The sequence below is a fragment of the Acinetobacter sp. YH12049 genome (assembly GCF_013419875.1).
Lineage (GTDB): Bacteria > Pseudomonadota > Gammaproteobacteria > Pseudomonadales > Moraxellaceae > Acinetobacter > Acinetobacter amyesii.
Map to the genome: position 1 here is coordinate 57,672 of NZ_VOZH01000002.1, position 104,768 is coordinate 162,439.

The window sequence follows — 104,768 nt, forward strand, 5'->3', positions numbered from 1 at the left end:
GGACTTAGTTCTTGAAGCTGCGGTAACCACCATTCAAGACTTGGAAGACTCAATTGCAGCAGTTGATGCTGAAGAGAAAGTTGAAGGCTACCGTAACTGGTTAGGCTTAATGAAAGGTACACTTTCTGAGTCTATCGAGAAAAATGGTAAAACTGTTACCCGTACATTAAATAAAGACCGTACGCACAAAAACTTGATTGGTGGTGAAACTACGCTTCACGGTCGTTCATTGATGTTGCTTCGTAACGTAGGTCATTTGATGACAAACCCTGCGATCCTTGTGGATGGTGCTGAAATCTACGAAGGCATCATGGATGCATTGATCACACCGTTATTGACGTTTGCAGACATTAAAGGCGAAAACGAAAACAAGAACTCTCGTAAAGGTTCTATGTACATCGTTAAACCAAAAATGCATGGTCCAGAAGAAGTTGCATTTGCAGTTGAATTATTTGAGCGTGCTGAACAAGCGCTTGGTCTACCTGCGAAGACTTTGAAAATCGGTATCATGGACGAAGAACGTCGTACTTCTGTGAACTTGAAAAACTGTATCGCGCAAGCGAAAGATCGTACGATCTTTATTAATACAGGTTTCATGGACCGTACGGGTGATGAAATCCATACTTTCATGGAAGCAGGTCCATTCGTTCGTAAAGGCGAAGTGAAGTCTCAAATCTGGTTCCCTGCATATGAAAACCGTAACGTGATGATCGGTCTACAAGCAGGCTTACGTGGTAAAGCGCAAATCGGTAAAGGCATGTGGCCAAAACCAGATATGTTGCTTGATATGTACAAAACTAAGATTGAGCATCCAGAAGCTGGCGCAAGCTGTGCATGGGTTCCGTCTCCATCTGGCGCTGTAATTCACGCGATCCATTACCATCAGTGCAATGTTTCTGAGCGTCAAAAAGAGTTGTTGAATACTCAACCGCTATCTTTAGATGACTTGTTAACACCGCCTTTAGCGACAGATACAAACTGGTCTGAAGAAGAGAAAACCAAAGAACTGGAAAATAACCTTCAAGGTATCTTAGGTTATGTGGTTCGCTGGGTTGATTTGGGTGTAGGTTGTTCAAAAGTTCTAGACATCAACAACGTTGGTTTGATGGAAGACCGTGCAACTTTACGTATTTCTTCTCAACACGTTGCGAACTGGTTACGTCACGGTATCGTAACTGCTGAGCAGGTTGAAGAAGTATTTAAGCGCATGGCGAAAGTTGTGGATGAGCAAAATGCCAACGATCCACTTTACACACCAATGGCACCAAGCTTTGATGGTTATGCATACAAAGCTGCTTATGATTTAGTATTCAAAGGTGGCGAGCAGCCTTCTGGTTATACAGAGCCGCTTCTTCATGCTTACCGTTTAAAATTAAAAGGTTATACAGGTGACTAATCTGTAAATCAAAAAAAGCCTCTTCGGAGGCTTTTTTTATTGCTTGAGAAAGTTAGAATGTCGACATAAAAAATGAAAAGGAAACTCCATGTATTTATGGAATGTAAATCGGTTAGTGGATGATATACGACTGAATAAAGTCTCTGAAACCCATTATAAAAACTACTATATTGCCAGCTCAATATTGATTTTCTTTAGCTACTTAGCACTGACCTTAACCCCAGAATCCAAACCTACAGAAGCTTGGGCTTCGTTTGTTTTACAAGTTGGTCTACTGATCAGCTGGGTGAATGCCATATTTAAAGCCAATGGCGGCGAGCAAGGCCGAGATTTTTTAAAGCGCTTTATTGCATTGTATCTGCCGGTGACGATTCAGAGTTTAGTCCTGTTTATCTTGATCGCTGTGGTTGTCGAAGGGCTGTTACCTATGTTGACCCTAAACATGGAGGAGGCTGCACTTGAGCAACTCACCACAGTTAAAGACCTGAGTTTTGAAGTTTTGGTTAGCTGTTATATTTATTGGCGAATCTATAAAGCGATGCAGCAGATTAATCATCCTATTTAAGTTGTAGCGTTGTACAATAAATTATGGATAAAGTTTCTTCCTGTTTTTCTCATAGCTTTTCGATGCTGAAGCCTTTACATTGGAATGAATGATAAAAATGGGATGGAAACGATGTCAGCATATACCGCATTAGATTTGCAATATATTGGTGGACAGTGGCGAGCAGGGACTTCAACGCGTCACATCAAGAATATCAATCCCTTTAGCCAAGCAGAGATTTTTGAATTGCAGGCAGCCAGCAGTGTCGATGTAGACAGTGCTTATAGTGCGGCAGAAGCTGCCTTTAAATCAGAAGTGACCAAGCCCATTGAAGTACGTCAGCAAGTCATCACTAAATTAACTCAAACCATTCAGCAGCGCAGAGAAGAAATTATTCAATGGCTGATAGATGAATCTGGAAGTACACGTTTAAAAGCCAATATTGAAGTTGATGCAGCGCTCGGCATTATCCAAGAATCGTTGCGTTTTCCTGAAAAAATGCAAACTACGCAGCTAGAGAGTAAAGACCCGAGTCGAAAGAGTTTTGTACTGCGCAAACCTTTGGGTGTCATTGCGGTGATTAGCCCGTGGAATTTTCCATTTCATTTATCGATGCGTTCTGTGGTGACTGCGATTGCCTGCGGTAATAGTGTGGTGTTGAAGCCTGCAAGTGACACGCCAGTGACAGGTGGAACGTTGCTCGGAAAATTATTTGAAGAAGCGGGTTTGCCGCATGGCGTATTAAATGTCGTTGCAGGCAGTGGCAGTGAAATTGGCGACTATTTTGTAGAGCATCCTGTGCCTAAAATGATTTCATTTACAGGTTCAACTGAAGTAGGTCAACAGGTTGGGGTGAAAGCGCTAGGAAGTTCACGGATTAAACGTTTAGCGCTAGAACTCGGCGGAAATGCGCCTTTGGTCATTTTAGATGATGCAGATTTAGATTTAGCCGTTGAACTGACCGTGATGGGTCGTTTTTTGCATCAAGGGCAAATCTGCATGAGTACCAATCGGGTGATTGTAGATGAATCCTTGCACGATGCTTATGTTGAAAAATTGATTGAACGAGTGAAAAGCATTGTAGTTGGTGATCCCAACGATGCTGAAACTTTAATTGGTCCCATTATTAACCAGTCTCAGGTCGATAAATTAAAAATCATTATTCAAAATGCCATTCAGCAAGATGCGATTTTAGCCTATGCAGGCGGTATAGAAGGTCAATTGGTTGCACCGCATATTTTCACCCATGTGGATGCGCACGCTGATATTGCATTAGAAGAAAGCTTTGGGCCAATTTTGCCGATTTTAAAAGCGCGAGATGAAGCGCATGCACTTGAATTGGCGAATTCAACCCGATTTGGTTTATCGAGTGCGGTATGTACCTCAAATTTAGCACGCGGCGGAGAGTTTGCGGCCAAACTCGATATAGGCATGACGCATATCAATGGCATCAGTGTGGCGGATCATTCTAATGCACCCTTTGGCGGTGAACGAAATTCAGGCCTTGGTCGCTTTAATGGTGAGTGGATATTTGAGGAATTTACCCGCACCCATTGGCAAACGTTCCCTGCTTAAAATACACAAATTGAAGTCTATTTTATCTTGTGCAATAGACTTCACCGAAGCTAATGTTACGCAGGACATTTTTAGTTTATTTCCATGAAATATCAGGCAGAATATAGTCCCAAAAACGGCTCCAACATGTCTTGTAATAGAGAAAAGAGCCAATATCTTGGCTTGAACAATTATCCTGATAGTACATTTTGTGATTCATCAACAGCATAGGTTTACGCTGCAAGGCCGTCATATATAGCTTGACCTGTACCTTATAATTGTAGATTGAATAATTAGAAGAAATACTCTCGGTTTTCATTTTTTGGATATTGTGAATATACACATCAAACTTCAAGCCATTTTTGTAATCTGTTGCCTCATGAATTGTTCGATCTTCGATTGGAATAAGCGGATTGTTATCACTAAACGCTAAATATGCGTTATGTATTTTGTTTCCTTGTTGATAATTAAACTGAAGAGCTGAATTTGCAGTAGTGAAATAGGGGAGCGCATCTTGAGGATTGATTTTAAACGTGCCTGTACAATTAGTCCTGACACGCCCTTCATCTGCGTTAACCGTAAACCAGCCAAATTGATCTTCCAATTCCGTGGTATGGGCTTCATCTGCGTCAGGAAGAATCACGCCAAACTGATCTCTTTGTCTTTGCTGATTTTGCATCAAGCGATAACTATTTTGAGCACGTTTTGCAAAACGGATTTCAGGAAACATCTCTGGAGATTTAATTTTAAAGTCAGAGACATTGATTACTTCACCATCAGGCAAGATGACCAATGAAAATTGTTGTTCTTGGGTGTTGGGAAGATTTTTGACCGTAACCCAGTGATTCGAATTGATGATTTGCTGATTGCGAAAATGCTTATATTGAATACGGTACTTGCCAGCAGGGATGTCACTTTCATTGATCAGGCCTTGTTTAAATGGATATTCATTGAGATAGAGCGCGTCGAGACTAAAAGGTAGAAATGAAACGGTATGTACAGAGACTTTTGCGGCATGTGCGGTTGAATATAGGCACATACTTAGAATTAAAATAATAAAGCGAATTAGTTTTATATTTTTCATTTATTATAAAGATTGAATTTTTGCGGATTATGGCAAATATGTGTGCCAATTTCAAACCGATTAGCTTAGCGCAATTAAAGTCTCAAAACTTGCCTGAAATCAGTTTTGAATATCCTGAGGAAGTCTATCCTAATTATGATTTGCCGCTGCTCTTTAAGTCTGAACAAGGGCTAGAGTGGCGAAAAGTGGGTTTTGGCATGGTGCCTAAATGGGCTGAAGACAAATCTATTGCACTAAAAACCTATAATGCTCGTAATGAAACTTTGTACCAAAAGCCTACGTTTATTAATGCAATCTCAAAATGTAAGTTTGGCGTGATACCCGTGTCTGAATTTTATGAGTCAATGTATATCGATAATAAGCCGCAGCGTTGGAGTGTTAAGCGCAAAGATGGAGAAGCGTTTTATATTGCTGCCTTATATGACATTTGTAGACAAGGTGATGAGATTGTACGTTCAAGTACCATGATTACGATGGACGCTATTCAGCATGAGATGATGAAGCACTTTCATGAGCCGGGCAATGTAAAACGTTCGGTGATTGTAATTCCGCATGCGAGGTTGGAAGAGTGGCTGAGTTGGAAATCACCCAACATCCAAAGTTTTGTACAAGGTTTTCCTGTTGATGAGTTTGAATGTGCACACGCACCCAAAATAAAAATCGAAAAAATCAGTCCCCAACTGAACTTTTTCGATTGATATTTCGGTGATGCAAATGCTTAGCGAGCTAAGTTTTTAAAGATATGCTTTAAGCTTTCCATGGTTTTTTCAATTTGTAGGGGTGTTAAGCCTTCAAAAGATTGCTCTAGAACGACATTCGTTAGATCGTTAATCTTCTGCGTCATTGCAGTGCCTTTATCAGTTAATACAACCCGGGTAATACGTGCATCATCTTCACAAGAATAGGTATCTACTAAGCCTTCATCTTTTAAACGATAAACGATCTTGGTTGTCGTCGACATTTTAGATACGACCATTTCAGATAAATCCGAAACGCTCGCATGAGGTTTAGACTTGAGTGCGAGCAGGATACGACGACGTGAATTATCAACGCCATACTTTTTTAATGCATGGTCGACGTTTAAAACATATTGTGAATGCACCTGAGTAACCCAGTAGAAAGGAAAATTTTCTAAACTAAAGTCATCGGTGGATGGTAAAAATTTTGAATACTTTTTTGTCATAAAGGAGTCCCCTGAATATTTGTTTTAATTTTATTTAATGTTTTAACATTCTATTGAAAAATAGAGGGTAATAGCAAGAGTTCACAATAAAAAAATAGAAAGTAGAAGATATCTCATTTTTAGATTATCTAAATAGATTATATTGATATTCTGTCTAAATGCTTAAAAGAAATTAAAACTAAGGTCAGTTATAGAGATAGTGTAGTGAAAATAAATAAGTTTTTAATTTGAATTGAATATTAATATTTTTTACCAAAAGGTAGAAATAAATAATTCATTAGATTTGTCATACAATCTCATACAACGTATTTAATTACATTTAATTAAAAGTCAGGTGAATTCATACTTTTTTTAAAGTGGAAGAGGAGATCTCAAAAAGTAGGTTTTAACATCTAGATGTGTATTTTATATCGCCCATTCGATTTGTAATACATTCAGCGTTTTTAACATTTTGTCATATTGTTGATGCGAAAAAATATGCTTGAATACATTACAAATGCGCAAGATTATGCATAATGGAATGGTCTCTAGTTACACAGGTTAAATTTATGGATCCGTCGCCGTGCGTTGGTCTGCTTGAAGATATTCTTACAATCCAGAATGAGGAAGAGAGCTAATGGAATTTTTGTTAGATCCCGGAATCTGGGTTGGTTTACTTACATTAATTATTTTAGAAATTGTACTAGGGATTGATAACCTAGTCTTTATTGCCATTTTGGCAGAAAAACTCCCTCCAGAACAACGTGATAAAGCCCGCGTACTTGGTCTTTCACTCGCATTATTTATGCGATTAGGATTGTTATTTGCAATCTCTTGGTTGGTCACATTAACAAAGCCCCTGATTACCGTTTTTGATTGGACATTCTCTGGTCGAGATCTCATATTATTGTTCGGTGGATTGTTCTTAGTCTATAAGGCGGTCACAGAGCTACATGAGAAATTAGAAGGAAAACCAGAAGTTCAAGTGACAACAAAAGTAGCATATGCCAGCTTTACAGCAGTTGTTGCGCAAATTGTTGTCTTAGATGCGGTTTTCTCTTTAGACTCTGTCATTACAGCGATCGGTATGGTCGACAACATTTATGTCATGATGGCAGCAATGATTGTGGCAATGGCAGTGATGTTACTTGCATCTAAACCGCTAACGGCTTTTGTAAACCGACATCCGACCGTCGTGATCCTATGTTTAAGCTTCTTATTACTGATCGGTATTAGTTTGATAGCAGAAGGTTTTGGTTTCCATATTCCGAAAGGCTATATCTACTCAGGTATTGGTGTTGCGATTGTCATCGAAGCCTTTAACCAGTTTAGTCAACGCAATGCTCAAAAACACGAAGCGAAAATTCCATTACGCCATCGTACTGCAGACAGTATTTTAAAACTGATGGGTGGGCGCTTAGAAGCTGATCAAGTCGGTAATCAGGCGCAAGAAACCTTTGCAGACGAAGAGCGTTACATGATTGGGGGGGTGTTGACGCTTGCAGAGCGTTCAGTTGCGTCGATCATGACTCCCCGTAATCAAATTTCTTGGGTGGATTTAAATGACACACCTGAGCAAATTCGTGAGCAAGTCCTTTCAGTGCCGCACAGTTTATTCCCTGTGTGTCGTGGTAGCTTGGATAAAGTGATTAGTATTGTCCGCGCGAAAGAACTTATTGATGTTCTAGACAGTGAAGATGATCTAAAAGCATTGATTAAACGTCATCGTCCGATCTTTATTTTCCAAAAAATGAAGGTGATTGATGCGATTAATACCTTGCGGACTTCTAAAGGCTCTTTGGTATTGGTTACGGATGAGTTTGGTGCGGTACAAGGTCTGATTTCACCACTCGATGTGTTTGAAGCAATTGCTGGTGAATTCCCTGATGCGGATGAACAACTTGATTTGATTAAAATCGATGATGAACATTGGAAAGCTTCAGGCATGCTCGATCTGTATCAGTTAGAACTTGAATTGGAAATGCTGGATTTGATCGAAGAAGATGATGGTTATATCAGTGTTTCAGGCCTCATTTTAGATCAGACTCACGGCAATGTTGAAGTCGGGACTGTGGTTGATTTTAAAGGCATTCAATTTAAAGTCACGGCAATGGATGAAAACCGCATTAAAACGGTTGATATCTATTACCAGGCCTAATGCTCAAATATTAAAAATGACCCTAAGACAGCTTTTCGAAGCTGTCTTTTTTATGACTAGAAAGTATAAGAAATCCTATATAACGAGGGCTGCAATTCACGATGTTAAAACGTATTATATTTACATGATGTAACAGTCAAAAAACGCTGCAACTTTTGAGCTTTTAGAGGGTTAAAGCGGTTCAAAAGTAAAAAATATTGACAGGGTTGATTTTAAAAAAGTATGAGGTTAAATAGCGATTCATTTTTAACTTGGGGTTTTAATCATCATTGATGATCTATGAATAATTTTATTTCATTTAAATACCGCTTCGGAAAACTTTATAACTAGGTACTTTGAAGAAATTCAAAGTTAATCCATTAAAAAAATGGGTGTTGGTATGGCGATCACTGAGAATATCATTGATTTTAGTAAACTCACGACTGAAGAAAAACATGAGTTGTTTCAGCGGCTCTGGGAGTTTGATCAATGTATTTTCCCAACTTCTAAAATTGAGCAACTTTATCAATACATGCATGACCCAGATATTGTTGCATTACCAATCATTCAGTATTTTGAGCACGATAAACTGATCGGGCAAAACATTGTGCGTATATTAAAAATTATGCATAACAATCGACCGATTTTTATTTTTAATTCACGGGCTGGGGTATTGGTTGATTATCGTCGGAAAAATCTGACCTTAAATTCGGCGATTAAAGTGGCGATGCAGCATCAGATTCGATTTCCAGCGATTCCGATGTGGTTTGTGGCTACATTGGCACAACCAAAGGTATATACATTATTTGCCTCGCGCTCTGTTAAGTTTTATCCAAGGCACGGTGTCCCGATGCCCACTGAGTATGCGGATGTTTTAGATAGTTATAAAATCCGTCAGCATGATGTGCAGCATCGGGCTGAGGATATTTTTGTTCATCGTTGTGATTTACCGAAGGTGACGCCTGAGCAGTTGGTTCGGCTACGGAAAAAATCTGATGAACATGTTCAATTTTTTATGCAGTACGTGCCAGATTATTTTGATGGCATGGGTTTAATGTGTATTTGTAAATTAAATGTTTCAACCATTTTTGAAGCAAGTATGAATCTGGCAGTTGGGCGGGCAGTTTAATGATGGACATGGATGTGTTATGCGACAAATGACGATATATCGATTATTCGGTTTCGGTGCGGCAATCTTTTTAATGGCTTGTCAGCCTGCAGAGCAAAAAGTACAAGAGCAAACGCAGAAATGTGTTGCCCCCGAAAAACTGGTCAAACAAATTTATGATCAAGGGTTGAAATTGCATGCTTTGAGTAAAGATCAACTTACTGCCTATTTTGAGCCATCGTTAGCGGAACGTATGCAAGAAGAAATTACCTGTAAGCAGTCGCAACAAGCGTGTAATGTGGATTTTGATATTTTCACGGATAGCCAAGATCCGCAGCAAGATTCGAAAAAAGGCGTTCAGCCTAAACTGAGTTTTGATGAAAATAAAAACGTCGTTCGTGCTGAGTTTAAAATTGGTGATGAAGCCAAAGTCTTAAATTATGAAATGAGTGGTGGCGACTGTTCAAAAATCAAAAATATTGTCTATGCGGGGGACTATGACCTCGACATGATTTTGAGTAATCCAACAGAAACGATCGAAGATTCAGAAATGTTTGATGCCAATGCAGCAAGTGATAGTACGGCACAGTAAGCTTTTTGACGCGTTTTATTATTAAAAAACAGCATGAAACACTGAACAGCTTGAGTCCTTTACTCAAGCTGTTTTTGTTTTTCTCAAGCTATCATAGCTTCATAGTGCATAAATTTGCATGTTGGCAAGTTGATTGAAATCATCTTCATTGAGATTATAAATTTCATCTAAAAATGCAACATTAAAACTGCCGACACTTGAGCTAATTTCATAGGCTTTTTGACCCGCAATCGCAAAGTGCAAATGTGCTGCGATCGTGCCAGCAGTTAGCGTTTCACTTACGGCGCAATATGCCGCTGTTAACGCACCTAAAGCGCAGCCTGAAGCCGTTACTTTGGGTTGTAAGTAAGACCCACCATTAATCTGTATCACTGCATTCATTTCTTTCGATAAGATGAAATCTGATTCGCCTGAAATTGCCACACATTCACAGTGTTCTAACAAGGGCACAGCATTTAAATAAATTTCTGCACTATTTAGCGTGCTATCGACACCGCGTGACTCACCTTGATTACCTGCAAGACCACTGATTTCTGATGCATTGCCACGAATAATACTTGGCTTGTACTGGAGTAATTGGTCAACCATTTCAGATCGCCATGGCAAAACGGGGCCATAACCGACAGGGTCAAGCACCCAAGGTTTATTTAAATTTTGTGCTGTTTGTGCAGCAATTTGCATGGCCTGCATTTGTTCAGACGTTGGCGTACCTAAATTGATATTCAAGGCACTGGCAATTGAGGCAAAGCTTTCAGCTTCAAAGGGATTGTCAATCATTGCAGGAGAAGCACCCGCAGCTAAAAGGACATTGGCCACATAATTGCTCGCGACTGCATTAGTGAGGATATGCACCAAAGGTTGTTTGGATTGAAGTTCAATCCACGCATTAATAACGCTTTGCAAAAGCGGGCTATTTAAGTCAGTCAATTCACTGTTCATGGTCGTTTCAAAATTTCCAGATTGATTCATCGTTTTCTCCCTTAGCGGGTGAAGTAATGGTCTTGATGTTTACAATTACGGCAGAACAGGGTCACATAATCTGCGGCATCATAATCGACAGAGAGTTCTTGTGAACCACAGTACATGCAGCGCTTTGTGGAATAAAAATTTAAGCGAGGTTCGATTTTTTTCCAAGCATGGCGTATTGGTTGCACAAAGATACTTTCATCGAGTCCTAAAAAGTTAAAGAGCAAAATTTCACTCATTTTACTAAACGGTAATTGTGGCGGACGAGGGAGGGTAAAAGTTTCCCATTTTTCCTGTAAGCCACGTTCACGGTATTGCTGTAAGGTCTTTTTTAACAGATTGGTGTTAATGAAATTTTCATTACGAACTTGCAGGGCTTTTTGTTTATGTAGATATTCGAGTGCTGACTGAATCATATAGTAAATCTGCCCAACCGCTAAATGGTCGAGTAGGCGATAACAGAACACTTGAAAGCTTTTATTTCCTGCAATTTGAATACCCCATGTCTTACAGTAAAACTGCATGAATTGCACAATTTCTTGAAACAGTAGGAGATACAAGCACTCTTTCACTTCGTCAGCGCTTTTAAAAGGAACACCCAGAGCTAAATTTTCATAAAACCAATGGCGCAGTTGCTGTACTACGCTAAAAAGGCTGGGCTCTGAATATCCATCCAAACGGACATTGATATAATACTGTTCGGCTTGTAGTGCATCATCTTTCACAATCAAAATTTGCTCATGCACGAGATGCTTTTTGAGTGATTGTTGGAAGAAATAATTCGGGCTGATGTTATGATACTTAATAGCGTCCCAGTCGATAAATTCTTGATGCGCCGTATGTTCTTGGACGTGATTATCCAATAAAGCCAGCAAAAAGAGTTTCTGTAAAAAACTCAGTTCACTTAATTCACGTTCAACGATATCTTTATTTTTGAGTTTACGCTGTTCTTGTAAACGGGTTTCTTTCAGTAGTTTTTTTCGCGCAGCCTGACAGTTTTCACAATGACAGTTGTATTGCTGTTCAGGAAATATTTGATGATGACAGTGGCTACACTGATAAAAATTAAATTCTTGCTCATCTAATTTTTCAGCATCTACCCAATACATTGATGCACGACACAACGGGCATTGTGTACTTTCATCCATTTGTTTGCGTAGAATATTGAACATGTTGCCAGCGTTTCTTGAAAGGTTAAATTGATTATACACATCTCTGTTTAAAGACGGGTTTGCAATTTCAGTTGCGGCAGCTCAGGCGATATGTCGACAAATAAAAAAAGCTGCATAGTGATGATGCAGCTTTTAGTCAGAATGCATTATTAATAGGCGGCTGGGCATGGGATCGATTCGTCCTCCTCTCCAAGTTGTTTGGCTTGTATTAAAGCTTGCACTTTTTTAGACGCGACTTTTTTAGTGCCTAATGCACTATATGAGTTAAGTAATGAACTGACCTCAAAGGCTTTGAGTGGAATCCCTTCGCAAGTCATAAACATTGCAATTACTTGATGGTCGATATTTGCAGCATCAAGCGCTTGCAGGGTCTTCATATTTTCAATACGGATGATGTGTTCTTTAATAAACATAATGCACCTCTTTTTGTTTTAGCCTGATGATTTTGCTTTTGGCAATTAAGTAGATGCAAAACGCATGCTCAAATGTTTTGAGTAGACATTTTAAAGCAGATAAACTTTATAATTATTTACTAAGATATTGAAAATAAATTATTAATTTAAAAGTAACAAAATAATATTGATGCGTATGGCTATGTCTAATGAATTCTCAAAATGCTTAAACTGTTGAAAAAGAAACATCTTGGTGCATGGTTTAAACAGAAGTATGCAATCAAATCCAAATTAGAAGACTGAGATTATTTGAGAGCTTAGGTGCTTTTTGGAGGGAATCGTCTAAGCGATTGGATTTGAAAAGTATATTTGTATATATTGAGCTTATAATTCTAATGATCTTAACTTGCAGGACTGAAACAAAGCGGAATCTACTGAAATTGATACATAGTATGATTCAGCTGGATTTCTAAAGGTTTTGATCTTTTTTTATCCTTTCTTTGTATGGAATACATATGTCAGACGCACTTAAAAACAGCAATATCACCCGTATGCAATTATATAAGCAGCCACAGGGTACGGTTGGTGCGCTGATTATTGGGCATGATCAAACACTGGAAAAGACGATCGAGTTATTGGGCCTGGCGCAGCAACATCAAGTATCTAAAATTTATGTGGCGGGTGCGACGGAAGAAATTCAGCAATTCCTCACCTCAAAAGTCACGGCATTTCAATTTTACTTTGCTGCAGACTATGACAGCGCACTCGATTTAATTTTTGCAAATCAATAATCCTCTAAGTCTTAAGCAGGTAAGTTTGAGCGCAATAATTTGAAGTTACAGAAGTATATAAAGCACCTGTACTTTCTCTTTCTAGTATCTAGGTACTTTATTTATTTGATGTAGATAAATAATTTCCATATTGCAGTAGCTGTGCTCAACTCAGGCATTTATTTTGCTTAAACATGGCGAAAATATGTGCCAGCCTTTAAATTATTCTATAAAGATGATTGAAAACAACATGCGCTGAGCCCATATATAAATCATTGTAAATGCGAAGACAGCTTATGCATCTTGTCGTATGATCAAGTCATTCACAATGTGTTCAAAAAGCTGATGAAGCAATAACTAAGGAATAGGACGAGATATGAACATTGCGGCAAATCCAGTGGTCGAAGCAGACCAAACTGTTTATTTAAAAGACTATCAAAAACCATCATTTGTCGTAGATAGTATCGATCTTGATATTCAAGTCTTTGATGACCATACCAATGTAAATGCAAAATTAGTGATGCAGCGTCAAACGGCAGGGGATTTGGTGTTATTGGGTCGTGATTTGGAACTCAAATCAATTCGCTTAAATGGTCAAGTTTTGCCAGCAGATGCCTATGTTGTAGATGCAGAACAACTGGTGATTTCAAATGCACCTGACCAAGCTGTCATTGAAACTGAAGTCGTGATTCATCCTGAAAGCAATACTCAACTCGAAGGTTTATACCAAGCGGCAGGCGATTTATTCGTTACTCAAAACGAGCCTGAAGGCTTCCGTAAAATTACCTATTATCCTGACCGTCCTGATGTGCTATCGGTATTTACCACACGTGTCGAAGCGGATAAAAAATTCCCTGTATTACTTGCCAATGGTAATTTGATTGAAGCGGGTGAAACCGGTGAAGGTCGTCATTATACCGTTTGGCAAGATCCAACCAAAAAACCATCGTATCTATTTGCTTGTGTGATTGGTGATTTGGCAGTACTTAAAGACACTTATGTGACGTCTGAAGGTCGTAATGTTGCTTTAGAAATCTATGCAGAAGAAAAAGACATTCCAAAATGTCATATTGCCATGGAAGCTTTAAAACATTCGATGCGTTGGGACGAAGAACATTATGGTCGTCCTTATGATTTAGACAATTATATGATCGTGGCAACCAGTGCATTTAACATGGGTGCAATGGAAAACAAAGGTTTGAATATTTTCAACACCTCTTGTGTGCTTGCTGATGAAGAATACACCACAGATGCAGCGATCATGCGTGTTCAGTCTGTGATTGCACATGAATACTTCCATAACTGGACAGGTAACCGTATTACATGTCGTGATTGGTTCCAACTTTGTTTAAAAGAAGGTTTGACGGTATTCCGTGATCAGTCGTTCTCAGAAGATTTACAATCTGCTGCGGTACAACGGATCGATGACGTTGCAGTATTAAAAGCACATCAGTTCCCAGAAGATTCAGGCCCGCTTTCACATCCACCGCGTCCAGATCATTTTGTTGAAATTAATAACTTCTATACCGCAACAGTGTACGAAAAAGGTGCGGAAATTAACCGCATGATGGCGACATTGTTGGGCAAAGAAAAATTCCGTGCAGGTACTGACGAATATTTCAAACGCCATGATGGTCAAGCTGTGACAGTTGAAGATTGGGTAGCAGCACTGACAGCAGGTTCAGGTGTGGATTTATCGAGTTTCTTGATTTGGTATAACCAACCGGGTACACCAAAACTTGAAGCAAAAGGTGAGTACGATGCTGCAAATCAAACCTATACTTTAAGCTTGAAACAAAGCTTAAAAGCGCATCCAAAATATCCAAATTTAAAAGCAGTGCCTATTCCTGTGGCTTTGGCATTGTTTGATGCGACGAGTGGTGAACAGTTAGTTCTCAGCTCCGATGCATTGGTTGAAAATGGCATCAAAGATGGCGTGTATTTATTTGATACCGATACTGCAACGATTACATTTAGCGGTGTAAAAACCCAGCCAGTTGTTTCTTTACTGCGTAACTTCTCTGCACCCGTTAATCTTGAATTTAACTATTCAGATGAAGAGCTTGCTTTCCTGATGCAGTACGAGCCGAATGGTTTTAACCAATGGCAAGCTAGCCAAACTTTGTTAGAGCGTATTTTGTTAAATGGCCATGATGCCGACATATATGTTCAAGCCATTCAAAATACATTACCAGCATTGGTTGAGCGTGATCCATTACTTGCTTCACGTTTATTCGATGTACCGACAGAGGGTTATTTAGGTAGCCGTATTGATACCGACTACAGTCCTGCCCAAGTGCAAGAACAGCGTGAAGCACTGTTAAGTCGTGTGGCACGTGAGTTAGGTGCTTTCTTTAAAGAGACTTATGCAACTTTAGACCCAGATGCGCAGAAAGAGTTTTCACAAGCCATGGGTGTTCGTGCATTGAAAAACATCATGTTGAGCATGATGGCACGTCAAGGCGATGCTTCTGTATTTGAATTGGCTTATGAACAATTCAGCTCTACAGGCAATATGTCTGAACGCCTTGGTGCTTTAAAAGTATTGGTTTGGAATGATGCACCACAAGCGCAGCAAGCTTTAGAAGCCTTCTATACACGCTTTAAAAATGAAGCCTTGTCGATGGACCAATGGTTTATGTTGCAAGCGGCTCATCCGAAAGCAACTGCGGAAACTATCAAGGCACTAACTGCTCATCCTGACTATGACTTGAAAGTACCGAACCGTATTCGTGCGGTTACAGGCGGTTTAAATAGCAATCCTGTCAACACATGGAGCTTTGGTGTACAGCACATTGTTGAATTGGCTAAATTCCTCGATGAGAAGAATCCAATTGTCGGTTCACGTTTACTGCAAATTTTGTCCCGTTGGTACACTTTGGCAGAGCCGCAGCGTAGTGAAGTCAAAGCTAAACTTGAAGCGCTTAAACCTGTTGTGAAATCGAAAAATGTGTCAGAAACCTTAAACAGCATGTTAAGTGTTTAATCATTCAACCTATTTGTACGATTGATTTGAGTTAAATCAGTCCTACTAAAATGAGCCTGTTGCCATGACTATTGCAGCAGGCTTTTTTATATCCAGTCTTTTTATCCAATCTTTAGCTAGGATTGAAAATTAATCATGTTTAGAAGACTGAAACTGAATGATATTCTCTAATTATTTATTTAAATTACATAATATTTGCAATACAAATCACATAATGGCGTTACAATGATGTGGATTTATCGTATTTCTCACTGTATGCGGTAAGTCATCCAAGTTTTTGAATGTTTAGATTTTTTATCTATTTCATTATGCAATATTTTTGAGGCGAGTCATGTTAGTTAAGGTTGATGATGGTTTTTATTTAAACTCACATCATATTATTGCAATTCGGATTAATAGAGATTTGCTTGATACCTTTGTTGTTTCTGTAGAATACACACCGAACAGTGTGCAAAATACGGGTGTATTTGAAAAAAAATTCAATGCGCGCCGCGATGCAGAACAATACTTACAGACTCTGAATCAGATCATTGGTAAATCTTAAAACGAAAGTGCATACCAATGATCTTGTCTAGATTGAAATGGACATGACATGAATCAGACGCAGATTGACGTCTAGCAAAAGGGATGAAACGCATCCCTTTTTTTGTGCTTATCTGAGCGAAACTAATGCGAAGAATTGAAAATTAGTAATTCTATTGATACGACCCGATTTGCACGTCCGATATTTTCCTGACATGCTGTAGCCATCCAAAATGAGCTAGAACTATATGCGAATCAGTATTGTGGGTGCAGGTCGTGTTGCACATCATTTGCTCAAAGTACTTCATCCACAACATCACATTGTGCAAGTATATGCACGAAATCTCGAAAAGGCAGAAAAACTTGCAGCAAGTGTAGGTGCAGAAGCCATTCATACCCCAAATAAGTTGAATGCTGAGATTGATCTTTTGATCATTGCGGTGAGCGACCAGTCGATTGCAACCGTTATTCAGCAAGTTACAGCCTATCTGCCACAGGTTTTGATCGTGCATACTTCAGGTAGCACCAATATCACGGTACTGACCCAGCAACATTTGCGAGCAGGGGTGTTTTATCCTTTACAAACCTTTAGTTTAGATCGAGATGTGGACTGGACGTCTACACCGATCTTTGTAGAAGCCGCGGATTCTACAGATTTGAGGACATTAACAGATTTAGCAAACAGCATGAGTCAAAGGGTTTATCAATATGATTCGGCACAACGTTTAAGTCTGCATCTTGCTGCGGTGTTCGCATGTAATTTTAGTAATTATTGTTATGACATGGCAAAGCAGGTTGTCGATGCAAAATACGTCGATTTTAGCTTGCTTTATCCATTGATTTTAGAGACAGCCAATAAAGCGACTCAGGCTGAACCGCGTAACATGCAAACAGGCCCTGCAATGCGTGGGGATCAAAATATCATGCAGATGCACGCCAATATGCTTGAGCAAGCTGATCAAGTCGACCTGAAAGCGGTCTATGAAATGCTGAGTCAGCAGATTTTTGAGCATCATCAGAAATAAACAATCTATAAAGAACAATGAATATTTATTAGCATAGAAATACATGTCAATCAGGATGTTACATGGCAAAAGATTTTAATAGCCCACAAGTGGTCGAAAGTTATGATGCACATATACGTAAATTAATTCCCGGTTATGAACTTGTCCATCAACAGATTCAGGCGGTGTTAAATTGCTATGTCGCTGAAGATGCCCATGTACTGATTATTGGATGTGGGACGGGCTATGAATTGGGCTATCTCATGGCCTTGAATCCAACATGGTCATTTACCGTTACAGAATTATCTGAAAATATGCTGAATCAAACACGGCAAAGTGTTGAAGCTGCTGGACAGTTGCATCGCGTCAAATTTGTTTTGGGCAGTCACACTACTTTTGAGCAGGCGAGTTGTTTTGATGCGGCGCTGAGTATCTTGGTGACGCATTTCATTCTGTTGTCAGAGAAAACTAACTTTTTAGCAAAAGCTTTTGAATTGCTTAAACCGCAGGGCATTTTTGTAAGTTTTGACTTGATGCAAACTCATTCGCGTTTTGAGCAGCATGTACTGCCTGAGTTTTGCAAAATGCAGGGTTTATCTGCATCGCAAGCGACAAAAATGATGCAACGTTTAGAAGATGACTTTGAACTGATTAGCCAGCAGCACTATCAAAGCTTACTGAGGGAAATAGGCTTTGATCAAATCCATTGTTTCAGTCAAATCTTTAGCTATGCAGCTTACTGTGCTTTTAAAACGTCTATGGATTAAAAGAATAAAGACCAAGTTTGAGTGTATTAAATCCATCGATCATTTTGACAGATATTGTTGCTACCTTGCATGAGTGAAACTTACATCAAAATTTTGATCAATAGTCTCATTTTTTCTTGCTCGGTATCGCGCTCATTATTTTAAGAAAGAAACTTTTCAGTCAGCGTTAAATCCATTATTGTGCATTTATAAAAATAATCAATTGGATGAAAATAATGTCTAAAATGGAATTTGATTATATCGTGATTGGTGGCGGAAGTGCGGGATGCGTACTGGCTGCACGCCTCAGTGAAGATCCACATATATCTGTGTGCTTACTAGAAGCAGGTGGGCAAGGTGATCAGTGGACGGTCAATATTCCAGCTGCATGCGTGGTGAGCTTGCCGACCAAGATCAATAATTGGGCCTTTGAAACTGTGCCTCAAGCTGGCTTGAATGGTCGTAAAGGCTATCAACCACGTGGAAAATGCCTTGGCGGTTCATCCAGTATTAATGCCATGATTTATATTCGTGGACATAAAAATGACTATGATCAATGGGCGGTACAGGGCAATACTGGCTGGTCATACGACGAGGTCTTGCCATATTTTATTCGCTCAGAAAATAACAACCGAATACACAATGAATTCCACGGTAATGACGGCCCTCTATCTGTTACAGATGTACAAAGTGACAATATTTTCCATCAACGCTATACCGAAGCGGCTCGTGCACAAGGCCATAAAGTCCTCGATGATTTTAATGGCGCAGAACAAGAAGGCTTAGGGGTTTATCAGGTAACGCATATCAATGGAGAGCGTTGTAGTGTGGCACGTGCGTATTTATTTCCACATTTAGATCGGCCAAATTTAACTGTATTGACCAAAGCCACAACACATTAAATCATTATAGAAGATAAAGTGGCCACAGGTGTTGAAGTCCAACATGCAGGGCAAATGAAACACCTAAAAGCCAGACGTGAAGTCTTGCTCAGTGCCGGTGCGATGCAATCACCGCAGATTTTAATGTTGTCTGGAGTAGGCGATCAGGCCGAACTCCAAGCTCATGGCATTGAAGTGAAACACCATTTACCGGGTGTAGGAAAGAACTTTCACGATCATCCCGATTTCATTTTTGGTTATAAAGTCAAAGAATACCAAGGCACATTTGGCGTATCTTTACCCGGTTCAATTGATATGTTTAAGCAGATTGGTCGCTATCGTAAGGAACGACGAGGCATGATTGCTTCAAATTTTGCAGAATGCGGTGGTTTTCTAAAGTCTTCACCCAATTTAGCAATGCCAAATTTGCAATTACACTTTGTCGTGGCGTTAGTAGATGACCATGCACGGAAATTTCATGCAAGTCATGGTTTGTCGTGTCATGTGTGTCTGCTCAATCCAAGAAGTCGCGGTACGATCAAATTGAGTGGTTCCAGTGTCAATGATCCATTATTGATTGATCCAAACTTTTTAGGGCATGAACAGGATTTAGAAGATTTGGTACAAGGCTTTAAGTTGACGCAGCAGTTAATGATGTCGCCGTCTTTATCGAGTCATTATCAGCAAGATTTATTTACCTCACTGGTCAAAACCGATGATGACATACGTGCAATCTTACGTCAGCGTGTGGATACGGTTTATCACCCTGTCGGTAGTTGTAAGATGGGCGTAGATGAGATGTCTGTGGTTGACCCTGAATTGAAAGTCTACGGGATTCAAAACCTTCGTGTAGTCGATGCCTCCATCATGCCTTCTGTGGTGAATGGCAATACCAATGCCCCAACAGTGATGATTGCTGAAAAAGCCGTGGATATGATTCGTCAAAGTCAGCTCCAAGCGCAAGTAGCCTAGGTGTAAGCAGTTTTCCTGTGATTTGAAACAACACAGATAAATCTTAGATCAAAAACAGCAATAAAAAACCACCGCTAACGGTGGTTTTTTATTTCATTCAAAAATTAGTTTACTTTTTTGAAGATGAAGTCATTAATTTTATGGCCTGCTTCAATTCCGCGACGTTCAAACTTAGTTTGTGGACGCCAGTCTGGACGAGGGTAGCTATTGCCTTTACCTGCAAGGTTTTCAAGACGTGGACGTTCTTCAAGAACTTCGATCATCCATTCAGCATACGGTTCCCAGTCAGTTGCTGAGTGGAATGTGCCGCCGATTTCTAATTTTTCTTCAACCAATGGCATACGGTCATGAGATACAAAACGACGTTTGAAATGACGTTTCTTCTGCCATGGATCTGGGAAGTATAATTGCACAGTGTTAATACTGTTGTCTGGCATTTCACGTAGCACTTGGATGGCATCAGCATCCAATACTCGAAGGTTAGTTAACCCTGCAAGACCTGCTTCATAAACACATTGAGCGATACCCGGAACATGCACTTCAATGCCGACAAAGTTTCGCTCTGGATTTGCTTTTGCCATTAGCACCAAAGAGCGACCCATACCAAAACCGATCTCTACAGTTAATGGGCGTTCAGGGTGTTCAAAATGCTGACGCAAATCACCAACGGGGTATTCCAAAATTAGATGACCATATTGTTCCAGCGCAGTACGTTGCGAAGTATTAAGTGGCGCAGAGCGGCGCATAAACGTCACGATTTCACGGTGTTCGTTTAGGTTATCCAGATCTACAGCGTGCTGGTCTAATTGATCGTTCGACATAACTTTGGCAAATGTAAAAAATTCGAATGCGGTATTTTAAGTCCTGAGATGCACAAGTCAAATTTTTACCGTGAATAAATCCGCTTTTTGCTCAATCTTACCGATTGGAGCCGTGCTTCGCATTTGCCATGTACAGTGAATTACTTAGCTCAAAAGTCATGAATTAACATTAATCTAGGCTGTTTTTTCATCAAGATCTTCACTGTCAGCACCATCAGGTTTAAATGGCAAAATGGCCTCAATAACGGTACAACCCGGCTGTGACTGTATTTTAAATTCACCACCGATACGATGGATTCGTGTTTGCATACTATGTAGACCAACATGTAGACCTTGTTCAACATCGTTAGGGTTGAAGCCTATACCATTATCTTCAATACGTAATATCAGTTGAGTCTCTGTTTCGCACAAACTGACTTGAACTTTGCTAGCCTGACTATGCTTTAGAATATTGGTCAGGGTTTCTTCAGTGACACGAGTCAAATTGAGACATTGAGTTGCAGTGGGTGAGTGAATCCATTCGGCAGCAAATTTCCAGCTTGAGCTCATGTCTAATTCTTCAAAGAGCTGTACAAAGCGATGGCGAATCGGCGCCGCCCATTCGATCGGGGTGTCCGGAACTTTCGTCCCTATACTCGAACCTGAATCGATGACTTGTCTTAAATCATTACGGAACAGTTTAAGCATCGACATGATTTGTGGTTTTTCAATTTTATCATTTTGTTCTAACAGTAAAATTGAACGGACAATTGATCCGCCTAAACCATCATGTAAGTCATGAGATAAATGAATTCGTTCTTGAAGTCGTGCATTTTCAAGCGCGAGTTGATGTTGTTGACCGAGTGAAGTAGCGAGTTTCAGTTCAGCTCGTTGTACATTTTCAGTTAAGGTCTTATTAAAACGTTCAATTTGACGGGTGTGTCGAGCTAAACGCAAAGCCAGTACCCCGCCCAAAACGAGGGTCGTTAGCGGCCCGGTATATGGCGAGAGCGCATGGCCTTCCATGGTCATCATAAAGTGCGCATCATGTACTGCAATCGGTAAATAAATCAGATACAGCGTTGCAAGCAAATAGGTTTCAGCCATTTTGGCTTTATAGGCTAAATATGGGTAGCTAATACATTTGGCCATAAAGACCAAAACAAAGAAGCTAAAACAAATTTGGATGACAGTCTTTAAATAAGCCTCTGGCGCAAAACCTATACAGAGCGCGGCGATGGTGGCAAGACTTAATAACAGTTTTTGAATTTTCGGGAATGGGTGGTTTGCAAAATACCATGCACCAATACAGCCAAAAACCGTATAAAAACAGAAAATGATATTTTGTATGCGGTCGACCTGTACGGTGGTTAGAAATGCAATTGGCCCATTAAAAATAATACACAGGCTATAAAACACCCAACACATACCAGTGATGGTTAACCATAAATAAGCTCTTTCATTACGATTGGCGAGCCATGCTAAAAAAAAGAACACAGCCACGACGAAATTAATCATCGTATTGAGTTCGACTAATTGTCGTTGTTCGAGTAACCAAATTTTAAAGGTATTATAGACTTGCTGGTATTCCCCAATTTGAACTGAGCTGAGTCCTGATTTTTGGGTCACCGAACCATACACTTGCACCCAAATGGTATTTACACCTTGCTTTAAACTCGAGCTAGGCAAGTTCAATAGTCTAGGTTGGTGTTGGCTTCGTGAGAAATGCTCTGCTGAAATATAGTCTTGCCAAAGTAGGGCATCGTTGATGTAAACCCGTCCACTTTGGGTGATGCCTTGTATGGCGATAGCAATGGGTTGATTTAATTGATGGAGGTCACAGTTCAACTTAAATTGGATTTTGTACCAAGCGATACCATGATAATCCGGCCAACGTTTATTCCAAGTGTCTGGAAGCTTTTGCAGATTTTGCCAACCTGTACGTGGGCGCTCTTGCTCGACAGCGCTTTTAGCTGTGGCAATATGGGTAATTTCAACAGGACAATGACTGCTTGAGATCTGTGGGGTGGCATTGGCAAAACTGGGTATAGCGATACAACATAGCAGGCAAAATAGACTCGCGAAGACCAGCAGCCGATTTGCTTGAATGCAGTGTCGTGACCAAAACCATACCATTAAAATTCCCCCAATTTTGTGTATCCACAATTTAAAAAATAAATAGAAAGTCAGATCAAATCTTTGTTTTATTATTGATAGTTATAATTTTATGAGATGAATTATACAGTTAAATCGAATGAATGGTGAATTTTTCTCTTTTTTATAGGCTTGGTATTTGATGTAATGTCATTACAAATGAGACTTTGATTATTGAAACCCTTTGCTATATACATCCTGCATAGGGTTTCAATAGGTCACACTTTATTGAAAATTGATTTGATTCAAAGTGAATATTTCAAAAACCCATTAGTCACTGACACGGTCAAGTAAAGTGCTACTTGCTTCATTTAAGCCAAAAACCTCTACTTGAATCTGTTTTGACTCAAATTTTTGTACGACATTCTTCAAAATATTAACGGAAGTAATATCCCAAATATGGGCATGACTCAGATCAATTCGCACATGACTAACCCTCTCCTGAAAATCAAAAAATTGATAAAAACTCTCAGAGCTACTAAAGAAAATTTGTCCATAGACTGTGTAGCTACGAATATTGTCTTTAAGTTCTGATGTGACTTTTACCGAACTTTCCAGTTGATTGATAATAAACAACGCAGAGAGGAGCACACCAACCAATACGCCAAGCGCCAAATTATGTGTTGCAAGCACCACGATCACCACAGCTATCATCACGACATTAAAAGACATCGGATGCTTTGAAAATTGCTTGACTGATTTCCATTGGAAAGTGGTAAACGATACCATAACCATAATCGCGACTAAGGCCGCCATTGGGACATACGCCAACCAGTCTTTTAAGAACACCACTAAGCACAACAAAAATACACCTGCAACCAAAGTGGAGAGGCGAGTTCGCGCACCAGAGCTGACATTAATAATCGACTGCCCAATCATGGCACATCCAGCCATGCCGCCCATAAAGCCACTGACTATATTGGCAATCCCTTGACCACGACATTCCTGATGACGATCACCTTCAGTTCCAGTGACTTCATTGATCACTGTCGTGGTCATCATGGTTTCTAATAGGCCAACTGTTGCTAGGGTAATGGAATAGGGAAAAATAATCGTGAGTGTTTCAAGATTGAAAGGAATTTCAGGAATCAAGAAAATAGGTAGAGTCTCTGGAAACTTACCCAAATCACTCACAGTACGCAGGTCTGCACCTAGAAATAATGCCAAGCCACTGAGGACAATAATGCAAATCAGCGGTGATGGAATAGCTTTGCCAATTTTAGGTAGATATGGAAACAGATAAATAATCGCAAGCCCTAAAAGCATAAACACATAGCCCCAACTATCCATCTTTGACATTTCAGGTAGCTGTGCGACAAAAATTAAAATCGCGAGAGCATTTAAAAAACCATACACCACTGACTGCGAGACAAAGCGCATGAGTTTTGCCACTTTAAAATAGCCAGCAATGATTTGAATCACACCAGTTAAAACTGTGGCAGCCAAAAGGTATTGCAAACCATGATCTTTGACCAATGTGATCATAAGTAAGGCCATCGCACCCGTAGCAGCTGAAATCATTGCTGTACGACCACCAAAAAAGGCAATGGTGACGGCGATACAAAACGAAGCGTACAAACCAACCTGAGGGTCAACCCCAGCAATAGCTGAAAAGGCGATCGATTCTGGAATTAGCGCCAGTCCAACTACTAAGCCTGCAAGCACATCGGTACGAATATTGGAAAACCATTGTTCTTTTTTAAGTTGTAACACGGTAACTTTTCATCAAATCTTAAACGCGGCTATGTTAAAACAACTGAGTATAAAAATGCATAACAGATTGACTTGAAATCTTCTTGATTATGGACAATAGTCAATGAGTATATGTGTTTCAGCATTTACGCTTTTTTGCAATTTACAGGTTTGATCACTTGAAAGTTTGACAGAAGAGATTTAAAACATTGAATAGTACATAACAAGGATCAGATATGAAGCTTTATTATTCTCCAGGTGCATGTTCATTAGCATCACATATAATTTTAAATGAAATTAATGTCGATTTTGATTTGGTCCGTGTTGACCTAAAAAACCATAAAACAGAAAAAGGGGTGGATTATTACGAGATCAACCCAAAAGGTTATGTACCTGCATTAGAAATCAACCCAGGTTTGATCCTGACCGAGAACGTGGCCATTTTACCGTTCCTTGCACAGCATGATCCAAAACAAGACTTAATTCCACCATCAGGTTTAGGTCGTGCCAAAGTTTTAGAATGGCTTGGCTATTTGAACTCAGAATTACATGATGCTTATGCTGTATTCTTTGGTGCTCCACTAGATGCAGACGCTAAAGAAAAAGCTTATGCAGAAATTGATCGTTTATTGACATACATCGATAAAGCGATTGGTGAATCGGATAACGACTATTTGGTCGATGATAACTTTGGCCCAGCAGATGCTTATCTCTTTGTACTGACAAATTGGTCAAATGGCATCGGTCATGATTTAACGCCATATAAAAATATCATTGCATTACGCAACAAAGTTGCAGAGCGCCAATCAGTTCAAATTGCGATGCGAGATGAAGGTTTAATTCCTTAAGTTGTGTATTCAAATTGAATTAAAAAAAACCGCCGAAATTGGCGGTTTTTTATTGCTAGATTTTTATTGCTCAGGTTTAACTTAGTACTCGAACTGCGTATAGAAATCATCAAAGTTAATATTTTTAAGCGTCAGCTGTTGTGGTGCTTTGAAGGTTGACCATTTGGTATGAGTTTTGGCATCTTCAAACATATTGCCGCCTACAATTTCCTTACGTTTTAAGGTCGAAAAATTATAGCTTTTCGATGTTTCTTCACCAGAAGCTCGGTGAAAGCTACTGTAGTCAAAACCAATCAGGTCAAAGCGTTGATTTTGCCAACGGAAGGTATAACTATGTCGGGGCCATTCCCAGCCACTACAAGCCATAAAATAACTAAAATGAACGAGTAAATTGCCTTTACTGATTTGCATGTCTTCTGCTTCAGCAAGTGGGTCTAGTAGGCATGAATTGGGCTGCTGAGCGACTGGGATACTGTTGTTTTCAACGATACGTTGATATCCCTTTGCGGTTTTAAAAAACACGATGAGTTTTCGTGGATGGTTATGAACGACTTTGCCATCGTCATCATAGGTCACCACATCAACTTTTTGTTTTTCCACGATCATCGCAATATCTGGCATTTGATCTTTGTTTAGGTCGCCAGTCGTAGCCATCAAAATGTTCCAACCTTGAGGCGCGAGTGATTTGGCTGTGCTTGGCACTTGGGCAGACAGCCAACTAGATGCGACACAAAGACTCAAAGTACAAAATATATGGGATATTTTCATTGTTATCAGGTTTTCAAAATCAAAAAAAGGACTCAATAGAGTCCTCTTTTATACCGTGAATGAGTTCTTATTTAAAGAAGTATCCAGTTTCAGGTGAGCTGGCATTTGCCATGCGTTTACGCGGCATACGTCCTGCTAGGAATGCTTCACGGCCTGCTTCAACTGCTTTTTTCATCGCTGAAGCCATCAGAACAGGGTTTTGTGCAGCTGCAATTGCTGTATTCATTAATACGCCATCACAGCCCAATTCCATCGCTATCGCTGCATCACTTGCTGTACCTACACCCGCATCGACCAAGACAGGCACTTTGGCATTGTCTTTAATGATCGAAATAGTATGTGGGTTGAGAATGCCTAAACCTGAGCCAATGAGACTACCTAAAGGCATAATCGCTACACAGCCCATGCTTTCCAGTTCTTGTGCCACAATCGGGTCATCTGAGGTATAAACCATGATTTCAAAGCCATCGTCAATCAATGTACGTGCAGCTTTTAAAGTCTCGGTAATATTTGGATATAGGGTTTTCTCATCGCCTAAAACCTCAAGTTTAACCAGATTGTGACCATCTAAGAGTTCACGCGCCAACATACAAGTACGAACCGCGCTGTTCGCATCGAAACAACCGGCTGTATTTGGCAAAATCGTATATTTCTCAGGTGGAACTACAGAAAGCAAGTTCGGCTGGTCTGGATGTTGACCAATATTCACACGGCGAATGGCAACGGTCACAATTTCAGCACCACTGGCTTGAATGGCCTGGTCAGTTTCCGTTAAGTCCTTGTACTTACCTGTACCAACTAAAAGTCGTGAATTAAATGTACGTGAACCAATGATAAGGGGTGTATCTTCCATGGGAGCTCCATTTTAGCCGCCACCTACGGCATGAATAATTTCAATATGATCTTGCTCTACAATTGGGGTTTGTTCCAATTTACTTTTCGAGATGATCATTTCATTTTTTTCAACAGCGAAGCGTTTGCCTTCCAGTTGTAATTGTTGAACCAATTGCAAGAGGTTGACACATTCGGTTTGTGTAGCTTCGCCGTTTAAATAGATTTGCATTTGTGGATTCCGTTCTTGCTGCCTTACCTATTGAATAAGGCCAAAATCTGTTGTTAATTATTTTGCGTATTTAAATGCATTCCAGGCCAATATAAGCCATCCAGCAATCATCAACGCTCCACCAATCGGGGTAATTGCACCGAGACCGCGTGGTAAGCCAAGAGCCATCACATATAAAGAACCACAGAAGAAGAAAATACCAATTTGTATAAGCAGGAAACTGGCTTTTATTGGAAGTTGGGGAATGACTTTGGATAAGATCGCGAGGGCAAGTAAGCCCAGTGCATGATAAAACAAATAGTCCGTTGCAGTTTGCCACCAAGCCAATTGGGCTTCAGTCGCGCGAGCTTTTAATCCGTGTGCACCAAAGGCACCAAGCATTACAGCAAAAGCTAAGTTAAGTGCGGAAATGGCAATCCACATGTGCATTCACCTTAACAAAATTTGCGCATAACCATAGCATATTTAGCACGCAGGGTTAAAGCAAAAATGCCCAAAGTTTTTGTGTTACAGCCTGTCATTCAAAACTATTCAGACATAAAAAAGAGCATCGAAATGCTCTTTTTTAGGATGACTAGGAAAAACTTTCAAATTAGTTTGAAGACATTGCGACTTTAATTTTTTCCATCGCATTTTTTTCCAACTGACGAATACGTTCAGCAGATACATTATATTCTGCCGCCAATTCATGCAGCGTCGACTTTTCGTCATCTAACCAGCGACGTTGTAAGATGTTACGCGAACGGTCATCCAACTGATCCATGGCTTCATGTAAAGCTGAGGTACTTTGTTCTTCGTAATCTTCATCTTCTGCTAAACGCGCAGGGTCGTAACGGTTATCTTCGAGATAAAGGGCAGGAGCGACATGGGTCGAACCTTCATCGTCGTCATCACCTTGAGCTTCAAAGGCAGCATCATAAGCAGTTAAACGGCCTTCCATTTCCAAGACTTGTTCAGGTGTTACATTTAAGTCATTGGCAATCGACTGTGCTTCAGCCAAAGATAATTTTTTAGATGACTTTTTTAAGCTACGTAAATTAAAGAATAATTTACGCTGCGCTTTAGTGGTCGCAATTTTGACAATACGCCAGTTACGAATCACATATTCATGAATTTCTGCTTTAATCCAATGCACAGCAAAAGATACAAGACGTACGCCCATGTTTGGGTCAAAACGTTTTACCGCTTTCATTAAGCCCAAGTTACCTTCTTGAATCAGGTCACCTTGTGGCAAACCGTAGCCTGCATAGCTACGTGCGATATGCACAACAAAACGAAGATGCGACATCACTAGCATTTTAGCTGCGTCTAAATCTTGGTCATAATAATAACGCTCAGCCAGCTCTTTTTCTTGTTCGGCCGATAAAATTGGAATCTGATTAACAGTACTAATATAAGCACCAAGATTCACCCCAGGTGCCGATAATGACAGGGGCATCAATTGATTGCTGCTGTCACTCATGTTTTCTCCTTGAGAATTAAAATGGGTAAGCCCAATAACTAAGATTCATCTTAATCCAATATTTCCGTAAATTATGGAAAATTGGGTATAGAAATGTAAACTTTTATTCAATTATGAAGCAATTTAGTTTAACTGAATCTTTTTAAGATTCAATCAAGTAATGAAACTCAGAATCGGAAATTTTGCGCATTTCACAGTTTAACTGATGTATTTGACAGTATCGTGATACATCTTGTTGGCTGTGCGGATCGGATGACTTTAACAATAAAGATTGGTCTGGACTTTTCTTTAAAGCTTTTTTGAGCATCAATAGTGGCATCGGGCAGGGTTTACCCATTGCATCTACAGTTAAAAGCGAATTTTGGCTGTCATTCACGAAGCAGATCCAACATGTTTACATTTCAATGGAAATATTAGCAAATACAGTGCCAAATCCCAACCTAAAATAGGTAAAAATCCTTTGTGATTTATAACTCAAACGATGTGAAAAAATAAGAATATTCAAAAGGAAAATAGATCAAAAAAATCTATTAATTGCGGTAAACCCGTGTTAAGCTCGTTGCGTTGTTAAGATTTTTGTTGGCTGTGAAGCCTCTTAACTCTTGATATATTTGGATGTAACCGGGATTTTGTTGATAGTTTTACAGAATGATTACAAGCTTAGAAATAAAAATATTTTTTTTAACCTTGTTTGGTCTGCTGTTTGCAACACCGGGTGGTCCTTCTTTTTTAAATACGATAAGGATTAACTTATGACAGCTCGTGAACAAGGCGTTGTTAAATGGTTCAACGACACTAAAGGCTTTGGCTTTATTCAACGTAACGGCGGCGACGACGTATTCGTTCATTTCCGCGCAATTATGGGCGAAGGCCACCGTTCACTTCGTGACGGTCAACGCGTAGAATTCAGCGTTGTTAAAGGTCAAAAAGGCTTCCAAGCTGAAGAAGTACAACCTTTAGACTAATCGTCTGAATGTACTCAAAAACGCTCCAATGTAAATTGGGGCGTTTTTTGTTTATAATGCTTCAGCAATTTTGTGATTATTCAATTAGGGCACATCTATATGTCATCAGGTTTTGAAACCTTAAATTTACATCCGAACCTTAAAAAAGCCATTGATGCTTTGGGTTTTAAGGATATGACGCCTATTCAGCAAAAGGTTTTAAAATTTACATTGGCTGGACATGACGCTATTGGTCGTGCTCAAACTGGTACTGGGAAGACTGCGGCTTTCTTGGTCAGTGTGATCAATGACTTGTTGAATAATCCAATTAAGGAACAGCGTTATCGTGGTGAACCGCGTGCATTGATTCTTGCACCAACCCGTGAGCTTGCATTGCAAATTGAAAGTGATGCTAAAGAATTAGTGAAATACACTGATCTCAATGTCATGACTTTGCTCGGTGGGGTAGATTTTGATAAGCAAAAAAATCTATTAAATCGTAATTTTGTCGACATTATGGTTGCAACCCCAGGTCGCTTAATTGACTTTGTGGAACAAAAAGAAGTTTGGCTCGATCAAATTGAATTTTTAGTGATTGATGAAGCTGACCGTTTATTAGATATGGGCTTTATCCCATCTGTAAAACGTATCGTGCGCTTTTCACCACGTAAAGAACAACGACAAACTTTGATGTTCTCTGCAACATTTAGTTATGATGTTTTAAATTTGGCACAGCAATGGTTGTTTGAACCAGTAACTGTTGAAATTGAACCTGAGAAAAAAACCAATGCAGATGTAGAGCAACGTGTCTACATGGTGGCGAAGTCTGATAAATATAAATTATTGGAAGACATCTTACGTGATGAACCAATTGAAAAGGTCATGATCTTTGCCAACCGTCGTGATCAAGTGCGTAAACTTTATGATCATCTCAAAAAAGACGGTTATAAAGTGGTGATGTTGTCAGGTGAAATCGCTCAAGATAAGCGTTTGAAAATGCTTGATCAGTTTAAAAATGGTCAACATAACATCATGATTGCAACAGACGTTGCAGGTCGTGGTATCCATGTCGATGGCGTTTCTCATGTCGTGAACTTTACACTTCCTGAACAGTCTGATGATTATGTACACCGTATCGGTCGTACAGGTCGTGCAGGTACTCGTGGTGTGAGTATTAGTTTCTTGTCTGAAGATGATGCTTTTTCACTGCCTGAAATTGAAAAAGCCATTGGTCAAAAATTACCTTTAACCCGTTTAGACGGTTATTGCTAATTTTGCTTCTAAAAAGCCTGCAGATTTGCAGGCTTTTTTATTTCATGTCGACTATTTCATTTGGAGTTAATGACAAAACAAAATCACAGACTAGCGTTTTAGTTTGCACGGCAACTAAAGGTTAGTACGGTTTGGTAATCATCATCTTTGCTGATGCTACCGCTATTTCCAGTAATGGTGCCAAGTACGCCAGCCGCCGCCTGAATCATTTGACCTGTCTTTTCATCGACCACGCCTTTTAAAACTCCGTTGTATTCTTGCTTTTCATCCACCACGACAGGGGTCGCATTTTTACCACAGGTACTATTTGCAGCTGCAATTGCATTATTTTTTGCCGCTAAACTGGTTTTACCTACGGCAGTCACTTCATATTGATTATTTGGTTTTTGAATCGCTAAAGATTTTGTTGGCGTAGATGTACATGCAGCTAAAAGCACAGTTGCGCTTAGCGTGCTAACAATGGCAACAGTTTTATTGAATTTTTTCATACGGTGCCCCGAGTTAGAAACAATTTGATTTATTTGAACATAAAATTTCTTATAGAACAGGGAACTGCTGTACAAGTTATGCGGTTTTTTTATAGTAAATCTGTGAATAAAGCTGACTTAACAAATAAGCACCGAGTCTGATGTAAACATTCTAGAGTAAGTTATTGAGAATATGCTAATCTTGAGCAAACGTTTTAAAGTACAGTGTATAGATGTCAATTCTAAAATCAGCAGTTGATACAGTTCATCAAAATATTCATCAGCGTCAGTCGATTGGTCATTTAATTGAACCTGCGCCGAATGCTGAGCAATTGGAAAATGCGTTTCAAGCCGCTTTAACGGCGCCAGATCATCATCGTCTTAAGCCTACGCGTTTCGTGATTATTCCTGAAACTGAACGTGAAGCATTTGGTGAGTTGCTTTCACATGCTTTAGCCGATACTGGACAAACAGAAGAAGCGCAGTTGGAACGTGTGAAACACCATCCATTTCGTGCGCCACTATTGGTTTTGGCTTTAACTCAATTACAAGATCATCCCAAAGTTCCGCATTTCGAACAAATTTTAAGTTCAGGCGCAGCAGTACAAAACTTTTTGCTCTCTTTACAAGCACAGGGCTTTTCAACCATGTGGCGTAGTGGGGCGGTGGTTGAATCTAAATTGTTTAAACAAGCCTTAGGCTTAACGGAAAACGATTTGATTTCAGGCATTATTTATATCGGTACAGCTGTGAAAGCAATTCCACCTCGTGCTGAAATACAGTCTGCTGACTTTGTAAGCCATTGGCATAAAGCAAACCAATAAAAGTGAAAAATAGATCGATTGATGAAGTTCGATCAGTAAAGAAATTAGGATAAAAGAACAATGTCAGAACTTGATTTTGCAAGTCTTGTTAGCCCTGTGTCAGTCGATCAAAAAACTGCACTACGTGTTACGGTGTTGGGTGGTGGGAGTTTTGGTACTGCGATGGCCAATACCGCAGTACGTAATGGCTGTGACACCATGATATGGATTCGTGATGAGGCGGCGGCTGCGGATATCAATGCAACACATATCAATAAACGTTACTTGCCAGATTTTCAATTAGAAGCTGGGTTGCTCGCTGTTTCAGATTTAGAAAAAGCAGTATGTAATCGTGACATTATTTTAGTGGCTATTCCGAGCCATTCTTTCCGTAGTGTTTTACAGCAGATCAAACCTTTTATCACGTCACAAGCAGTGGTGTCTTTGACCAAAGGTATTGAAGCCAATACCTTTAGTTTTATGAGCGATATTATTCGTGAAGAACTTCCTGAAGTCCCTTATGGTGTGCTTTCAGGGCCAAACTTGGCGAAGGAAATTGTTGCGGGACAACCTGCGGGGACTGTGATTGCAAGCCAATCTGAACTGGTTCGTTATGCAGTTCAACAAGCGCTACACAGTGCTTTGTTCCGTGTGTTTGCAAGTGATGATGTGCATGGTGTGGAATTGGGCGGTGCACTGAAAAATATCTATGCAGTCGCGATGGGTTTAGCTGCAGCTTATGGTGTCGGTGAAAATACCAAGAGTATGATTTTGACACGTGCTTTGGCAGAAATGAGCCGCTTTGCAGTGAAATTAGGCGCAAACCCATTAACATTCCTAGGTTTATCTGGTGTCGGTGATTTATTTGCAACTTGTAGTAGTCCGCTCAGTCGTAATTACCAAGTCGGTTTTGCACTCGGCAGTGGTAAAAGCTTAGAACAAGCGACCAAAGAACTAGGACAAACTGCGGAAGGGATTAATACTATTGTGCAAGTACGCGCACGCTCTGAAGAGCTCGGTGTATATATGCCAATTACCAGTGCATTGTATGAAGTGATTTTTGAAGGTGCGCCGGCCCTGAACATTGCTTTGTCATTGATGAAAAATGGACATCGCAGTGACGTTGAATTTGTCTTGCCACATCAGCAAGTTTAAGTTTGCTGATTAATATGCAATACACATAGCTTTGTCATACTGGCTGTATATAATGTGCGGAATAGAATAAGGAAATTTTATGCAACTGACATTGGTTAGGCATGGCGAAGCTGCTCCACCTGTAATGGGGAATGATGAAAAGCGTCCTTTAACAGCGCGTGGACAAACTCAAGCGGAAGAAACTGCAGCATATTTGAAAGATTTAATTCAACCAGACGTTTTTGTGGTGAGTCCGTTACTGCGTGCGCAGCAAACACTTTCATTTTTGCAAAAACATTTTCCACATGTACCTGTGGTTATTTGTAATGCCATCAAACCGGAAGATGATGCCAAAGTTGCAGTGGAATGGTTGTCACATTTACCGTATGAGTCTATTGTGGTGGTGTGCCATATGAACGTTGTGGCACATATGGCCAGTGTTTTGGTCTCAGAATATTTTAATCCCTATGCTTTGGCAGAAGCGCGCATTTATGAACAAGCGGTCATTGCTCCAGGGTTATCAACTCAAATTAAAACGTTTATACCATCAACATAAAAACCAATTAAAACGGCAGAAAAATTAATGTTGTATTTATGGATGCCCGAAGCCAATGGGGTTTGGCAATGGTCAGAAGGGGATTTCTGGAAGCAGTCATCGACACTTGAACAGTTGATTCAGGAAATTCAGCCACATGCGGGAAAGGAAGCGGTTGTTTTCTTTCCGAGTCGTGATGTACAAATCATTCAGCAAAATTTTCCAAAAAACCAATATAAAAAACTTGGCCCAGACGGCGTAAAATATTTACTTGAGGAATATGTCATTTTGCCTTTGGATGCAATGAAAGTATTGCATCATTTTCAAAGTCCAGATGAATTAACGGTCATGGGGATTGCACATAGTGCAGTCGAAACGATGCAGCATGCTTTGACGCTAATTCCTGTAAAAGTTATTTCATTATTACCAGACTTTTTGGTCTTACCAAGTCCAGAATCAGGGCAACATGTTTTGGCAAATGTCAGCGGTCATTTATTGGTCCGAAATAATGAATATGTCGGTCAGTCTGTTGATGATTTGGCATTGTATTTAGATTATCAAATTGGTCAGCCGAACTATAAGATTTCAAATCTAAGTTCAGATCAGACGCATAGTCTTGAAGCCGCTGTAACGCATGATTACATTGAATCTTTTCATTATGAACTACCCAATATAAAAAAACCGAAACAACATCCACTGAATGTTTTGCCGAAAGCCAAAGCCAATACGGGTGTGAGTGGTTATTGGAAAGCATGTGCAGCAGTTTTGGTTGCGGCTTTAATTACACAGTTTAGCTATGATGCAGTTCGTTGGTATCAATACAAAAAAGTGGCAAATATCACTGCGTCACAAGCGATTGATCAGTTTAAATATTGGTTTGGTCAAAGCTATCCTGTGACTGAACAAACGCTGAAAAGCCAGTTCGAATCACAATTGCGTCAGAGTCAAACAGGCAATGCGCAGGCTTTGTCTTTACTGAGCCGTGTCGGGCCAGTTTTAATGCAAAACCAAATTTCTGCAAATCGTGTCAGCTATGAAGCCTCGATGTTGAATATGGAGCTAAAAGCCAATTCGGCAGAAGTACTACAAACCCTAACCAATCAATTAAAACAACAAGGTTTTAAGGTTGAATTAGGGAATATTCAACCAAGTGCCAACGGCGCGATTGGATTGGTGAAAATACAATAATGACAAAAATGGAAAACTTACAGCAACGAATAGATGGGCAAATTGAGCGCATCACTGATTATTTAGACCAACTTTCTACTCGTGAACGAGTCATGGTGATCTTTACCACGATTTTTGTTGTAGTGGCAGCGATTGGTTCGGCACTGTTTTATATGAACAAAGCTGCAAATTTTCAACAAAAGCGCGTGAATGAACTCAAAGATACTGTTGTTTGGATGCAAAGTAATGCCGTCACGATGAAACCAGCAGGTGATACACAACTGAGCGCGTTGGAAAAAGTTCAGCGTGTATCGCAACAACAGGGTTTATCCGTGGCATCTCAACAAGTCGGTGAGCAAATACAGATTGCAGTGATGCATGAAAATTATGCAATTCTGGCCAATTTTTTGACGCAATTGGTTCAAATGGGCTTAAGTATTGAAAAGATGGAATTAAGTTCTGAAGCGGGACAGGTCAAATTAACAGCGAGTGTGCAATAATCGGTAAAAATAAAGATCTGCTAAGCATGGTGTTTTATTTGTGCTGTGCCTATAATATGCCGACTTAAAAAGCAGTAGACTTTTATAGATATGTTGTATTCTCTAGCCCGCCCTTTGTTGTTTACTTTAGCACCAGAGCGTGCACATGAGCTGACATTATCGCTGTTGAAATCTTCTCACAAGATGGGAATGATGCGTCAAAACGTGGCGTCTAAACCAGTGACATGTATGGGAATCGAATTTCCTAATCCAGTTGGTTTAGCAGCCGGTCTTGATAAAAACGGTGCTTATATCGATGCGCTGGCGAGCCAGGGCTTCGGCTTTATTGAAATTGGTACAATTACCCCACTTCCACAATCAGGTAACCCTGAACCTCGTTTATTTCGTTTACCGAAAGCAAAAGCCATTATTAACCGTATGGGTTTTAACAACGATGGCGTGGATCAGCTGATCGAAAATGTCAAAGCTGCAAAATTTAAGGGTGTACTTGGGATCAATATCGGTAAAAATGCAGTTACACCTGTTGAAAAAGCAGTTGATGATTATCTGATTTGTCTAGAAAAAGTTTATAACTACGCTTCTTATATTACGGTTAATATTTCATCTCCTAACACTAAAAATCTTCGCAGCTTACAAAGCGGTGATGCTTTGACTGAACTGTTAGAGACACTCAAGAAACGTCAACTCGAGTTGGCGGATGAAAATCAACATTATGTACCCTTAGTACTTAAAGTTGCACCAGATCTAGAACCAGAAGACATTAATTTTATTGCCCAACAATTGTTAAAATTTAAAATTGATGGTCTGATTGTTACCAATACGACTTTGTCACGTGAAGGTGTTGAAGGCCTTCCATATGGTGATGAAGCAGGTGGTCTATCCGGTGCGCCAGTCTTTGAAAAAAGTACGGCATGTTTGGCGGCTTTTGCTAAAGTATTAAACGGTCAAATTCCATTGATCGGTGTAGGTGGTATTTTGTCGGGCGCGGATGCTGTTGCGAAACAAAAAGCAGGAGCTAGCCTTGTACAAGTGTATAGTGGCCTCATATATACAGGTCCGACACTTGTAAAAGACTGCGTAGACGCATTGTAAATATCATGAATACCATTGATATCTTTATACTGATTATTTTGCTCATTGGAGGGCTTAACGGTTTGCGTCAAGGATTTGTAAAAGCCTTTGCGAACTTCATTGGATGGATTCTTGCACTTGTCATTGCGGCAAAGTATGCAACCGTCCTTGCACCTTCGATGACATCTTTAAGTACAGATCCAGTGGTACAGAAGATTGCCGCGTTCGCATTTATTGTATTGTTGATTGTAGTCATGACTTGGGTCGCGACATGGTTATTGAACAGTATTTTGAAAACATTAAAGCTCGGTCCGTTAAATCGACTGGCAGGTGGTGTTTTTGGAAGCTTAAAAGGATTGTTGGTGGTGCTGATCACTATGCAGGGGCTAGGTCCTTGGGTAGAAAGTTCACCACATTGGAAACAATCTAAAATGGTTCAGTCATTATTGCCATATGCGCCTTGGGCAACCGAATTGTCCAAAGATGCTGCAAATCAAGCACTTCATCATATTCAGTCTGAAGATGCTCAGAAATCTTCAGACCTCCCATCTGAGTCGCAGAACAAGCACGGACGTTCTGGATCGGGTGAGTCAACAAATAATCCTTTTTATTAACCCTAGCTTGTCTGCGAGGTTGCTATGTGTGGAGTAGTTGGTATAGCTGGTAAATCACCTGTTAACCAAATGTTGTTTGATGCGTTAACGATGTTACAACATCGTGGACAGGATGCAGCCGGGATCGTAACTTGTCAGGATGGTCGTTTATTCCTGCGTAAAGATACGGGTATGGTACGTGATGTGTTCCACACACGTCATATGCGTGCATTACAGGGTAATTATGGTATTGGCCATGTTCGTTACCCAACTGCGGGTTCTTCTAGCAGTGCTGAAGCTCAGCCATTCTATGTAAACTCACCTTATGGCATTACGCTTGCACATAACGGTAACTTAACCAATGCTGCTGAAATTCATGATGACTTGTTCAAGACTGACTTACGTCATATGAACACCGATTCAGACTCAGAAGTATTATTAAACGTATTTGCTCACGAATTGCAAAAACGCGCAAAACTTACACCAAGCGCTGAAGATGTATTCCACGTGGTTTCACGTGTGCATGAACGTTGCAAAGGTGGTTATGCGGTTGTTGCTATGATCACCGGTCAGGGCCTTGTTGGTTTCCGTGATCCAAATGGTATTCGCCCATTGATCTACGGTTCGCGTGAGACTGAAAATGGTATGGAATATATCATTGCGTCTGAATCTGTCGCAATTACAGCGCTCGGCTTTAAGGTTGAGCGTGATATTGCACCGGGTGAAGCAATTTATATTACTGCTGATGGCGTGATGTCGACCAAGCAGTGTGCAGTAGCCCCTGAATATCGTCCTTGTATCTTTGAATACGTATATTTTGCGCGTCCAGATGCAACCATTGACGGTATTTCAGTTTACAAAGCACGTTTGAAAATGGGCGAAAAACTTGCTCAGAAAATTCTACGTGAATGGGGTGATGAGCACGATATCGATGTCGTGATCCCAATTCCTGATACTTCACGTACTTCTGCGCTCGAGCTTGCAAATACCTTAGGTGTGAAATTCCGTGAAGGCTTCATGAAGAACCGTTATATCGGTCGTACCTTCATTATGCCGGGTCAGCAACTTCGTAAGAAATCTGTGCGTCAAAAGCTCAACCCTGTAGAGCTAGAGTTCCAAGGCAAAAACGTACTCTTGGTCGATGACTCGATTGTACGTGGTACGACTTGTAACGAAATCATTCAAATGGCGCGTGATGCGGGTGCGAAAAAAGTCTTCTTTGCGTCTGCAGCACCGATGGTGAAATATCCAAACGTGTACGGGATTGATATGCCAGCCAAATCTGAACTGATTGCGTCAGAACGTAGCGTTGAAGAAATCCGTGAAATTATTGGTGCTGATCGCTTGATTTTCCAAGACTTGGAAGATCTGAAATCTGCAGTACGCACCAAGAAAGTCCCTGAGTTGCAAGACTTTGATTGCTCGGTATTTGATGGTAAATATGTGGCAGGCGGTATTGATGCTGAATATTTGGCAGCATTAGAGCGTAAGCGTAATGACTCAGCAAAAAATGAAAAGCCAGCTTATATCGATGTTAACATTGATGCAGCTTCTGTGGATTTAACAGGTGTTCGCGAAGAATAATCTGCTGAAAACACACTGAAAAAGCGGGAATTTCCCGCTTTTTTCATTTATGATGAGCAAACAAAAGACAATGTAGCTTAAGGGTATTACATTGAGACGTGTGGGTTATGATTTTATAAAAAACAAAAATATGTTTTGGCCTGTCACCATGTGTATGGCGGCAGTGTTTTTGACCGTCGCAATTATTAATGTAATTGTCGGTTTAATTGTGGGTTATTATGATTCCACTCAGTCTATCTATTGGCATGTGCTTAGCCCATTTTTAGTGGCTGCTGTGCTGCTGATTATGTTGGTTTCAGTTCTCTATGATTTTTACACCTTTCGCTTAGGCGGCTATTCACTTGCAAAACAGTTAGGTGCGCGACGTCTGAGTCTCATTGAAAGTATTCCTGAAGAAAGTGTTGTACTGCGTATGACGGAGCAACTGGCAGATACCTTTCTAATCGATACTCCTGCACTTTATGTCTTACCTGATGAAGTGGGTGTGAATGCGCTCACCGCTGGTTTTAGCCCTCGAGATACATCGATCATTTTAACCTGGGGTGCCTTACAAACCCTAGATGAGATGGAAATGTATGGTTTGCTGAGCCATGAATTTAATAAGATCTTGTCGGGGGAAGCTGCTGAAAATACCCGTTTGAAAATCTTATATAGCGGTTTGACGACCTTTAGTCAGTGGGGCAGTAAAATTGCAAAACGTGGTTTCTATAAAAATGGACAAGCACGGGACAATAAGTTTGAAACGCTCTTTGTAGCGATTGGCGCAGTTATTTGGTTGATCGGTAGTTTAGGTGTTTTGATTTCCCGCTTTATTAAATATATCTCTTTGGGTTCTCGAACCTATCGTAATGACCAGAAAACTAAACGTCTGATTCAAAATGATGCCAATATTCAAACCTTATTAAGGATTTATGTGCATCATTCAGGTTCGCAAATTCATAGTGAATATGCGGAATCGATTTCTCATATGTGTTTTGCAAACTCACTCAGTCCGCAAAACTGGATGAATATTCACCCAAGTATTGAACAGCGCATTTTTGAATTAAATCCGGCACTCATTCATGACCTGCAACTAGAAAATTTAAAAAAACTGCGAAACCAACCGCTATTTTATTTGTTCCGTTCACTAGAAGAAGCCAGTCCAGATGTTGCAACTCCATGGAACTCGCCACAACCATTACCTTTACTGCGCTTGTCACCGATCAGTTTTGCGATACGAGATGCAATTAAACCGTTGAACCCCGAGATTCGTGAAAATTGGCAGCGGCCTGAATTGATCCAACGTGCCTTGCAAACAGCAACGGGTTCGCGTGAGGTGATGGTTGCGATTTTAATGATTCGTCAGTATCGAGAGTTTATTCCGACTGAAGCTGAAGTGAGTCGTGCGATTGTGGATGCCTTATTGAATCTTGATGGTCGTGTGCATATCTCCATTTTTCATGAGGCATGTAAAAATATTGGTACCATGCCAGCAACAATTTCACGGCAGTTCTTAACCAAGCTGGCCAAGATTATTCAGGAAGATGGTGAAATTGGTTTACTCGATGCCTTGCTACTTGAAACAGTGAAATATGAGTTAAATCTTTTGCCTGCACATACACCTACATCATTAGAAGATGTAAAACCGAGTATTGTGCGTTTGATTGATGCCTTACTGCATGTGCAACAAATTAACAGTGACAATCAGCTCGACGCGCGTGAAAAAATTCTCAATCGAATCTTAACGAAAGAAGAGTTAGAGTTTTATCGCGATATATCCGATGAGCCAATTGATTTGGCTGAAATCCTGAATGATATTTCGGGATTGTTACTGCGGGAGCGTCTAAGCATCCTTGGGGTTGCAGAAGTATGTTTATGGAATGATCGAATTATCACGCAAGATGAGTTAGATGTTTTGCAGTTGCTATATTGGCGTATTGGATTTGAATCGGCTGAAATGGTTGAATTAATGCAAAAGAAAAATAGTTTAATGATCGTATAATTGTATATTGCGGCTTGATTTATGAATAAATTGTTTAATTTTAAGTCAAAAGTAGTCTGAGCAAGTCTACATAATCATTAGAGAAATAGAGTGGTCTAATTGATTTATAAAAGTTCAGCAAAACAGAGTGAATACCGTTAGAATAACAAGCCTTGAATAGGTGAAAATGAAAGCATGATTGGGCATCAGCGAAGCATAATGGCGGCAATGGGAATTGATGTATGGATTCCTCAGGCGGCTCCGTGTCAGCAATTTAGCTCAAATATTTGGCGAGATCAGGCGGATCCTGAAATAGTCTCTGAAATTCTACTCAAAAATGCGCCTCAGCCAACGCCTGTTTCATCACAGACTGAGCTTAAAAACAACGTTGATGTTGTTGTAAATCAACCTGTAGAAGCACCTAAAGATGAACCAAAGGTTGTTGATCCTGTTGAAGTTCGTCCGATTGTTCAAATCCCTTCGTTTAACTTAGAAGCCATCTGTTTGATGCACTGTGTCATTGTCATTGATGCCACAGAATTAACTGCAGAGCAGCAAGTTTTGTGGAGCAATATTCAGCGCGCAGTCAGTGCAGATTTTTTTGCCTTACAGTGGCCTTTTGGTTGGGTGAATTTGCAAGATGGACGTGGTGCAGCATCTTATGTACAAGGCTTTATCGATGCGATGAGTTTGGATAAAAATGTCATTTGCCTAGGCGAAATTCCGCATCTAGATCATGAGAAAGTGTATCCATTGGCATCTTTACAGCAAATGATAGAACAGCCTTTGTTGAAAAAACGCCTATGGCAATTTATGCAAAATAAGGTGGGACAAAATATTTAAATGACGTAAATGGAAGATTTATGCAAAAAAAAGTAGTGGTTTTTAGTCAAATAGATCAAGAAATAATTCAACGTTTAGAACAGCAATTTAAAGTTTTCCAAATTAGCCCTAAATTGGGCGATGTGAATCAGCAAATTCTTGAGCAGTCAAAAGATGCTGACGGCATGATTGGTGCGGGACGTTTATTGAATGCTTCTAATTTAGCCCATGCCTCACAATTAAAAGTCATCTCAAGTGTAAGTGTCGGTTATGATAACTATGATCTTACATTTTTAAACCAAAAAAATATATGGTTGAGCCATACTCCGCATGTATTGACGGAAACTACAGCAGATTTAGCATTTACCTTATTGATGAGTGCGGCACGTAAAGTGCCTGTATTAGATCAATGGACTAAACAAGGGCAGTGGAAGCGTACAGTGGGTCCTGAGCAATTTGGCATGGATATCTTTGCTAAAACCATCGGAATTATTGGCTTAGGACATATTGGCGCAGCGATTGGGCGTCGTGCTCGTTACGGCTTTAATATGAATGTGCTCTATCATAATCGCCGAGAAAAAATTGAATTGGCTGAATCGTTATCAGCACAATATTGCGATTTGGATGATTTGTTGCAACGTGCTGACTTTGTGGTCGTTGCAGTGGATTTAAATGCAGAATCCAAAGCTTTAATTGGTGAACGTGAGTTGGCCTTGATGCAATCGCATGCGGTATTGGTGAATATTTCACGCGGTTCAGTGATTGATGAAGCCGCTTTAATCGATGCATTAAGTCGTGGTCAAATTTTTGCAGCAGGCTTAGATGTGTATGAGCAGGAGCCACTTCAGGAATCGCCATTATTTACATTAGCCAATGTCGTGACATTGCCTCATGTAGGTTCAGCAACAGCGGCAACCCGTAAACGTATGGCAGAGTTGGCTTATCAAAATTTAGTGGATGTTTTGGTACATGAACGCGCGCCACGCTATGTGGTCAATCCAAAATTTGAATAAACAATCACAACAGTTTTCTCCATAATTCACCAAAATTCAATGCTATATTCAATGAAGTACGAATATGAAATTTAGAGAATAGACTTTGAAAAAGATTTTACTGGCATGTGGTCTCGGGCTTTGTTCGACATTGGCGCAGACGCAGTCCGTAGATTTTAGTTCATCCCCACAATTTTCTGTGCCTGAAATAGGTAGTGGCGTCGGCTTGTTGGATCAACAAAAAGAACGTGCCATTGGTGAGAAGGTGTATCGTGAGGTGCATCGTCAACTCCCTGTGACTGAAAATCCGTGGATGGAAGATCGTCTTTTATCTGTCTTTACGCATATTTTGAGCCAAACCCAACTCAACCAACCGGTCGGATTGTTATTAATTAATGATCCACAAATTAATGCTTTTGCTGTACCGGGTGGTTTATTTGCATTAAATGCGGGATTAATTAATTCAGCTCGCAACATGGATGAAGTGGCAGGGGTGATGGCGCATGAAATTGCACATGTATCACAACGTCATTACAGTCGTTCACAAGAAGCCTTTAAAGGACAAGGTTTATTGTCACTAGCTGGTATTTTGGTCGGCGCCTTGGTGGCCTCACAGGCAGATGGTGATGTCGGTGCGGCTGTAATGATGGGCTCACAAGCCGCTTTGATGGATAAGCAACTAACCTATAGCCGAAACCAAGAACGTGAAGCAGACCGTATTGGGATGCAGTATATGTACCGTGCTGGATACAATCCACAGAGCATGGCTGACTTCTTTGAAGTGATGCATCGCTCTACGAGTCGAGTGAGCTTTCTGCCTGATTTTTGGTTGACGCATCCTTTAACCACGGAGCGTATGAGCGAAGCGCGCTTACGTGCCAATCAGTTGCCTCAAGTTAAAACCAGTTTGGTTGATCAAGATTTTGAAATTCTGCGTTGGTATAGTCGAGTACTATCAGGTCAGGCGACTGAATTGCAATTAAATGCAATGGTGGCACAAAAGAACTATGCAGCTGAGTTGGCTTTGGTGAGCTTGCATATTAAACAAGGTGACTTTAGTGCTGCTCAAAAGTTATTAAATGAAGCAGCAAAACAAAATGCTTCGCATGCACTTTTTACTATTTTGCAGACCGATGTGCTGTTGGGTCAAAACAAAGCGGCTGAAGCCGTGAACGCTGTGAAAAGTTCGGCAATCATCATGCCTGAAAATCGTGCATTAAATTATAAATATGCAGAGGCTTTGATTCGAAACAAAGAATATGCACAAGCACAACTGATTCTACAGCGATTTTTACAAGCAAATCCGCGTGACTTGAGTGGTTGGCGACTGATGTTGCAAATGGCTGATGCAGACAAAGATGCAAGCTTCCGTTCGGTCAATGTGCTGCGCTATCGAGCTGAAGTAGAGTATTGGGGCGGGGATGAAGAACGCGCGATTAAATCTTTGCTACAGGCGCAGCGCATCGCCAAAGACTCGAAAAGTCTTTCTGCGAAAATCAAGCAGCGTGTAGACGAAATGCAAAATGAACGGAAATTAAAAATATAAAGATTTCAAATGTGATGCACTTATCTATGTCGATTATAAAGTGCAAATTGTAGTTTTAGTGGCTTGGATTAATCAGTGTAAACTAGCTGGATGTAAAATGTTTATGATTAAGAACTTACAAATGAAAAATATGATTTTGGCGGCCTGTCTGTTGGGCTTAGCAACGAATATTGCAGCAGCTAGCGCAGAGCAATATGTGATCGCTGTGAATGATATTAACGAAAAATATAAAACCGATGTACGACAATTTTTTAGTCAGTTAGACCCACAGCAACAGGGATTTAAAGCAGACCAGCAAGTGAAATACTGCGGTATTGTTCAGACTTATGTAAATGATCTATATCGTGCTGCAGACGAAAATCGTGCATTTTTAGATCGTGAGTACCGTAATATGAATAAGCAGGATGTGATTCAGCAGGTGATCGCATCAAAAGAGATGCAATTATTAAAAAAATATAATGTGCAATGTACCCTAAATTAAAAATAAATTTATAAGCATTTTAAATCATCACGAGAAACTGAATAAAAATGAAACTCAATGATTTTGAGATGAGTCATGGCAGAATCACGCTTCAGTTGATTCAGCGCCACGATGCAAAAGCACTTTATGAGGCGATTTGTCAAAGTATAGAAACCTTACGAATATTTCCTGCAAGTTTGGCTTGGTCCTTACAAGAACCTAATTTAGATGCTTCATTGGCATTTTGTGATTCGAGAGTGTTGGCTGCGTTAAATCAGGAAAATTTTGTTTATGTGATTCGTGAGCAACAGTCGCATAACTTTTTAGGTGTCATGGATATTCATCAAATCAATTGGATGGAAAACCAAGCTGCCGTTGGATTTTGGGGAAATGTTGAATTTAAAGGGCAGGGCTTGATGACAGAAGCTTTGCAGTTATTTGTGGATCAATTATTGAATGATCTAGGATTTCAGCAATTAAACGCTATTGTAGATGTAGAAAACAAGCGAGCACGACGTCTATGTGAACGAGCAAATTTTAAATTGATTGAAATCGAACAAGCTGCAATTCAAAATCCAGTAGATGGAAGTTGGCGAGATATTTGTAAGTATGAAATCGTTAGATAAGAAAGAAAATTATAAATGATGAATAAATTTGAATTTTTTTTGAATTTGGATAATTTGGCTATTTAAGTCATCAGTGTACTTAAATAGACCAAATCAAACAATATAGATGAAAGATTAAGAGAGTTTCGCTTTAATTTTAGCTGAAACTTGTGCAGGATCGGCACGTCCGGCTATGAGCGGACGTAGAGAGTTCATCACCTTACCCATATCTTTCATGCTAGTAGCTTCTTGCGCAGTAATTGTTTGCGCAATGATGGAATCAAGTTCTTCCTCAGTCATAGCTTCTGGTAGAAATTGAGATAACACCTCAATCTCGGCTTGTTCCTTACTAGCTAAATCATCTCGATTTGCACCTAAAAAGGCTTTAACCGATTCTTTGCGTTGTTTGATTTGCTTTTCAATGACCGCAAGAACTTGCTTATCGTCAAGCTCTATGCGCTCATCGACTTCGATTTGCTTGATTGCTGCCTGTAGACTACGTATTACCGTTAACTTGTCCATTTCTTTAGCACGCATAGCGGCTTTTAAAACTTCAGTTATTTGGTTTTTTAAAGTAGTCATTTATCTTGTCCAGGTTAGTCAATCAATCACAAATTAATCTTAGTAAAGGCGAGTAGTACGTACTGATTCGCGAGCCAATTTCTTTTGGTAGCGTTTAACAGCAGCAGCTTTTTTACGTTTACGTTCTTGAGTTGGTTTTTCGTAGAATTCACGTTTACGAACGTCAGCAAGAACACCCGCTTTTTCGCATGAACGTTTGAAACGACGGATAGCTACGTCTACTGGTTCGCCTTCTTTCAATTTAACTTGTGGCATGAAGAATCCTCATTAAGTTATGGATAAGATCTCGGGTCGAATTACCCTTGATCACAAGTGAAGGTCAGTATTTTACTCATTTACATCTCATATCACAAGTCTATAATAGGTTTCGCAATATTTTGAAATGGGCAAAAGGCAGTTTAATGATCGTTTTAGGCTTGGAAACTTCGTGTGATGAAACAGGACTCGCACTCTACGATAGTGAGCAAGGATTACGCGGACAAGTATTGTATAGCCAAATCAAACTGCATGCAGAATATGGTGGTGTGGTACCTGAATTAGCTTCACGTGACCATGTGCGTAAGTTAATTCCGTTATTAAAACAATTGCTTGAAGAAAGTAAAGTTGATAAATCTGAAATTGATGCCATCGTATATACTCGCGGGCCGGGCTTGATGGGTGCATTAATGACAGGCGCATTGTTTGGTCGTACGTTGGCATTTGCACTGAATAAACCTGCAATTGGTGTACATCATATGGAAGGTCATATGTTGGCGCCTTTGTTGTCTAAAACTCCACCAGAATTTCCATTTGTGGCACTTTTAGTCTCTGGCGGACATACTCAATTGATGGCCGCTTATGGAATTGGTCAATATGAATTATTGGGTGAGTCGATTGATGATGCAGCAGGTGAGGCATTCGATAAAGTCGCTAAAATGATGGGTCTACCATACCCTGGTGGTCCAAATATTTCGAAATTGGCGATCAATGGTGACATCAATGCCTTTGAATTTCCACGTCCAATGCTACACCAAGGTTTAGATTTCTCATTTAGTGGTTTAAAAACTGCCGTTTCAGTTCAATTGAAAAAAGTTGAAGGCGAAGGTCGTGAGGCGGATATCGCTGCATCATTCCAAGAAGCGTTGGTTGATACATTGGTGAAAAAATCAGTGAAGGCCTTAAAACAAACGGGTTTAAAACGTTTAGTAATTGCCGGCGGTGTAAGTGCAAACAAGCGTTTACGTGAGCGTTTAGAGGCTGATTTGGCAAAAATCCGTGCAAATGTGTTTTATGCAGAACCTGCGCTGTGTACAGATAATGGTGCAATGATTGCGTTTGCAGGTTATCAGCGTCTTAAAGCGGGTCAGCATGATGATTTGTCTGTTACAACTACACCGCGTTGGCCGATGACGGAATTAAGTAATCCAAACGAAGCGTAAAAATCGTTAAAAAAAGAACCGCATTTGCGGTTCTTTTTTTAATCTAAATTTGAAAATAACTGCGCGCTGCTGATTTTTCGCATAAATCCTGCACGTTTTAATGCCAATGTCACCATGTTGGTATTGCAAGATTGAATGCCTTCAAAATTACCAAGATCTTCTGTAATGAGTTTCCATAAATCACTTGAATCATTACATAGGACATGCCAGAAAAATTGTGAATCTCCACTAATGCCAAATAGGCAGCGTGTGTTTTTAAGTTCAGACAAGGTCTTGGCAATTTGATTTGCTGCATCTGGACGAGCTTTAATCAAAATAATCGCTTCGGACTTATAGCCCATCAAACTGGGTTCTACATCGACACGAATGTTGAAAATGCCTTCTTCCAATAAATCATTCAATAATTTCTGCGTTTTATGTTCACTGAGTTCGATTTGCTCTGCCAAACTTTTAATAGATGAACGCCCATCAATAGACAGAGCATGAATCAGTTTTAACTCTATTTCAGTCAAACTTCTAAAATTGACGTTTTTATCGCTTGTACCTTCTAAAGCTTTGGGTTTGCTTGCCCAAGTAAATGGTTTTAATACGGCTTGGGTTTCTACGGTTTTAATATCCGGAATATGCGTAACAAAATCATGCATCCAAACAGAGAGATCGGCGGCCTTTTCTAATCCAATTTCAAGGAAAATATCGGCAAGTCCTGTGGTTAGAAAAACAATGCGTACTTCTGGACGGTTTGCAAAAAATTGCGCAACTTCTTTTTCCTTCCCAAATTTCACACTGATCCAGACATGAACGGTGTAACCCTTATTAACAACCACAGGATTTAATTCAATTGCAGTTCGTATAACTTGGTCATCTAGCAACTTACCTAGACGTCGAGACAACTTTTTTTCAGGGACATCACTAATCTGGCTCAGTTCTCGCCATGATCCTCTCGGATTGGAGATAAGAGCTTTGATGCATGCAGTATCGATTTCGTCGAAACTAAAAGATTCACTCATGATGATTGACTTGTCTAAAAACTATTTATAATCTAAATTTAAGTCTAGAAAATAAAATATAACCTGTATTTATGTCTAAATATTAAATGAGACGCTTATGGATGAGTCAAAAATGCAAAACTCAATTTCCACACAAGGAAATGTATCACAAAAGAAAGTTATTCTTGCAGGAACTGTAGGAAATGCTATTGAATGGTTCGATTGGACGATTTATGCAACTTTTGCAGTATTTTTCGCGAAACAATTTTTCCCTTCAGATGATCCAACTGCATCCTTGCTTGCGACCTTCGCAATTTTTGCTGTAGGTTTCTTCATGCGCCCATTAGGTGGAATCGTATTGGGGATCTTTTCTGACCGCTATGGTCGAAAAGCAGCTTTGGCCGCAACCATCATAATGATGGCAGGTGGTTCTTTGATGATAGGTCTTTCACCAACCTATGAATCAATTGGTATTTTTGCGCCGATTATTTTGGTATTAGCGCGATTACTTCAGGGTTTATCTTTGGGTGGTGAGTTCGCTTCAGCGGCAACTTATCTTTCAGAGATGGCACCGAAAAATAAACGCGGATTCTATTCAAGCTTTATGTTTTTTAGTTCAGCGATTGGTATTTTGATGGCCTCAGGTCTTGCTTGGGCTTTAACAAGTACTTTAACTGAAACGCAAATGAGCGAATACGGATGGCGTATTCCGTTTATTTTGGGTGCGATTGGCGGCTTGGTGGGTATGTGGATTCGTAAATCAGTACCTGATAGCGAAATGACCCATAAAAAAGAATCAGTAAAAAATCCTTTGGTAGTACTGGTTAAACGTCATCCGAAAGAAACGCTTCGTATTGTGGGTATTTCTATCTTAACAACATTTGCATTCTATATTTTTGTGGTCTATGTCCCGACCTATGCCATTAAAGTTTTAGGCGCAGAGCCACAAACAGCCTTTGCTGCAAATACTGTTGGCTTAATTATCTTTATGTTGTGTCAGCCTGTATTTGGCTGGCTATCAGACAAAATTGGGCGTAAACCACAGTTGATCGTATTTGCTGTGGGATATTTAGTGTTCTTTTATCCAATCATTAAATGGATGGATGGCACGTTTGCATCAATTTTATTGGTCGAGCTTTTCGGCTTGGTTTTATATGCTTTATATACCGCCATTGGCCCAGCTGTCATGTCTGAACAGTTTCCGACAGAAGTTCGTGCAGTTGGCATTGGCGCACCCTACAACTTGATGGTGGCTTTACTCGGCGGCACAACACCGTATGTGCTAACTTGGCTACAAAGTATTGGTAAACAAGATTATTTCTACTTTATGGTATTGGTTGGCGCATTATTAACATTAATCACATTTATGAAAATGCCTGAAACGGCAGGAAAAGGTTTGGAAGATATAAAATGAATATTGTGAATTTATCTGCACTTGAGCTTGGTCGCCAGATTGCCTGCAAAAAGATAACTTCAGTAGAGACAGTTCAATTTTATATTGATCGAAACCAAACATTTAAACATCTAGATTGTATTTCGGAATTATTCGAAATCGAGGCTTTGCAACAGGCACAACACTTAGATGAGTTGCTTCAGCAAGGCACACGATTGAGTCCATTTCATGGTGTGCCAATTTTACTAAAGGATAATCTGGATGTAGCGGGTCATATCACCTATGCAGGTACGGTTTATTTAGATCAAAAAGCGCAAGCGAACTGTAAACTGGTTGATCAATTGCAAGATTTAGGTTTTGTGATTTTAGGTAAAACTAAAATGACCGAGTTGGCTTTTGGTTTGTCTGGTCAAAATCCAATGCAAGGCACACCTAAAAACCCGTGGGCAGAGCAGCAATTTGCACCGGGTGGATCATCTTCAGGTTCAGCGGTTGCTGTGGCTAGTGGTCTTAGTCCTATGGCCTTTGGCGGTGATACAGGTGGTTCGATTCGTACACCAGCAGCATTAAATGGCATATTTGGTTTTAAACCTTCAGCCCATAAAATTGCCGACACGGGTGCAGTACCTTTATCCAAAACTTTAGATACTCTAGGGCCTTTTGCACGATTTGCAGATGATATTAGCGCTTTAGTCAATGTACTGATGGATGTAGATGTTGGAGCGGCATCAAGTCAAAATGTAATTTATGCTTTAGATGAATCTGCATTTCCATATCCGCTTGAGCCTGAGGTATTAATACTTTGGCGCGAAGGGCTAAAACGCATTGAATCATTGGGAATCGAAATTAAAAACTGGCAACCACCTGCACATTTCGATTTTCATAATTTATCGGACCGGACGTCTGACATTATTGCTTATGAAAGTTATTTATATCATGGTGATACAGCTGAAAATGCTGAAACACAGATGTGGGAATTAGTTCGTCAGCGTGTGCTGCGCGGTAAGAGTGTTACACAGGAAAAATACGAGTCATTGATTGCAGAGCGAACTAAGTTTCAGCAAACATTTAAAGCTTCTTTAAATGGTCAATGTTTGCTGTTTCCAGTGAGCCCATTCCTTGCAGCTGTATCAAGCTCAATGGATATCGAGTTTAGTCATGTGGGTGAATACACGCGTCCATTTAACTATTTAGATGCACCAAGTTATGCTTTTCCAATGGCTCAAAGTGAAAGCGGACTGCCGATGGGTATTCAGTTGGTTTCATATCAAGCTAATGATATTAATGTGGTAAACACAGTGCAGAAAATTGCCAATGGTTTAGGTATTCGTTCTGTGCTTCCACCTATTTGTCAGAATTAACGAATCATTTGTCATATTCAATAAAAAAGAACCGCTATAGCGGTTCTTTTTTATTTAGTTTTTTGGCTCTAGGCTTGTTTAAGTTGTTCTGACCCAATCCAATGCTTTGAAAATTGATAAGCAGCACGCCCTGAACGTTGCCCACGACCTTGACACCAACGTAGTGCCTCAGCACGCGCTTCATCTGTCCATGGCATTGCAGCTTTAGCCAAATAATGTTCAACAATTTCTAAATATAAATTTTGATCCATTGGATAAAAAGACAGCCACATCCCAAAGCGGTCAGAAAGAGATATTTTTTCTTCAATCGCTTCTTGTGGATGGAGCTCAGTATATTGAGGCACATCTACCTTGGTTACAGGTGTGTTTTCATGCATGAATTCAGGCAATAAATGACGACGGTTACTGGTAGCATAAATAATAAAATTACTCGAACCTGATTGTAATGAACCATCTAAAACACTTTTTAAACTGCGATAGTTTTCATCTTCAGCATTGAATGCCAAATCATCACAATATACGATAAATTTTTCAGGGCGATGTTCAATCAACTTTTGGATTTCTGGCAAATCAGATAAATCATCACGCTCAATTTCAATTAAACGTAAACCTTGGTCTGCATAATGGGTGAGCAGAGCACGGACGATGGATGATTTACCTGTACCACGAGAGCCAGTGAGTAAAACATCATTGGCAGGTAAGCCTTTTATAAACTGTAAAGTGTTTTGAATCACTTTTTCTTTTTGACGCTCAATTCCTTTTAAATCTTCTAAATACATGACTTTGGGCTGTTGAATGGCTTTAAGCTGTTTATCTTGCCATTTAAACGCGATACTCGAAAAATCGGGTGCTTGTTTAAGCTCAGGCAAACTGTGCTGTAGTTGTAAGAGTACAGTAGATAGCGATTGAAGGATGTTGTCAGGTAAATCAATTGTAGCCATGATAAGTCAGCTTGTCGTGTCTTGTTGTTGGTTAGTATATGACAGCAGTGTACATCAATAATGCAGTTATAATTGCTGAAATATGTCAAAGTTAAATGATTGTTCTGGCAGATCTGCGCTATTCGAACAACCAAAAAGTTGTTATAAATCTAGCCGAGTGAACAGTTTAAAATGTGCTGAGGGATAGTCATGTTGTTTACAGAGTTTTCAAAAAGTATTAATCCACATCAGGCATATCGGATAAAAAAATTAAAGCGTCAGCTCGACCGTGCTGAATGTTATGAAGAATGGAAAGATATCGCACTTAAAATAGATGAAGAATCGGGTGCGCAAGAATGGAAACTCGATAATAGTTCACCGTATTTTGATGCAGAAATTATTACTCATCGTTTAGGGTTGCTGAGACGATATCGAGCTCAGAAACGTACTCGAGATTTGATGTATATTTTAAGTGAAGGTTTAACTTATGATGTGGGCAATATTGCCCATCCCTTGCTGTTTACAGTAGCCTACGTCGGCACCAAAAAAATTATTGAAGACTATGTTGATGAGGTGAGTCAAAGTTTGGCTTTTATCGCATCCGAAGAATGCGTTTGTCTCAATGCCGCACAAAAAATTGAATTTTTTGAACAAAGCCAAAAAGCGTATGGTCAACCTGTTTTGATGTTTTCAGGCGGTTCAACTTTAGGTTTGTTTCATACCGGTGTGTGTAAAGCGCTGATGGAACAAGACCTCATGCCAAAAGTTCTGTCTGGTTCCAGTGCTGGCGCCATTATGACCGGGATGTTGGGTGTATCTAAACCGTCAGAATTTACCAATTTATTAAACGGACAAAACTTCTTTAGTGAGGCATTTCACTTTCGTAAATTGACTGAGTTAGTGCAGGGTAATGGCGGTTTGGCAGATGTAAAATATCTGAAAAAGTTTTTGGTTGAAAACTTAGGTGACTTAACTTTTGCCGAAGCATATAAGCAATCAGGTCTACATATCAATGTGGCAGTTGCGCCTTATGATGCATCACAAGATGCAAGAATTATGAATGCGTATACCTCACCCGATTTGTTGGTATGGAGTGCGGTGTTGGCATCTTGTGCAGTGCCTATTCTATTTCCACCGGTACGACTGACCAGTAAGCGTTATGACGGGCAATTTACGCCATATATGTCGGCTACACGTTGGGTGGATGGTAGTGTGCGCAGTGATTTCCCACAGGAGAAAATGGCGCGTCTATATAATATTAATTATAGTATCGCCAGTCAGGTCAATCCGCATATTGTGCCATTTATGCAGGATGATGCTTCACGTTTTCGTAAAAGCATGTTGAGTTGGCCTGAGCGGATCGTTCGTCGTCAAGGCAAGGTGATTAGTAAAGGGGTGATGGATTTTGCCCGTGAGCGTGCAGGAAGTATTCCACCGGTAAGACGTTTGCTTGATCATGGTTATGGTGTGGTGGATCAGCGTTATTATGGTGATGTCAATATTGTTGGGAAATATGGCTTAAGACACTATAGTTATATGTTGCAAAATCCGCGACCTTATCTGTTTAAGGTCTTGCAGCGTGAAGGTGAAAGAGCCACATGGCCGAAAATTTCATTAATCGAAACGCAAGCCCGCATCGGTAAGACCATTCAGCATTGTTTGGAATTATTAAATTATCAAAATGCACCCAATCAACGCCATGCAGAATTTATTGCGGTTTAAATCCACAGATTTAACGCAAATCATTTATGAGCCAAAAACCAAATCCAAAAGTTTGGTTTTTGGCCGTCGTCTATATCAATTTCAATTCAATCAACAACTTTATTGGCTCAAGGCGCAAGTCAGTAACAGCAGCCTTGAACATGCAGCTAGTTTTGGTCATGAAATTGAGCTGTATAAACTATTCAGTCAAGCGTCTAGACAAAACAGCATCACGTTACCTTTTCAAGTGATAAAAGAGAAGCATCTCAGTATTCAGCAAGAGCCTATTGATCACTTATTAATACTGCCCAATGCTGAGCCTTGGTTCTTACAGCCTGTATCGAATTTGAGCATTGAGCAGGTGAGGCAAGTGCTATGGCAAGCAATCGATGTGGTTGAACGATTAAGCTTGCACGGTTGGATACATGCAGATTTAAAACAAGAGCATTTTGTGAATTGGCAAGGGCAGTGCAGACTCATCGACTTTGAGCAAGCGCTCCCGTTGGCTGTTGACCAGCAAAATGCCTTAACTGCGACACCACGTTATATGGCTCCAGAACTTTTCCATGGACAAGCAAAATCTTTGCACAGTGATATCTATGCGCTGGGGATTATTTTCTTGGAATGGCTGACATCACAGCGTTTAGAGGCGAAAAACTATCAAGATTGGGCCTATTTACATTGCCAACGCTTAAAGCTTGATCTGCCAATGCAATATCAAGGGTTTAGTCAGCTATTGCAACACATGTTGATGAAGCAAAAAAATGACAGATTGGTGGATTTTTATCGCTTAAAAAGCGACTTAGTTGCTGAATTTGCTTAAGAAAAATACAAAAAAAGCACTATTGTTTTTTATTTAAACAAACAAGATGCTTTTTTATAAAAAAGGCTTGTCATGTAGGGGTGATCTCTATAATATACACAGCCATCGGGGACGTGGCGAAATTGGTAGACGCACTGGATTTAGGTTCCAGCGCCGCGAGGTGTGAGAGTTCGAGTCTCTCCGTCCCCACCACTGAATTACTAAACATGAGTTTGGTAATGAAGGTCACAGAGGATTGGTGTAATGGTAGCATGACGGTCTCCAAAACCGTTCGTCAAGGTTCGAATCCTTGATCCTCTGCCAAGTTTTAAAAAGTCTGACATTGTCAGCAACCCTGTTGGGGACGTGGCGAAATTGGTAGACGCACTGGATTTAGGTTCCAGCGCCGCGAGGTGTGAGAGTTCGAGTCTCTCCGTCCCCACCACTTAATTTATTAAGTTGCCAAATAAACAGGTTTTTAAAACAAATTAAAGTCTGACATTGTCAGCACCCGAGTTGGGGACGTGGCGAAATTGGTAGACGCACTGGATTTAGGTTCCAGCGCCGCGAGGTGTGAGAGTTCGAGTCTCTCCGTCCCCACCATTAGATTAAGCAAGGTTTTATACCTTGCTTTTTTGTTTTTGAAATTCGAAAAAATCAGTGTCTCAAACGTGGTTTTTTTGAAAACATAATCTAATGAAATAAATCTAATGAAAGATGATGAACCAAGAGATACAGCAAGATGTCTAATCTTGCTTTTTTATTGTCTGAAATTTATCTCGTTAAAAATGAGTCAGTAAAACAAAGGTGAAAAAAAGCCCGCATATACGGGCAAATTTAGAAATGCGGATTCGAATTAAATCATTTATTTCAAATCGTTCGAATAAATTATAGAGAAGATTACGCCTTTAGATGATCTTCAAACTCTTCACCGAGCTGCATGGCCAAAGCATTACCAGACAAATCTACAGTCACTAGACCATATTCTTTTTTAAAACTGAATGTAAATCCACGATTATCTGCCAGTGTACGAACAGAATATCCTAACTTTTCTAACCAAAGACGGAAGGCAACTAAATTTTTTGCTTTAACCACTTTTTTCACGAGCGAACTCCTTATCAATCATTAAAATATTAAATAGGGGTGTCAAAATATTTTTTAAAGGGGAAATGGAAAACTTTTATTTAAAATATGAAATTTTGATGGATAAATAAACAGATTATCGGCTTATAAATTGTATAAATTCATTTAACTCGCTGTTTTATAACAATCTAAACTTAATGTAAGTAAATATAACGTATTTTGAAAATTTGGGTTTTAATTGCTGGCTTAAAATCTATCCTATGCCTATAGAGAAGCTGTGTGCAAAATAAGCGATGACTTAACTTAGAAAGTATAGTGGATTAGGTGTGCAGTATTGATTGCAAATAAAGACTTGTTCACAGCCAAATTAACTGGATAGGTGAGCATGCAAAGCTATTTCACATCAAGATTTGTCGAAATGCTTTTATACTATATCCCATCGATATAAATAGATTGAACGCATGCAAAACATTGAGCACGATGTCAAAGCAAAAATTGAACAGATGCAACAAGCAGGGCAGACGCCTGTTGCGGTGATGCTTGGACATGAAGATTGGTTGGTCTTTTCGGAGCAATCCAAAGTGGCATATACGCCTTTTGGCAGTGCGCGACGTTATCAGCCTGCATTAGGTGGTTTATTGATGGTACGTATCGATGAAATGCAAGCCGTACGAGTTGTGACTCAAGCCGAATTGGATGATTTTGCTGCAACCAATCAAATTTTATAAATAAAATGATGAATCGGCCCGAAATATTCATCACAAATAAAACAGTTTATTTGTGATGAAATCTTAAATGCTTATAACTCGCAATCCAATTAAAAATTGTCTTTGAGTTCTCTTAAGCGCTGAAACGCTTCAACACTTTCTGCACGTAAAAATGGATTGGTTTCTAGTTCTAATTCAATGCTGCTTGGCAAAGTACATTTCCCGAGCATGCGTAGGGATTCAACCTCATCAAACCGCTGTTGTATGGCAAGGTTGTCAGGTTCAACATGCCGCGCAAACTGCGCATTCGATAGGGTGTATTCGTGAGTACAATACACTTGAGTTTCAGCAGGGAATGCGGCTATACGGTTCAAGGAATCGTACATTTGTTGAAAGGTGCCTTCAAATACACGTCCACAGCCCATAGCAAATAATACATCGCCACAGAAAAGTGTATGAATGTCATCGATAAAATATACGATATGACCGAGGGTGTGGCCGGGCGTTGCTGTTATTTCAACTTCAAGACCATGAAATTCAAAACGGTCATTATGATCGAGAGGAAAATTCACCCATGGAATACGGCTTAATTCTGCACGGGGGCCGTAAACGGCAATGTTTTTATTTTGAATAAGTTCAGGTACACCACCGACGTGATCTTTATGCCAATGCGTTAGCCAAATTTGCGTAAGATTGAGCTGATATACCTGACAATAGCGCTCGACCAAAGCGGCTTCAGTAGGATCTACTGCAATGACATCATGGCTTTCGGTGTGCTCAAGCAGCCAAATATAATTTTGCAGTGAATTTTTGACATCCAATGTATGTATTTTAAACGTCATATCCATTCATTCAATATTTTAAATTAAGTTAAAGTTAGCATGAAAATGCTCAAAAGGTATGATTATCGATTTTCAACCCTAAATAAACGACAGAGTTCATAGCGCTATTTTAGTCTGGTGTCTCGTCTACAGATACAGGATTACCAATGGTATAAAAGTGCCCGCCAGCAATATGGTGTAGGCTTTTCCATTCATCTGCTACTTCATGATAATACCAATGTCCGTTACGGAAGACGCGGTCGTCTGCATAGGCAGCAATGACTTCGCCAATAAACAGATCGTGCGCTCGTTGATTGTGCGGCTCAGGAATAAGTTTGCACAGTAGCCAAGCAGCACAACCTTCAACCACAGGAATATCTGAGGCATTAAATTGAAATAATTCCACGCCACATTGGCGTAATTTTTCTGGCGCATCACGTTGGCTCATCATGCCAAGTGCATAGACCAGTTTGAGTTGTTTCAGTGTTGGTACTTGTAAGGCGAAATAACCTGAATTTTCAATAATCTCACGTGTTTTAGTTGATTTATCCAGTACTACCGTCACTTTTGCAGGATTGAACTCTAAGGCGCATGCCCATGCCGCAGTCATCACACCGGTATGGGTTTGATCCTGAGCAGAGACGAGCACAGTCGGCCCATGATTTAAAAGTCGGTATGATTTTTCTAAAGGAACGGGGTGAATATGCGTTTTCAAAATTGTGCCTATATTTAAGTTCATCTAAAACTTAGATGTTTTATTAAAAAGTGTTGCTACATAGCATATAACGCATGAAATATTTTCAAAAGCCTTTAATATAAATCACTAAATCAGGAGTTCAATCAATGAAAATGTATCAAGTAGACGCATTTACCCAAGTGTTATTTAAAGGTAACCCAGCGGCGGTTTTGGTGTTGGATGAATGGTTAGATGAAAACTTGATGCAACAGATTGCTTTGGAAAATAATCTGTCTGAAACTGCATTTGTGAAAAAAATTGACAGCAGTAATTATGAAATTCGTTGGTTTACACCGACCACTGAAGTGGACTTTTGTGGACATGCGACATTGGCCAGTAGTTATGTGCTTTTTGAGTTTTATACGGCTGAAAAAAATATCCAATTTCATGTCAAAAATCTCGGTATTTTTAGCGTAAATAAAGCTGAAGATGGAAAAATTCTGATGAATTTCCCTGTGCGTCGGGCACAGGTCGTGAGCGATTATCCTGAAGAGCTACGTTTAGGGTTGAGTCAACCTTTTAAGCAGGTTTATTTGAATGCGCAGGCGTATATCGTGGAATACGAAACGGCTCAGCAAGTCTTAGATGAACAACCGAATTTTGAAATTTTAAAACGACTGGGCAAAATCCGAACCGCAATTACAGCACCGGGTACGATTACCGATGTTGCAATCACTGCGGCTGCTCAACAATATGACTGCATTTCACGCTATTTTGCACCGGGTAATGGCATCAATGAAGATCCTGTTACGGGTTCTATTCATACTGGAATCGTCCCTATTTGGGCAGAACGTCTAGAAAAACGTCAGATCTTGGCGTATCAAGCTTCGAGTCGTGGTGGTGAGTTACACTGTCAAATGCTTGAAAATGACCGTATAGAAATCTCAGGCTATGCTTGTTTATATATGCAGTCTGACATTTATATCTGAACATAAATCAAATACATGCTGTCTCATTCTGCAGCATGTATTTAATAAAAAGTAACTATTAATCCAGAAAAGCTCAGCATAAAATCAAAACCAATCTGATCGACAGCACTGCGCTGATCGATGCTAAATATAAAGGACACTTGAATTACATGCGTATTAAACATTTAACGCTTTCACTTTTTTTTGCAGGTTTAAGTACAAGCCTCTTTGCTCAACCTGTATTGGTTAAAACTGAACAAGCCATTGAAGAATATAAATTAGACAACGGTTTTCGTGTGGTTTTGGCGCAAAACGATAAAGAAAGCAAAGTGTTTATGAATACGGTGTATTTCACGGGTTCATTAAATGACCCTGCGGGCAAAGGTGGTTTGGCACATTTGCTTGAACATTTAGCTTTTAAAGGCACTGAAAATGTCAAAGGTGATGAATTTCAGCGTCGCTTAGATCAATTCACGCTGATGACCAATGCAAGTACAGATTATTATTCAACGAAATATACCAATGTGATTCGTCCTGAACAAAGTTCAATCGATCAAGTTTTGCATTTAGAAGCAGAACGGATGGATAAATTGGTACTTCAGGAAAAGTTTGTACCAACAGAAATTGATATCGTTAAGCGTGAACGTGAAATTCGTTTAGATCAGCCATTTTCAGTGTTAATCGACCAAGTTTTAAAAGAAGCCTATGGCAATCAATCTTTAGGTCGTTTACCGATTGGTGATTTGAAAGAACTTCAATCGATCAATATGAACGAATTAAACCAGTTCTATCGCCGTTGGTATGTGCCAAATAATGCAGTGATGGTGATTTCTGGTAAGTTTGATAAAGCGGCTGTATTAAAACAAATTGATCAACAATTTAGCCCAATTGCCGCACGTCAAATTCCTGAACAAGCCAAAGTCCCTAAATTAGATGGAACGAAATTAAAGCAACGCGAATTTACCGTTCATAAGGGCAGTGACTTTGGCAAATTTAATATTTATTTAAATGGTGCAGTCGAACCGATTAAAACCGCTTTGGCGGTATCTCCAACTTTGTATACCTTACAGCCAAGTGGGCATTTGTATCAAAGCATGGTGGAAACAGGGACAGCAACCGCAGTTCAATCCACCACATGGTTAGATAAAGATTTTAATTTGGTGTTTATGGGGGCGATATATGGCCCAAGTCATGATGCTAACAAAGTGGCAACCAGTCTGGCACAAGGTGTAGAGCAGAATAAAGCCTTTAATGACGTCGAGCTAAACCGTGTTAAAAGCCTGACTCGAAATATGGCTGACAATGTCAAAAATAGCGCAACAGCACTTGGCGAGCGTCTTAGTTCTTATACTGTGGCTTATAACGGGGACTGGTCTCAATATTTCCGAGACTTAGATAAAGTACAAAAGCTGAATGTAAGCGACGTGAATCAGGTGTATAAGGATTTTCTAAAGCCTGAATACCGTGTCACAGGAAATATTCTGCCTACACCTGAAGATCAAAAGAAAGCACAGCAACAAGCAGCGTCGAAACCTGCTGAAACTTTAGATCAGCAAGCGCCTGCAGAAGAGCCATTGAAAGATGCGAGTGTTTATCGAGCTGAAGTGAAGCAATATGTAGCTGAGTCTAAGCAATATCTAAATCAGAAAGAAAAACAGATTCAGCGAGCTAAATTTAAAAACGGCATTCAGTATGCATTGTTTCCAACCAAAACTCGTGATGACAAGACTTATGCAACAATTGCATTGGATTTTGGTACAGCACAAAGCTTAATGAATAAAGGGGAGTTGCTAGATTTAACAGCTTACCTCATGTTCCGTGCATCTAAAGATCAAAGCTTACAGCAAATTGCCGATAAAATTATTGATGTCGGTGGCGGTGCAACGGTTAGTGCAAATGATAATGGCCTCATGATTCAAGTGGTTGCTCGTAAAGAAAAATTTGCAGAATTTTTGCAATATGTCATTGATGTTATTAAAGCTCCAGCATTTGAAGAGTCACAATTTGATTTAATCAAAGCGCAAAGTTTATCGAGTTTAGATCGACCTTATACAGAGCCGGATACCGTTGCTGCAATGACGCTGTCGCGTATTGTCGAGATCTATCAACCGGGGGATATTCGTTATCACTTCGAACCGGAACTTACGAAAAAACAAATTGAGTCGGCTACACGTGATCAAGTGCAGCAGTTACATCAAAAATTCTTTAAAACACAGCATGCACAAATTGCGGTAACAGGTGATTTTGATACCAAGCAAATAGAAAAAATTCTGAAAAAAGAATTTGCAGATTGGAAAACCAGCGAGCCATATCAACGCTTAGAGTCTACGTTTACGACATATCCTGCACAGAAAGTGCATGCATTGTCTGAACAGCGTGAGTTTGGTAGTTACCAAGCCATTATGACTCTACCTGTAGGTGTGGAGCATACTGATTCTCCTGCACTACAAGTATTACGCCACATACTTGGTGATTCACAGTTGTCTTCACGTCTAGCTCAAGAGTTACGTGAAAAGAATGCATTGGTTTATGGTTTTAGTGCAGAGATTAATTTTGATGAGTGGGTGAATTCGGGTGTCCTGAGTATTGATGCAAACTACACTGCAGGTAAATCTGCACAAGTTTCTCAGTCTGTTCATAAAGTTTTGCAAAACTTATTGAAAAATGGCGTGACGGAACAGGAAGTAGAAGCAGCCAAAGCCAGTATTTTGAAAAAGCGTTTAACTGCACTTGAAGATGACCGTCGCATTCATAGTATGTTGATTCCACAGTTAGAAAAAGGTCGTGATTTAAACTATCGTGAAAAGCGTGATCAACGCATTGCTAGTTTGACCAAAGCGGATGTTAATGCTGTCATCAAAAAATATATTCAACCTGAGCGTTTGGTTGAGGTGATGGCTGACCAATATGGTCAAGCCGCAAAATCTACTCAAAAATAAACCGAATAAAAAAATCCTCCAGATGGAGGATTTTTTTTGAGCTGCAATGGATAACTTGATAGCAAGATTTTCTTAACGAACTTATAGGCGGTAGAACTGACGGGCATTTTGTTGGAAGACTAAAGTCAGTGCATCAGGATCATAACTCGCGACCGCATCTGAAAAGGCGTCAATAATATTCACCAAAGATGCACTCACACTATCCATCGGGAAGTTAGAACCAAACATCACACGATATTTCCCAAAGCATTGTAGAGCATGAGAAATAAGCGGGAAGGCACAATCGAAAATCTCTTGTTTGGATGCAAGGCGTTGTTCTTTATGAAACTGATGACCCAACACCGGCATGAATAAACCAGACATTTTAGTATAAACATTTGGGCAACTTGCCAGTTCGGCTAAATCATCTTTCCAACGAAACAAGATATTGTCACGTGAAGTTTGGGTTAAGCCTGTATGTGAGCCCACAGGTCCAAACGCACCCACAGGTGTCCCAAAATGATCCAGCACGATAGAGGTTTCTGGGAAAGCACGTGCTAAAGCGGTTAAATCACGAATCTGGTCTGAATAAACCCATGCATCAAAACTTAAGTTCATTTGAGCAAGGGCTTCAAAACCTTTCATAAATTTTTTATTGGTATAGAGATGCGGCTCATTGGTCCATGCATGAACCTTTGGGTCTTCATGTACAGCTGCCATTTTCCGTATGCCACGAAAATGTGGAGACGCTTGTTTATGCATTTTAAGAATTTTCTTAAAACTACTGTCACATGGGTCTGCAGTGCCGACTATGGCACCAAGTTTAATTTTTTGAGCATTAAAATCTAAGGATTCAATAAACTTGGTTTCACCAACCACCCCTTTACCTTTATGGTCATGCCAGCTCGCTTCTACATGTACGATTTGATCAACCAAATAATGTCCTGCATCTTGCTTATAATTTTCAGGCAAATACGGTGTTGTCACATGTTTGGTCAAACCAACTGTGTCAATTAACTCTTGCGGCTTAACTAAGCGCATCATTTTGTCGAGCAAGTAGGGATGTTTACCCAATAATTTCACGGCAAGTGAAGCGGCATGTGGGGTATTGTACGGATCCCATTGATGTATATGTGAATCCACGATGGCAAAATCGAGCGTCTGCATTGCTATCCTTGTCCTTAAAACCATGTCCATTTCTTGCGTATTTCATTGTATTTTCGAATACGCGAGGCACTGAAAATAGTTTGAATGATGAAAATACAACGTTATGACTGAATATTAAATCAAAGCTTTGTGAAAGAGAAGTTGTATAAAAAAAGCCCCGAAGGGCTTTTGATTAATGCTGATGATCGTGGTCGTGATCATGCTTATTTGCATGGAATTCTTCGTTATGACGGAAGCGAAGATAGTTTTCAAACTGTTCGCAATATTCATCATAATTATCTTCAAGCATCATTTGAAATTGTTGAAGAATATAAGACATCACTTGATCTTTGGCATCACGCATTTCTTTGCCATCTTTGAAGCCATTTGCAGCAACCCAAGTATTAAAACGAGCGGTACCAAATAACATGGCAGCGCTCACTTGACCGCGCATTTCTGCCGGTTTGACTTGAGAACCCTTTTCAACACGACAAAATTCATTGGCTTGTTTAATAAATTCATCCGCACGTTCAAAGAAAGCTGCATTCAACGCTTCTTCTTCGGTTACATCAGTAGCTTCAATCTTTTGAACCATGAATGTGTCCTAGCATAAAAATCTAATGCAGTATTATAGGCAAAGCCTTGCAGAAACTAAACCTTTGACTTAATCTAAAAATAGCCTAAGTAGAATGGAGTGCTCCATGCAAGACGCAATCGCAGTGCAAAGTCTGAAAAGTGATATTGCATTACTTCGACAAAATATTTGGCCGCCCTCAACCTTAGCCAATGTAGAAGGGCTGCCCATTTATTATGGTACGCAGTCTGAAGTGGCCGAATATTATGCACAGTGGACAGGCTTAATCGAACGTGCTCAAGACTTATTTCAACCCTTTATGGAAGATGAAGTCCTTGATGCAATCCATTTGCCGAGTCATTTGAATCTACCGCTTTTTTATTTTCATGTGGATCGTATTCGAATCAACAAAACACGTGCGAAAGAATCTAAAACCTTTCGGGGTATTGCCAGCTTAGTTGAAAAATGTGGGCAGTTTGAAGCAGATCAAATTCAAGCGATGCGACATTGGCTTGACAGCGATGACACGGCAGCCTTGGTCGCACACCGTGAATTTATTGACCTCAGAACCTATGTATTTCAACATGGGCAAAGTGATTATACCCGTACCCGTTTTTATGTGAATGGCATTGTACTTAGTGTCGAAAACGAGTTTAAATTGGTGGATGCCCGTGACAAACCACGTAAAGCCCGTAGCGATAGCTATAGTGACCCTTTAGCAGATAACAATACGTGGAAAATCTTTGGGAAATATCGTTAATCAAATGTATTGACGGTATCATTTAGAGCGTGGACTTAGTTCGCTGCACAAGGAAGCTTCGGATTATTTAAGCCACGCCCTAAAGTGAATATAGCCACTATGGCAAATGCGACAAAGATCATGACTGAATACAATAAGGTATTGGCATTAAAATGATCGACAATATAGCCGCCAAACAGTGAACCACATGCAATCATGAGTTGGAAAATACCAATAAACAGCGGCATGCCTTTTTCAACAGCTTCAGGGGCATGTACAAACATCCAGATATTCGCCGTTGTAGGAAATGCCCCAAAGGCGAAACCCCATAATGCGGTTAAAAGATATGCACCGAATAAGTGAACTGCAAAGTGTGGAAAGCTAAAAAATACCACGATAAAACTGAATGCAACAAAAGCAAGGGTATAGCGGACATTGATGTTACTGCTATAACCTGCAAATAAATTACCAAAGAAACCTGCGATGCCGTAGATCAATAATAATGAACTGATGGTGGTCGGATCAAAGCCTGCATGATTTTTAAAAAATGGGGCGAGATAGCTATAAGAAGAAAAATGAGCGAAACCAATTAATAAAATAATAATTAGGCCTTTACGTGCTTTATCATGTTGAATCAGTGCAGGTAAATCACTAAATCGAATAGCCGATGTCGGTGGAAGTTTTGGGAGAAATTTGATTTCTAAAACTAAAATGATGATGCCAATCGCTGCAATGATTTGAAACGCACTACGCCAACCTAACCAGTCACTTAGCCATGTACCTAGTGGAACACCTAAAACCGTCGCTAAAGTGACGCCCGCCATGACGATTGCAGTCGCTTTGGCTATGGTGAGATGACTGGGTGCGACACGTCCACTTAAGGCTATGGCTGTTGCCCAAAATCCACCGATAGCTATACCCAGTAGAAAACGGCTAAACAGCAACAGCGCAAAGCTTTCTGCGAAGCCAGTTATAAAATTAGAAATGACCATAATCACGGTTAAAGCAATCAGTAAGATACGACGGTCAAGTTGCTTCACAGCAACAGAAAGCAGGGGCGCTGCGATCGCACCCATAATGCCAGGGAGGGTAATCACCCAACCTGCGGTACCTACACTAATATTTAAATCATGAGCAATGGCATTTAACACACCAATAGGTAAAAACTCACTGGTGACTAGTGCGAAAGCTGTAATGGCAACCGTGAGGATTGCAAACCAATTCCCTTGATTGGGGGGAGATTCTTCAGGCTGCTGCGTCAACGGTTCATCTGGTTTTAAAGCTGTAGCATGCGTATTCATAGTGTTACACCTTAATTATTTAATTTAATAGTGACTGTTATAAAAATAAACTATTTGATTAAATTGTGAGCGTCAATTATTTTATTAGTGAACGTTATAAAATATAAATGTTAGCTTATGATGAATGATTCAAAGCAGGAAAATCTACACGCTAATTCAGCCTATTTGGTCAAGAAGCGTGGACGTCCTAAATGTTTTAATGAACAGCAAGCTTTGGAAAAAGCCATGATGTTGTTTTGGCAATTTGGCTATGAAGGAACGTCCATCAGTGATTTGACTCAAGCTTTGAATATCACCGCACCTAGCCTATATGGCACGTTTGGCGATAAAGCCGCGCTCTTTGAAAAATGTATTGAATACTACAGTGAACACGAAGTTCAACCTGCCGAAAAAATTCTACAAGCAGGTCAAACTGCTAAAATTGCGATGGAGCTCTACCTGTACGACAGTATTCAGCACTTGGTACAAGCCAATAAACCTAAAGGCTGTATGGTGGTGGTGGCAACGATGAATTGTTCACAGCAGAACCAAACCGTACAGGAACAACTTAAACAACGTCGTGCCTATACCAAAACAAAAATTATGGATCGGCTCGCTATAGGCGTGCAAAATTCGGAAATTGAAAGTTTGGCTCATGCAGAGCAATTGACTGATTTTTATATGACCTTATTGCAAGGGATGACGATACAAGCACGTGATGGTATGGCCTTGACACAATTACAACGCATGGTGAGTAATGCCATGAAATCATGGGGGTTATTAGCACAAGGTTAAATCAGTATGGATTATGAATTAAACCCCCAATAGCAGTGTAGCCTTAAGGCAATTTTCTTAGTTTTTTTGAATGACTGATATGCAAATACTATATTGAAGTTTATTTGCAGGGATGAATTTTAATGTCGCCCAATTCCATCACACTGATATAACCGTCAACCGCAATTAAATTGTCGCTTTGACTCGATAGGGTGAGACATTCTCCAGACTTGACGCTAGATAGTAGCTGACCTTGTTGCGGATTCAAGTTCATGCTGTAAATACTCAGTGTGCCAGCATCGGTTTTGATTTGGTAAGACTCATCACCATAGTCCTCATTATTATTGCGCAGGACTTTAAAGGTTCGTCGTGTCTGATCAAAGTTTTGAGTTGGAGAAAGCGGCTTTTCGACTTGTAAGGATGCCGTGCGCCTTAATTCGGTACTTTGCACAGGCTTATGTTGTTCACTACAAGCACTCAGTATTGGGAAAAATATAAAAATAAGTGAAAATGAAAATAGGGGATAAATTACAGGTATGTGACTTTTCAACATAAAACCACCCTGAATCTAAGTTTTCAGATAGCTTATTTTAAAAGTTTTTATCCAGAAAACAAAAATAATAGCTTCTCAAAATATTTCAATGTAACTGAGTCAAACTAAGGAAATGATGAATTGAAAATAGCCGACTATGAACCTGAATTGATATACGCTGAATTATCAGGAGACTTTCCCTTGGGAGATTCTAGGCAGCCAACTTATAAAAGTCTTCGGCCATTTGATTTGGTGTCTTAAAACCCAAACCCTTTTGAATTCTTCGATGATTATAAAATAACTCAATGTATTTTATAATATCTGCTTTGGCTTCTTCTCTGGTTTGATAGTTGTAATGATGCACTAACTCATTTTTCAGTATTCCCCAAAAGCTTTCAATCGGTGCATTATCGTAACAGTCTCCGCGCTTGCTCATTGAACCTTGAAAACCATATTGCTCAAGTATATTTCGATATTCATGGCTGCAATATTGACTTCCTCTGTCTGAATGCACAATCAGTTCTTTGGTTGGTTTTTGATTGTGAATAGCCATATTTAGCGCATTACAAACAAGCTGTGTTGTCATGCGCTCATTTAAGCTATAGCCAACCACTTGCTTCGTGTAAAGGTCTTTTACCGCTGCTAAATACAGCCATCCTTCAACAGTCCATATGTACGTAATATCACTTGACCATGCTTGATTTGGTCTAGTCATTGAGAATTGTTGCTCCAGCAGGTTTTCATAGATCGCTCGATTATGGTCACTATTCGTAGTCCTTTTAAAACGCTTGTGTCGCTTACAATACAGGTGGTTCAGCGCTTTTATCTGACGTACAGCGTACATACTCATTTTTATACCCTGAGCTTGTAAGTATTTGGTTAATCGAATATAACCATAGCTCTGCCTGGTCTCCTCATGGGCTATTTTCACCAATATCGTCTGTTGATTTCGTTGAATCGTTCTTTTGCTCACGCCTCTCTTGAGCCAATCATAAAAACATGAAACTGAAACATGAAGTAATCGAGCCATTAAGGTAATTGGAAAAGAATATCTTTTTTGTTTCATATAGGCGTACCTTACTGACTTTCTTTGGCAAAGTACGCTGCTGCCTTTTTTAAAAATTCACGTTCCATTTCAGCTATTTTGAGCTGTTGTTTGAGTTTTTTATTTTCTTCGAGTAGAGCGTTTAGATCAGGTGAATACTGTTTTGTACCTGCTAAAGTTCCAGCCTTTGCTTTGGTATTCCAATTTGAAAGAGTTTGCATTGAAATGCTAAGTTGTCTAGCTGTTTCCGAGACATTGCCTTGATTGGCTTCAATTAATTTGATGGCTTCAGCTTTAAATTCTGTGGTGTAAGTCTTGTGTTTCTTGCTCATGGTAAACTCCTGATGAGTGTGTTTAGTTTACCAAGTTAAAACCTCCTGTTTTTTCAGCACACATCAAATGTTCAACAAATGAATATCTATATGACAATGTAGGATACAAATAAAAAAGGGAGACTCATTGAATCTCCCTTAGGTTTTATTTAATGAGTTTTCGACTGACAAGGAATTGCTCGGTCGCTTCTAATAGCTTATCTGCATAAACCTCTTGTTTTGCAGTCAACCAGCCGAGAACAAACCAATCACTAGCTTCCAGCTCTGTTTGCTGAATATATTGTGCAGAAGAGGAAAGGACTTGATATTCCTGAGCCGCGACTTGTGCATCATTGAGCGCTTTACTATATTTCTGCAAGTTTTTTACATCATAAATAGACGTCAAAATTGGGAAGCTAAATTTAAGCTCTTGTATGCGCTGAGAAAGCACATCTAAGCTTTCAAAATTGTTAATGTCGGCATCATTTAAAGCCTCTTGCAGGGCTTTATATTGGTTTTGAAGGGTAGTTTGAGCATACCATTTAAAATCATGTTGTTGCGGTGCTTCATCGACTTTCAAACTAAACATTAAAAGCTCAAGATAATGATGCACATTTTGAGTCGATTTAACCAAATTGCCTAACTTCTCTTTGGCATACAAAATATCTTTGGTTAAATTTTCTGAGGTCGTTGGGTTTTGTAAAAAGCCACCCAAGGTATTTTGCATGTGCTCAAAATGGTGTAATTGTTCAAACTGCTGTTTAAATGCGCCCAATTGCACAGCCCATTTTTCAACGATATCGCTGTTCCAATCTTTAAACAGCGAAATGGTTAATTGTAAATGATGGAGTGCTTTTTGAGCTTGTGTAATGTGCTCGGCCTGAGCAACACCTGCAGAAATTGCGGCAATATTAGGCAGAAGGTGCTGCATTTCCTGTGCAATTAAAAGTCGTAAGTTTTTTGCGGCAGTGTCTTTTTTACTGAGTTGAAATTCTTTAGCCTCAACTGCTGGACTCACAGTTTGATTCAATGCCAGCAAATTTCCAATTTCAGCTTTACTACGAACATCTAACCACAAATGGTACTTTTTAACCCATTCAAAACTAAAGGCAAGGAGTGATTGAATAGAGCCACTTTTAAGCTCAAATTCTACTTCGTGAACCTCTGTTTCTGTATTGTTGCTACGGATACAGCCGATATCTAAGCTAACTTCGATCTTGGCATCTTCAAACTCTATGACACGATAAGTTCTCAGAATGTCAGTTTCAAACTGAAGTTGTAATGAATCCTGCTGATCGCCTAAAGTGGTTTTTAAAACTAACTGAACTTCAGCTTCATTGGCATAGACCGATAAATCTAGGGCAGGGGCTTGTTCATGCTCGCCCAAATCTAAGTTATGTTCAAGCCGTTCAATGTGACTTTTACCTGCAGCTTTCAGGGTTTGAATCCAGCGCGTTCCTTCTAAACGTTGACGCAAAGCTGCATGCTGCTGTGCCATTTTTCGATCTGGGGTATCAAAATATTTAGCTTTAAGTTGAATTTGTTCCGATTTTTTTGGATCGAGTGCCTTTAATAATGCGGTTCGACGTGCTTCTGGAATCTGGAACTTTAATTCAACTTCAACCATGGTTTTCTGTCCTGATGTTACAACTTCATAATCTGGCATGAAGCGATCTCTAAATTTTTATAAAAATGAAAAACTAAATCGTACGTAAATTTTCTATGAGCTAAACGCGTTTCGATTGTAGCGAAAAACAGTTGAGAAGTAAGACTTGACGGATTTGAAAGCGCTGATTTTGGCCAAAGAAAAGTTTTAAAAATGGATATTCCATCAATTGTATAATTCACAATGGTTCGACTTTCATTGGAACAAAATAAAATTTTACGTCTTTAACGCGGACGAATTTTAAGCTATGTTGATTAAAATAAGTTCAGGATGAGCACAACATGAATTCACAAGTACAACCCGAGTTTAATCGAGATTTAAAGCCCGAATTTCAGTTGCCTATTCGTGACTACTCGCAATTTTATCGATTTTATTTGACTGAACATCGAAATATCATGAGCCGACGTTTACATGCCACAGGCAGCAGTATAGGCCTCTATTTTTTTGCAAAAGCAATTTTAAAAAGACAACCAAAGTATTTTGCTTATGGCCTGGTTTCAGGCTATGCCTGTGCATGGGTCGGACATTTTTTCTTTGAAAAAAATAAGCCGGCAAGTTTCAAGCAGCCTTTATACAGCTTTATTTCCGATTGGCGCATGCTGTCTGATATTGTGAAGGGGAACTTAAGCTTAAAAGACCGTAATTTAGATAAGATTGATAGTTAATTATTTATTAATCAAACGTTTAATTTTTATGGTTCTAGGTGTGATTTTTTTGAGTAAATGACTTGCAAAATTAGAGTGATTAGTCTAATAATGTTCATATTGTTTATTCACTGCTTATCTATAAGATGAAAAGTCGATAAACCCCAGTTTTCCGAGCCTAGAGTGACCTTCTCTAGGCTTTTTTTATGGCCTTAGAAAAGGTCTATTGTTTGAAAGATATAACAATAAAAATTTCCATAAAATAGGCTAGACTTTTTGATGCTCTGAACGCTCCCCAAAACGTTTCTTACCAAGCACCAAAAAGTCTAATAGGTACACATTATTATTTTTATAAAGTGTTGTGTTTTTATGCGCTGCGTTTTGTGTTCTTCTGTTGCACTATTAAATAATTTGTATTAGTTTTGTTCTATACCTGAAAATAGGTATTTTTTGCCATTTTCTACAGAAAATTTAATTAAACATTTATATAAGTAGTCCTGTGAAAAGGAATATAACTTTCTCAGCAGCAAAGCATTAAAATTTTATGTCCCAAGCAACATTTCACAGACCTAATCGTTATAATATTCAAAAGTTTTAAGTTGTGATTGAACTATGCGTGGTTTATACCTCATTACCAATGATGATCCTATCGAATTGCTTTTAGCCAAGCTTGAAGGCGCGATGGCAACTTATGAAGTTGCTGTTTTGCAATATCGTCGTAAAAAAGTGGCAAAGGAAGATCAGGCTTATGAAATTGAATACATGAAAAATATGTGTAATCAGTACAAAGTGCCTTTTGTCATTAATGATGATCTCGAAACTGCAGTTCAATATGGTGTGGGTGTCCATTTAGGGCAAGATGACGGTTCAATTGCTGAAGCTGTAGCACGCTTACCTAAAAATGTTTTGATCGGTCGAAGCTGCAATAACTCTTTAGAACTGGCTGAGCAGGCAATTGCAGACGGTGCAAACTATGTGGCTTTTGGTGCCATTTTTGCAACTGAAACTAAGCCTGAAGCAGGCAATATTGGCTTAGAAACGCTAAAACAAGCCAAAGCGAAACTAAATGTACCTATTTGTGCAATTGGTGGTTTAACTGTAGAAAATTCAGCAGAAGTCATTGAAGCAGGTGCTGATCTTTGTGCTGTGATTAGTGATGTATTAGGTCGTTCAATGTCTGCTGTCAGCAGTCGTGTTTATGAATGGTCTGAGCTTTTTGCTGAACAAGCTTAATTTTATTTTTAGATTGAATAAGTAGAGAATTTTTATGAGCTTATCTGCTAAGCAAGAACAATTATTTAAACAAGCCAGCAAGCATATTCCTGGCGGCGTAAACTCTCCTGTACGCGCATTTAATGGTGTAGGTGGTACACCAGTATTTATCGAAAAAGCGCAAGGCGCGTATCTGTATGACGTAGACGGTAAGCGATATGTAGACTATGTCGGTTCTTGGGGCCCAATGATTTTAGGTCATGCGCAGCCAGACATTATCAAAGCAGTACAAGAAGCCGCAGTTGATGGTTTAAGTTTTGGTGCGCCAACCGTTCATGAAACGACTTTGGCCGATATTATTTGCGAAATTATGCCGTCTATTGAATTGGTTCGTATGACCAACTCGGGGACTGAAGCAACCATGACAGCCATTCGTCTTGCTCGTGGCTACACCGGCCGTGACAAGATTGTAAAATTCGAAGGCTGCTACCATGGTCACTCAGACTCGCTTTTAGTAAAAGCAGGTTCTGGCCTACTTACTAAAGGTGAGGGTGAAGCGACTTCTGCAGGTGTTCCGGCTGATTTTGCAAAACATACTTTAACACTGCCGTATAACGATATTGCGATGCTTAAAGAATGCTTTGCAAAATTCGGTTCAGAAATTGCAGGTGTAATTGTTGAGCCAGTTGCAGGCAACATGAACTTGGTGAAACCGATTGACGGTTTCTTACAAGCGATCCGTGATGTATGTGATGAGCATGGTTCTGTGTTTATCATTGACGAAGTGATGACAGGTTTCCGTGTCGGTCTTGGTGGTGCGCAAGCGCATTATGGCGTTACGCCAGACTTGACCACATTAGGCAAGATCATTGGTGCTGGCTTGCCAGTCGGTGCATTTGGAGGTAAACGCGAAGTGATGGAATGCATCGCTCCGTTGGGCAAGGTATATCAGGCAGGCACACTATCAGGCAACCCACTTGCAATGCGTGCCGGTATTGAGATGTTTAAACATCTTCGTGCAGAAGGTTTCTATGAAACTTTAACTGAAAAATTGGCAGGCTTACTTGCTGGTTTACAAGCTGCTGCAGACGAAGCGGGCATTCCGTTCTTTACTCAGCAAGTAGGTGGTATGTTTGGTATTTACTTTACAGATCAAACTGAAATTACTGGTTTTGATTCAATTTTAAAATGTGATGTTGATGCTTTCCGTACCTTCTTCCACGGCATGTTACAGCGCGGTGTAAACTTAGCACCTTCAGCATTTGAAGCCGGTTTCTTCTCAAGCGCGCATAGCGATGAAGATATTGCATTTACCATTGAAATGGCGAAAGAAGTTTTTGCCGAAATGAAGTAATTTTCATTTAAATCGGTAAATTCTGCTTTAGAATAAAGCCCGCAGCCTGCTGTGGGCTTTTTTTTGTTGTTATAAGTTCAGTTTTTTAAGAAAAGGATTTTTAAATGAAAACCAAGCATTATTTAACTTTGGCAGATGCAGAATTTTTACTGAACACAGCACATACTTATGCAGTAGAAAATGGTTTTAATGTCAGCATTGCGGTAACGGATGAGACAGGCAATTTGTTAGCGATGAAACGAATGGATGGTGCATCGCCAATGACAGCAAATCTATGCTTAGAAAAAGCCAAATGTTCAGCCATCAGTAAGCGCCCATCTAAATTGTTTGAAGATTTGATAAAAGGCGGGCAGATGGGTTTTCTGACCATGGAAACCTTTAACGGTATGCTGGAAGGCGGTGAACCGATTTTGTATGAAGGTCAATTGGTGGGTGCAATGGGCGTGTCTGGCGTAAAATCATTTCAGGATGCTGAAATTGCACAGCAGGCGATTGAGAAGTTTTTGGCACAGGTATAAAACTTCCTTAGAGATTTTTAAGTTTAGCTATATTTAAAAATTCATAGTTTCATAGCCAATGATGCGTCGAACGTGAATAATCACAAAAAAGCTGTTTCATTGTGCTGGACTCTGAAATGGATGATTTTAATAAGATATTGATTCTTATAGGTAAATTTCAAGAATTTCGTAAAAGGTTTATTATGTTAATTGTAAAAATAATTAAAAGTTTAGGAATACTAGTAGAATGCAGCTAATAGAAATAGAACCTTATTTTTGGGAATTATATGAGGATAGCGAAAATATATATCTCAATGTTTTTATAAATATAAGTGGAATTTCTTGGGAGAAAACTATCTGCCTAGATGAACAAGCGATTCAGCAGTATCAGACTCAAGGAAAAAGTTTTATTGATGGCTTAGCGAAAAGAATTGAAAGTAGCCAATTTGGAACAGATTATGAAAGATTTTACTCATATGTAGATGCCTCTAAAGAACAGAAAAAGGAAATGCTTCAAGCATTTAAAGAATATAAGGCTTAGCAAAATTAAATCCATTTAATATAATGAAGATTGTACGAAATGTTTATGTTTACATAGGTAAATAGCAAAGAACTTATTACTTTTGTGTATCTACGCTAGCATAAGTTTAATTTATGAATAATTAGTTGACTCATCTCCCATGCTTTATCCCATGCCTAAAAAAATCCAATTTTCACCATCTCAAGCAAAATGGCAGCTGTCTTCAACACAGTCAGTATTGGTATTAGCAGGACTGCAAAATCTACGCATGCAGCAGGGTATACAGGATACGCAGCTGATGGAAAATATTATCCAGCTGACCAATAAAGCCAAAGCCTTAGAGATTCCTATTGTCGATTTATATGGTGATGATTTACTTCAAGGCATGCCGCAGCTCGGTGAATATGCAACAACACACCCGCAGCTCATCTTTGCAGGGCAAATCACGCCTATGCTGAAACAGATCTTGCCGCATCTATATAGCGTAACAGAGCAAATCTGTATCGTTGATGATGCGATTGCGATGAATAATCAGGAGCAGCATATTCAGTGGGTGGACTCCATGTCAGGCCAAGGGATTCATCACATGAGTAGTTATAATTTGATGCGGCTTTGGAATCTGTCAGCACCAACTGAATTCGTCTTGTCAGCCAAAGGCATATTATTGGCTATCGCAGAACAGCTAGATATGGAGGCATTGGAAATAGATCCCTTATTGGATTTACGCAGTTATGGACTAGATTCCGTTGCCATGGTCAGCTTAATTGGGTTGTGGCGTGCCAATGGTGCTAACATCCGTTATGAAGACTTTTTAGATGATGCAAGTCTAAAAGCATTGCTAGAAAAATTGCTCAGTACAGACTAAACAAAGCCAATTGGAATTATTTTTGTTCTAAATCGGAAAATACGTCGGGAAATATGCCTTTGTGCATTGTAATTGTTGGCTAAGCTTTTTATTATTGCCGCCTTGTTTTTCGAGATCAGAACTGGATTGAACTTTGAGTAATTTTCTAACCGAACACCTGATACATCGTGACACTGACTTTATGGTGATCCATAAACCAGCAGGTTTACTCACAGTTCCGGGAAAAACAGCAGATTTACAAGACTGTGTTATCAATCGATTATTAAAAATTGAACCGAATACCTTGCTCATCCATCGTTTGGATCGTGATACCTCAGGTATTTTGGTTTTTGCATTAACCCGTCAAGGGCAAAATCGAATTTCACGCCAGTTCCAAGAACGTCAAACTTCAAAAACATATCAGGCATTGGTTGCGGGTACGCTCGAAGGTGAAGGTACTGTCGATGTACCGGTCATATATGACCCAGAACATCCGCCACTGCATATTGCCGATCCTGCACACAATAAGCCTGCGCTTACGCATTGGAAAGCCACTGAACATTTTGAGATTCAGGGGCAAGCCGTAACACGTGTAGTGTTAACGCCTATTACCGGTCGATCACATCAGCTTCGTGTTCATATGCAATATTTAGGTCATCCTATTGTAGGTGATACTTTGTATGCAACACCTGAGCAACAGCAGCTGATGCCGCGCTTATGTTTACATGCTGAGCGCTTGAGTTTTAACCATCCTGAAACTGAGCAAACAGTGGAATTTCACTGTCCCGTACCATTTTAGGAAAATCATTTAAATCCCTAAGAATTCTGCTCACTATTTAGTGGGCTTTATGTCAAAATATATTGCTTTATGGTCTAGATTTTTGCTCAAATAACGTTCACAGTTTGAGCATAATATTTTCAGACCGAACTTGAGAAAAAGGTGGAAAAATTGCAGCAGTTTGCTATTGGTCAACGTTGGTTATCAGATACAGAAACGGAACTGGGTTTAGGTGTTCTTATTGATGTTGATGAGCGATCGGTCAGCATTTTATTCCCGAAAAGTGATGAAACTCGTGTCTATGCCCGTCACAATGCACCTTTATCTCGTATTGTTTTCAATGTAAATGACGAAGTCCAAGACCAAGAAGGTCAAATTTGGACTGTTGAATCTCTTGAAGACCGTGGTGGTGTGGTTCGTTATAACGCGGTACGTAAACTTGCCGATGGCACAGAAGAGCGTAAAGCACTGAATGAAACACGTATTGGTGCAAGTATTCAGTTAGCAAAACCATTAGATCGTTTGCTTGCAAGCCAAGTGGACTATAAAGAATGGTATGACCTGCGTATCGAAGCACTGCTTCTTCAAGCCAATATGAAGTCTAGCCCTCTACGTGGCTTGGTAGGTTCACGTGTGGGTCTCATTCCACACCAACTGTATATTGCGCATGAAGTGGGTAAACGTTTTGCTCCACGTGTATTACTTGCTGACGAAGTTGGTCTGGGTAAAACGATTGAAGCTGGTCTGATTATTCATCAGCAACTCAAAACGGGTCGTTCAGAACGTATCTTGGTCTTAGTACCTGATTCATTGCAATATCAATGGATGATTGAAATGCGTCGTCGTTTCAATCTTGAGTTCTCATTATTTGACTTGACGCGTACAGCTTCGATTAAAGAACACGATCCAGACCTCAACCCATTCTTAACTGAACAATGCATCATTGCGAGTGTCGATTTGATGATCGACCATGATGACTTGCGTGAACAAGCGCTTGAAGCTGGTTTTGATTTGCTCGTGGTCGATGAAGCCCATCATTTAATGTGGTCAGAAGAAGAAGGCGGCAATGACCGTTATGACCTTGTTGAAGAACTTGCTGAAAAAACGCCGGGTGTCTTGTTATTAACCGCAACACCTGAACAATTAGGTGTGGAAAGTCACTTTGCTCGTTTACGTCTACTTGATCCACAACGTTTTAGTTCGCTTGATCGTTTCTTGGATGAAGAAGAGCAGTATCACCAAACAGCTAAAATTGCTGAAGTGCTTATGTCTGATCTCCCACTCGAAGAAGGGCATTTGGCAGCGATTGAAAGCCTATTAGGTCATCGAATTACTGACGAGCCAGAACAACGCTTCCGTGCCATTCACGAATTATTAGACCGTCATGGTACTGGTCGTATTTTATTCCGTAATACCCGTGAAGCGATTCAAGGCTTCCCAGGTCGTGACTGTCAGCCTGCACCATTACCTGCACCAGAAAACTGGTCTAAAGATGGCAAACTACGTGAACAAATGTGGCCTGAAGAAGCGCAGCTTGATGGCTCGTGGATGGAAACCGACCCACGTGTGATGTGGTTGATGGAACGTCTGCGTACAGATCTGAAACACAAAAAAGTGTTATTGATTGCACGTAGTGGTCCAGTGGTTGAGTCTTTAGAAAATGTACTTCGTTTGCATGCGGGTATTCGTACAGCGATGTTCCATGAAGGCATGAGCTTATTAGAGCGTGACCAAGCAGCAGCTTACTTTGCTGAAGAGTCATACGGTGCGCAAATTTTACTATGTTCAGAAATTGGTTCTGAAGGTCGTAACTTCCAGTTTGCATCGGACTTAGTTTTGTTTGACTTGCCTGCAAACCCAGATGTACTTGAACAACGTATTGGTCGTTTAGACCGTATTGGTCAAGAAAATCGTATTCAAATTCATGTGCCTTATTTGGTTGGTACTGCTCAAGAGCGTATGTTCCGTTGGTATAACGAAGCATTAAATATTTTCTGTAATATCTCGCCGACAGCGCAAACCTTACAAGAAAACTTCATCGTCAATCTGAAAGATTGTTTGTTGGCAGATAAAGGCCAAGAGTTTGAAGATTTGCTCGAAGCGGTGAGTGTACAACGTGAAGCACTTGAAGCTGAACTTCAAGAAGGTCGTGACCGTTTACTTGAGTACAACTCTTGCCGTCCAATCGTGGCGCAAGAAATTGTGACTGCACTTGAAGACTACGACGACAATACAACCTTACCAATGTTTATGAAGCGCTTCATGGCGTCTACAAACATTGATTTTGATGAGCAAAGTAATGGTACCGTGATCATCAAACCTACGGATCAAATGCAAGTTCAAGGTCTGACTTTGGACGAAGAAGGTATGACGGCGACGTTCTATCGTGACCAAGCACAGATTCGTGAAGATGCTCAGTATTTAACACTTGAGCATCCATTCACTGAAAGTGTGATGGAAATGATTAATACACAAAGCTTTGGTAGTACTAACGTTGCTGTATTGAAATCAGCAGCTTTACCACAAGGTTCTGTGTTAATGGAAGTGTGGTTTAAAGTCGATGTCGTTGCACCGAAAGCACTGAATTTGCCGTCAAGTTTGCCACAACAGTTGGTTCGTGTATTACTAAGCGAAAAAGGTCAGGATTTATCGCAAAAAATTGCACCTGAAATTTTACGTCCTTATTTACATCATCTTGATGGCAACAGTTGCCGCCAAGTGGTTAAGGCGCGTCGTGATGTCATTGAACAGCGTTATACGCAAGCGCTTGAAATTGCTCGTGGTGCATTACCGGGCTTTAAACAACAAGCCAAAGAAATCTATGGTAGCAAATGGCAGTATGAAATTGACCGTTTGACTTATTTGAAGCAGTTCAACCCAAGTATTCGTGAAGACGAAATTGCACGTTTACAAAAACTGCAAAAAGAAGGTTTAACACTGCTTGATGGTCTAGCGGTTACACCAGAAGCGATTCAAATTATGGTAGTGGTTAAGCCATAAGTTAAGAATCTTAAAAAAGCACCTTCGGGTGCTTTTTTTTATGGCTAAAATTATAACTGTAAAATTAATCACGACAGATTTAAGCTAAATCTTAGTTTTGTATTATTTTTTTAATCTAAATTGTCGACATCGGCATAAAAAAAGTAACTAACCCGAATCCTGCTTAAGCCAGTGATTTCATAATTTGAATTGTTGGCTTATTTGAATGTATAAGTTGATATGCACACAATGAAGCATAAATTCCACTCAAAAATCCATGAATACTGCGTGCTTTACTCGTCACTAAATTATATTGCCCTTTCAGTAAACTGAATAATGTTTCTATCTTATTTCGTTGTCTTAGGTGATATTCATCTGATGCACAGAGTTGAATAGCCTGCATATTTTTCCGATGATAAGTAATCAAATCTATACCTTGATCTTGTAATCTACTTTTTAATTCTTGGCTGATGTAGCCTCGATCCCCATAAAGCTTTCCTTCTAGACCCTCAACCAATTGCTCAACCATTTTTATGTCAGCAACATGTCCATTCGATAAAGCAGAACAAGCAATTTCCCCATGTCGGTTCATAGCGATATGTAGTTTACAACCATAAAACCAACCCATTGAGCTTTTACCACGAGATGCGATTTGGGCTAATGATTTATGGCGTTGGATACGTTGATTCTTACAAACTGGTAGTGTTGTTGAGTCAATCCATAAATATTGTTTATCTTGAGCTTTCATCAAAGCTACATGTAGGGCATGGAGAGCTAATTCATGCCGGTTGATTAGATGAATCATGCGTTGGTAGCAAGGCAAGTACTTAAATAAATAGCTTTTATCCGCCTTTAGCCATGTGAAAAAGGCTTTAAAATTATTGAAATAAGAACATTTGTACCAAATAGCAATAAAGCAGATTTCTGAGATTGTTAGCTGAGCAGTTCTAACTCTTAGAGATTGGGAACTTTGCTTGAGAAACTTCCAATAAGTTTCTTCAAATTTAAGAAAGAAATCATCAATTAGGCAGAATAATTCGGTACTATTGAACATCAGGACTAGAGTTGTAAGTTTGGTGTGGTAACTCAACTGATGGCTCTAGTCCTCTTATTTTTCAAGTCAATTTCTTATCCGCGATTCGAGTTAACTATTTTTCAGTAATTCTACAGCTTGATCAAAATCTTCTAGTTCATCCAACATATAAAATATGGCTTCGAGCTTGGTAAAGTCCGGATGATTTTTTGCTAACTGAATTTGGATCGTACATCGGTCTGCTTGGCTGCGTGTTGCATAATGAGCAGTAAGTAAATCAAAGTTGATGTCAATGCATAGCGGCTGTTTTAAGGCAATGGCACCACAATAAGCATGTATTTCAGGTAATAAACGTAAGACTAAATCAGCCTCTTTGCTTTCCGCCACGATGAGCTCTGGGTTTGCGGTTGGGTTAAATCAAAGTCATTTATTAAAATCATAAAACCTCCTGAAAATAGAATGGTTATGCTTTATTTATCTGCGCTATAAAATGAAATGGTGCTACGTTTCGAATCTAAAATTTTCTAAAAATGGTTTTGGATAATGTGTTCAGTCTATGAACGTTCTAAAGTTAATCATGGCGTAGAAAAGCGCCATTTTCTGATTCGAAGCTCAGTTAAATACTGAAATTGTAAAATAGGGTGCTACGCTTCATGCTCATTGCGATACCCAATATACATGCTTTGATTAGTAAAAGAATCGGCATCGCGACATAAGCTGTCGTGATTGATGTCAATTGAATTATGAAGGTGAAATGATTAAATGTATTCTGACATACAGAGATAGCATCATATTCAAATGATTGATCACGAACTGTCTTAATGTCGTGTTTTGATGCTTTAGTTAAGTAAAGTTTTGGCTTGGTTAAATTTATACGTCGATGCTAGCGAGTTGTGGGTAGTTCCGTTAAAATGCTTCAAATTTCAGCAGTTCGTTAGAAGAAAATAAAAATATGAAATCCTTAATTACCTTAGGTAGTAAAACGTCACACGGTGGTGTGGTTTCAGAATGTGAACCTTCATTTGTGATTAATGGTATTGCGGTGCATTTAAACGGCATGAAACATTATTGCCCGAAATGTAATTCGACTGTGGCTGCGATCGCGGCAGATCAAAGTACAACGGTAAAGGGGCGAGGTGTTGTGGTTGCTGGAGATAAAACCAGTTGTGGCGCAACATTTTTACCGAATCAATCAATGGTCGGTTCACAAAAATAATCTGCAAACTGACTTTGAGGTCATCTAGATAAACTTATTGAGTCCTGTTTAAATCGTATTGATCTCTTTATGATGTGGCATCATCAGTTGATTGGATGAGTTTTAGATGAAAAGCGCGATCCATTTTACCCATGCCAATGGTATTCCTGCTGCAAGTTATCGAAAGTTTTTATCCTACTTTGCACCGCAATTTGATGTGAAGGTGATTCCGCTTATTGGTATGGATGAGCGCTATCCGATCACTAAAGATTGGCGATATTTGGTCGATCAAGTCATAGCAGATATCGAGCACCAATTTCCAAAACAAAAAGTGATTGGGCTTGGGCATTCTTTTGGCTCTTTAGTCACCCTGATGGCGGCTTATAAACGTCCAGATTTGTTTTCACAACTGATTATTATGGATCCACCTTTCGTAATCGGTCCTAAGTCTGCCATCTTTGAAGGTATGCAAAAATTAAAGCTCAAAGCTGTCGATAAAATTACCCCTGCAGCAATTACGCTGAAGCGCAATGACCATTGGTCAAATTTGGATGAAGCATATACGGCACTACGGAATAATCGTTTATTTAAAAGTTTTGATGCGCAGTGTTTTGAAGATTACTTTGCACAAGGCATTCAAGCTGATGAAAAACGCGGTGGCGTGACCCTCAGCATTCCAAAAGCCGTGGAAGCGCAAATTTTCCGTACAGTGCCTGCATGGTGGTGGCGTACTCCACGAAAAGCCCCTCAAATGCCTGTACACCTTATCACCGCAGATAACAGCCATTTTTATAAACAAGGTTTACCTGACGGAATGAAGAAAACCTATGGTATAGATTATAGTGTAGTTGAAGGTGGGCACATGTTTCCACTTGAGCAGCCGAAACAGACAGCGCTACACGTCATGCAGTACTTACAGCATTAGAAAAATATATTTTGCTCATAAAAAAGGAGACCTGAACGTCTCCTTTTTTTCTGACCGTTAATTTTTAGCGAATCTGTGCTTCGTCTAAATGGCGAGCACCTTCCAAAATCATGCGAATCATAATCATGGTTTGTTCGGCAACTTCTTTGCGTTGTTCTGTCGGTAGATCAATGACTTTCGCACCCATGTTAAACACCAATTGGGTAATACCACGTGCCACGATGTCAGGGTGAGCCAACTTGCTCTGATTTAAACGTTCTAGGACGATTAAATCTTCTCTTAATTCTTGTTGGAAATAGTTAAGTTGACGCTCAACAGCATTTTTATAGGAATGCGAACCAGTATAGCCTTCACGAAGCAACAGGCTTAAGTTGCCTTCATCGGCATCTAGCTGCTGAATAAATACTTCAACTGAACTACGAATAATACTGCTTTGGCGTGATGCCTGAAGGCGTGCTTCATGCAAAATTTGACGTAACACACCGCCAGCTCGATCAATCAACTCAATGGCTAATTCATCAATATCTTTGAAATGACGATAGAAACTATTTGGAGCAATGCCAGCTTCACGTGCAACTTCACGCAAACTCAGTGATGAAATACTTTTTTGTGGACCAATTAAATTAAGCGCTGCCTGAAACAGTTCTTCCTTGGTAATTGTTGCTTTACGACCTACAGTGCGAACTGTAAGTGGAGTTTCAGCTTCAGAATGTAAATCTTCCTGGTACATGTTAACCATATTCGTCTGTGCAGACTGAGTCATATTTTTTAATAGATTAAAAACATTAACATATTATAGCGTCTGCTAATAGCTTTTGTGAAAATGTCGATTAAATGTACAAGCGTATATACAAATATATATACATGTGTATAATAATTAAAAACCTCCCATGAGTTGTATTTGATTATGCATGTACTCGAAAAAGCGAAAAAGCCTTTAAACGCAATCAAAGACAGTGTTATAGACGTCAATGCGGTGAATTTCTGGTTGCAGAAATTTAATCCGTTATGGTCTGGTAATCAGGCACTCGGCAAAATTGTACAAAAAGAAAATGCAGCAAATGAGATGGTCAGCCTAACCATACAGGTGAACCGTTTATTTAAAATGGGTAAAGCTGGTCAGCATCATCCTGTTTTTGCTCGCGTAAATGGTATCCGTTACGAACGTACTTATAGTTTGACTCAGTTAGATGATCAACACGTATTGCTTAGTGTAAAAAAAGTGAATACGGGTATTGTGAGTACTTGGCTCGTAGAACAAGCGCAAGTGGGTGATATCTTAGAATTTGGTCAGCCTTTTGGTGATATGTCCTTGGTGTCAAATTCTACACCGTTGCTACTATTGGCTGCGGGTAGTGGTATTACGCCTATGTTGAGTTTATTGAAAGCGATGAGCAAAACCAAGCAAATTGCGGAGCAACCAATTCAGTTAATGTACTGGGTTAAGTATCACGATGATGCCGCATTCAAATTACGCTTCGAAGCTTTGGCAAATCAATATCCAAACTTTAAATTTCAAATTTTCTTTACCCAAGAAGATGTTGCCGATCCACGATTAAATGCCGCTCACGCTGCTCAAATTGACGACATTGAGCACAGTACTGTGTTTGCATGTGGTCCATCGGGTTTCGTCACTCAGGCCGAAGCGTTATTTGATCATGCACAGTGCTTTATGAGTGAAGCATTTAGCATGAGCCCAATCGCAACGGATGATATTGGCTTTGTGAATGTCACGCTTACACAATCCAATAAAACCGTCAGTATCCCAAAAGGCCAATCAATTCTAGCCAGTCTTGAGCAGCAAAATATCAAACCAAATCACGGTTGCCGTATGGGCATTTGTAATAAATGTGCCTGCAACAAAGTAGAAGGTTCGACTAAAAATATGGTCAATGGTAGCCAAAATACAGAGCCGGGTAATTTACTCAAAATTTGTGTGAACTCAGCACAGTCAGATCTTGTTATTGATTTATAAGGTAGAAAAAATATGAACATGCCTGTAAAAATTGAATATTTTAAAAATCCCAAAAACCGTGAGTTAACCCAATCGCAATTAGACGAACTTGCGCGTGAGCTTGATGCGATTAAGCAAGAAGTTTTAGATGACTTAGGTGAAAAAGACGCGAAATACATTCGCCGTGTGTATTCGACAGTTCGTTATTCATCTATGGCGGGTCGTGCTTTATTGTTTGCAGGTTGGTTCCCACCAGCGTGGATTTTAGGCACAGGTCTTTTAGGTTTTGCCAAAATCATGGAAAACATGGAATTGGGTCATAATGTCATGCACGGTCAATATGACTGGATGAATGACCCTAAATTCAATGGTCAGACCTACGAATGGGATATCGTAGGGACAGCAGATAACTGGCGCCAAACACATAATTTTAAACATCATACCTATACCAACATTAAAGGTATGGATGATGACATTGGTTATGGTCTCGTTCGTTTGTTCCCAGAACAGCGTTGGAAGCCGGGCTATTTATTACAACCGATTTATAGCATTCCATTTTGCTTATTGTTCCAATGGGGTGTTGCCATTCAAAACCTTGAATTGGGTAAATACTTCAAAGGTCGTAAAACAAAACAGCAAACTAAAGAAGAATGGAAACCAATGCAAGCCAAAATCGGCAAGCAATTATTTAAAGACTATGTGTTCTTCCCGCTTATTGCAGGGCCTGCAGCATTACCGGTGCTTACAGGGAACCTAGTGGCGAATGGTCTTCGTAATATTTGGACGTTTAGTATTATTTTTTGTGGTCACTTTACCAAAGATGTTGAAGTTTTCCCGAAAAAAGTACTTGAAAATGAAAGCCGTGGACATTGGTACATGCGTCAAATTCGTGGTTCTTCAAACCTTACCGGTTCAGAAGCATTTCATATTTTGACAGGGCATTTAAGCCATCAGATCGAACACCATTTATACCCAGATGTTCCTGCGCGTCGTTATCGTAAAATGGCGCCAAAAGTACAGGCGGTATGTGAAAAATATGGTTTGAACTATAATAACGCAAGCTTGGTGAAACAGTACGGCAGTGTTATCAAACGTATTGTGAAATATGCGTTTCCATTTAAAAAGTAATAAAAGCTAGGCTTGAGTTGCTGAATCAAAAAAAGCCATGCATTTACATGGCTTTTTTCATATTAACTTTGGGGGAAATATCTATTTTACTTTTTGATATGTAATTTGAGGATCTTAATCAAATTCATATAATTTCCTTTTTTAGCCATACGAATGACCAATTCAATTTCTTCTTTCGTCCACATCTGGCGAGTGGCTGAGAAGGCAAATTGAGCAAGGAGAACAAATGGATTTTCGCCAAATTTAATATGGAGGCCTTTGACATATTTCGGTGGATTGAATTGATTCATATTCTTTTCCCGCTTTTAATATTTGACCGCATTATTTCTAATTAATGAGAAAAATAGCACACTATAAAGTCAAAATAAAAGCAGAATTTTCAAAATTTAATCATATATTAGAGCGACTTAAATTTAAGTTTGTGATTGTTAACTTTGATTAATAAACCAAACTAAATCACTCGACTTTAGTCGAGTTCAGGTAGGCACTTATCCTGTCCATTCATGAAATGGTGGGTGGCCAATTCAAACATAGCGAGGTCTTCATCGCTATTTCCATAGGCATATACCTGCTCATAGTCTTGAAGGTTAAATTGCTCCAAAACTCGAATTTTCTTTTGCTCACCACTACAGTCTAAGGTTTGATACAAACCAGTCAGCATTTGGTTATTGGTTGCAGTTTCAGTGCAGATCAGTTTGACCCCGAGCTTTTCAGCCACAGGTTTAAGATATAAATCGACTGAGGCAGAAACCAATACGACCTCATGACCGCGTATTTGGTGTTGCTGTAATTGTTCATACAGTGAAGGATTGAGTTCTGCCATCAAATGTTCAGCATATTGCGCTGCTTGATTTAAAACCTGCTCATGGTTGGCTTGGCTAAACATTGCGGCATATAGGCGAGGACGCATTGCATGTGCAGGATATAGCTTGAGATAATAGCCTTGAATCCAAGGGAGAATTTTAATCCCTTGGCGCACGATATGCCGTTTAGGCAGAGAATAGAAGATGAACCCTGTAAAACTGTCTTTGTTACACAGGGTACCGTCAAAATCAAATAAGGCTAGAGTTTTAGATTTTTGATGCGGCGCATGCATGTTTGATAACGTCCATCGACTCGTGTGGCAAACCAATTGGTATTGTAATCACGGCTTAATTTCGGCCCCGAAATTACGACTTCAGGCATCATTGCATAAAACGGTTCTTTACCAGTCTTTTCTTGGTACAACTTTTTGACCGCTTTATACGTCAAAGTATCTTCAAAGTCCTGATCTTTTTCTTTTTTAAGATCTGAACGAATTTGACGTGGCGTCGCGATCACATTGTTTTCTGCAAAAACGGCAATCAGCGCGGTTTCAGACTGGCTTTTTGCTGAACGTGGAGAACCATCTTTATTATAAAGCAAGAGGTCACCATCTAAGCCGAGCTCAGCAGGGGTTAAGTCATTTAACATGCTTTGGAATGCCGCATTACGACTCGAATAACGACCCGAGTTATAATCTGCAAAACGATAAATTGGTTTGTCATATTCAGCTGGATACATCATTAAACGGTGGATGCCATAATACAAACCGCCATATTGGCTATACATGTCTGTACGCAGTGCAGCAATATTTCCACCTTGGCGTTTGTGGTCTTTGGCATAGCCTATATGGACTTGCATCGAACCCAAAGTGGTAATTGGGTTGAGCTTTTCACCAATATCTTGTCCAACCAGTTTCGCTGCGCCTGTTAATGCACTCACGTGATAATGTTTAGACATATAGTCAAAAATTTCACGATATAGTTCGTCTAGTTCACGTTCAGTTTGAACACGGCGCATTTGGCTCAAATAGTTATCTTCTGGACTTGGCTGATTTTTTAACACATCTTGGAAATAGCCAGCGACTGTACCACCGATGCCATCACCCAATTTATCTTTAAACTTTTCTTCAAGACGATCTTGAACTTCTTTAACGGCTTTTTCACCGAGTCCCGGCACATGTGGGTCAGCAACAAAATTGGACTCTTGATCGACCACAGCAACAATCGTACAGACATTTTCTTTCGTGGTCGGAATACCGAGCTGATCACTAATGTCATAGATATCATTGGCCCATGAAAGACGTTCATTCACGCGAGGTGGAATGGCTTTTTTAATCTGTTCTGCTTCCATAGTGGGTTCATCTTTGCTCCACCATGAACCATTACCACAGGCAGCCAAGCCAATGGATAAAGCCAGTACAGAAAGGGATTTAAAGCATAATGTGGTCGAAAAAGTTTTGTTCATATTTTCCAATAAACTCAGCCATATGGGGGCGACAAAGCAAGAGCAGTATACTATGCAAAATACATAAGTAATGAATAAATATGTATATGCCTCATAGGGGACTGTCAATCTATTTATGGAGATCTACGCGTGTAAAAACAAGCAGTTCTGTCAGGATGATTGGAAAAAGAATGCTTTTTGAGCTAAATAGATGAATATTCCAATATCATTTTCAACAGATTATAAAAATGAAGGTATATACTAGCTGAAATCCATAATTTTTTAAGGGAATTATTATGCCAGCTAAATTTTTCAGTCGTTTCTTGGGTTTGATTGCGTTAGTTATGGTATTGGGGGCAATCATTATTAACTTTGTTGTGGCTAAACCGATGGTGGAATATTGGATCTTACTCTTACTACCTTGTTTTGCCGTTCCAATTTTAACCTCAGTGATGATCACGAAGGATGAAAATCTTTAACATCATCGTTCAGTAAATCTATATTTCAATCCAATAGATGATGAATACTCAGTCTGTGCAAAAAGCTCACATCGGGTGGGCTTTTTGTTGATGTGTCTAAAGTATTTTATACTGTGCAAATGAGAAATTTAAAACGCCAGCACAAATTAAAGGTATCAAACGTGATTTGGTCAACTGAACAAGATGCCGTGTTGATCGAACATGCAGATTTAGCTATGTCTGAATTAATCCAGCACTTGGGATTTAGTGAAGAAGACATTTTACAAAGAAAAAAAGTATTGGGTTTAAACCGGCGGGCACGTCAAATTCAACGTTTATATTTTAAATAATTGAAATCAAATTCATTGAAAGCTGCGACAGATCTAAAATGTCTGTGAATTTAAAAACCCACAATCTGTGGGCTTTTAAATTTTTGCTCAATTATTTTGCAACAGCTTCAGAAGCAGGAGCCGCTTCAGTTGCATCTTGAGCAACTTCAGTTGTTTGAACTTCAGATGCAGCAGCTTCAACTTTTTGTTCTTCAGCAGCAAATGTAGTTGCAGCAGCAGCAGAGATAAGTGTAGCGAAAAGTACTTTGTTTAAAGTTTTCATGATTCAATTTTCAGTCTATTTTTTTGGAAAAAACAACTTAATGTATTAATCATGATAAAAGTGTAATTAAAATGAGTTGTTATGTGTCTAGATTGTGAACACATGCGAAAAATTATCATATTAAATCAATAGTTTGAAATCCATTACAAAATAATATGTGTCATTCAAATGTCGTTTAATATTTGAAAGGCTTTAAAAAGAAAAACCCGAATAAATCGGGAAGTGTATTTTACATTGTTATTACAGCGAAACTTACACACTTTTCGCTTAATAACAATTTATCGCACAATTGTGACGCCATGATGAAAGGGAGATTATTCAGCAGGGCATTCAATTTTGAGTTTTTCTTTGTAATAGTCCTGTGCAATCTTCAAATCATTCAACATTTTATCTTGAGTATAGTCTTGGGCTGCGAGTTTGAGCATGGCAGGCATGTAGTTAGTTTTATATTCATGAGGGTAGTCATGACATAAGACTTGGGTTTTTTCCTTGATCGATGTACTTGGAGCATCTAAAACATCAAGGTATTGACTGATTTGCGCATCTGACTGCTCAAATTGTTGAGTCGCTTGTTCCGTTGTTAAATCAGCGTTTTGGCTTTCAGCTGCAGCCACCTCGTCATTCGGTTGTTGGCAGGCAGTCAGAAAAGTAGCGAAAAATATAAAAGAGAAAATTTTCAATTTTTTCATAAAGTTCAACTCACTGATGTGAATTTATAGGGTTTAAGTTTTCAATGATTTTAGCATTACCCTCTATAGTAACACCTGTGCAGGCAGATACGCAGAAAGTCTGATGTTGAATTGATAGTGCGTAAGCTATATGGATGATGAGTAAGTTTTAACGACTCTTAAGCAAAAGCGTAGAAATTTTTGTTTGGAATTACTAAACTATCGCATTGCAAATTTGCCGTCCAATTCCGAAGCTTCAAATTCCTCAATTTAAGCGTTGAACGATGTTGATGTTCATTGTCATCATTCAATTGCATAATCATTGCCTTGAAACGTTTTTACGCTCAACAGATTTTGCGAACATAGATTTGAATTTAGCATTGTTGAATGTGGCTTCGAAGATTTCGAATGCGGTTCGGGCATCATTTGCTAAATATAGCTAGAGGTTAAAACATTGAGTCAACATCCTGTCATTCAAGAATTATTCGATCGTCCCATCGAGAGAAAACTGTGGGTGGCACCTATGGCAGGGGTTACAGATCGCCCATTTCGTACACTTTGCAAATACTTTGGTGCAGGTCATGCGGTCAGTGAAATGATGACGGCAGATAAGACACTACGCATGAGTAAAAAGAGTCTTTATCGTGCCAATTTTGATGGTGAAATAGCGCCTATTTCTGCCCAAATTGCAGGGTCAGATCCAGCTGAACTGGCTGAAGCCGCTCGCTATCAAGTGGCAAATGGTGCGCAAATTGTCGACATTAATATGGGATGTCCGGCGAAGAAAGTCTGTAATAAGTTAGCAGGTTCAGCGCTGCTCAAAGATGAAGACTTAGTGGCTCGCATTTTAGATGCTGTGGTTGATGCAGTTGATGTGCCCGTGACCTTAAAAACCCGTTTGGGCTATCTCAATGGTCATGAAAACATTATGCGCGTTGCGAAACGTGCCGAAGAAGCTGGCATTGCTGCATTGGCACTTCATGGTCGTACACGTGAAGATATGTATCTGAATACGGCGCGTTATAGCTTAATTAAAGATGTGAAATCGTTGATCAATATTCCTGTGATTGCCAATGGTGATATTGATACACCTGAAAAAGCCAAATATGTACTGGATTATACCGGTGCTGATGCAGTCATGATTGGTCGTGCAGCTCAAGGTCGCCCATGGATATTCCGTGAAATTGGACATTACCTGACGACAGGTGAGCATATGGCTGCGCCAAGTATTATGGAAGTTCGTGACGTATTGCTCGGACATTTGTCTGAATTATATGGTTTTTATGGCGAATATTCAGGTTGTCGAATTTCACGCAAACATATTGCTTGGTACACCAAGGGTTTACGCTCTAGTAATGAGTTCCGCCAAAATATGTATAAAGTTGAATCTACAGCAGATCAATATAAAGTCGTCGAGAACTATTTTAATCACTTACTTGAGCATGGTCAGATCATGAGTGATGTTCAAGTTGATCAGGTCAATTTGCTTGAAACCAAATAACTTAAAGCCAATCGAAATGGATCTGTGCAATGTGATACAAAGTAGGTCGATTAAAATTAGCTGGATTTATTTGAAATAGATTTAACTAACTTGATTCAAATGATCCGAAGCAAGTATTTAAATTGCACATCGATGACAGCCTAAATTGCAGATAAAAAGCCCTCAATGTTGAGGGCTTTTTTGTAGGCATTCATGTTTAAATGATGCGTTGAGCGAGGTCTTAGTTAAAGCGCATTTCTAAAACCAATTGATTGATCAAGTCGGGTGCTTCCAATTCACGTATTTGAGAGACATTAGTTCCTGCCCAAAATGCACCATATTCATGTACGCCATGCTTGCTGGCTGCTGCATGTAATTGTTTGCCTAAATCATAGCTATATGGGTAAGCCGGAACGGTTGGGCGAGTCGGCGTATCAATATCTGTGTGCCAGTTATTGATAATGCCACGTGCAGGCCGGCCTGAAATACTTGATGTAATCTGCGTGATGGGCGCATCAAATAGTGCTTTGCGATAAGCCTCATTTGCATTTGATGTTTTGCATTGCACAAAAGCAGTGCCCAGTTGAACAGCATCTGCACCCAACTCCATAATTTGATAGGCCTGATGTCCATTCATAATGCCACCAGCTGCAACAACGGGGCATTGAATATGGCGTTTCAAGAGCTGAACTAAGTCACGAGTTTTAACGCTGCTATCGAAGTTTTCATTGAAAATGCCACGGTGACCACCAGCTTCAATACCTTGAGCAATCACGATATCAATACCCGCAGCTTCAATCAGTTTAGCTTCTGCTAAATTGGTTGCAGAAACTAGAGTCAAAATACCCGCTTGTTTTAAGGCCTGAATTTGATGTGGGTGCGGAATGCCAAAATGAAAACTCACCGCTTTGGGGCGCGTTTCCAGTAAGAGGTTTAGAAAATGGTCATTATCTTTAAAGCTTGGATAAATACAGTTCAGTGCTTCTGGAGCTTCTGCATTATATTGAGCAAAGCGTGATTTAAATTGCATGATCCATTTGGCAGCAACTTGTTCATCGAGTTCTACTGTGTCATGACAAAAAAAATTGACCTGAAAAGGTTGTTCAGTGAGTTCTTGAGTTTGTAATATTTGTTGACGTGCATTCTCAACACTGCTTGCACCTAAACCCAGTGAACCAAGTCCACCTTGATTTGACACTTCTGCAGCAAGTTCAGGTGTAGAAACACCTGCCATTGGGGCAAGAAATATAGGGTGTTTGATGCCAAGGTTTTCTAATAAAGTCATGTGCATACTCCAATCACTCTAAATACTTTGCCCAAGCGAGTGAAATTAAGCAAATAATATTCGTTATTTCTTATCAAAATGGTCTTATTCTTAAACGAAAGTTGTACTTGAAATTAAGCGACACCTCGTGTCGTAGTAATGATGTATGACCCGACTTTTGAGGTGGATCCTTTTAAAATAATGCTGTGTTCACTTTAAATTTTATAATTCTCCCATGTCTGAACGTATCCGTGAAAAACTGCAAATTTTAGCCGATGCTGCCAAATATGATGTCTCATGTTCTTCGAGTGGTAGTAAGCGCCAAAATAAAGACAAAGGTCTGGGTAATACTGGAAACGGTATTTGCCATAGCTATACTGAAGATGGTCGCTGCGTTTCGTTATTAAAAATTCTATTTTCCAATGTCTGTATTTTTGACTGCGCATATTGTGTGTCCCGTCGAAGTAACGACGTAAAGCGCGCAGCATTTACGGTACAGGAAGTGGTCGATTTGACTATGAATTTTAATCGTCGGAACTATATTGAGGGGCTATTTTTAAGTTCGGGGATTTTTAAATCGGCGGATTACACCATGGAACGTATGTTGCAGGTGGTAAAAAAACTGCGTTTAGAAGAAAATTTTAATGGTTATATTCATCTGAAGACCATTCCGGGGGCATCTCAGGAAATCATTACCGAAGCAGGTTTATATGTCGACCGTATGAGCATTAATTTGGAAATGCCGACAGAAGATGGTTTAAAAAAATTTGCACCTGAAAAAAGTCATGTTGAAGTCCAAAAAGACTTAGGTATCGTGCGAGATCGTTTGATTCAATTCAAAGATGAACGAAAAATAATACGCACAGTTCCTAAATTTGTACCCGCAGGACAAACGACGCAAATGGTGGTGGGCGCACATCAAGAGTCTGACCGTGATGTCATACTGATGGCAGACCGTCATTACAAAGAGTTTAAGCTCAAGCGTGTGTATTACTCGGGTTATATTCCAATTAATGAAGAGGAGCGTGCGCTGCCAGCTGTGGGGTCTGCGCCACCTTTATTACGAGAAAATCGGCTGTATCAAAGTGATTGGTTGATGCGTTTTTATGGGTTTGAAGCGACGGAATTGGTCGATGAAGAGCATCCAAATTTAGAATTGGATATTGACCCTAAATTAGCGTGGGCACTGCGTCATCCCGAGCAATTTCCCGTGGATATCAATCGTGCTGAATATCAAATGATCTTACGTGTGCCGGGTATTGGTGTACGTTCTGCTCAAAAAATTGTTCAAGCACGACGTTTTGGGAAAATCCATATCGACCAATTAAAACGTATGGGTATTTCCTACAACAGAGCACAACATTTTATACGCTGTGAAGATTCTCCAAAATTTATTCGAGATCAACAGCCACATCAAATACGTCAGCAGATCTTGCAAAGTGGCCAGTCGAAATATACGCAGCAAATTTCTCCACAATTGAACTTAGGTTTTTAGGATACAGTCGTGAGTATTTATGTCTTTGATGGCACGATGACAGGATTGTTAAGTTGTGTTTTTCGGGCCTTTCAATTTAAGCAATTTGACATTCAGATTTGTACAGATGGGCAAGTGCAGGCAGGTCTTTTCGCCGAAGTCATTGATGTGGCTAGTCACGATGAACAAGCACAGCGGGTATGGCAAGGATTAAAGCTTAAAGCATCTGAAAGTGCTTTGAAGCAGTTTTATTATGCGTTTTTATCCGAGCAGCAGCAGGCTTTTCAACATTGTTTTAATTTTGCGATTTATGCGTTCCAGCAACAGCGTGATGTGTCTAAAAACTATGGTCATGCTGATGTATTAGGGATGAGTCAGTGGGCGAAGCAAGTGGGGCGTGAAAAGCACCGAATGGAAGCTTTTGTGCGTTTTAAAAAATGTCAGGATGGCTTGTTTATCAGTTTAGTCTCACCTGACTTTAATGTATTGCCTTTGATCGAACGGCATTTCAAATCACGCTATCAAGATCAACGTTGGTTGATTTACGATGAAAAACGCAGCTACGGCATTTACTATGATCTACAGCAGGTGCATCAAGCGGATATGGATGCCACAACCATAGATGGGCAAATACAGTCAGGCCATAGTCAATCTTTCAATATCGAACTGGATGATGAGGAAGTTTTATATGATCAGCTTTGGAAAGATTATTTTAGAAGTGTCAATATTGAAGCCCGACGTAATATGAAATTACATGTGCAGTATGTGCCACGTCGTTATTGGCGTTATCTGAATGAAAAAGCGATTTAGGTGCGAATCATCTAGTTGTTTTCGGGCATAATGATCGAGCTTTTGATTGTTTAAGTGAGACTTTGATGAAATTATTTCTTGTTACAACCGTTCTGACGGCAATGACGCTCACGGCGTGTTCTGCAAATGAACAAGAAAAGAAAACATTCAATCCGCAAAGTTATCAAGTTGCCGATACAGCGGGATTACAACAACGCTTTGAACAATTAAATCAGACTCTAGCAGCTGATTTTAGCCAACTAAAAAAAGTAGAAAGTATGGCTTTTTCAGATCAATCCGCTTTAGATGTTCAGAACTTAAAAACTTTAAATCAGCATTTTGTTGCCAATACCGCTTTAAAAAGCTCCAAAATTGCCTATTGCGAAGTAATGAATCATTATTTTTCTGAAATGTATCATCTCGGACATGTGAACTTAGCCTTGGTGAAAGACGTTAAACTGCCAAATGCCGCAAACGAAGATTTGAGTCAGGTATTTGCGAATACAGACCAATTTTATGATTTTATTATCAACCGCTATACCACATACAAGCATGCACAAGAAACCATGCAATATGGTTGTAATCTAAAAGCTGCACTAGCAGATTAAAAAAAGCCCCTCATTTGAGGGGCTTTTTATTTACAGAAATTAACAGCCTGTTAATTTTTCAGGTTGTGGACGTTCGCCAGGGAAGAAGATTGGGCGTAATTTGACGCCGATACCGTTCCCAATGAAGGCAAATACTAACCATAACCAGCCATGCAAACTACCTGAAGCAATACCGCTGAAATACGCTCCAATGTTACAGCCGTATGCTAAACGTGCGCCATAACCTAACATCAAACCACCGATAACCGCCGCTAGCAGTGAGCGTTTTGGGATATTAAAGTTCGGTGCAAATTTGCCTGCTAGGCTCGCTGCGAGTAATGCACCGAGCATGATGCCGAAATTCATCATCGACGTGATATCAAACCATAATGATTCGGTCAGTGCTTTGGCATTCGCAGGTTGCTGCCAATATGCCCAAGATGCAACATCGATCCCCATGATACTTGCTGATTTTGCTGCCCAAACGGCTAAGGCAGAGGTCACGCCCCAAGGACGGCCTGCAAGTGCGAGTGTGGCAAAGTTCAGTAAAGTCAGGATAATTCCGCCCCAAACCAATGGCCATGGACCACGTAGAAAGCGTTTCCAGCCGTGTTGGTTAGCTTGCGGCTCAACTTCAAGCTGACCATGGCGTTTCTTTTCAAAGTAAACTGTTGCTGCTGCAATGATTGCAAAAACTACAAAGTTTAATGCCAGTGCAGGAACTACACCAAAGCTTTTGACTAAAGAAATCGGCTCAAAGTGGGGAAGGTCAAACCACCATTGAATATGTGAAGTTGCAATCAGTGAACCTGTACAGAAAAAGATCAACGTTACAATCATACGTGCACTACCTGCGCCCACAGTGTACAGGGTGCCTGATGCACAGCCGCCGCCAAGTTGCATACCAATACCAAAAATAAAGGCACCGATCATCACGGACATTGAAACAGGATTAACGTTACCTTTGACTGGGTTGCCAAATAATTCACCCGCACCTAAGGCAGGGAAAAAAAGTAATACAGCTAAAGCCAACATGATCATTTGTGCACGCAAGCCACGACCACGACGCTCTTTAATAAAGACACGCCAACTCGAGGTAAAACCAAAAGAAGCATGATAAAGCGTCATACCCAAAGCACCACCAATTAAAAATAGCAATGCTTGGTTAACGCCCACAACCAGATAAGCACCAAGGGTGCCTAAAATTAATAAAACAAAAGCCACCCAAATCGATACATTGGATCGATTGGCTGGCGCAGCAATTACAGACATGGAGAAAAAAGCTTAAAAAATGTAGCTCTATTTTACGGTTTTTATATATTGTAAAAATGAATATTGTTGAAAAATCACACAATCATTGCTGCGTATAAATGATTTAACATATATGAAAAACTGATAAAGCGAGCGTTAAACTGGATTTACATTAAATAAAGAACCAATCCAACTAGAAAAAAGCATGGCTGCAATGCCCCAAAGCGCAACACGTAGACTGCCTTTCAACATAGAAGTGCCTGCTGCATAACTGGCTAAGGCACCGAGGAGTGCTAGGGAAATCACGCCAACGGCCATAACGGTTTTTTCAATATGCATGTTAGCACTGATCAAAATCGCAACCATCGGAAATAGTGCACCAATTGAAAATGCTAAAGCCGATGAGAGTGCTGCTTGAACGGGTTTTGCTGCGGTATTGTCATGGATTCCAATTTCATCTCGCGCATGGGCTTCTAGTGCATCATGGGCCGTCAATTGGACTGCAACTTCATGGGCTAGGGTTGGCTCTAACCCACGATTTACATAAATTTGAGTCAGCTCTTTAAGCTCCATTTCTGGGTTACGTTGTAATTCTTTATGCTCCATGTGAAGATCTGCTTTTTCGACGTCTTCTTGAGATTTCACAGAGATATATTCGCCCGCAGCCATAGAGGTTGCACCAGAGATGAGTCCTGCAATACAGGTAATGAGTAAGGTATGGCTAGAAGCACCACTTGCGGCCATGCCCATAATTAAACTGGTGACGGAAATAATGCCATCATTTGCACCGAGTACAGATGCACGTAGCCAACCAGTACGTTCCATAAAATGTTTTTCGGTATGATGTGAATAAGACATTCTTTTCTCTAAATTTGTTATATATATGACGTCATAAGATTGACCTGACATCAGTTAAATTTCAAGTTAAAAATAGATTGAAACAGTAAGTTGAATAAAATACAGATGTAAAAAAAGCACCCGAAGGTGCTTTTTTATAAAATGCTTATTGCTGCGCTTTTTCTTTCACGTCAGCTGCACCTTGTTCAACAGCACCTGCTGTTGCAGCAGTTGCGTCTTTAGCTGCTTCTTTGGCATTGTGTGCAGCAGCTTCAGCATTTTCTGCCGCATTTTCGGCTGCTGTCGCAGTTGCAGTTGCAGCATTATCAACAGCAGTCGCTGTCGCAGTTGCCGCATCTGAAGTTGCATCAGCGATGTCATGGCCTGCTTGGTCAGCAGCGTTTTCTAAGTGTTCACCAGTTGTTGCACCTGTTTCTGGCGCTTTGTCTTTATTACAGCCAACAAGTGCAACAGTTGCAGCCAAACCTAAAGCAACAAGTAATTTATTCATTTTGATCTTTCCTTTTTTTGTTATGCCCGTAGCATGGGCTGAATTTATATTAGCTGAAAAAATATTCAAAAATCGATCAAAAATTGTTGATTTAGTGTAATTTTATCCAGCTTATTTTGTAGTTTGAAAGGCTTTATATCTGCTTATGGCGTTAAGGGTTTTGAGTAAATAATTCTTCAATTGAGTTAACAAGTAGATAGATAAATTCACTGTCTTCATGGCGCCATAAATATATTTCTTCCCCCAATTGTGTATCGTCTATCGTATGCAGCAATAAATAATCGCCATCGCCGTTATGCGCAATAGCAATGCTGTTTTCAGGGAAGTCTTCAATTTCACTTATAGTTTGATGTTCTGCGGCTAGATGATTGGTTGTACGTTTTATTCTTTTCACATCGCTGGTGTCTTGGAAGGGAAAAAGCCACCATGCTTCGATGTCATCACCATCTTTAAATTCATCCGCGCTAGAAAAGCTAATGCCGAATTCGCCACCATTTTCAATTTGCATTTTGGCTTTATATTTTTCTGGAAACTTAAATCCTAATTGTTCTTCAGTTGCAGTAATAAATTTTAAGTCTAATGGAAAGGGCATGATGTTGTTCTTAAATTATTTTGGTGTTTTATGAATAAGCTAGGCGTAAATTTTAGTCAATATTTTTTACACTCGTTATTTTTATCCTAGATGTTTTAGTTATGGACATACGGGCCATAAAAAAGCCTGCAATCAATGCAGGCTTTTTTGAGAAATTAATCTATTAAGATTAAAGACCAGCAGATGCTTTAAGCGCTTCCACTTTGTCAGTTTTTTCCCATGTGAATGCGGTATCAGAACCTTCACGACCGAAGTGACCATACGCAGCAGTTTGTTGGTACATCGGTTGGATCAAGTTCAACATACGAGTAATACCGTATGGACGTAAGTCAAAGTGTTCACGTACAAGTGCAATAATCAAATCTTCAGATACTTTTGCAGTATTGAATGTGTTGATCGAGATAGATGTTGGTTCTGCAACACCAATCGCATATGACACTTGAATTTCACATTTGTCAGCTAGACCAGCAGCCACAATGTTTTTAGCAACATAACGGCCTGCATAAGCAGCAGAACGGTCCACTTTTGATGGATCTTTACCAGAGAACGCACCACCACCGTGACGAGCCATACCACCGTAAGTATCTACAATGATTTTACGGCCTGTTAAACCACAGTCGCCTACAGGGCCGCCAATCACGAACATACCTGTTGGGTTGATGTGGAATTTAGTGTCTGCATGGAACATTTCAGCAGGAATCACTTTTTTCACGATTTCTTCAATTACCGCTTCTTTCAATTGAGCTTGAGTAATTTTTGGATCGTGCTGAGTCGAAAGTACAACTGCGTCTAAACGAACTGGCATGCCGTTTTCATAAGCAAATGTTACTTGGCTTTTTGCATCAGGACGTAACCAAGCAAGTTTGCCTTGTTTACGTAGTTCAGCTTGTTTTTCCATTAAGCGATGCGCATATGAAATAGGTGCTGGCATAAGCACATCAGTTTCACGGCTTGCATATCCAAACATTAAACCTTGGTCGCCTGCACCTTGATCTTCAGGTTTTTGACGGTCTACACCTTGAGCAATTTCAGGTGATTGTTTACCGATCATGTTGATCACGGCACAAGTTGAGCCATCAAAGCCAAGATCTGAATGATGATATCCGATACCATTTACGGTATTACGAACAATCGCTTCAAAGTCAACATTTGCAGTTGTTGTGATTTCACCGGCAAGTACAACCGCACCCGTTTTTACAAGCGTTTCACAAGCAACCCGTGCATATGGGTCTTCTTTTAAGATTGCATCCAAAATAGCATCACTGATTTGGTCAGCCATTTTATCCGGATGGCCTTCGCTTACAGATTCCGAGGTAAATACAGCGTACTCGCGCATAAGTCCTATCACAGTTAAATTTAAAGACGCAATATGTTACATCGAGAAAGCGTTTAGGACTAGCTCAACATGACCAAATTGGATGAAATTAATTCATTTCAATGACTTTTTAATTGATATAGGCATCTAAAAAATTGATATGAGCTATGGATTTCTCAATTTAAATTTTTATGATGAGATAAAACAGAGATATTGGGCTTTGGTACGAGTAACAATGTGATTAGGCGTTAAAATGCCTAAATTGGCTTTTTAAGTGAATCAATTATTAGAAAAAATCAAATCAATATCCTGAGATTTATCAATAATGAATGTCATGAACTGCCAGAATGTGACTGTAAACGACAATTATTCGTTTAATTTGAAAAATAAAACACAATAAGTGCGGGCTTTTGAGACTTGGTACGCAAATTGCCTATTTGTCATTACGTTGAATGGGGAAACGTAATGAAACAGTCTGGTTTTACACTCATTGAAATTATGATCGTGGTGGCAATCATCGGTATTTTGGCTGCAATTGCTACTGTATCTTACAATGGCTATGTCGCTCGGGCGCAAGTGGCTGAAGTATTAACAATGATTTCACCCTATAAATTAAAACTGATTGAAAATTATTCAGTGGAGCAAAGCTGTGTAGATTTGAATACAGCGTTGAATGAAAGTATCAGTACCAAGTATATTGCGAGTAGTGAAATTACTGATGTGGCAGGAACGTGTTCAGTGGTTTTTACCTTTAAATCAACAGATGTCAATTTTGCTCTTCGCTCAAAGCAGATCTATTTTAGTATTCCAGATGGTTTAAATGGTGCTTGGAATTGTCAATCTGATGATATTTCGCAGCGAAATTTACCTGCTACATGTCGTGGTATCTAAAGTTCTGTATTTAGGGTCTCGAAGATATTGGATCAGTGCTGATTTCACAGGGATGTGTATGCTCTTAGAGTTTCACAAACATTCATAAGTTTCTTTATTGATTATATTTCATATTTCTAATGGTCATTTATTTGGATCGGCTTTGGCTGCTATTTATATTCACAATTTCCATTCGATGTATTGGACTTTTATCAATTACGAAGCGTTTGCTTTCGCCACTAAACTCTAAATATGCATTGCGCTGTCATTGATTCGCCATATAAAAGCGTCACTGTATACAAAATAAACGACATGCATAGGCTTGAAATTGAGCAATAAGCGCCCAAAATACAGGTGGTGCAGGAATAATTAGCGAAAATTTGCCCCTGAGGCTTTACCCATTCCGCTTTTTTTAAGACAATATGCGCATCTTTGAATTCTTATTCATCTTACTCTTTTAAACCATTTGTTTGGACTCTGACCTATGACAACCCCGCTTAACGAACGTCGTATTGCAAACGCAATTCGTGTATTGGCAATGGATGCTGTGCAAAAAGCAAATTCAGGACATCCAGGTGCTCCAATGGGGATGGCAGATATTGCTGATGTGGTATGGCGTGAATTCCTCAACCACAACCCTGCAAACCCACAATGGGCAAACCGTGACCGTTTCGTATTGTCAAACGGCCATGGCTCTATGTTGCAATATGCGTTATTGCACTTAACAGGTTATGACCTGTCTATTGAAGATTTAAAATCTTTCCGTCAATTGCATTCTAAAACTCCAGGTCACCCAGAATTGGGCTATGCACCGGGTATCGAAACAACGACTGGTCCATTGGGTCAAGGTATTGCAAACGCTGTAGGTTTTGCACTTGCTGAAAAAACTTTAGCGGCTCAATTCAACAAAGAAGACATCACAGTTGTAGATCACAACACTTACTGTTTCTTAGGTGATGGCTGCTTAATGGAAGGTGTTTCTCACGAAGCATGTTCATTGGCTGGTACTTTGGGTCTGGGTAAATTAGTTGTTTACTACGATGACAACGGCATCTCGATTGATGGTGAAGTAGAAGGTTGGTTCTCTGACGACACAGAACAGCGTTTCTTGGCATACGGTTGGCAAGTGCTTAAAGTTGACGGTCATGATGCAGATGCAATCCGTGCGGCAACTGTTGAAGCAAAAGCTGAAACTGCGAAACCAACCTTAATTATCTGTAAAACCATTATTGGTTTAGGTTCACCAAACAAACAAGGTAAAGAAGATTGCCACGGTGCGCCGCTTGGTAATGATGAAATCGCTTTAACTCGTGAAGCTTTGGGCTGGACAGAAGGTCCATTTGAAATTCCTGCTGATGTTTATGCAGCTTGGGATGCAAAAGCAAAAGGTACTGCTTCTGAATCTGCTTGGAACGACACATTTGCTGCTTATGCTGCTAAATATCCAGCAGAAGCAGCTGAACTCAAACGTCGTCTTTCTGGTGACCTTCCTGCTGACTTCGCAGCAAAAGCGGATGCTTATATTGCTGAAGTAAATGCTAAAGCTGAAACAATCGCTACTCGTAAAGCTAGCCAAAATGCCATTCAAGCATTTGCACCACAGCTTCCAGAAATTCTAGGTGGTTCTGCTGACCTTGCAGGCTCTAACCTGACTTTATGGAAAGGCGCAGAAGGCGTTGAATCTAACCCAGCGGGTAACTACGTTCATTACGGCGTACGTGAATTCGGTATGACTGCGATTGCTAACGGTGTTGCACTTCATGGCGGTTTCGTTCCTTATGTAGCAACATTCTTAATGTTCATGGAATATGCGCGTAATGCAGTACGTATGTCTGCATTGATGAAACAGCGTGTGATTCATGTGTATACCCATGACTCAATTGGTCTAGGTGAAGATGGTCCTACACACCAACCTGTAGAGCAAATTGCATCTTTACGTGTTACACCAAATCTGAACACTTGGCGTCCATGTGACACTGTAGAAGCGTCTATTTCTTGGAAATCTGCGCTGCTTCGTTCAGAAGGCCCTACAGCATTAATCTTCTCTCGTCAAAACTTGCCATTCCAAACTCGTACAGCAGATCAAATTGCTGACGTTGCGAAAGGCGGTTATGTACTTGCAAAAGAAAAAGGCGAATTGAAAGCAATCATCATTGCGACTGGTTCAGAAGTTTCATTGGCAATGGATGCTTACGCACAGCTTGAAGGCGTACGTGTTGTTTCTATGCCATGTGCTGAAGAATTCGTAAAACAAGACGCTGCTTACCGTGAAGCGGTTCTTCCTGCTGCGATCCGTGCGCGTGTTGCTGTTGAAGCTGCGCATGTGGACTACTGGTGGAAATTTGTAGGTCTTGATGGCCGTGTAATCGGTATGACGACTTACGGTGAATCTGCTCCAGCAAAAGACTTGTACCAACACTTCGGTATCACAGCTGATGCTGTTGTTGCTGCAGTGAAAGAAATTACCGCTTAATCTATAAAGATTAACAGTAAAAAAGACGCCCCAGAGAAGGGGCGTTTTTTATTGCAGAGATTAAATATATTTTTTAATTGTGAAATAACGATTTGTAACGAATGAATTAAAGCATTGGTTTAAAATTAATTCATTCATGCAGTATTCAGCCACGGGTGCAATGTTGCCCCAAGTGAGGAAACGATGAGCCTTTACGATCAGATAAATGATGAAATTGTACTGATGGATGCTGGTGAACAGAAATGGATTGGCACGGACTTAGAGCTTGAAGCCATGGTTGCAGTAGAATTGATGTTGCAAGATTTGCAAGAAGACAAAGTGATTAAGATTCGCCGTAAGAACCATGAAAAGCATACAGGTTTAAAGCAGGTAGATCGGATCTTGGTTGAAAAGCTATAAGCTGAATGGTAAAAAAGTCCGAATCTTCGGGCTTTTTATTTGTCTATTGTATTTATAAAACAGATAAGAAAACGTTCTTTCAAGACTCATCATGTTTAAAAAGAGCGCATAAAATACAGTGTTTTCAACACAAAAAGCTTTATTTCAGTTATAAAAATCCAGTGATCATTTAAAAAAGACATTGAACGTGCAAATACAAATTAAAAATTTAACTGAAATTTCAAAAAGCCAATGGCAGCCGCTCTGGGAGCTGTATTTAGAATTTTATAAAAGTCAGGTGGCGGATGCAGTGACCGAGCGAACATGGCAAAGGTTACATGCTGCTGAGTGCGAACATATGTATGGCTTTGGAGCCGTAATTGAACATCAAGTGGTTGGGATCGTGCATGTCATTGAACATGAGAGCTGCTGGACATTGCAGCCTTATGCCTATTTGCAAGATTTATATACGCTTGAAGAATATCGCGGGCAGGGTATTGGCAAGGCGCTGATCGCGAAAGTGAAAGAATATTGTGATCAGCGGCAGTGTGACCGTGTGTATTGGCTTACGCATCAGGACAATGAAACAGCACAAAAGCTGTATGATCAAATCGCGAGAAAAACTGGGTTTATCCAATATCGCTGTCATTAAGTCAATGTAAAAGGCCATTCCAAATCAACAGCAGCTCTTGCGTGAAGAGCTGCTGCATCTAAGTATTAAGCTGAAACTTTAAAGTTTTTAGCTGAGTCTGCATCTTGCTGAATGATCCATTCTCCGCCTACGCGGAAAGATGATGCTGAGGCATAGGTATCTTCCATAAATTGGAAATAGCTGATTAAACCATTTTGAACTTTGGCTTTGATTGAAAAAGGCGAGGTAAATGTATTTTTAGCATACACTGAGGTGTAGGTGAATTGACCAAATACAGCTACGGTTTCATCTTCAGCGATCATATCCGTGATTTGAAAGTCATCGATATTCCAGTAAGTGCCGACATTGGAAAAGGTATATATATAGATGGCTCTGCCTGTGCCAGACCCAGCCCATGGCTCAATTTGTTTCAGTTCTGGGTTGCTAAAGTTAAGGGAAACATATGCTGCGTCTTCGGCTACCAGTAGCTGAGTTGCATTTTCAATGAGTTCTTTTGAAGTATTCATAAGAAATGCCAAAACCACATCTTTGGGTGTTTTAGTGTTTAAGGCTTTTTCAATAGCCAGCGATTGTTCTGTCATTTTTCGGTACTCAGATTTTTATGATGTCTAAAAATCTTAAGTGGATTTGTATTGAAAACCTACGACTCAGATGGGTTGATGTTTCCTAAATTTAGGATAAATAGCTCATAGCCTAAATTAATTATTTGAAATATATGGGAAATTTAATAATTGAGAGTAGTTGTGGATGCTGCTACAGATTTTACAAAACTATCGTTCTAAACATGCAACAAAACGTTTTATCTTTAAAGCTGTAATACGGCTAAAAATCTATAGACTTAATGGTATTCGAAAGTGAGATAAAAACATGAACTTTAAAGCATTAACAATCGGTTTGGCGGTAGCATCAGTTACAACAATTTCTATGGCAAAACCTGTTGCCTATCAAATTGATCCTACTCATACAGCAACAGTATTTACGTGGAATCATTTTGGTTTCTCAACGCCTTCTGCAAACTTTAGTGACATTCAAGGGACAATTAATGTCGATAATGCAAAACCTGCAAATTCGTCTGTGAATGTGACGATTCCATTATCGAGCTTAAATACCAATGTCAAAGCATTAGATGATCATTTAAAAACAGCTGATTTCTTTGATGCTGAAAAATATCCAAATATCACGTTTAACTAAATGTGCGGAATTCTCCATCTATAATCTGTGATTTAGATGGAGATGGATAGCACGCCTTTTCAGTCGGGTCTTTCTTGGTTTTGGATGTATTCTCGAATTACATCAATTGTCGCTCCACCTGTTGTAAGTAGACAGTATGCCCTCGTCCAAAGCACAGGTTTCCAATAATAAGGTTTTAGTTCTTCACCGAACTCCTTGCGTATCAGTCTGCTTGATACAGTTTTTAGATTATTGATGAATTTACTTGGCATGATATTCGGGTGCATATCTAACAATAAGTGAATATGATCAGCTTCACCATTGAACTCAATCAAGTCAATCTCCCAATCAGCACAGTTCTTTTTTACAATTTCTTCAAGCCGATTGATCATCTCATTTGAAAGGCATTTCTTGCGATATTTTGTTACCAACACTAAATGATAT

Annotated in this window: 105 protein-coding genes, 4 tRNA genes and 2 pseudogenes (1 of these 111 only partly in view); 67 read left to right on the plus strand and 44 right to left on the minus strand. The window is 39.7% G+C overall.

The features are described 5' to 3' along the window. The 3 genes from FTU05_RS01130 to FTU05_RS01140 all read left to right on the plus strand — a co-directional run. A protein-coding gene (locus FTU05_RS01130; RefSeq protein ID WP_168378907.1) for a malate synthase G crosses the window boundary here: on the plus strand, positions 1-1,396 show its 3' portion. Its footprint begins 767 nt before the window's first position; only the last 1,396 of its 2,163 coding nucleotides appear in the window; the start codon falls outside the window, past its left edge; the stop codon is at positions 1,394-1,396. Between the two features lie 88 nt (positions 1,397-1,484). Next, positions 1,485-1,961: a hypothetical protein gene (locus FTU05_RS01135; protein WP_180105855.1), complete on the plus strand. Its 477-nt coding sequence runs from the start codon at positions 1,485-1,487 to the stop codon at positions 1,959-1,961. Positions 1,962-2,072: 111 nt separating this feature from the next. Beyond that, entirely contained in the window at positions 2,073-3,515 is a 1,443-nt protein-coding gene (locus tag FTU05_RS01140; RefSeq protein WP_180163969.1) for an aldehyde dehydrogenase family protein, read from the plus strand. A 76-nt stretch (positions 3,516-3,591) separates the two neighbouring features. Here the strand turns inward: FTU05_RS01140 and FTU05_RS01145 are convergent, their stop codons facing one another. After that, positions 3,592-4,578: a hypothetical protein gene (locus FTU05_RS01145; protein ID WP_180163971.1), complete on the minus strand. Its 987-nt coding sequence runs from the start codon at positions 4,576-4,578 to the stop codon at positions 3,592-3,594. 38 nt (positions 4,579-4,616) lie between these two features. Here FTU05_RS01145 and FTU05_RS01150 point away from each other — a divergent pair, with 38 nt between their 5' ends. Further along, a complete protein-coding gene (locus FTU05_RS01150) occupies positions 4,617-5,276 on the plus strand; it encodes an SOS response-associated peptidase family protein (RefSeq protein WP_168378951.1) in 660 nt (219 codons plus the stop codon). 20 nt (positions 5,277-5,296) lie between these two features. On the opposite strand, the gene FTU05_RS01155 is transcribed toward FTU05_RS01150, so the two are convergent. Next, a complete protein-coding gene (locus tag FTU05_RS01155) occupies positions 5,297-5,761 on the minus strand; it encodes a MarR family winged helix-turn-helix transcriptional regulator (protein ID WP_078193646.1) in 465 nt (154 codons plus the stop codon). A 616-nt stretch (positions 5,762-6,377) separates the two neighbouring features. Here FTU05_RS01155 and FTU05_RS01160 point away from each other — a divergent pair. The 3 genes from FTU05_RS01160 to FTU05_RS01170 all read left to right on the plus strand — a co-directional run bounded on the left by FTU05_RS01160 (position 6,378) and on the right by FTU05_RS01170 (position 9,577). Next, complete coding sequence (locus tag FTU05_RS01160) at positions 6,378-7,898, plus strand: transporter associated domain-containing protein (protein ID WP_078193645.1); 1,521 nt, start codon at positions 6,378-6,380, stop codon at positions 7,896-7,898. Between the two features lie 379 nt (positions 7,899-8,277). After that, positions 8,278-9,006: a hypothetical protein gene (locus tag FTU05_RS01165; protein WP_180163973.1), complete on the plus strand. Its 729-nt coding sequence runs from the start codon at positions 8,278-8,280 to the stop codon at positions 9,004-9,006. 19 nt (positions 9,007-9,025) lie between these two features. After that, positions 9,026-9,577 carry a hypothetical protein gene (locus FTU05_RS01170; RefSeq protein WP_180163975.1) on the plus strand — a complete coding sequence of 184 codons (552 nt, stop codon included), beginning with the start codon at positions 9,026-9,028 and terminating at the stop codon, positions 9,575-9,577. Positions 9,578-9,676: 99 nt separating this feature from the next. Here FTU05_RS01170 and thiM read toward each other — a convergent pair whose 3' ends face one another. From thiM to FTU05_RS01185, 3 genes are all read right to left on the minus strand, one after another. Then, the gene (gene thiM / locus FTU05_RS01175) at positions 9,677-10,546 is read right to left on the minus strand and encodes a hydroxyethylthiazole kinase (RefSeq protein WP_180163977.1); all 870 of its coding nucleotides are present in this window, start codon (positions 10,544-10,546) and stop codon (positions 9,677-9,679) included. 11 nt (positions 10,547-10,557) lie between these two features. Further along, on the minus strand, positions 10,558-11,715 hold the full coding sequence (locus FTU05_RS01180; protein WP_180163978.1) for a hypothetical protein: 1,158 nt from the start codon (positions 11,713-11,715) through the stop codon (positions 10,558-10,560). A 149-nt stretch (positions 11,716-11,864) separates the two neighbouring features. Continuing rightward, complete coding sequence (locus tag FTU05_RS01185; RefSeq protein WP_078193641.1) at positions 11,865-12,128, minus strand: hypothetical protein; 264 nt, start codon at positions 12,126-12,128, stop codon at positions 11,865-11,867. 494 nt (positions 12,129-12,622) lie between these two features. Between FTU05_RS01185 and FTU05_RS01190 the strand changes: the two genes are divergently transcribed. From FTU05_RS01190 to FTU05_RS01215, 6 genes and pseudogenes are all read left to right on the plus strand, one after another. Next, on the plus strand, positions 12,623-12,898 hold the full coding sequence (locus FTU05_RS01190; RefSeq protein WP_078193640.1) for a hypothetical protein: 276 nt from the start codon (positions 12,623-12,625) through the stop codon (positions 12,896-12,898). A gap of 355 nt (positions 12,899-13,253) precedes the next feature. Beyond that, positions 13,254-15,863 carry an aminopeptidase N gene (pepN, locus tag FTU05_RS01195; RefSeq protein WP_180163980.1) on the plus strand — a complete coding sequence of 870 codons (2,610 nt, stop codon included), beginning with the start codon at positions 13,254-13,256 and terminating at the stop codon, positions 15,861-15,863. A 331-nt stretch (positions 15,864-16,194) separates the two neighbouring features. Next, complete coding sequence (locus FTU05_RS01200) at positions 16,195-16,407, plus strand: hypothetical protein (protein ID WP_180003031.1); 213 nt, start codon at positions 16,195-16,197, stop codon at positions 16,405-16,407. A gap of 226 nt (positions 16,408-16,633) precedes the next feature. Then, complete coding sequence (locus FTU05_RS01205) at positions 16,634-17,410, plus strand: Rossmann-like and DUF2520 domain-containing protein (protein ID WP_180163982.1); 777 nt, start codon at positions 16,634-16,636, stop codon at positions 17,408-17,410. 62 nt (positions 17,411-17,472) lie between these two features. After that, complete coding sequence (locus FTU05_RS01210; protein WP_180163984.1) at positions 17,473-18,156, plus strand: class I SAM-dependent methyltransferase; 684 nt, start codon at positions 17,473-17,475, stop codon at positions 18,154-18,156. Between the two features lie 215 nt (positions 18,157-18,371). Beyond that, positions 18,372-19,988: pseudogene (locus FTU05_RS01215) on the plus strand (GMC family oxidoreductase). Between the two features lie 104 nt (positions 19,989-20,092). Here FTU05_RS01215 and trmB read toward each other — a convergent pair. From trmB to FTU05_RS01230, 3 genes are all read right to left on the minus strand, one after another. Then, a complete protein-coding gene (gene trmB / locus FTU05_RS01220) occupies positions 20,093-20,809 on the minus strand; it encodes a tRNA (guanosine(46)-N7)-methyltransferase TrmB (protein ID WP_078188891.1) in 717 nt (238 codons plus the stop codon). A 174-nt stretch (positions 20,810-20,983) separates the two neighbouring features. Further along, positions 20,984-22,924 (minus strand): ATP-binding protein, encoded by a 1,941-nt coding sequence (locus FTU05_RS01225; protein WP_180163986.1) that lies wholly within the window; start codon positions 22,922-22,924, stop codon positions 20,984-20,986. 288 nt (positions 22,925-23,212) lie between these two features. Beyond that, positions 23,213-24,655 (minus strand): SulP family inorganic anion transporter, encoded by a 1,443-nt coding sequence (locus tag FTU05_RS01230; protein WP_180163988.1) that lies wholly within the window; start codon positions 24,653-24,655, stop codon positions 23,213-23,215. 215 nt (positions 24,656-24,870) lie between these two features. Here FTU05_RS01230 and FTU05_RS01235 point away from each other — a divergent pair, with 215 nt between their 5' ends. Continuing rightward, positions 24,871-25,482, plus strand: coding sequence for a glutathione binding-like protein (locus FTU05_RS01235; RefSeq protein WP_078188886.1), 612 nt, complete (start codon positions 24,871-24,873; stop codon positions 25,480-25,482). 81 nt (positions 25,483-25,563) lie between these two features. Here the strand turns inward: FTU05_RS01235 and FTU05_RS01240 are convergent, their stop codons facing one another. The 6 genes from FTU05_RS01240 to FTU05_RS01265 form a co-directional block, all read right to left on the minus strand. Then, positions 25,564-26,136, minus strand: coding sequence for a hypothetical protein (locus FTU05_RS01240; protein ID WP_180163990.1), 573 nt, complete (start codon positions 26,134-26,136; stop codon positions 25,564-25,566). A gap of 181 nt (positions 26,137-26,317) precedes the next feature. Next, positions 26,318-27,103: a thiazole synthase gene (locus FTU05_RS01245; protein WP_111885685.1), complete on the minus strand. Its 786-nt coding sequence runs from the start codon at positions 27,101-27,103 to the stop codon at positions 26,318-26,320. Positions 27,104-27,115: 12 nt separating this feature from the next. After that, the gene (gene thiS, locus FTU05_RS01250) at positions 27,116-27,313 is read right to left on the minus strand and encodes a sulfur carrier protein ThiS (RefSeq protein ID WP_180163992.1); all 198 of its coding nucleotides are present in this window, start codon (positions 27,311-27,313) and stop codon (positions 27,116-27,118) included. A gap of 57 nt (positions 27,314-27,370) precedes the next feature. Further along, positions 27,371-27,736, minus strand: a complete 366-nt coding sequence (locus FTU05_RS01255; protein ID WP_180163994.1) for a DUF423 domain-containing protein — start codon at positions 27,734-27,736, stop codon at positions 27,371-27,373. A 169-nt stretch (positions 27,737-27,905) separates the two neighbouring features. Beyond that, a complete protein-coding gene (rpoH, locus tag FTU05_RS01260; RefSeq protein ID WP_180034717.1) occupies positions 27,906-28,775 on the minus strand; it encodes an RNA polymerase sigma factor RpoH in 870 nt (289 codons plus the stop codon). A 142-nt stretch (positions 28,776-28,917) separates the two neighbouring features. Then, positions 28,918-29,112: a sulfurtransferase TusA family protein gene (locus FTU05_RS01265; RefSeq protein ID WP_078189214.1), complete on the minus strand. Its 195-nt coding sequence runs from the start codon at positions 29,110-29,112 to the stop codon at positions 28,918-28,920. A 415-nt stretch (positions 29,113-29,527) separates the two neighbouring features. Here FTU05_RS01265 and FTU05_RS01270 point away from each other — a divergent pair, with 415 nt between their 5' ends. Both FTU05_RS01270 and rhlB read left to right on the plus strand, forming a co-directional pair. Further along, positions 29,528-29,740: a cold-shock protein gene (locus tag FTU05_RS01270; RefSeq protein WP_005014923.1), complete on the plus strand. Its 213-nt coding sequence runs from the start codon at positions 29,528-29,530 to the stop codon at positions 29,738-29,740. Positions 29,741-29,839: 99 nt separating this feature from the next. Continuing rightward, complete coding sequence (gene rhlB / locus FTU05_RS01275) at positions 29,840-30,991, plus strand: ATP-dependent RNA helicase RhlB (RefSeq protein ID WP_180003018.1); 1,152 nt, start codon at positions 29,840-29,842, stop codon at positions 30,989-30,991. A 98-nt stretch (positions 30,992-31,089) separates the two neighbouring features. Here the strand turns inward: rhlB and FTU05_RS01280 are convergent, their stop codons facing one another. Beyond that, positions 31,090-31,479: a hypothetical protein gene (locus FTU05_RS01280; RefSeq protein ID WP_078188876.1), complete on the minus strand. Its 390-nt coding sequence runs from the start codon at positions 31,477-31,479 to the stop codon at positions 31,090-31,092. A gap of 212 nt (positions 31,480-31,691) precedes the next feature. Between FTU05_RS01280 and FTU05_RS01285 the strand changes: the two genes are divergently transcribed. From FTU05_RS01285 to FTU05_RS01350, 14 genes are all read left to right on the plus strand, one after another. Further along, on the plus strand, positions 31,692-32,282 hold the full coding sequence (locus FTU05_RS01285) for a nitroreductase family protein (protein ID WP_171525909.1): 591 nt from the start codon (positions 31,692-31,694) through the stop codon (positions 32,280-32,282). Positions 32,283-32,342: 60 nt separating this feature from the next. Further along, entirely contained in the window at positions 32,343-33,416 is a 1,074-nt protein-coding gene (locus FTU05_RS01290) for an NAD(P)H-dependent glycerol-3-phosphate dehydrogenase (RefSeq protein ID WP_180041318.1), read from the plus strand. A 79-nt stretch (positions 33,417-33,495) separates the two neighbouring features. Then, positions 33,496-33,951 carry a histidine phosphatase family protein gene (locus FTU05_RS01295; RefSeq protein ID WP_180059042.1) on the plus strand — a complete coding sequence of 152 codons (456 nt, stop codon included), beginning with the start codon at positions 33,496-33,498 and terminating at the stop codon, positions 33,949-33,951. A gap of 27 nt (positions 33,952-33,978) precedes the next feature. After that, positions 33,979-35,118: a type II secretion system protein GspL gene (gene gspL, locus FTU05_RS01300; protein ID WP_180059043.1), complete on the plus strand. Its 1,140-nt coding sequence runs from the start codon at positions 33,979-33,981 to the stop codon at positions 35,116-35,118. Then, a complete protein-coding gene (gspM, locus tag FTU05_RS01305; protein ID WP_078188869.1) occupies positions 35,118-35,597 on the plus strand; it encodes a type II secretion system protein GspM in 480 nt (159 codons plus the stop codon). The genes gspL and gspM overlap by 1 nt, the downstream gene beginning before the upstream one ends. Positions 35,598-35,687: 90 nt before the next feature. Beyond that, positions 35,688-36,689 carry a quinone-dependent dihydroorotate dehydrogenase gene (locus tag FTU05_RS01310; protein ID WP_180003012.1) on the plus strand — a complete coding sequence of 334 codons (1,002 nt, stop codon included), beginning with the start codon at positions 35,688-35,690 and terminating at the stop codon, positions 36,687-36,689. A gap of 5 nt (positions 36,690-36,694) precedes the next feature. Further along, entirely contained in the window at positions 36,695-37,282 is a 588-nt protein-coding gene (locus tag FTU05_RS01315; RefSeq protein WP_078188866.1) for a CvpA family protein, read from the plus strand. 24 nt (positions 37,283-37,306) lie between these two features. Further along, a complete protein-coding gene (purF, locus tag FTU05_RS01320) occupies positions 37,307-38,845 on the plus strand; it encodes an amidophosphoribosyltransferase (protein ID WP_078193623.1) in 1,539 nt (512 codons plus the stop codon). 91 nt (positions 38,846-38,936) lie between these two features. Next, positions 38,937-40,826 carry a M48 family metalloprotease gene (locus tag FTU05_RS01325; RefSeq protein ID WP_180163996.1) on the plus strand — a complete coding sequence of 630 codons (1,890 nt, stop codon included), beginning with the start codon at positions 38,937-38,939 and terminating at the stop codon, positions 40,824-40,826. Between the two features lie 174 nt (positions 40,827-41,000). Further along, the gene (locus FTU05_RS01330; RefSeq protein ID WP_180163998.1) at positions 41,001-41,648 is read left to right on the plus strand and encodes a hypothetical protein; all 648 of its coding nucleotides are present in this window, start codon (positions 41,001-41,003) and stop codon (positions 41,646-41,648) included. A gap of 20 nt (positions 41,649-41,668) precedes the next feature. After that, positions 41,669-42,640 (plus strand): D-glycerate dehydrogenase, encoded by a 972-nt coding sequence (locus FTU05_RS01335; protein WP_180164000.1) that lies wholly within the window; start codon positions 41,669-41,671, stop codon positions 42,638-42,640. 85 nt (positions 42,641-42,725) lie between these two features. Continuing rightward, positions 42,726-44,165 carry a M48 family metalloprotease gene (locus FTU05_RS01340; protein WP_180026850.1) on the plus strand — a complete coding sequence of 480 codons (1,440 nt, stop codon included), beginning with the start codon at positions 42,726-42,728 and terminating at the stop codon, positions 44,163-44,165. A gap of 121 nt (positions 44,166-44,286) precedes the next feature. After that, on the plus strand, positions 44,287-44,646 hold the full coding sequence (locus FTU05_RS01345) for a hypothetical protein (RefSeq protein WP_180026849.1): 360 nt from the start codon (positions 44,287-44,289) through the stop codon (positions 44,644-44,646). A 47-nt stretch (positions 44,647-44,693) separates the two neighbouring features. Continuing rightward, positions 44,694-45,251 carry a GNAT family N-acetyltransferase gene (locus FTU05_RS01350; protein ID WP_180164002.1) on the plus strand — a complete coding sequence of 186 codons (558 nt, stop codon included), beginning with the start codon at positions 44,694-44,696 and terminating at the stop codon, positions 45,249-45,251. Between the two features lie 114 nt (positions 45,252-45,365). Here FTU05_RS01350 and FTU05_RS01355 read toward each other — a convergent pair whose 3' ends face one another. Continuing rightward, a complete protein-coding gene (locus tag FTU05_RS01355) occupies positions 45,366-45,812 on the minus strand; it encodes a GatB/YqeY domain-containing protein (protein ID WP_078193617.1) in 447 nt (148 codons plus the stop codon). 39 nt (positions 45,813-45,851) lie between these two features. Next, entirely contained in the window at positions 45,852-46,067 is a 216-nt protein-coding gene (gene rpsU / locus FTU05_RS01360) for a 30S ribosomal protein S21 (protein WP_001136722.1), read from the minus strand. Positions 46,068-46,213: 146 nt separating this feature from the next. On the opposite strand from rpsU, the gene tsaD reads away from it, so the two are divergent. Next, positions 46,214-47,230, plus strand: coding sequence for a tRNA (adenosine(37)-N6)-threonylcarbamoyltransferase complex transferase subunit TsaD (tsaD, locus tag FTU05_RS01365; protein ID WP_180164004.1), 1,017 nt, complete (start codon positions 46,214-46,216; stop codon positions 47,228-47,230). A 38-nt stretch (positions 47,231-47,268) separates the two neighbouring features. Here tsaD and FTU05_RS01370 read toward each other — a convergent pair whose 3' ends face one another. Then, on the minus strand, positions 47,269-48,237 hold the full coding sequence (locus tag FTU05_RS01370; protein WP_180163033.1) for an Lrp/AsnC family transcriptional regulator: 969 nt from the start codon (positions 48,235-48,237) through the stop codon (positions 47,269-47,271). Positions 48,238-48,334: 97 nt separating this feature from the next. Here FTU05_RS01370 and FTU05_RS01375 point away from each other — a divergent pair, with 97 nt between their 5' ends. Then, the gene (locus FTU05_RS01375; RefSeq protein WP_180164005.1) at positions 48,335-49,630 is read left to right on the plus strand and encodes an MFS transporter; all 1,296 of its coding nucleotides are present in this window, start codon (positions 48,335-48,337) and stop codon (positions 49,628-49,630) included. After that, a complete protein-coding gene (locus FTU05_RS01380; RefSeq protein WP_180164006.1) occupies positions 49,627-50,970 on the plus strand; it encodes an amidase in 1,344 nt (447 codons plus the stop codon). The genes FTU05_RS01375 and FTU05_RS01380 overlap by 4 nt, the downstream gene beginning before the upstream one ends. A gap of 68 nt (positions 50,971-51,038) precedes the next feature. Here FTU05_RS01380 and FTU05_RS01385 read toward each other — a convergent pair whose 3' ends face one another. Next, positions 51,039-51,911, minus strand: a complete 873-nt coding sequence (locus tag FTU05_RS01385; RefSeq protein ID WP_180164007.1) for an ATP-binding protein — start codon at positions 51,909-51,911, stop codon at positions 51,039-51,041. 189 nt (positions 51,912-52,100) lie between these two features. Between FTU05_RS01385 and FTU05_RS01390 the strand changes: the two genes are divergently transcribed. The 6 genes from FTU05_RS01390 to FTU05_RS01415 all read left to right on the plus strand — a co-directional run bounded on the left by FTU05_RS01390 (position 52,101) and on the right by FTU05_RS01415 (position 54,996). Continuing rightward, positions 52,101-53,612: a DUF3336 domain-containing protein gene (locus tag FTU05_RS01390; RefSeq protein WP_180049395.1), complete on the plus strand. Its 1,512-nt coding sequence runs from the start codon at positions 52,101-52,103 to the stop codon at positions 53,610-53,612. After that, the gene (locus FTU05_RS01395) at positions 53,590-54,414 is read left to right on the plus strand and encodes a protein kinase (RefSeq protein ID WP_180049397.1); all 825 of its coding nucleotides are present in this window, start codon (positions 53,590-53,592) and stop codon (positions 54,412-54,414) included. The genes FTU05_RS01390 and FTU05_RS01395 overlap by 23 nt, the downstream gene beginning before the upstream one ends. A 107-nt stretch (positions 54,415-54,521) precedes the next feature. Further along, a tRNA-Leu gene (locus tag FTU05_RS01400) sits at positions 54,522-54,606 on the plus strand. 37 nt (positions 54,607-54,643) lie between these two features. After that, positions 54,644-54,717: transfer RNA gene (locus tag FTU05_RS01405), tRNA-Trp, on the plus strand. A 36-nt stretch (positions 54,718-54,753) separates the two neighbouring features. Beyond that, positions 54,754-54,838: transfer RNA gene (locus FTU05_RS01410), tRNA-Leu, on the plus strand. A gap of 73 nt (positions 54,839-54,911) precedes the next feature. After that, positions 54,912-54,996, plus strand: a tRNA-Leu gene (locus tag FTU05_RS01415). 297 nt (positions 54,997-55,293) lie between these two features. On the opposite strand, the gene FTU05_RS01420 is transcribed toward FTU05_RS01415, so the two are convergent. After that, positions 55,294-55,497, minus strand: coding sequence for a hypothetical protein (locus FTU05_RS01420; RefSeq protein ID WP_078188846.1), 204 nt, complete (start codon positions 55,495-55,497; stop codon positions 55,294-55,296). Between the two features lie 440 nt (positions 55,498-55,937). Between FTU05_RS01420 and FTU05_RS01425 the strand changes: the two genes are divergently transcribed. Continuing rightward, a complete protein-coding gene (locus FTU05_RS01425) occupies positions 55,938-56,204 on the plus strand; it encodes a hypothetical protein (RefSeq protein ID WP_257223241.1) in 267 nt (88 codons plus the stop codon). An 89-nt stretch (positions 56,205-56,293) separates the two neighbouring features. Here the strand turns inward: FTU05_RS01425 and gloB are convergent, their stop codons facing one another. Next, on the minus strand, positions 56,294-57,025 hold the full coding sequence (gene gloB, locus FTU05_RS01430) for a hydroxyacylglutathione hydrolase (RefSeq protein WP_180026842.1): 732 nt from the start codon (positions 57,023-57,025) through the stop codon (positions 56,294-56,296). A 109-nt stretch (positions 57,026-57,134) separates the two neighbouring features. Beyond that, positions 57,135-57,743: a flavin reductase family protein gene (locus tag FTU05_RS01435; protein WP_180164008.1), complete on the minus strand. Its 609-nt coding sequence runs from the start codon at positions 57,741-57,743 to the stop codon at positions 57,135-57,137. Positions 57,744-57,847: 104 nt separating this feature from the next. Here FTU05_RS01435 and FTU05_RS01440 point away from each other — a divergent pair, with 104 nt between their 5' ends. Next, a complete protein-coding gene (locus FTU05_RS01440) occupies positions 57,848-58,669 on the plus strand; it encodes a PhzF family phenazine biosynthesis protein (protein WP_180160061.1) in 822 nt (273 codons plus the stop codon). A gap of 149 nt (positions 58,670-58,818) precedes the next feature. Continuing rightward, positions 58,819-61,587 (plus strand): pitrilysin family protein, encoded by a 2,769-nt coding sequence (locus FTU05_RS01445; protein ID WP_180164009.1) that lies wholly within the window; start codon positions 58,819-58,821, stop codon positions 61,585-61,587. A gap of 81 nt (positions 61,588-61,668) precedes the next feature. Here the strand turns inward: FTU05_RS01445 and FTU05_RS01450 are convergent, their stop codons facing one another. Together FTU05_RS01450 and FTU05_RS01455 are read right to left on the minus strand one after the other, a co-directional pair. After that, entirely contained in the window at positions 61,669-62,733 is a 1,065-nt protein-coding gene (locus tag FTU05_RS01450) for an amidohydrolase (protein WP_180007295.1), read from the minus strand. 172 nt (positions 62,734-62,905) lie between these two features. Continuing rightward, positions 62,906-63,307, minus strand: a complete 402-nt coding sequence (locus tag FTU05_RS01455; RefSeq protein ID WP_078188837.1) for a DUF3144 domain-containing protein — start codon at positions 63,305-63,307, stop codon at positions 62,906-62,908. Positions 63,308-63,413: 106 nt separating this feature from the next. On the opposite strand from FTU05_RS01455, the gene FTU05_RS01460 reads away from it, so the two are divergent. Continuing rightward, the gene (locus tag FTU05_RS01460; RefSeq protein WP_180160064.1) at positions 63,414-64,046 is read left to right on the plus strand and encodes a hypothetical protein; all 633 of its coding nucleotides are present in this window, start codon (positions 63,414-63,416) and stop codon (positions 64,044-64,046) included. Positions 64,047-64,081: 35 nt separating this feature from the next. On the opposite strand, the gene FTU05_RS01465 is transcribed toward FTU05_RS01460, so the two are convergent. Further along, positions 64,082-65,326 (minus strand): MFS transporter, encoded by a 1,245-nt coding sequence (locus FTU05_RS01465; RefSeq protein ID WP_180164010.1) that lies wholly within the window; start codon positions 65,324-65,326, stop codon positions 64,082-64,084. Between the two features lie 120 nt (positions 65,327-65,446). On the opposite strand from FTU05_RS01465, the gene FTU05_RS01470 reads away from it, so the two are divergent. Then, positions 65,447-66,100 (plus strand): TetR/AcrR family transcriptional regulator, encoded by a 654-nt coding sequence (locus tag FTU05_RS01470; RefSeq protein ID WP_180105859.1) that lies wholly within the window; start codon positions 65,447-65,449, stop codon positions 66,098-66,100. 100 nt (positions 66,101-66,200) lie between these two features. Here FTU05_RS01470 and FTU05_RS01475 read toward each other — a convergent pair whose 3' ends face one another. From FTU05_RS01475 to FTU05_RS01485, 3 genes are all read right to left on the minus strand, one after another. Next, positions 66,201-66,632 carry a hypothetical protein gene (locus FTU05_RS01475; protein ID WP_168378945.1) on the minus strand — a complete coding sequence of 144 codons (432 nt, stop codon included), beginning with the start codon at positions 66,630-66,632 and terminating at the stop codon, positions 66,201-66,203. Between the two features lie 190 nt (positions 66,633-66,822). Beyond that, positions 66,823-67,988, minus strand: a protein-coding gene (locus FTU05_RS01480) for an IS3-like element ISAba22 family transposase (RefSeq protein ID WP_085940844.1) whose coding sequence is annotated in 2 segments (ribosomal slippage) — positions 66,823-67,730 and positions 67,730-67,988 — 1,167 coding nt in all. Because the reading frame shifts where the segments join, the coding sequence is not laid out codon by codon here. A 145-nt stretch (positions 67,989-68,133) separates the two neighbouring features. Then, positions 68,134-69,594, minus strand: coding sequence for an inorganic triphosphatase (locus tag FTU05_RS01485; protein ID WP_180164032.1), 1,461 nt, complete (start codon positions 69,592-69,594; stop codon positions 68,134-68,136). A gap of 320 nt (positions 69,595-69,914) precedes the next feature. On the opposite strand from FTU05_RS01485, the gene FTU05_RS01490 reads away from it, so the two are divergent. The 8 genes from FTU05_RS01490 to rapA all read left to right on the plus strand — a co-directional run bounded on the left by FTU05_RS01490 (position 69,915) and on the right by rapA (position 78,482). Next, positions 69,915-70,298, plus strand: a complete 384-nt coding sequence (locus FTU05_RS01490; RefSeq protein WP_180094246.1) for a DUF962 domain-containing protein — start codon at positions 69,915-69,917, stop codon at positions 70,296-70,298. Between the two features lie 591 nt (positions 70,299-70,889). Beyond that, a complete protein-coding gene (gene thiE / locus FTU05_RS01495) occupies positions 70,890-71,510 on the plus strand; it encodes a thiamine phosphate synthase (protein WP_078188828.1) in 621 nt (206 codons plus the stop codon). 34 nt (positions 71,511-71,544) lie between these two features. Continuing rightward, complete coding sequence (gene hemL, locus FTU05_RS01500; RefSeq protein WP_180164011.1) at positions 71,545-72,843, plus strand: glutamate-1-semialdehyde 2,1-aminomutase; 1,299 nt, start codon at positions 71,545-71,547, stop codon at positions 72,841-72,843. Between the two features lie 104 nt (positions 72,844-72,947). Continuing rightward, positions 72,948-73,361: a heme-binding protein gene (locus FTU05_RS01505; protein WP_180164012.1), complete on the plus strand. Its 414-nt coding sequence runs from the start codon at positions 72,948-72,950 to the stop codon at positions 73,359-73,361. Positions 73,362-73,587: 226 nt separating this feature from the next. Continuing rightward, positions 73,588-73,881, plus strand: coding sequence for a hypothetical protein (locus tag FTU05_RS01510; RefSeq protein ID WP_180163046.1), 294 nt, complete (start codon positions 73,588-73,590; stop codon positions 73,879-73,881). A gap of 139 nt (positions 73,882-74,020) precedes the next feature. Continuing rightward, positions 74,021-74,725 carry a phosphopantetheine-binding protein gene (locus FTU05_RS01515; protein ID WP_180003798.1) on the plus strand — a complete coding sequence of 235 codons (705 nt, stop codon included), beginning with the start codon at positions 74,021-74,023 and terminating at the stop codon, positions 74,723-74,725. A gap of 133 nt (positions 74,726-74,858) precedes the next feature. Beyond that, positions 74,859-75,503, plus strand: a complete 645-nt coding sequence (locus FTU05_RS01520; protein ID WP_180003800.1) for an RluA family pseudouridine synthase — start codon at positions 74,859-74,861, stop codon at positions 75,501-75,503. 141 nt (positions 75,504-75,644) lie between these two features. Continuing rightward, a complete protein-coding gene (rapA, locus tag FTU05_RS01525; RefSeq protein WP_180022034.1) occupies positions 75,645-78,482 on the plus strand; it encodes an RNA polymerase-associated protein RapA in 2,838 nt (945 codons plus the stop codon). Positions 78,483-78,645: 163 nt separating this feature from the next. On the opposite strand, the gene FTU05_RS01530 is transcribed toward rapA, so the two are convergent. Beyond that, positions 78,646-79,515, minus strand: coding sequence for an IS982 family transposase (locus tag FTU05_RS01530; RefSeq protein ID WP_180164034.1), 870 nt, complete (start codon positions 79,513-79,515; stop codon positions 78,646-78,648). Positions 79,516-79,605: 90 nt separating this feature from the next. Further along, on the minus strand, positions 79,606-79,881 hold the full coding sequence (locus FTU05_RS01535; RefSeq protein WP_180164014.1) for a hypothetical protein: 276 nt from the start codon (positions 79,879-79,881) through the stop codon (positions 79,606-79,608). Positions 79,882-80,446: 565 nt separating this feature from the next. Here FTU05_RS01535 and FTU05_RS01540 point away from each other — a divergent pair. Next, a complete protein-coding gene (locus tag FTU05_RS01540) occupies positions 80,447-80,710 on the plus strand; it encodes a PAAR domain-containing protein (RefSeq protein WP_168377714.1) in 264 nt (87 codons plus the stop codon). 106 nt (positions 80,711-80,816) lie between these two features. After that, positions 80,817-81,614, plus strand: coding sequence for an alpha/beta fold hydrolase (locus FTU05_RS01545; protein WP_168377713.1), 798 nt, complete (start codon positions 80,817-80,819; stop codon positions 81,612-81,614). Between the two features lie 64 nt (positions 81,615-81,678). Here FTU05_RS01545 and fabR read toward each other — a convergent pair whose 3' ends face one another. Beyond that, complete coding sequence (gene fabR, locus FTU05_RS01550; protein ID WP_078188804.1) at positions 81,679-82,377, minus strand: HTH-type transcriptional repressor FabR; 699 nt, start codon at positions 82,375-82,377, stop codon at positions 81,679-81,681. Positions 82,378-82,521: 144 nt separating this feature from the next. Between fabR and FTU05_RS01555 the strand changes: the two genes are divergently transcribed. Both FTU05_RS01555 and FTU05_RS01560 read left to right on the plus strand, forming a co-directional pair. Then, positions 82,522-83,589 (plus strand): ferredoxin reductase, encoded by a 1,068-nt coding sequence (locus FTU05_RS01555; protein WP_180164016.1) that lies wholly within the window; start codon positions 82,522-82,524, stop codon positions 83,587-83,589. A 12-nt stretch (positions 83,590-83,601) separates the two neighbouring features. Beyond that, positions 83,602-84,696, plus strand: a complete 1,095-nt coding sequence (locus tag FTU05_RS01560; protein ID WP_180040084.1) for an acyl-CoA desaturase — start codon at positions 83,602-83,604, stop codon at positions 84,694-84,696. An 86-nt stretch (positions 84,697-84,782) separates the two neighbouring features. Here the strand turns inward: FTU05_RS01560 and FTU05_RS01565 are convergent, their stop codons facing one another. The 3 genes from FTU05_RS01565 to FTU05_RS01575 form a co-directional block, all read right to left on the minus strand. Next, positions 84,783-84,986: a hypothetical protein gene (locus tag FTU05_RS01565; RefSeq protein WP_078188800.1), complete on the minus strand. Its 204-nt coding sequence runs from the start codon at positions 84,984-84,986 to the stop codon at positions 84,783-84,785. 176 nt (positions 84,987-85,162) lie between these two features. Further along, positions 85,163-85,792 carry an HAD-IB family hydrolase gene (locus FTU05_RS01570; protein ID WP_180111069.1) on the minus strand — a complete coding sequence of 210 codons (630 nt, stop codon included), beginning with the start codon at positions 85,790-85,792 and terminating at the stop codon, positions 85,163-85,165. Further along, complete coding sequence (locus FTU05_RS01575; protein ID WP_180003816.1) at positions 85,759-86,964, minus strand: DUF1615 domain-containing protein; 1,206 nt, start codon at positions 86,962-86,964, stop codon at positions 85,759-85,761. Before FTU05_RS01575 ends, FTU05_RS01570 begins: the two co-directional genes overlap by 34 nt. A gap of 275 nt (positions 86,965-87,239) precedes the next feature. Here FTU05_RS01575 and FTU05_RS01580 point away from each other — a divergent pair, with 275 nt between their 5' ends. Next, positions 87,240-87,422 carry a hypothetical protein gene (locus tag FTU05_RS01580; protein WP_168377709.1) on the plus strand — a complete coding sequence of 61 codons (183 nt, stop codon included), beginning with the start codon at positions 87,240-87,242 and terminating at the stop codon, positions 87,420-87,422. 161 nt (positions 87,423-87,583) lie between these two features. Continuing rightward, on the plus strand, positions 87,584-87,751 hold the full coding sequence (locus FTU05_RS01585; protein WP_373683444.1) for an acyl-CoA thioesterase: 168 nt from the start codon (positions 87,584-87,586) through the stop codon (positions 87,749-87,751). Positions 87,752-87,842: 91 nt separating this feature from the next. Here the strand turns inward: FTU05_RS01585 and FTU05_RS01590 are convergent, their stop codons facing one another. Then, positions 87,843-88,013, minus strand: a complete 171-nt coding sequence (locus FTU05_RS01590; protein ID WP_180164018.1) for a hypothetical protein — start codon at positions 88,011-88,013, stop codon at positions 87,843-87,845. 314 nt (positions 88,014-88,327) lie between these two features. Then, positions 88,328-88,702, minus strand: coding sequence for a hypothetical protein (locus FTU05_RS01595; protein ID WP_180134792.1), 375 nt, complete (start codon positions 88,700-88,702; stop codon positions 88,328-88,330). Positions 88,703-89,177: 475 nt separating this feature from the next. Here FTU05_RS01595 and dusB point away from each other — a divergent pair, with 475 nt between their 5' ends. Then, the gene (dusB, locus tag FTU05_RS01600; protein ID WP_373685250.1) at positions 89,178-90,182 is read left to right on the plus strand and encodes a tRNA dihydrouridine synthase DusB; all 1,005 of its coding nucleotides are present in this window, start codon (positions 89,178-89,180) and stop codon (positions 90,180-90,182) included. Between the two features lie 220 nt (positions 90,183-90,402). Here dusB and FTU05_RS01605 read toward each other — a convergent pair whose 3' ends face one another. Beyond that, the gene (locus FTU05_RS01605; RefSeq protein WP_180106202.1) at positions 90,403-91,446 is read right to left on the minus strand and encodes a nitronate monooxygenase family protein; all 1,044 of its coding nucleotides are present in this window, start codon (positions 91,444-91,446) and stop codon (positions 90,403-90,405) included. A 214-nt stretch (positions 91,447-91,660) separates the two neighbouring features. On the opposite strand from FTU05_RS01605, the gene FTU05_RS01610 reads away from it, so the two are divergent. The 3 genes from FTU05_RS01610 to FTU05_RS01620 all read left to right on the plus strand — a co-directional run bounded on the left by FTU05_RS01610 (position 91,661) and on the right by FTU05_RS01620 (position 94,296). Continuing rightward, on the plus strand, positions 91,661-92,920 hold the full coding sequence (locus tag FTU05_RS01610) for a putative DNA modification/repair radical SAM protein (protein ID WP_180164022.1): 1,260 nt from the start codon (positions 91,661-91,663) through the stop codon (positions 92,918-92,920). A 9-nt stretch (positions 92,921-92,929) separates the two neighbouring features. Continuing rightward, positions 92,930-93,709 (plus strand): TIGR03915 family putative DNA repair protein, encoded by a 780-nt coding sequence (locus FTU05_RS01615; RefSeq protein ID WP_180022262.1) that lies wholly within the window; start codon positions 92,930-92,932, stop codon positions 93,707-93,709. Between the two features lie 65 nt (positions 93,710-93,774). Continuing rightward, the gene (locus tag FTU05_RS01620) at positions 93,775-94,296 is read left to right on the plus strand and encodes a hypothetical protein (protein WP_180022261.1); all 522 of its coding nucleotides are present in this window, start codon (positions 93,775-93,777) and stop codon (positions 94,294-94,296) included. A 39-nt stretch (positions 94,297-94,335) separates the two neighbouring features. Here the strand turns inward: FTU05_RS01620 and FTU05_RS01625 are convergent, their stop codons facing one another. From FTU05_RS01625 to metK, 5 genes are all read right to left on the minus strand, one after another. Further along, the gene (locus FTU05_RS01625) at positions 94,336-95,547 is read right to left on the minus strand and encodes a YeeE/YedE family protein (protein WP_180164024.1); all 1,212 of its coding nucleotides are present in this window, start codon (positions 95,545-95,547) and stop codon (positions 94,336-94,338) included. A gap of 135 nt (positions 95,548-95,682) precedes the next feature. Further along, positions 95,683-96,384: a VIT family protein gene (locus FTU05_RS01630; protein ID WP_168377647.1), complete on the minus strand. Its 702-nt coding sequence runs from the start codon at positions 96,382-96,384 to the stop codon at positions 95,683-95,685. A gap of 145 nt (positions 96,385-96,529) precedes the next feature. Further along, the gene (locus FTU05_RS01635) at positions 96,530-96,874 is read right to left on the minus strand and encodes a hypothetical protein (RefSeq protein ID WP_078193577.1); all 345 of its coding nucleotides are present in this window, start codon (positions 96,872-96,874) and stop codon (positions 96,530-96,532) included. A 151-nt stretch (positions 96,875-97,025) separates the two neighbouring features. Then, positions 97,026-97,466, minus strand: coding sequence for an SMI1/KNR4 family protein (locus FTU05_RS01640; protein ID WP_180164026.1), 441 nt, complete (start codon positions 97,464-97,466; stop codon positions 97,026-97,028). A gap of 169 nt (positions 97,467-97,635) precedes the next feature. Beyond that, the gene (metK, locus tag FTU05_RS01645) at positions 97,636-98,802 is read right to left on the minus strand and encodes a methionine adenosyltransferase (RefSeq protein WP_078188779.1); all 1,167 of its coding nucleotides are present in this window, start codon (positions 98,800-98,802) and stop codon (positions 97,636-97,638) included. A 444-nt stretch (positions 98,803-99,246) separates the two neighbouring features. On the opposite strand from metK, the gene FTU05_RS01650 reads away from it, so the two are divergent. The 4 genes from FTU05_RS01650 (at position 99,247) to FTU05_RS01665 (ending at position 103,154) form a co-directional block, all read left to right on the plus strand. Further along, complete coding sequence (locus tag FTU05_RS01650) at positions 99,247-99,672, plus strand: pilin (protein WP_180003834.1); 426 nt, start codon at positions 99,247-99,249, stop codon at positions 99,670-99,672. Between the two features lie 463 nt (positions 99,673-100,135). Continuing rightward, positions 100,136-102,124 (plus strand): transketolase, encoded by a 1,989-nt coding sequence (gene tkt / locus FTU05_RS01655; RefSeq protein ID WP_180164028.1) that lies wholly within the window; start codon positions 100,136-100,138, stop codon positions 102,122-102,124. A 183-nt stretch (positions 102,125-102,307) separates the two neighbouring features. Beyond that, the gene (locus tag FTU05_RS01660; protein ID WP_078188774.1) at positions 102,308-102,523 is read left to right on the plus strand and encodes a hypothetical protein; all 216 of its coding nucleotides are present in this window, start codon (positions 102,308-102,310) and stop codon (positions 102,521-102,523) included. Between the two features lie 187 nt (positions 102,524-102,710). Beyond that, positions 102,711-103,154 carry a GNAT family N-acetyltransferase gene (locus FTU05_RS01665; RefSeq protein ID WP_373685249.1) on the plus strand — a complete coding sequence of 148 codons (444 nt, stop codon included), beginning with the start codon at positions 102,711-102,713 and terminating at the stop codon, positions 103,152-103,154. Between the two features lie 65 nt (positions 103,155-103,219). On the opposite strand, the gene FTU05_RS17815 is transcribed toward FTU05_RS01665, so the two are convergent. Then, positions 103,220-103,735 (minus strand): nuclear transport factor 2 family protein, encoded by a 516-nt coding sequence (locus FTU05_RS17815; protein ID WP_257230071.1) that lies wholly within the window; start codon positions 103,733-103,735, stop codon positions 103,220-103,222. Positions 103,736-104,021: 286 nt separating this feature from the next. On the opposite strand from FTU05_RS17815, the pseudogene FTU05_RS01675 reads away from it, so the two are divergent. Then, a pseudogene (locus tag FTU05_RS01675) lies at positions 104,022-104,339 on the plus strand (YceI family protein); the annotation flags it as partial. Positions 104,340-104,404: 65 nt separating this feature from the next. On the opposite strand, the gene tnpA reads toward FTU05_RS01675, so the two are convergent. Further along, the coding region (gene tnpA / locus FTU05_RS01680) for an IS200/IS605 family transposase (RefSeq protein ID WP_218953190.1) at positions 104,405-104,768 on the minus strand (364 nt) is incomplete at its 5' end.

What these genes read in the sequence shown, in the direction of transcription:
- FTU05_RS01135 (WP_180105855.1), top strand. Translation starts at nt 1,485, where the DNA reads ATGTATTTATGGAATGTAAATCGGTTAGTGGATGATATACGACTGAAT.
- FTU05_RS01140 (WP_180163969.1), top strand. Translation starts at nt 2,073, where the DNA reads ATGTCAGCATATACCGCATTAGATTTGCAATATATTGGTGGACAGTGG.
- FTU05_RS01145 (WP_180163971.1), bottom strand. Translation starts at nt 4,578, where the DNA reads ATGAAAAATATAAAACTAATTCGCTTTATTATTTTAATTCTAAGTATG.
- FTU05_RS01150 (WP_168378951.1), top strand. Translation starts at nt 4,617, where the DNA reads ATGTGTGCCAATTTCAAACCGATTAGCTTAGCGCAATTAAAGTCTCAA.
- FTU05_RS01155 (WP_078193646.1), bottom strand. Translation starts at nt 5,761, where the DNA reads ATGACAAAAAAGTATTCAAAATTTTTACCATCCACCGATGACTTTAGT.
- FTU05_RS01160 (WP_078193645.1), top strand. Translation starts at nt 6,378, where the DNA reads ATGGAATTTTTGTTAGATCCCGGAATCTGGGTTGGTTTACTTACATTA.
- FTU05_RS01165 (WP_180163973.1), top strand. Translation starts at nt 8,278, where the DNA reads ATGGCGATCACTGAGAATATCATTGATTTTAGTAAACTCACGACTGAA.
- FTU05_RS01170 (WP_180163975.1), top strand. Translation starts at nt 9,026, where the DNA reads ATGCGACAAATGACGATATATCGATTATTCGGTTTCGGTGCGGCAATC.
- thiM (WP_180163977.1), bottom strand. Translation starts at nt 10,546, where the DNA reads ATGAATCAATCTGGAAATTTTGAAACGACCATGAACAGTGAATTGACT.
- FTU05_RS01180 (WP_180163978.1), bottom strand. Translation starts at nt 11,715, where the DNA reads ATGTTCAATATTCTACGCAAACAAATGGATGAAAGTACACAATGCCCG.
- FTU05_RS01185 (WP_078193641.1), bottom strand. Translation starts at nt 12,128, where the DNA reads ATGTTTATTAAAGAACACATCATCCGTATTGAAAATATGAAGACCCTG.
- FTU05_RS01190 (WP_078193640.1), top strand. Translation starts at nt 12,623, where the DNA reads ATGTCAGACGCACTTAAAAACAGCAATATCACCCGTATGCAATTATAT.
- pepN (WP_180163980.1), top strand. Translation starts at nt 13,254, where the DNA reads ATGAACATTGCGGCAAATCCAGTGGTCGAAGCAGACCAAACTGTTTAT.
- FTU05_RS01200 (WP_180003031.1), top strand. Translation starts at nt 16,195, where the DNA reads ATGTTAGTTAAGGTTGATGATGGTTTTTATTTAAACTCACATCATATT.
- FTU05_RS01205 (WP_180163982.1), top strand. Translation starts at nt 16,634, where the DNA reads ATGCGAATCAGTATTGTGGGTGCAGGTCGTGTTGCACATCATTTGCTC.
- FTU05_RS01210 (WP_180163984.1), top strand. Translation starts at nt 17,473, where the DNA reads ATGGCAAAAGATTTTAATAGCCCACAAGTGGTCGAAAGTTATGATGCA.
- trmB (WP_078188891.1), bottom strand. Translation starts at nt 20,809, where the DNA reads ATGTCGAACGATCAATTAGACCAGCACGCTGTAGATCTGGATAACCTA.
- FTU05_RS01225 (WP_180163986.1), bottom strand. Translation starts at nt 22,924, where the DNA reads ATGGTATGGTTTTGGTCACGACACTGCATTCAAGCAAATCGGCTGCTG.
- FTU05_RS01235 (WP_078188886.1), top strand. Translation starts at nt 24,871, where the DNA reads ATGAAGCTTTATTATTCTCCAGGTGCATGTTCATTAGCATCACATATA.
- FTU05_RS01240 (WP_180163990.1), bottom strand. Translation starts at nt 26,136, where the DNA reads ATGGCTACGACTGGCGACCTAAACAAAGATCAAATGCCAGATATTGCG.
- FTU05_RS01245 (WP_111885685.1), bottom strand. Translation starts at nt 27,103, where the DNA reads ATGGAAGATACACCCCTTATCATTGGTTCACGTACATTTAATTCACGA.
- thiS (WP_180163992.1), bottom strand. Translation starts at nt 27,313, where the DNA reads ATGCAAATCTATTTAAACGGCGAAGCTACACAAACCGAATGTGTCAAC.
- FTU05_RS01255 (WP_180163994.1), bottom strand. Translation starts at nt 27,736, where the DNA reads ATGTGGATTGCCATTTCCGCACTTAACTTAGCTTTTGCTGTAATGCTT.
- rpoH (WP_180034717.1), bottom strand. Translation starts at nt 28,775, where the DNA reads ATGAGTGACAGCAGCAATCAATTGATGCCCCTGTCATTATCGGCACCT.
- FTU05_RS01265 (WP_078189214.1), bottom strand. Translation starts at nt 29,112, where the DNA reads ATGGGTAAACCCTGCCCGATGCCACTATTGATGCTCAAAAAAGCTTTA.
- FTU05_RS01270 (WP_005014923.1), top strand. Translation starts at nt 29,528, where the DNA reads ATGACAGCTCGTGAACAAGGCGTTGTTAAATGGTTCAACGACACTAAA.
- rhlB (WP_180003018.1), top strand. Translation starts at nt 29,840, where the DNA reads ATGTCATCAGGTTTTGAAACCTTAAATTTACATCCGAACCTTAAAAAA.
- FTU05_RS01280 (WP_078188876.1), bottom strand. Translation starts at nt 31,479, where the DNA reads ATGAAAAAATTCAATAAAACTGTTGCCATTGTTAGCACGCTAAGCGCA.
- FTU05_RS01285 (WP_171525909.1), top strand. Translation starts at nt 31,692, where the DNA reads ATGTCAATTCTAAAATCAGCAGTTGATACAGTTCATCAAAATATTCAT.
- FTU05_RS01290 (WP_180041318.1), top strand. Translation starts at nt 32,343, where the DNA reads ATGTCAGAACTTGATTTTGCAAGTCTTGTTAGCCCTGTGTCAGTCGAT.
- FTU05_RS01295 (WP_180059042.1), top strand. Translation starts at nt 33,496, where the DNA reads ATGCAACTGACATTGGTTAGGCATGGCGAAGCTGCTCCACCTGTAATG.
- gspL (WP_180059043.1), top strand. Translation starts at nt 33,979, where the DNA reads ATGTTGTATTTATGGATGCCCGAAGCCAATGGGGTTTGGCAATGGTCA.
- gspM (WP_078188869.1), top strand. Translation starts at nt 35,118, where the DNA reads ATGACAAAAATGGAAAACTTACAGCAACGAATAGATGGGCAAATTGAG.
- FTU05_RS01310 (WP_180003012.1), top strand. Translation starts at nt 35,688, where the DNA reads ATGTTGTATTCTCTAGCCCGCCCTTTGTTGTTTACTTTAGCACCAGAG.
- FTU05_RS01315 (WP_078188866.1), top strand. Translation starts at nt 36,695, where the DNA reads ATGAATACCATTGATATCTTTATACTGATTATTTTGCTCATTGGAGGG.
- purF (WP_078193623.1), top strand. Translation starts at nt 37,307, where the DNA reads ATGTGTGGAGTAGTTGGTATAGCTGGTAAATCACCTGTTAACCAAATG.
- FTU05_RS01330 (WP_180163998.1), top strand. Translation starts at nt 41,001, where the DNA reads ATGATTGGGCATCAGCGAAGCATAATGGCGGCAATGGGAATTGATGTA.
- FTU05_RS01335 (WP_180164000.1), top strand. Translation starts at nt 41,669, where the DNA reads ATGCAAAAAAAAGTAGTGGTTTTTAGTCAAATAGATCAAGAAATAATT.
- FTU05_RS01345 (WP_180026849.1), top strand. Translation starts at nt 44,287, where the DNA reads ATGAAAAATATGATTTTGGCGGCCTGTCTGTTGGGCTTAGCAACGAAT.
- FTU05_RS01350 (WP_180164002.1), top strand. Translation starts at nt 44,694, where the DNA reads ATGAAACTCAATGATTTTGAGATGAGTCATGGCAGAATCACGCTTCAG.
- FTU05_RS01355 (WP_078193617.1), bottom strand. Translation starts at nt 45,812, where the DNA reads ATGACTACTTTAAAAAACCAAATAACTGAAGTTTTAAAAGCCGCTATG.
- rpsU (WP_001136722.1), bottom strand. Translation starts at nt 46,067, where the DNA reads ATGCCACAAGTTAAATTGAAAGAAGGCGAACCAGTAGACGTAGCTATC.
- tsaD (WP_180164004.1), top strand. Translation starts at nt 46,214, where the DNA reads ATGATCGTTTTAGGCTTGGAAACTTCGTGTGATGAAACAGGACTCGCA.
- FTU05_RS01370 (WP_180163033.1), bottom strand. Translation starts at nt 48,237, where the DNA reads ATGAGTGAATCTTTTAGTTTCGACGAAATCGATACTGCATGCATCAAA.
- FTU05_RS01375 (WP_180164005.1), top strand. Translation starts at nt 48,335, where the DNA reads ATGGATGAGTCAAAAATGCAAAACTCAATTTCCACACAAGGAAATGTA.
- FTU05_RS01380 (WP_180164006.1), top strand. Translation starts at nt 49,627, where the DNA reads ATGAATATTGTGAATTTATCTGCACTTGAGCTTGGTCGCCAGATTGCC.
- FTU05_RS01385 (WP_180164007.1), bottom strand. Translation starts at nt 51,911, where the DNA reads ATGGCTACAATTGATTTACCTGACAACATCCTTCAATCGCTATCTACT.
- FTU05_RS01390 (WP_180049395.1), top strand. Translation starts at nt 52,101, where the DNA reads ATGTTGTTTACAGAGTTTTCAAAAAGTATTAATCCACATCAGGCATAT.
- FTU05_RS01395 (WP_180049397.1), top strand. Translation starts at nt 53,590, where the DNA reads ATGCAGAATTTATTGCGGTTTAAATCCACAGATTTAACGCAAATCATT.
- FTU05_RS01425 (WP_257223241.1), top strand. Translation starts at nt 55,938, where the DNA reads ATGCAAAACATTGAGCACGATGTCAAAGCAAAAATTGAACAGATGCAA.
- gloB (WP_180026842.1), bottom strand. Translation starts at nt 57,025, where the DNA reads ATGACGTTTAAAATACATACATTGGATGTCAAAAATTCACTGCAAAAT.
- FTU05_RS01435 (WP_180164008.1), bottom strand. Translation starts at nt 57,743, where the DNA reads ATGAACTTAAATATAGGCACAATTTTGAAAACGCATATTCACCCCGTT.
- FTU05_RS01440 (WP_180160061.1), top strand. Translation starts at nt 57,848, where the DNA reads ATGAAAATGTATCAAGTAGACGCATTTACCCAAGTGTTATTTAAAGGT.
- FTU05_RS01445 (WP_180164009.1), top strand. Translation starts at nt 58,819, where the DNA reads ATGCGTATTAAACATTTAACGCTTTCACTTTTTTTTGCAGGTTTAAGT.
- FTU05_RS01450 (WP_180007295.1), bottom strand. Translation starts at nt 62,733, where the DNA reads ATGCAGACGCTCGATTTTGCCATCGTGGATTCACATATACATCAATGG.
- FTU05_RS01455 (WP_078188837.1), bottom strand. Translation starts at nt 63,307, where the DNA reads ATGGTTCAAAAGATTGAAGCTACTGATGTAACCGAAGAAGAAGCGTTG.
- FTU05_RS01460 (WP_180160064.1), top strand. Translation starts at nt 63,414, where the DNA reads ATGCAAGACGCAATCGCAGTGCAAAGTCTGAAAAGTGATATTGCATTA.
- FTU05_RS01465 (WP_180164010.1), bottom strand. Translation starts at nt 65,326, where the DNA reads ATGAATACGCATGCTACAGCTTTAAAACCAGATGAACCGTTGACGCAG.
- FTU05_RS01470 (WP_180105859.1), top strand. Translation starts at nt 65,447, where the DNA reads ATGAATGATTCAAAGCAGGAAAATCTACACGCTAATTCAGCCTATTTG.
- FTU05_RS01475 (WP_168378945.1), bottom strand. Translation starts at nt 66,632, where the DNA reads ATGTTGAAAAGTCACATACCTGTAATTTATCCCCTATTTTCATTTTCA.
- FTU05_RS01485 (WP_180164032.1), bottom strand. Translation starts at nt 69,594, where the DNA reads ATGGTTGAAGTTGAATTAAAGTTCCAGATTCCAGAAGCACGTCGAACC.
- FTU05_RS01490 (WP_180094246.1), top strand. Translation starts at nt 69,915, where the DNA reads ATGAATTCACAAGTACAACCCGAGTTTAATCGAGATTTAAAGCCCGAA.
- thiE (WP_078188828.1), top strand. Translation starts at nt 70,890, where the DNA reads ATGCGTGGTTTATACCTCATTACCAATGATGATCCTATCGAATTGCTT.
- hemL (WP_180164011.1), top strand. Translation starts at nt 71,545, where the DNA reads ATGAGCTTATCTGCTAAGCAAGAACAATTATTTAAACAAGCCAGCAAG.
- FTU05_RS01505 (WP_180164012.1), top strand. Translation starts at nt 72,948, where the DNA reads ATGAAAACCAAGCATTATTTAACTTTGGCAGATGCAGAATTTTTACTG.
- FTU05_RS01510 (WP_180163046.1), top strand. Translation starts at nt 73,588, where the DNA reads ATGCAGCTAATAGAAATAGAACCTTATTTTTGGGAATTATATGAGGAT.
- FTU05_RS01515 (WP_180003798.1), top strand. Translation starts at nt 74,021, where the DNA reads ATGCTTTATCCCATGCCTAAAAAAATCCAATTTTCACCATCTCAAGCA.
- FTU05_RS01530 (WP_180164034.1), bottom strand. Translation starts at nt 79,515, where the DNA reads ATGTTCAATAGTACCGAATTATTCTGCCTAATTGATGATTTCTTTCTT.
- FTU05_RS01540 (WP_168377714.1), top strand. Translation starts at nt 80,447, where the DNA reads ATGAAATCCTTAATTACCTTAGGTAGTAAAACGTCACACGGTGGTGTG.
- FTU05_RS01545 (WP_168377713.1), top strand. Translation starts at nt 80,817, where the DNA reads ATGAAAAGCGCGATCCATTTTACCCATGCCAATGGTATTCCTGCTGCA.
- fabR (WP_078188804.1), bottom strand. Translation starts at nt 82,377, where the DNA reads ATGACTCAGTCTGCACAGACGAATATGGTTAACATGTACCAGGAAGAT.
- FTU05_RS01555 (WP_180164016.1), top strand. Translation starts at nt 82,522, where the DNA reads ATGCATGTACTCGAAAAAGCGAAAAAGCCTTTAAACGCAATCAAAGAC.
- FTU05_RS01560 (WP_180040084.1), top strand. Translation starts at nt 83,602, where the DNA reads ATGAACATGCCTGTAAAAATTGAATATTTTAAAAATCCCAAAAACCGT.
- FTU05_RS01565 (WP_078188800.1), bottom strand. Translation starts at nt 84,986, where the DNA reads ATGAATCAATTCAATCCACCGAAATATGTCAAAGGCCTCCATATTAAA.
- FTU05_RS01570 (WP_180111069.1), bottom strand. Translation starts at nt 85,792, where the DNA reads ATGCATGCGCCGCATCAAAAATCTAAAACTCTAGCCTTATTTGATTTT.
- FTU05_RS01575 (WP_180003816.1), bottom strand. Translation starts at nt 86,964, where the DNA reads ATGAACAAAACTTTTTCGACCACATTATGCTTTAAATCCCTTTCTGTA.
- FTU05_RS01580 (WP_168377709.1), top strand. Translation starts at nt 87,240, where the DNA reads ATGCCAGCTAAATTTTTCAGTCGTTTCTTGGGTTTGATTGCGTTAGTT.
- FTU05_RS01590 (WP_180164018.1), bottom strand. Translation starts at nt 88,013, where the DNA reads ATGAAAACTTTAAACAAAGTACTTTTCGCTACACTTATCTCTGCTGCT.
- FTU05_RS01595 (WP_180134792.1), bottom strand. Translation starts at nt 88,702, where the DNA reads ATGAAAAAATTGAAAATTTTCTCTTTTATATTTTTCGCTACTTTTCTG.
- FTU05_RS01605 (WP_180106202.1), bottom strand. Translation starts at nt 91,446, where the DNA reads ATGACTTTATTAGAAAACCTTGGCATCAAACACCCTATATTTCTTGCC.
- FTU05_RS01610 (WP_180164022.1), top strand. Translation starts at nt 91,661, where the DNA reads ATGTCTGAACGTATCCGTGAAAAACTGCAAATTTTAGCCGATGCTGCC.
- FTU05_RS01620 (WP_180022261.1), top strand. Translation starts at nt 93,775, where the DNA reads ATGAAATTATTTCTTGTTACAACCGTTCTGACGGCAATGACGCTCACG.
- FTU05_RS01625 (WP_180164024.1), bottom strand. Translation starts at nt 95,547, where the DNA reads ATGTCTGTAATTGCTGCGCCAGCCAATCGATCCAATGTATCGATTTGG.
- FTU05_RS01630 (WP_168377647.1), bottom strand. Translation starts at nt 96,384, where the DNA reads ATGTCTTATTCACATCATACCGAAAAACATTTTATGGAACGTACTGGT.
- FTU05_RS01635 (WP_078193577.1), bottom strand. Translation starts at nt 96,874, where the DNA reads ATGAATAAATTACTTGTTGCTTTAGGTTTGGCTGCAACTGTTGCACTT.
- FTU05_RS01640 (WP_180164026.1), bottom strand. Translation starts at nt 97,466, where the DNA reads ATGCCCTTTCCATTAGACTTAAAATTTATTACTGCAACTGAAGAACAA.
- metK (WP_078188779.1), bottom strand. Translation starts at nt 98,802, where the DNA reads ATGCGCGAGTACGCTGTATTTACCTCGGAATCTGTAAGCGAAGGCCAT.
- FTU05_RS01650 (WP_180003834.1), top strand. Translation starts at nt 99,247, where the DNA reads ATGAAACAGTCTGGTTTTACACTCATTGAAATTATGATCGTGGTGGCA.
- tkt (WP_180164028.1), top strand. Translation starts at nt 100,136, where the DNA reads ATGACAACCCCGCTTAACGAACGTCGTATTGCAAACGCAATTCGTGTA.
- FTU05_RS01660 (WP_078188774.1), top strand. Translation starts at nt 102,308, where the DNA reads ATGAGCCTTTACGATCAGATAAATGATGAAATTGTACTGATGGATGCT.
- FTU05_RS17815 (WP_257230071.1), bottom strand. Translation starts at nt 103,735, where the DNA reads ATGACAGAACAATCGCTGGCTATTGAAAAAGCCTTAAACACTAAAACA.